Source organism: Holdemania massiliensis AP2, assembly GCF_000327285.1.
GTDB lineage: Bacteria > Bacillota_I > Bacilli_A > Erysipelotrichales > Erysipelotrichaceae > Holdemania > Holdemania massiliensis.
Window position 1 is genome coordinate 1,213,911 of record NZ_HE998567.1, and the last position, 89,677, is coordinate 1,303,587.

Here is an 89,677-nt window from a genome sequence, read left to right on the forward strand (position 1 = left end):
CCTTGTTTCAGATGATCCTACAGAACTAAATAACCTCACGGATCTTTCTTAAATAAAACTTGTTACTGAATGGAGTTAATATCTAATATGTTATACGTAAACCCTTCTGTTGTTTTATTCGATACGGTTCCTGTAAAATTCTCTCCTTTTTCTGCTCCAATTAAATTCTGATTAGCATCGTATGAGTAAACAACGCCCGTAATTGTTTCACCTTTTTTCGCATCTCCAATACCATCATAAATATAAACTTTAAAACCCGATCCACTTTTAATATCTTTTACAATTGTAAAATCAAAATTACCAATATCTAAATTGTATTTTTCAGCAATTTTCTGTTTAAATGGAGTACCAAAATTTTTTCCACGCGAATCAAGTACATCACGGTAAGGAAAATTCTTGATGTAATACTCTTCAACAGCCATTTTCAGAACATCCCCCGAATAGTTCGCTAATTTTTGCTGATCCGATTGTCCATGTTCTTCACAATAAACAGTGAAATCACTTTTATTATATTGATCTACCTCCACATGAATTCTTCCACCAAGCGGGCAAAGTTTTTCATGATCTCCTAAATTTTCATCAATTACTCTTTCTGCATCTTCTTTATCAAAATCCTCGTAATGAAGAGAATATTCCATAACCATTAATTTATAAGCATTAGCCACATTGGCATTGCATATCGTCACAGAAGCCGTTTTCGTAAATCCAGTTAACCGCGGCACCAACATCAACATCAGCAACACTAAAATCGCCACAACGACGATCAATTCAATCAATGTAAAACCTTTATTCCGCCGTTTCATCCTTTATCCCCCGCTTTACTATGAACTATCGAAAAGATTAATTGAAATCCATTTTTATTATATCATCCTAATTTCAATAACCGAATCCTTTTTTAAGTAAAAAACAGCGTAATTAGTTCTCTGCTTTCAGACTTTCAATCATTTCTGCGTAAATCTCTTTCAGCTGTGTTTGTTCAGCATCAGTCATCGGTCCTAGATAAGGATCATGCGTATCCACTGTCGAGATATGATTGGAAGCTACCTGTCCCTTTAAAATTAACGCTACATCTGGTACATAAAAGCTTTCTTCCCCTTCTTCATTGGTCAGCAGCCATCCTTGAAAACGGCGGATCAGCGTATCAAACATCGCTTCCGAATAGTTTTCCGATTTGCTTGTATCGACATAATAAACTAAGACACCGTTCTCTTTCGCAGCCTGATTCAACAGCGGAATGGCTTCTACGCACCAAGGACAATTCGGCTTGCCGTAATAGATCAGAAATGAATCACCTTGTTCCATCTTTGACAATGAATCTTCCAGGCCGATCTCAACGAAGACATTCAACGTATCATTAAAACCTTCATAAGCACTCATATCTGCAGGATTTGCATTTACAGAAGCATTCGGCGCCGGGGTTGGCGCCAGCGTTTCTTCAATCTTCGGAGTAGGTGTATCTGCCGGATCCGGCGTGGGTTGAGGGGCTGCGGCGCAGGCACCTAAGATCATAGCCAGCAAGATTAAGATTATCCCTTTTTTCATAACAACTCTCCATTAAACGCCCGCTTATAACTCCCTAAAACTTTTACTTCCAAACAATGTTCGCGGACCTCAGCAATCGCTTCGCGGGTTTTATCCTGAAGCAGACTGCCGTCAAAATCAATATAGAAACAATACTCAAACATCCGTCCTCGGATCGGGCGGGATTCCAGCTTTAACATGTTGATGCCGCGCTGGGCAAACACGCGGATAACTTCATACAGAGCTCCCGGTTCATGATTGACAACAAAGTACATGCTGATTTTGTCTGCTTCAGGAACGCTCTGCTCCCCTTTAACAACACAGAAAAACCGCGTTGTATTCAACTGATTATCCTGCACCCGTTCCTTTAAAATAGGCAGATCGTAATATTGCGCAGCCAGCCAGCTGCCCAGTGCAGCTTTGGTTGGATCCTGACACTGGGCTACATATTCTACACTCTTTGCCGTATCCTGATAAGTCACCGGTTTAATCCAAGGATGCGCCGCAAAGAATCCGGAGCATTGATCAAGCGGTTCCGGATGGGAATACACCTCGCGCAAATCTTCGATTTTGGACTGCGGCAAGCCAATTAAATGCTCATCAATACGAACTAAAATTTCACCCACCGCAAAAATATCGCTGTCTTTTAGTAAGTCGTAAGTCCGATAAATGATACCGGTCGTTGTATTCTCTACCGGAAGCAGTGCATAATCAATCATGCCCTTTTCCACGTCCGCAATAATCGAAGGAAAATTCTTATAATTACAGGCCTCAAAAACCTGATTCTTAAAAAATTCCTGAACTGCAATTTCACTGAAGGTGCCATGCGCCCCCTGATACCCCACCTTGATTTTCTTATCCATGTTCGTCCTCCAAAGTGAATTTATTGTATCACATTTTTTCCGGCTGCGTAGTCCGGATTTGAATTGAACCGCGCTTTTCGTTATAATGGAAACATGAAAAAAACGCGTTATTTCCTAAATAAAACTGAATGGCTCGGCGGGGTGCTGTTTCCGCTCTACACCCTTTTTCTGATTCTGCGGGACAATCCGCTGACAACCAACCTGTCTTGGGTTGGCAACGGATTAGGCTATCGTTATTTAATTCTGATTTGGGCTGTCAGCGGCGCTTTTATTTTCCGAATGATGATTCGGGATTTAGCGCAGGCTTTCAAGCTTTGCTGGAAAGGTTGCTATGATCTGACCTTTCTGTTCATGATCCTTTCGATGGTCTTTCCCTATTTGCCGGAAACCTTGCCCTTTCTGGCTCATCTGCACATCCTCATCAGCAATCTGGCCTTCATCGCTTTGAATGTTCTGATCCTGAGCGTTTTTTATCAGGGACAGCAGCGCAGATGGCAGTTAGGCCGCTGGGGAATTGAAGTCACTTCTGTGATCTTGATCTTCTGTGCTTTGCTGTATACCCGCTTTCTGAGTATTAATTCATTATTGGAAATGTTTTATACTGCCGCAATGGCATGGCTGCTGCTGCTCGCACGCCGAAAATGCCGCGTTTAATCTAGATTCTCGCTCAATAAAAAAGCGAAAGGGAAATTGTGAAAAGGAAGTAAACGAAACTTATCGTGAACACTGGCAAACAGGACACAAAGTAAAACAGGTGTTTTGTCTAGATAACGGTTTGACTGTTTTATCATGCAAATAAGTATCGTTTTTAGGGAAATATAACTCCCCTTTCCTCATCCCCGCTCCTTGCTTAGCTATCAAAAAGGAACTTAAAAATGCATAGATAAACTTAGAATGTCCTTGAACCCTAAACAGATTCTTGAAATATCCAGCGCAATACCGTAGATATCTGCGCTTCTGTTTCTCACGTACACATTCCTACTTTATGTATCGGCATAACCATAGACGTTTAAGCAATACAAATAGTTACAACATACTTAATAACCTGACAGTCCATTAATATTGGCACTATCTTCCATTACAGCGAACAGCTTTTTAACAAGTTTATCAAAGCCGAAAAGGACACGGAGATACCTCATGGATACCGCCATGTCCTAAAAAAAGCAACTTTCATCCCCCTTCTGGCTTCACCTTTCTCAAATAGGAAAAACAGCGACTTCGATTGTTATTGGTTAGGCTTCTATATTTATTTGACTGCATAACGATTCAGCTGTCTGCCTATTTTATTTTTGTCAGCATTGAAACAACCGCTCCATTGTATTTGAAGTTTTGTCAAAATAATTTTTTTCCGTCTGAAATATCTATTCCCAGTTCTTTCGCGATACTCGTTTGCTTAAAAGGATTTATTTTTTCAACTATACCGTTACGTCTGAAAAGTGAGCCTGTATTTTTGAACCAAAAAGTTATGTTAGCTTTCTGACATTGTTCACGAATGTTCAGCACCCACTCAAAATCACATTCTCGAGCATCTCGCCCGGTTTCACCACCTGCGGTAACATGTTCTACGCCATGAAGATATGGTGTTAAGTCTATCGTTTCTAAAAGTGGGGAACAAGCGATAAATCGCCGCTTAATCGGATAAGATAGGAATAACGGAAGTCTATAATTGGCTAATTGTTGATTTTCAACAGTACAGCCAATATTTACATTGTCGTATCCTGCTCCCCAATCTGACGGAAGCGATACAAGGAATCGATCAATCCGTTTTGTCAAAATCAAAAAATCAATATCTGTCCGTTCCTTAATCATAGCCCAGATCTCCCCGCGCCACGCGTCCGCTTCAGGCAGAAAAAAATCAGTAGCAAAACAGGTAGCAAGAATTTTATCCCCTTTGATGTTATACTCGCCTTTTTTATTTTTCCTTATAGGCCAGTCGAATTTATCTGTTTTTAGAATTGTATTCTGTCCATATTGTCTCGCATATGGCCCGTAGAAATAACAGTTTGTACAGCCGTCGCTTACTTTGTAACAGCCTGTCCATGGCTCCCAATTCATATGCAGCCTCCTTTGTTTCGAGTTAAACAGCAGCTTTGCCATAGTTGCCCTGTGACGTATATCCTATTACAACGCATACTGCTTTACGATTTCAACGGGAAACATCGTGCGAGCCGCAACTTCCTCAACCGTCATCCCTTGGCTGATAAAGCGTTGGATCACGCTATTCATCGCCTCTGCAATCTCAACAATATGTCGGTCAGGGTCATATACTCGAATGTCCCGTTGTCCCCACGGATATTCCTTAATTTTATGGACCCAGTGCAAGTCGGTTATGTTTCTCATTTCGCCAAACACGCTGTCTAAATCTTCTACTTCAAAATAAAGTTGAAAATTGTGCGATTGTTCTTTAACACTATCGGCTTGTACCCCAACGATTTCAGCATATCCTTGTTGCAGGGAAAATCCCTCGAAGGTTACATGCACACCCATATCGATGATAGCGTTTTGGTGAAGAACTTTTTCATAAAAGTGTTTGGAAACCGCTATATCTTTAACTGCTAATAGACAACCTTGATACTTCATTTATTACTCCTCCTTTTTGAGGATATTATATTGTAGATCTCTGTTCCATCATAGTAAAAATCCGACATGGTTTTCATATATCTTCGAGGGGTAACACCACTAATCGCCTTGAAGTCTTTATCGAAATGGGCCTGATCAAAATATCCAGCTTGCTGCGACAATTCAGCAAAAAAAACAGGCGACCTCTGAATGTGCTTTAAAACATAATTAAAGCGGTTTATGCGTATATAACGCTTAACATTCATTCCGACTTGCATCAGAAACAAGCGGTTAAGCTGCCGTTCACTATAATGAGTTTGCTGCGCGATTTCGCTCACTTGGATTTGTCCGTGACGATCAAATATCATTGCAGCCGCCAATCGCAAAGCATCCGAAACAACATTTTTTTCTATACGTTTGATTAAAATTCTCTCACAAGTATTTACCAAATTGATTGTAGTTTTTGATGTTGCAAAGGCTTGATACAAAGACTTGAATAGGTCATGATCAATGTCTGCAAGTGAAAGGCGTTTGTCTGCAAATTCTGTTTGGCTTTGGCGTGTGATTTGATACAAACCATAAGGAGAAAGCTGAATAAGCAAAAGGATGCAATACCGATTTGGCTCTGCGCCTAATAAAATCGGCTTTGTAGTTGCTCCCCACAATTCGGCAATTACCGATGAACCATCAAAAGCAAGCGATAATGTTCCGCAAGCATTAGGCATAAGCGCATATTGTGGCATAAACATATTACTCCTTGGAAATACGATATTATAATATAAAATATATTTTCTTATTTCTACAGAAGAGGGAAACACATTGAATTGCTTGTCATTTTTGATCATATGGTTTCCCCCTTACCTATTGAAAATTTTATTCCTGCTCTTTTTCCGCTATAATCCGCCTGCACCGCTGTCACGCTTAACACTGTTTTACCATGTTCATCAAGCCAGACAATGTGATTCTATTATACAAGGGTTATGATATGACAGCTAGGATTAAGCAAAAGTTATAAACTTCATTCCTGTTCCCATTATAATATAGCGGATATCCCTCAATTCCGCAAATTTTTACGAGCATGTTACCCTCATGAAGTATGTCAATATTTTTTTATTGCAAAACAGAATAGCTATTAAAACGGATGCGGAAACAGCGGTTTGATAAAACGGAAAAAACGATGAAACACAAAGGGGGGAAAATGGAAATCGTATTTAACTTATGAATGAAATCCCTTACCGACATTTCCACAGCTAAGTGGAAATGAAGAAATAGGAAAAAAGACAGCATAACCCCTATAAGGAAGTGCTGCCTAATCGTAAAATACTTCTTTATGCCAATTTAATTTTACTTTTTTATTTCTGTTCCATTGAAATCGCAGCCTCTTCTGCGTTTTTTTAAATCTCTGATGAATTTCATAATGGTCAGGACAAGGCTTTCTGAAGTCCCTGACAGGCGTAATCCGCGGCCTGCTCTGCAGAAATTTTCAATTGCGGATTGGTGATCTGGAAGCAATAAGCTTCCATCACCCCGATCAACAGAAACCGCTGATATTCCCGCGGATGCTGCGGCTGAATCCAGCCCTCCTGCAGCGCCTGATCCAGCAAGACGTCGATGAGTTGAATCATCTGAAGCATAATGTTTTCCATAATTTCCTCACTGACATATTGCTTCAATTCGCGCTTGCCGACGCTTGACAGCAAGGTCTGAAACGGAGAGAACTGACTTAACGCTTTTTCCATAGCCGTTAAGATTTGCCTAAAACCCGCTTCAAAGCCTTGATCAAATTGAAGCAGATCACAGAAGCTGTCAAACTCCTTATGGAAGGTATACATCAAGGTTTCCCGAATAATCTCTTCTTTGGATGAAAAATACTCATAACAGGTTCCTTTGCCAATGCCGCACGCCTGAGCGATTTCAGATACTTTTAAATCATTCATGGAACGGCCTTGTTGCACCAGACTAATAACGCCCAGATAGACCTGTACCTTCTTATCCTCATTCATCGGCAGCCACTTCCTTCGCTTTTCTTCGATCTCGGCGCCGGCTTGTGACTTCGATCATAATCGGTACGACAAACAGCGTTAAGATTGTAGAATACGTCAAACCGCCAATGGTAACAATGGCCATGCCCTGCATCATATCACTGCCGGTTCCAATGCCCAGCGCCATGGTCGTCATGGCCAGAATCGTCGTCATGGCTGTCATCAGGATCGGACGCAGACGTGTCCGTCCGGTTTCCACAATCGCTTCATGGGTTATATATCCCAGTTCCTTTAATTGATTGGCGTAATCAATAAATACAATACCGTTGTTAACGACAACGCCGCACAGAACCAGAAAGCCCAGCATTGCGACAATGCTTAATTCCTGCCCCGTAATCAACAATCCCAAAAAGCCTCCGGTAAAGGCCAGCGGGATCGTAAACATGACGATAAACGGTGACAGCAGACTCTGAAACTGCGCAACCATGATCATATAGATAAACGCGATCGCTAACAGAATCATCTGAACCATCTGAAGCATCGTTTCCATAATCGTTTCGTTTTCACCACTGAATTCCAGCGTTACCGATTCCGGCAGCACGCTGGTGTCGAGCTGCTTTTCCACTTCACGGCTGACCAGAGTAACATTATAACCTTCTTTGATCGTACCGCTCACATTGACATAGCGGCGGGAATTCTCACGGTAAATGCTGTTCATGCCGCTGCCGTTTTCAATATCGGCAATCCGCCACAGTTCAACTTCTTTTTCTTCCTGATTCTGCGTTCCTTTCAGCTTCAGATCCTGCAGATTGTCCAGCTGAGTCAGGGAAGCAGCATCCTGAACAATCACGACCGGATAATCCTTATTCTGAATCGACAGTGTCGTACTGGTTGTTTCTTCTTTAATTCCGGAAGCAACGCTTTGGTAGATCTGCGCTACTGTCAGTCCGTATTTCATCGCTTCATTCTTATCGACAATGACGCGGATTTCATGCACCGGATCCTGCTGCCCGTCATCCACGACGTCAATGCCTTCAATCTGCTTCAGCTGATTCCCAATCTGAATGGCTGAAGCCTGCAGTTCATCCAAATCATCGCCATACAGCGTCATCGCAACACCGCTGCCGCCCAGCACGCTCAAGTCCATATTGCTTGTAGAAACCACAGCATCCACCGGCAGATCGGCCAGAACCTGCGGTATCTGCGCTTCCATCTTTTTCGTATCCGCTTTAGCTTCAGTAATGATATAGAAAGTCGTTGAGGTATTTCCGCCACCGCCCATCATCGTTGACAGACCGCTGCCGCCGCTGGTCACGCCGACCGTATCGACGCCTTCCACCTGCATCAGCCGCTCCATGACCTGATCATACATCGCAAAGCACTCTTTATCTGCCGCATCTTCATTCTGTAAAGAAACGCTGACAGACATCTGGCCGGAATCCATAGAGGGGATCAATGTCATCCCCATATTCATAACACCTATTGTGCTGAAAACCAGCAGCGCAATCACGCCGCCCATCACAATCAATTTGTGACCCAGCGACCATTTCAGAAGTCCAGTGTAACCATTCACGAGCTTTTCAAAGAAGGTATGCTTCTTTTCGTTTTGCTTTTTCAGCATCTTGCTGGCAAGCATCGGCACCAGCGTCAAGGCGACGATCAGCGAAGCGAGCAGCGAATAAGCGATCGTCAGTCCCATATCCACAAACAGCTGCCGCGCCAAACCAGTCGCAAAGACAATGGGCAGGAAGACGCAGACGGTCGTCAAGGTTGACGCAATGATCGCACCGGCAACCTGCTTGGCCCCTTCAATCGCGGCTTCAATGAGTCCCACACCTTCATTGCGCATCCGATAAATATTCTCAATGACGACAACCGAGTTATCAACGAGCATCCCGACGCCAAGAGCCAGGCCGGACAGGGAGATAATGTTCAGCGTTACACCGCTGAAATACATCAGCACCATCGCAAACATCAGTGAAATTGGAATGCTGAGGGCGATGATGATCGTCGGCTTGAGATCGCGCAGAAACAGAATTAAGACGATGACCGCCAGAATTGCGCCGTATAAGAAGTTCTCCAGAACCGAATTGACGATCATATCAATATAAACACCCTGATCCATCAAGGTAGAAAAATGCAGGCCTTCGTATTGTCCGCTCAGCTTCTCGAACGTTTTATGAAGCGCTTTGCAGACATCAGCCGTCGAAGCGGTTGAACTTTTCTGAAAAGAGAGCATGATGCCCGGATTTCCATTCACGCGGGTATATAATTCTTCACTGTTGTTAACGACCTGTACGCTGGCCAGATCCTGAAGCCGGACTTCTTCCAAGCCATCGATATCCATGGACATCAAAAGCAAATTTTCTACTTCTTCCAAAGAAGCAAACTGGTCTCCGACTTTGATCAGCAGCGAATCGTCATTGGAGGCGATGTAGCCTGCCGGCATAGAGAAGTTCTCAGCGGTCAGCATCGTCGAGATCATGCTTGGCGAAAGGGCTTCTGAGATATTTGCTTTTTTCAGCGCTTCATCACGCGCCTCGGCAATTTGTTTCAAGCCGTCTTCAATCTGTGTCTTTGCCGATTCCAGCGTTGTTTTGGTCGAGGAAATTGTCATCTCCCCTTTGGTGATTTCACCGGCTGCCGTCAGCTTTCCTGATTCCAGCTTCGACTGCAGGCTGTTGAGGTCGGAGACATCAATACCAGCTTGGGTCAGCATACTGCTGGCTGCCTGTTTCACGCCTTCAGCAGTCGCTATTTCAATTTCAACATTGCTGAGCTTGATTTTGGCATCCTCATACTTCGGCACAATCTGCAAAGCTGCCTGCATGGCCGTGATTCCAGCGCTCGCCTGTTCCTTTGCCGTGTTAAGCTCGCCAAGCATCGTGCTGATCAAAGCTTTGGCCTGTCCATAGTTTCCAATTTCAGCGGTGATGCCGGCGCTTTGAAGCATAGCTTTAATTTCCTCAGAAATCGGTTCCTCATCCGGTACTTCCTGAATTTGCTGTAGTAACGAAGTCAGGCTCTGGATTCTTCCCTCTAATTGACCAAGATTAGCTTGAATTTCAGCAATTTTAATCTCCGTTTTAGCTGCGATTTCCTCGGCCGTTGCTTCCGCTCCCAATCCCAGCTGTGCTTTCAGCTGATCCACACCGTTGACAATCTGCGTAAATGCAGCCTGTTCCGCTTTCAGCTGAGTGATCTGGGAATCCATCGCGATCAAATTGGTCGCTGCCTGCTGCAGCTGAACTGAGGACTGCGCCAGTTTGTCATAGGTTTCATTCTTTGTGCTTGTTAATTCTGATTCTCCGTCAGTAATTTTCTGCAGACCGTCATTAACTTCCTGCAGCTTTTCCCGTAATTCCCGCTCTGTCTTAGCTAATTCAGAATCCACGCTGGCCAGGACTTTGTTGTTGATCTCATCGATCTTCTGATGATCGAGAACAATCTGAACAGTCTCTTCCAACAATCCCGTCGGATCGACCGAGGCGACACCCTTTGTCTTTTCCAGTTCCGGTACGACTTTTTCATTCACAAAGTCGCTCAATCCCTGAAGATCATGACCATCATAATCGGCCGTTGCCATCATGATCGGCATCATATTCGGATTGATTGCCATCAATGTCGGACTGGATATGGTCTCATCCAAGTATCCTTTAACTAAGTCAATCTTGGCGTTCAAATCGAGCATTGCCGTATCCATATTGGTATCATCGGCAAACTCTAAAATAATCAACGATAAGTTATCCGAGGAAATCGAACTCATATTCGATAAATTCTCGGTCGTACTGACAGAGGATTCCAGAATCCGCGTCAGACTGGTTTCTACTTTTTCGGCGCTGGCACCCGGATAAGTCGAATAGATGACGACATAGGGCAGCTCCATTTCCGGCAAGAGGTCAGTTGTAGAATTCATAAATGAAATAACGCCCAACAACAGGCACATGACCACTCCCACGATTACAGTATAAGGTTTCTTAACACTGAATTTAGAAAACATAGGCCTCTCCTTTTTCCGACCGACTGGTCGGTCACTTCGCTATTGTATTCCATTCCTCATAAAAATACAATTGACAAATGCAAGAATTTATCGTTTTCCGAAAGCTTTCCTGCTTTCATTCCAAAACAAATCCCGCAGACCTGCGGGATTGATAATTCATGGATGCTTCTAATCGTTTCCCTGCCGATGCGATTTTGTCAGAAACTGCAGCAAAATCTCCGCGAGCCGCTGAATATCAATCGGCTTGGCAAAATGAGCGTTCATGCCTGCCTGCAAAGCCAGCCGGACATCCTCATCAAAGGCGTTGGCGGTCATCGCAATGATCGGCAGAGTTTTTACATCGGCGCGCTTCAGCTGACGAATCTGCCGGGTCGCTTCATAACCGTTTAAGCGCGGCATTTGGATATCCATCAGAACTAAATCATAATAGCCTTCCGGGCTGGAAGCGATTTTCTCAACAGCCGCTTGTCCATCATCCACCTCATCCATTTCAACGGTGATCAGACTGGCAATCATTTCACGGACTATCTCACGGTTGATCTCATTATCCTCTGCCAGAAGCAGACGGCAATCGCTGAAATAAGACAAAGTGGGTTTGACTGAGATCGGTTTCCGGTGTTCTTCTTCAAGCTCATTCAGCAGACGGCAGATTTTAAAGCGGTAGAAGGGTTTCGTCAAAAAACCACTGACCCCGCACTGACGAGCCTGTTCTTCAATATCCGACCAATCATAGGCTGAAAGAATGACGATTTCCGGCTGATCTTTCAGTTTCTGCCGCAGCTCTCTTACCGTTTCCAAACCGTTCATCCCCGGCATCTTCCAGTCGATCAAAATCAGTTTATACGGATGTTCTGATGTCTGAGCCTGCATCCCGGCTGCAATTGCCGCTTCTCCGCTGCTGCAGTAATCAGCGCGCATTCCCAACTTTGTTAACAAAGCGCCGGCCTCCTCGCCGATTTGCAGATCATCATCAGCGATCAAAACGCGGGCTCCCTGCCAGTTCGCCGGAATTTGTTCATCCGGCTGACTCTGCAGCGACAGCGGCAAAATCACAGTAAACACGGAGCCTTGTCCCACATGACTTTGAACCTGAATTTCGCCGTTCATCAGATCCACCAGGTTCTTCGTGATCGCCATGCCCAATCCGGTTCCGTTCACGGTCCGGGTCATCGGATTGTCAGAACGTTCAAACGGCTGAAACAAATGCTTCATGAATTCCGGATCCATACCGATTCCCGTATCGCTGCATTGGAAGACGAAATTTTGATATCCTTTATAAGAACTTGGACGCTGACTCATTTCAATCGTAACCCTGCCGCCGGCCGGCGTATACTTCACGGCATTGCTTAAGATGTTGAGGCAAATTTGCCTAATTCGCAGCGGATCACCCTGCACGCCTTCTTTCTCCAGCACCCCTGGCTGAAATACAAACGTCAGACCTTTTTCTTCAGCCTGCGGCCGAATAAGTTCCACAACCTCAATGATCAGCTCAGCAAAATTAAAGGGTTCCTGAGTGATGGTCAATTTTCCGCTTTCAATCTTGGACATATCCAGGATGTCGTTGATCAAACTGAGCAGATGCTTGCTTGAAAGACTGATCTTGTGCAGACATTCCTTCACCCGATCCGGTTCATTCAGACGTGTTTCGGCAATGGCCGTCATGCCGACGATGGCATTCATCGGGGTACGGATATCATGACTCATATTGGATAAAAACTGACTTTTCGCCACGCTGGCTGCTTGAGCATTTTCCAATGCTGTCTTCAGGATTTCCTGCTGCCGTTCAGCCTTTAAGCGCTGCTCGTCAATCCGCCGGGAAATCAGAATCGCCAGCTGATCCTCGGAATAGGGGTTGTCAACATGAATGATCTGCGTTGTTGTCCAATGATATTGATCATCGGTTAAAAGCATTTTCATCTCCAGCTGGATCTCACCGCTTTCTCCGGCAAACGTCTTGCGCAGAGCCGCCAGCTGAAACGCTTCGTAATCATCAGCAAATTCCGGATCAACCGTGCTTTTTAAATCGTCATACAATTCACTGTAGGTTTCCTGCTTACCCAGATCCAGCATCAGCCCTGGACTGACATGGACAAAATACACCTCATCCCGCGTCAGATTCAGACTGATAATAACCGGATAAGCGTTGGAAAGGGCGCTGACCAACGTCAGCCGTTCCTGTTGTGTTCTTTGTTTTTCAGCTTCTTCAGCCTGTTTTTCCTTCGTGATATCATGGAAAGCATAGATCAGCACCGGTTTTCCATTTTCATCCAGCGTCTGCTCAATAATCCCGGAAGTCCAGAACCTTTCCCCATCCGCTTTTTTCATCAACTCCACGATGTTGACCTTCTGACCACTGTGTACGGCGGCTTCAATCTGCCGAACAAAGCGGGCATAATCTTGGGCGGACATGGCCGTCTGAAGGTTCTGGTTCAATGTATCCTCGGAATTTTCCATCGCATATCTGAGCAAACGCCGTCCTTCCCGGTTTAACTGAAGCAGATGATAAGGCGGATCAACCGAAATCAAGGCCACGGCTTCCGGCAGGGCGTTGTATAAATGACTGATATAATTGGTCTGATGCGTTAAACGCTGTTGCGTTTTCGTCCTATGCCGCAAATAAAGCAGCACCAATAGGCTGATTCCCAGAACCGCTGAAAGAATTAAGGTCAGCGCCTGCCTTAAAAGCGCATTGGTCTGCGCGTTGACAGCGGCTTCCGGAATGATCGATATCAAAACCCAGTCCGACTGCAGTCCTACCGGCGTAAAACAGAAAACGGTCCGTTCGCCTTCATAAGTAAAGATGGCCCAGCCGGTATCCGCCCCTTTCAGCGCCTGGGCAAACTGGCTCAGAGCCTGCGGATCATTCGCCTGCGGCGAAAGCATATCCAACAAATTCTGAACCGATTTGTTGCTGTTGGGATGCGCGGCGCGGATCAAGACATTTCCCTGGGTATCCACAACATAGGAAAACCCGGCATCCTCATAAAAGGAAAGCGTAAACGTATCGGCGATGCCGCTGACTTCAAATTCCTTAATCAAATAGCCTTCCTCGCCATCCGCAAAATGAACACGAAGAACCAGATCAAACACATCCATTCCCGTCACGCTGCTGATATGCGGATCAATCACATCCTGATCTTTGCTCCGCCGATCAAGCAAGGTTATCGCCTGCTGATCACAAGGTTGATCCAAAGGCAGAATGAGATCCTCGGAAAGTACCAGATGAATATCGTTTTCCAGTTCGTTGAAATCCTGAAACAACCGGTTTAGTTTCTCTTGATCGTCCGTCTGCATTTCAGCCAGCCGATCAGCGATCCTTCCCAAATCTTCATAGTTTTCATTAAGCTGTACGGCAAGTGTCCGTCGTCCCTGACGGGTCGCTTCCAGAATTGTGTTGATTGATTGCTTCCATAGCTGCGTTTTCACATTGGTTACAAAATAAGCGGTCATCAAACAAAGTCCAATCGCCAAAACCAGCGCTCCCAAGGTGAATGACCGGCGGGAATTCTTCTTGTTTTTTTCCATGATTATCCCTCCTGGTTCGCTTCCTCATCGAGCTGCTCCATAACACGATTTACAGGTTCGCCCTGTAAAAGCCGCTGTACCGCCTGGGCTGTCAGTTCCCAGATCGGTTTGTCCAGCAGCGAATCAGAGCCGATCACAGACCGTCCTGATTCATAGACAGGAATCAGCGGCTGAATCTGATCCAAAGACGAAGGGCGGCTGTTTTTCAACGGACTGAATGAGGACTGCTGATCCGCGAATTTCTGAATATTGTCAAAACGGGTAAAAAACTCAACAAACCGCAGAGCTTCTTCGCGATGGGGACTGTCGGCGTTGACGCTTAAACGGGTATCAGCGTTGATGACGACAAAACTGCCATCCTCCATCAAGGGATAGGGAACAACCGAAAATTGAAAATTGAGCTCTTTTTGCGCCAGCCGCCCGGCCGCCCAAGCTCCTGTTAATAAGAAAGGAGCCTCGCCTTGGGCAAAAATATCCAGATCATCCGAGGTCTTCTGTGTTGTGAGCGTCGCGGCCGGATCCAAATATCCCTTTTGGATCATGGCTTCCACGTAGGTAAATCCAGAAGACAGCTTTTCGCTGAGCGCGGCCTGCCCGGCATTGATCTGTTCAAAATAAGCCGCCTGCTGATGCGCTTGATAGGTTGCAGCCAGACTCATTCCAATCGCTACCGTTTTCAGCGAAATGTCATTGTTGGCAATGACCGGCGTAATTCCCTGACGGACGAAATCATCACAGACAGCTTCCCATTCTGCTAAAGTAGACGGAACTTCATGATGATATTCTTTTAACAGATCAAGATTGCAGTAAAGGCCAAAAACGGAAACCGTCGTCGGCACCCAATATATATAATTTCCTTCCCACATCTGACTCAACATTTCATCCGTGTAATTTTCAATCGTCGCCAAACCGGAGAGGTCAGCCAGTTGCCCCTGCTTGGCCAAGGTCAGAGCAGTGTCATGATTCACCATAAAAATATCGTCGCCTTTACCCTTGGCCATGCGTTTGATCAGCGCTTCATAATAAGCGTTTCCTTTCAAACTTTCATAAGCTACGCTGATTCCCGGATTTTCATCCATGAACTGCGAAATGATCGCTTCAATCACCTTGACATTCTCCGGTTCATATTTATTGCCAAAGTAGGTCAGGGTTACTGTTGACGCTTGATTTGAAGGAAGGATGACTACGGGATTGTCCGGGCCGGTACAGCCAGCAATCAACATTAAAGTGAGTCCCCAAACACACCATTGACGTCCTTTCCTTTTTCGCCGCATCGCTTATCCTCTCCTCTTTTTCATCGTCAACTTGCTTAAATGAAACCAAGGTGATGACTACTTTTTTTATTTTACTATTCTTATCTTAACTTAATTTTCAATTAAACACCATGGAAACAGAGTGCAGATACGCAAAAAAATGATCTTAACACCTGTGAGACGTGCCCGAAATCATGAAAGACAGCTTTCGTAGCCAATTCAATCTAAGCTCCGGATTGGGTTGTCCTATCTACAGAAAAGAAGCCTGTCCCTTGGAACTATTAAGATTCCCGTGACCTGCCTCTTTTTATGTTTCCTTCCTGTTTAATCATCACTGAACAAGAAATGGGAAAATGATTCCCCAAAGATAAACTTATGCCTCTACCGGAATGTCGTCCTCAGCATTCACTTCCAGCAGCTGGGCTGACTGGGCCGGATCCAGCTTATCCACAGCCTTGAGTTTACGCTGAATCATCCTCGTTCGGGTACCGACCAGCTTATCCAGCTCTTTATTGGCCTGATCCAGCCGCTGCTGCGTCATTGTGAGAACGTCGTGGAACTTATCGAATTCCGTTTTTACCGCCCCTAGAACAGTCCAGACTTCGCTGCTGCGTTTTTGAATGGCTAAGGTTCTAAAGCCCATCTGCAGGCTGTTGAGCAAGGCCGCCATCGTGCTCGGTCCCGCGATGTTGATGCGGTAATCCCGCTGCAGTGTTTCCACTAAGCCGCGGTTGACGACTTCGGCATACAATCCCTCAAACGGCAAAAACAGAATTGCGAAATCCGTCGTATAAGGCGGTTCAATATATTTATCATGAATCTCTTTCGCAAAGGAACGGATGCGCTGAGACAGCACATTGACAGCCTGCGTCACCGCTTCCTGACTGCCGGAATCATAGGCATCCTGCAGATTGGCATAGGCATCCGCCGGAAATTTGGAGTCGATCGGCAGCCAGACCGGCTGATCTTCCTCACCCGGCAGCTTGATCGCAAATTCAACGACGTTCTTGCTTCCCGGCACCGTGGCCACATTCGTCGCGTATTGTTCCGGTGAAAGAATTTCCTCTAAAATCGCCCCCAGCTGAATTTCCCCGACAATCCCGCGAGCTTTGACATTGGACAGCACTTTTTTCAAATCGCCGACCCCGACCGCCAGCGTCTGCATTTCACCTAATCCTTTATACACCTGTTCCAGCCGGTCATTGACTAATTGGAATGATTGGGTCATTTTATCTTCCAGTGTTTTCTGGAGCTTTTCATCCACAGTCTGACGCATTTCATCCAGCCGGCGGTTGTTGTCCTGCTGGATTGAAGTCAGCTGTTTTTCAATCGTCTGGCGCATGTTTTCCAATTTCTGCTCATTGCCGCTTTCAAATGTTTTCAGACGATTTTCCAGCACGCTGAACTGATTGGCCATCGCTGTATTGAGCGTGTTCTGCTTTTCTGAAAGCGACTGGCTGATCTCTGAGAATTTCCGGCTCTGCAGTTCTGAAATCTGCTGTTGGTTCGAGCTTAACAGCGCGCTTAAGGACTGGAGCATCTCACGCTGGGCAGCCTGCTGCTGCAAAACGCTTTGATTCATCGCGTCCAGCTTCTGACTTTCAGCCTGAAATGCCGTCTGCTGATTAGCGCTCAGCATTTCCCCGACCAAGCGGACAGCATTCTGAGCGGCATCGACAATTTCCTGCCGGCTCTGCCGATCCTGTTCGGCCAGTGTGGTCTGCAGCGCTGTCAGCTTCTTCTCTATATCCTGAGCTTCCAGCTGGCTCAAACGACGGTTCATTCCGATCAGCTGAACCACAATGACCACCATCAAGACGACTATGACGGCCGCCAGAATTAAAATTCCTGTTTCCATTCTTCTCTCCCCGCTTTCTGAAGGAAACTGCCGGACTTTGCCGGCAGCTGTGTAATTGATTATACAGGAAAACCAGTTTGAAAACCATCGCTGCGCTCTTCCTGCTAGTCTTAGAGTTTAGAAGCGCTGCTGCGAAAGCTCCATGCCCAGGCAGAGCCGCGGCGAAAGGCCGGATTTGGCTATTCCTGACAATGCTTATTCATCCAATCCGTAATTTCACGCAGCCGCTTGAAGCGGTGCATTGGCTTGCCGCTGCGGGACAGTTCATGATTTTCCCCCTTGAACAGGCAGGCCCGGGTTTCAACATTCAGGATTTTCAACGCCGTAAACATTTCCATTGCCTGGGATACAGCGCAGGTATAATCCTCAAAGGAATGAATAAACAACGTTGGCGTTTCACAGAAATCCGCATATTTCAGCGGAGAATGATCCCACATTTTTTCCATCTGATCCCATGGCTTGCCGCCGTCATGCAGATCATCATCATAGCTGATGCCTGACGTTCCATAATCACTGATCCAATCCGAAATACTGCGCTGACTGGCCGCCGCCGCAAAGCGGTGGGTATGCGTGATGATCCAGTTGGTCATGTAGCCCCCATAGCTGCCTCCGGTCACGCCCAAGCGCAGCGGATCAATTTGACTATTTCGGGCCAGGATGTGATCGGTAAACTCCATGATATCTTCGTAATCTATCGTCCCATATTTTAACCGCAGATCGGCAAAGGCATCGCCATAACCATCGGATCCGCGATGATTGCAGAAAAATACATAATAGCCTGCACTGGCCCAGACCTGCATTTCATGGCTCAGCAGCTCACCATAGGTTGTCCGCGGGCCGCCATGGATATCCAGAATCGCCGGATACTTCCGATCCGGCTGCCAGCCAACCGGCTTAATCAGCCAGCCGTCAATCGACTGCCCTGCGGAATTGACAAATCCGGCATATTCGACGGGCTGAATTGCCTTGTCTTTCAAACAGACTTCGCTGATGTGGGTATGGCCGGTAATGTTTCCAGCGCCATCCGCAATGTAGATTTCCTGCAGCTGACCCGGTTCCATGGCACAGAACACTAAACCGTTTTCAATGAAGTCAAAACCGCTGACTGCACCGTTAAAAGCCACCGCTTTTTCCAGCTGATTTCCCCGCAGCACTATCAGCTCGGTATGATAGCCGACCGTGGTCGTAAAATACAAGGCACCGTCTTTCATTAAAAATGTTTTTCCTGATCCATAACGCACATCGCTGTTGACACAGCTGCCGACGGAATATTCATAATCCAGCACTTTGTCAATGCGGCCCTCCTTGAGGTTGCAGCGGTAGAAATCACAGCTTGTACCGTTGCCGTAAGCCGCCATATCGGTGGCCATGAACATCAAGACCTGATTCTCTGCAGCGATGGCGCCGATGCGCAGCTGTCCTTCGGAAACCAGCGTCTGCTTGCTTTGCGTATCGAGATCATAGCTTACTAGCTCCGAGGTTTTCGGCATGACATCGCGCCAGTTTTTGCCCGTATAGATCACGCGGTGTCCTTCCACGATGATCCGGCCGCAGTCATAACCCGGCGGCGTGATTCGCCGCTGCTCGCCAGTGCGCTTATTCCAAGCCAGACAGCCACAGCGGTCTGAATCAATAAAACCCGCGCCGTTGGCAACAAACGGTACTTCGTGCAGGATCACATAATCCTGGGCATCTTCCAGTTCTTCTTTGGAGGCTGTCTTGGGATCTAAGGCATGCAGATTCTCCTGAATTTTCAGAACAACCCAATCGCTGTCCGCGACCGGCAGCAGCTGCAGCACGGTATAGGGTATTTCGAAAGCTTTCTGCGCTTCCCCCTGGTTCAAGGACAGGCGATAGTAAACGGTTTTATGATCATACTTTTCCGGCTTATCCTGAAATTTGCGCTCCGCCGCAAACAATACCGTATCTTCATTTTCAAAACAGAAAGAAGATACCTGTCCATCCCCGATCAGCGTTTTCAGCTGGCCTGTCTGCGGATTCAGTTCCATTAAATTTGTGCGGTAGCCATTTTCTTCCTTATCCATCTGTGTCTGAAGACAAAGAATATGCTTTGCGGAAGCCGCCAAGCTGTGTACAAAGCGATAGTTTAATAAATCCTGAATTTCTACCTTTTCCATGTTATTTCCCACCTTTTATTTGAATTGGTTACAGGATACCGCACTTTTATGCTGACGGCAAGTCCTTTCCGTTTTTTTGCTTCCAGGTAGTCAATACGTCCTGAAATTCCGCCTCATCCAGCCGCGCGGATGGGCTGGAAACCACCTTGGCTGCCATGACATTGGCTAACGCTGCAGCTGCTTCCAATGGCCATCCCTGCTTTAAACCAGCCAGGATGGTACCGGCATGACAGTCTCCCGCGCCGATCGTATCCACAACGACCGTGCTTTGCCCTTGAATCTGACAAAAATCTCCGGAGGCTGAGCAGCAGGCTGCCCCTTCAGCTCCTTGGGTGATGATTACAGCATTTTTGAAACGTTCCCGCAAAACTGCCGCAGCACTGCGAATTTCTTGTTTCCCGCTGAGCCAGAAAGCTTCTGCCTCATTTAAATGCAGGATTGGATGACATTCAGCGATAGCCTGCCAGCGGCGATCATCCAAATGCATTAATCGGGCTCCAGGAGCAAAAAAGACCTGCGGGCCGGGATGCGTGTGGATCCAGTTCAGCATGGCTAAACCCGTAGGTTCCTCCAGTTCAATCCCGCAGACATAGATATAGTCCAGCTGCGCCGGATCGAGATCAGCCAACCATTGTTCATCAAAGCCATATTCAGCTCCATGGGTTGACAAGAATGTCCGTTCTCCGCTATCCTCGACCAGACACAGACAACAACCGTTATCCTGCCCTTTCACGCGAACAGCCGGATGCAGTCCTTCTTCATTTAAAAGCTTTTCCGTAATTTGTCCAAACAGGCCATCGCCGGTTGGCGAGCAATGCATAATCGGAAGTTGAAACAGGCGCAGCATCCGTGCCACATTATAAGCACAGCCACCCAGTGCCATCGTCATCGACCGCGTATTCAGATCTTCTTGAGTTACCGGCAGGTGGGGGACCCGAACAATCATATCAATGACCGTGGATCCGAGAATCAATGTTGTTTTCATTTCAGCGTTCCCCTTGTTTTCCATTTCATCAAGTTTATCATACCACGCTGACTTGAAAAACCAATGGCAACTTCAAGGATTTCAGATCTTGAACATTATCAATTAATAAAAGACACAACTGTTTTTTCCTTGGCGTTTAGCTTGATACATCGCGGCGTCGGCTTTTAGAAAGAGTTGTTTGTAGGTTGTTCCCTGCGTTGGAAAGAAGGCGCATCCGATACTGCAGGAAACGCCTTGCGATGAGGCCGACGGCTGACGTAAACATTGCAGCTGTTCACGGATCCGATCCAAACGAGCGCTAACTTGATCACAGGTTCCTGTCGTCTGCATCAGAATGACGAATTCATCCCCGCCGATCCGACCGACTAAATCTTCAGGGGCAAACAGTTTACGAATTTGCAGCGCTGTCTGACGCAGCATTTCATCGCCGCAGTCATGACCGTATGCATCATTAATCTGCTTGAAATTATCAATATCCATCACCGCCAGCGTCATGTGCTGTTCTGGCACAGCTGAACGCAGTGCCTCCTCGATCAGCTGCTGAATCATAAAGCGGTTATACAATCCCGTCAAACAATCTTGATGAGCAAGTCGGCGCAGCCATTGAATTTCCCGCTGCTGCTGATCATTGTCACTCAGCAATCCCAAAACTTTTGACGGCTGACCTTGATCATCCTTTTCCAGCACCAGCTCCAGGCGATACCATCGCATCCCTTTTTCACCACAATTCAAACGAATCTCCATCTCGGGAACTGATTTTCCCTGCTGCAGCTGTGTACGGATTTTGGCAATTTGAGCAGCGGAAGGTGAAAGTCTGTGCCATGAATGCGTTTCTTGTGAAGAGGAATGTAAATAATCAAGCCAATTTTCAGAGATATGAAGAGTATCCTGTTGAATATCCCATTCCAGCCAAAATTTCTGAGTTTGTTTCAGCAGATGTTCCAATCGTAACGACTCTTCGTTTTTATCAGTAGCCTGATCTGATTCTTTCAACAATGTCAAATGAACGAGCTGATCTAAGAGTACGTCAACTACAAGTACATATTTCAGCTTCACTTTCCCATGAAAAGCCCATCCTTGTTGAAGCATCAACTGAGCAGACAGCATCTGAATTTTTGGTTTCTCTGTCGCAATGATCAGTGGCTGTGTCCACAACCAACGTGCAGCTGCTTCCCTTCCAAACAGTTCTACTGTGTCGGTCATCAAAGCGATTTCTGGCCGCAGCCGGTGTGCAAACTCCGCTTGTCTTCCCCTCTTGATCAGATGCATTAAGTTCTCTAAAAAGCAATCGTATCCCTTCATCAAAATTCCACCTCTTATCAGATTTATTTTAGAGATTGATCTCAACGAAACTTGTCAGATGTTGTCTCATGCGTAACAGAGACCAAAGAATCATAGCATTTTCACTTTCGCAAAAAAATTCGCAGAATTTTCTGCAATTTCTCTGCTTTTCTTATAATCAAAATCTCTCGCTGCCCTCGTCAGGAATCTGTAATAAATTGTTAAGCTGCCGTTCATTTAACAAACTGATGAATATGTTATAGTAAGATCAAGAATAAAAGAGCGTTTCGCGCTTATGCTGAAAATAAAAGGAGGGAATCCCCAATGCAAAAAAATCTGACTACACTCTGCAAGTTAGCTGCCATTCTGATCGTGATCGCCTCTGTCTTCTATTTTTCTTCTGGAGCGCTGAACCAAACACCAAACTTAAATGTTTCCAATATGCCATTGTCACAAATCTTAATGCCTAATTGATTATAATTATGATGACCTTGGATATAATGAAAACATTTAGGTTTCTCTTGAACTAATTTAATTATAGAATACTACTTTATGAGGAATATTAGGGACGATTTTCCATCCTGATAATTCCTCTTTTTCTTTGTATTATGATTCTGGTGCGAACCTGAAGTGAACATAAAATCCCAGGGAGGTTCGCACCGGAATTATGTGAAATATGAGGAAATTGTTGCAAGTAAGTGGAGGATTCGATATTATAAAAGTAAGATAAGAATCATCTATACATCTTTAAGTTTCTTATCAACTGTCGCATCGCTCATGCGGTGCGTGGATTGAAATGCTGACGATCCAGAGAGCTTTGTGATCGATTCGCCGTCGCATCGCTCATGCGGTGCGTGGATTGAAATCTCTGAGTGTATCATCTTTTTCTATCACTTCTTGGTCGCATCGCTCATGCGGTGCGTGGATTGAAATGTCTAATGTCGCCCCATCGTAGGCGTACATAAAATGTCGCATCGCTCATGCGGTGCGTGGATTGAAATATTAATCTGATACAAAGTAGGATAACCAGTACCGTCGCATCGCTCATGCGGTGCGTGGATTGAAATTTGATCATGTCCTGTTCGGTGTTATTGCCTTTGGTCGCATCGCTCATGCGGTGCGTGGATTGAAATCATTAAATACAGCTCCACCTTCGTCGAGCGTAACCGTCGCATCGCTCATGAGGTGCGTGGATTGATAGAAAAACAACTTACATATATTCTCCTAGAATCAATCGTCGATTAGGATAGTCAAGTCGCCAGCTGCGCCTTGCTAAAAGATCCGCACCGCACAATCCTGCAACTTCCTGTTTCGTGACAGGATATAACACTCTATTCAATACCGGAATATGATAAAGTATTATCTCTGCCGCGCCGAATGTTAAGCGTAGAGAATCAAGCCGTTTTGCCGGAACTTCTGTCACGCCATCAACCCCCATCATCGTTTCCAAATCCATGGGCATTGTGTCTGGCAAACTCTGATAAAGCAAAGATCCGCCACTGGTATCCGTATTCCCGCTGTCAAAACCCCACAGCATAATCTGATCATTTGTTTGGACTCGCAGAACTGGCATATTATCCCAGCCCACAAACTCATGGATTTCACTTTTCTCGGGTATTGAAGGCCTGACCCTCAATTGTTTCTGAGTTTCATCCCATTGCCAACAGGCATGTTGAAGAACATCCCAACCTAATAATCCATCGATTTCCACAAATTTTCCTGGTTCCACCTGAAATCGGAAAGCTTCATCGGCTAATACCATCCAGGTCTGTTCCTGAACAGTTAAAGAACCAATTTGTACACTCTCCGCCATATACTTTTCAGCCTCTATCTTTCTCAGGCCACTTCCGCCACCGCTAACTTGTTCGTGCAATGAATGCAATCCAGCAGACTGCGCTATTGTTTTGCGTACCGCACTGCAAGAGGCACCTGTATCCAATAGCACGACTGCTGGACATCCTTGAATCAAGATCGAAATCGGGAAAACATTGGGTAAATCCACTTTCATCCGAGATAAGGGAAAATCAGCCTGATTCCAATTTAATTTCATAGTTCTGTTCCATCCTTTTTGTATCCAGTATAACAAAGATTTTCCATGTCAACGCCAAAGAAATAAAAGAAGAAGAAAATCATTCCGATTCAATAAAAAAGGATTGACTTGGAGTGAACTTCAAGCGTTACAATAAAATCATGAGGAAACAGACTTTTTCCTCTTTCCAAAGTAAAAGGAGGCATATCCAATGGAAAAATCTAAAGTTTATTTCACTAAGATCATCACACCGGAGAAAATGATTGAAATGGAAGAAATCCTGGGACGTGAACTGAAAGGAAAAGTTGCGGTTAAACTGCACAGCGGTGAAGTCGGCAATCAGAACTTCCTGCGCCCGGAATTTATGAAACCGATCATTGATAAGGTAAACGGCACCGTTGTTGAATGCAACACAGCTTACGAAGGACAGCGCAACACAACGGAAGCCCACTGGCATACAATGGAGAAACATGGCTGGTCTAAATTGTTTACAGTTGACATTCTTGATGAAGAAGGCGATTTGGAATTACCGATAGAGGGCGGACATGTCATTCAGAAGAACTATGTTGGCAATCATTTGAAAAATTATGATTCCATGCTGGTGCTCACTCATTTCAAAGGTCATCCGATGGGTGGCTACGGCGGAGCGTTAAAGAACATCTCAATTGGCCTGGCTTCCAGCTTTGGCAAAGCTTATATTCATGGAGCCGGTGTTCCGGAGAACATATGGACCGCAGATCATGATCAATTTCTGGAATCTATGGCAGATGCGGCTAAATCCATTTTGGATTATGAAAAAGAGAATATCGCATTCATTAACGTAATGTGCAACATGTCCGTTGACTGCGACTGCTGTGCAAAAGCAGAAGATCCGAAGGTCAGAGATATCGGTATTCTCTCTTCGCTCGATCCTGTTGCGCTTGATCAGGCCTGCATCGACCTTGTTTATCAATGTGAAGATCCAGGCAAGAAAGATCTGATTGAACGCATCGAATCCCGGCATGGAATTCATACAATTGAAGCTGCAGCCGCACTGGGTATCGGTTCCCGTGAATATGAGCTGATTGATGTCGATTGTTTAGCAAAGTAAAAAATCCAAAACCAACGAAGAGGAATCTACCCTCAATTAGGTAGAATTTCCTCTTTTTTATATTTCCTCATTTTCATTCATTATTTCATTCCAGCGCAGAACAGAATTTATGGATGTCTGCAACCAATAAAGAAATTGAGTTTTTGGCAGACGTGACTCTCGCAATTGCATCGCTTGGGCCAAAGGTGCCCCATCCGCTGCATTATGCCACAAATCCACAAAGATCGTATCTATTTCATCAGGCTTTAAGCGATCTACGACGGCAAAGGCATCCTCCTGAATAATCGTTAATTTCTCAGAATGATCCCATTGCGGCAGAATCCATTCCTTGAACCAGCTGATCACTGCCGCTTCTTTTTCGACAACGATAACTTGCTTCACATTCTCTTTTCGTGAAAGATGATACGCACAGTAGCCTAATCCCAAACCGCATACCAGAACTCTGCCCCAGGCTTTTACTAGCATAGGCCGCATAGTGTTGATTTCACTGGGAATCACACTCATCCATTCGACCCCCTTTTCATAGACACAGGGATAACGATATTCCGTATCGAAATAGCCCAGCTGCGGACATTCCGCACCTGTTTCATCGACATGATAATCATCATAAATCAAAATTTCAAAAGGATGATAGGACTCCCAGCGTACTGTCCAGTTGCCCTGCGAAATTTCTGGAAAATGAATATTCTGCAGATAGGCATCCGTTTTATATTCTTCCGCAGACAAATGTCGAAAACCGGGTTTGATATATTGTTCCGCAAGATAACGATGCTGCGGATTATCATCAATATCCAAGCCGGCTAAAATACAAAACAAAGTATAAACGGCATCGGTTTGTGAATTATTACAGCTTTGGCAGAGAGATTCAACCATTTCCGGCTGTATTGCACAGGAATTTTCCTGCAGATAATCCGCAACAAGCTGGGTCATCGCACTGTTCAGCCGCATTCTTTGCTTCATTCTTTCATTTGTCATAAAAGACCTCCCGTATCTTTCGCTCTGTATCCTACTTCTCTGACCAACAGGAGTACTCCCTGTTCTTAAGCATTAAAATAGGATTCATTAAAACATAATTTTACTCTTTAATGTATTTCTCAACATTTTGATCCCACGTTGTCAGGATCACAGGGGGCGCAGACCAAAGTCCCACCCTCACCTGATGAGCTTGACAGCTGCCGGGCAAGGTCCACCAAGTCATTTCATCCGCTTTGCCTGCTTGAAAACCGCTTGCTTACGATTCTCTTTAAACAGGGAAAAACCTGCGCCTGGATTCGAATCTCTGTCGGGCTGCAGCTGAATCCATCCTTCCCCCACCTCAGTCGCCGGTTAAACTTCTAAATCTCGTCTTATATACAAAAAAACCTGTCAATGACAGGATTTTTAGTAAGTGGTGGTTCCAGCCGGGATTGAACCGGCGACACATGGATTTTCAGTCCATTGCTCTACCAACTGAGCTACAGAACCATTGGTTGCGGGGGAAGGATTTGAACCAACGACCTCCGGGTTATGAGCCCGACGAGCTACCAGACTGCTCTACCCCGCGATAACTAAGCATAAATTTTCAATGGCGGAGGAACTGGGATTCGAACCCAGGCGCCGGTTTCCCGACCTACCGGTTTTCAAGACCGGACCCTTCAACCACTTGGGTATTCCTCCAGAATGACTTGGTGGACCCTGTAGGACTCGAACCTACGACCAGCCGGTTATGAGCCGGCAGCTCTGACCAACTGAGCTAAGGGTCCGAAGATCCTAATCAAGCAAATGGTAGCGAGGGTGGGACTCGAACCCACGACCTTCCGGGTATGAACCGAACGCTCTAGCCAACTAAGCTACCTCGCCAAAAATTTAAATCATGGTCGGGATGACAGGATTCGAACCTGCGACCCCTTGATCCCAAATCAAGTGCACTACCAAGCTGTGCTACATCCCGAAATATAAGTTCCCATCGGGAACTGTTTTTTAATAAAATGGCGCGCCCAGTAGGAATCGAACCCGCAACCTTTTGATCCGTAGTCAAACGCTCTATCCAGTTGAGCTATGGGCGCATATTTCGTTGTTCTTATCAACAACGCTTTGTTATTATAACAGAGTCAGTGTTGAATTGCAACAACTTTTTTCATTTTTTACAGCTTGATTTTTAGGATTGGTGGGGATGACGGGACTCGAACCCGTACGATGTTTCCATCACCGGATTTTAAGTCCGATGCGTCTACCGATTCCGCCACATCCCCAATAAATTGGAGGTACCTGCCAGATTTGAACTGGCGATCACAGAGTTGCAGTCTATTGCCTTACCACTTGGCTAAGGTACCATTACCATTTCGCTGTGCTTTATTATTATATATGAACTCCTATTAAAATGCAAGGCTAAAATGAAACGAATTTCTGCGGCTTTTCAAAACAAAAAAGGCGCTCATTTCCAGCGCCCTCTTGTCCATTTGTTGATAACTTGTTCAAACTTTTAACTATTTTTGACTTTAATCCAGAGATCCGCCAGGATCTTTTTCAAAACTTCATTATGCTTAAACACTTCATCTTTAGCATAACCGACGCGTGGCAGGTAAGCTGGATTTCCATCATATTCTCCTCCCGGCGCACTCATTTCTTCCAAAACATTTTTATTGCTGGAAGCATAGCCGACAGTACTGGAGTTATCATAGGAAGCATCATCCGTCAGGATGTAATTGATAAATTCGTTAGCCAGCTTCGGACATTTTGCATTGGCTGGAATGACCATGGCATCGCTCCACAGATTTGTGCCTTCTTCCGGCAGCCAGTAGGCCATATCCTCATTTTCCGAAAGGATATAGGCAGCATCGCCGCTATAAACGACCGCGATATCTTTTTCACCCGTAACCATGCCGTCGATAACTTCATCCGTCACATAGGATGGATCCACCTTCTTATCCATATCCAGAAGCCATTGGTAGGCCTCCTGAATCTCATCTTCATTTTCTGTATTCATCGAATAACCCAGCGCTTTAAACGCCATCATAAACGAATCCCGCTCTGAGTCATAAACGAAGACATGACCTTTATATTTCTCATTACGCAGAACATCAAACCCCTGCGATTCCACATCGGCCGGATCAACATTGTTTTTGTTATAGACAATGCCGACCATGCCCCAGAAATACGGCGCAGAATAGGTGTTATCCGGATCATAGGACAAGCCCTTAACCCCATCCGCTAAATTAGCCAGGTTGGGAATCATAGATTTATCCAACGGCTGAAGCATGTTCTCATCAATCATCCGTTCGATCATATAGTCTGATGGAACAAGAACATCGTACTGACTTCCGCCTAAAAGCTTTGTGTACATTTCCTCATTGGAAGCGAACATAGAATAGTTAATTTTTACATTGTACTGCTTTTCAAAATTGGACAAGACGTTTTCCCCGACGTATTCACCCCAGTTGTACACGTTTAACGTGCTGCAGCCATAGACTTCCTGCGGATCAACATCACTCTTGCCGCTGCCCCCGCAGCCGCTCAGCGAAACAACCATCAAGCCGCATAACCCCAGTTTAATCCAGTTTTTCATTTTTCTTTAATTTCCTTTCTTTTATCATTGGAATCACGTTGACCAGAATCAGAACGACGGTGATCATCACCACAATAATTGTGGACAGCGCGTTGATGCTCGGATTGATTCGCTTATACATCGAGTAGACATAAATCGAAATGTTGTTAATGCCCGGACCGGTAGTAAAGAAGGAGATCACGAAATCATCAAATGACATCGTAAAGGCGATCAGGGCGCCGGAAACAATGCCCGGCATGATCTCCGGCACAATGACCTTGGTTAAGGCCTGCCATGGGGTAGCGCCCAGATCCAATGCTGCTTCCGGCAGATTGGGATCCATTTGTCTGAGCTTGGGCATGATGCTGAGCATGACATAGGGGATACAGAAGGCAATATGCGCCAGCAGCAGCGTCATGAAGCCTGTTTTGATATTCAATGAAGTAAACAGAAGCATTAAGCCGATCGCCGTGACGATTTCCGGGTTCATCATCGGCAGATTGTTGATCTGCAGCGTCAGTTCTTTTACGATGCGGCGGGATTTGGATAAGCCGATGGCCGCGATCGTTCCCACAATCGTCGACACAACCGTAGCGATGACCGCGATCACCACGGTATAGTAGATGGATTCCATAATCGTGCGGTTGGCAAACATCTTTTCATACCACTGCAGAGAAAACCCAGTAAATTTGCTTAATGACTTGCTGTCATTGAAGGAAAAGACTACAACATACAGAATCGGCAGATAGAAGAAGGCCAGAACAAGCAGCAGATAGAATCGGGAGAACAGGGATTTCAGTTTTTTCATGCGCGGGTTTCCCCCTTATTCTCATAATCGACCTTCTTGGTAATGAACATGGAGATCATGATGATCACTGCCATAATCAGCGAGATCGCCGAACCAAAGTTCCAGTCTCCCGTAGAAATGAAATAGTTTTCGATCAGGTTGCCGACCAGAACGTAATCGCCGCCGCCTAAGAGCTTTGGAATGAAGAAACTGGAGACGGCTGGAAGGAAAACCAGTGTGATCCCGGAAATGACGCCGGGCATCGACAGCGGCAGCGTCACGCGCAGAAATGTCTGCACCTTGTTTGCGCCCAGATCCTCGGCCGCGGTTAACAGACTTTGATCCATTTTCGTCAGCGACGTATAAATCTGTAAAATCATGAAGGGTATAAAGTTATACACCATGCCGACAAACACTTTAAATTCACTGCTGACAGGAAAATTCAGCAGAATGCCGCGCCAAGCATAAGTTCTGACCAGCATGTTGATCCACATTGGCAAGGTGATTAACAGCACCATAATCGACTTGCGGTTTCCCTCCAGCTTGGCGATAAAATAGGCCGCAGGATACCCCAATAAAATACAGATCACGGTTGTGATCAGAGCGATTTTTAATGACCGCCATAAGACGTTGGGAAAGATGCTGTCGGAGAAAAAGCGGGCAAAGTTCTCGAGTGTGAACTGCAGCGTCAGTACGGAATTGCCCTGCTTGGTAAAGGCGTAAAGGATAATCAGAAGCATCGGCGCTAAAATCATAATTGCGATCCAGATCAGATACGGATACAGCATGCGCGCAAAGGATTTCATAGCGGCTTACACTCCCATCTTGGACATGACATGAATGTCTTCCGGTGCGAATTTGAGATCGACTTTCTTGCCTTCCTCCTGAAAATCCGTTGTATGGATCTTGAAGATGCGGCCTTTGGTCGCAAAGGTGATGTCAAAGTCACCTTCGGCAATTTCTTCTGGGTCAAAATCATATTTAACTTCGCTGATTTCAACGGGACTGTCGTCCTCCAAATCCCAGGCTTCGGCGCTGGCCCACATTTTTAAATCCGTGTTCAGCGCGACGCTCTCTTTAATTTCATCCGGTGTTTTATAAAAATCAAAGGCCGTGATGCCGATGTTATGCTTGTTGTCCTCAACATATTTCGGTTCAACAACACTGATCTTGATCGTAATCGACGTTCCTTTGGAAGTACCGAAGGTCGCAGGATAGGTACCTGGCTGCGGTTTGATATCATAATCCACTGTTGTCAGTGATACAAATTCATCTTCCTCATCCCATGCCTGGGCATTCGCGCGGGCAATGACGTCGGCATCGCTCATCTCCGCCACGTCTTCTAAATCCATCGTGAAGTCATTGGCGGAAATTTTTTCGTGCGCCTCCGGATTGGTCGTATCATGATTGGCCAGGACGTGCATTTTTACCGTTTTGGCGGTTCCGGATACAGTCTGGACCATAATTTCATAGTGAACGCCTTTAAACAACAGCGATTTAACCTCACCGTTAAGGATACCCTGACCGCGCGGCACGATATCAATGTCTTCCGGCCGGATCACAATATCGACGTTTTCATTTTTCTTAAAGCCGTAATCAACGCAGTCATAAATCTTATCATCAAACATGACGCGGTAATCATCCTTCATCACGCCGTCGATGATATTGGATTCGCCGATGAAGCGGGCAACATATTCATTTTCTGGTTCGTTATAAATTTCTTCCGGTGTTCCGATCTGTTGGATTTCGCCGTCCTTCATAACGACAATCTTATCCGACATCGTCAGCGCTTCTTCCTGGTCATGCGTAACAAAGATAAACGTAATGCCGACTTCCTTCTGGATCTTTTTGAGTTCATGCTGCATTTCTTTGCGCAGCTTGAGATCCAGCGCCCCTAAAGGTTCATCCAAAAGCAGAACTTCCGGTTCGTTGACCAAAGCGCGGGCGATCGCCACCCGCTGCTGCTGTCCGCCCGAAAGCAGGGTGACATTGCGCTTCTCAAAGCCTTCCAACCCGACCAATGAAAGCATACGCATCACTTTTTGCTCGATGACATCCTTGGATTGCTTCTTTATTTTCAAACCAAAGGCAATGTTCTCATAAACATTCATATGCGGAAACAGTGCATATTTTTGGAAAACCGTATTGATTTCCCGCTTGTACGGCGGCACTTGGCTGATATCCTGACCATCAAAAATAATCTTGCCTTCGGTCGGTTCCAAAAATCCGCCCAAAATTCGCAGCAGCGTCGTCTTGCCGCAGCCTGACGGACCTAACAGCGTGACGAATTCATTTTCATAAATGTCCAGGTTGACGCCTTTCAATACGATCTGACCATCGAACTCCTTTACGATATTCTTAAACTGAATTAGTTTTTTCATCCGTAATTCCCCTTTCCTGTTGACTTAAAAGATTGGCGGCGTGCAGATCCACAGCACGCGGGCAGGTTGTGCCGAATCATTTTTCAGGCAATGACTGAACGATCCCTTGACGTAAAATGTCTGCCCTTTTTTGACGATATACGCTTTCCCCGTATCCAGATTGACCAGCTTGATCCGCCCGGACAGCACATAGCCGAATTCCTCCCCTTCATGGACAGCGACTTCGTGCGATTGTCCCTGTGTTGGCAACTCCAGCAGAATCGGCTCCATTTCGTTTTTCTGCGCGTTGGGCACGATCCAGTGAATTGTGCATTCCTCACGCTCGTCAACGAAGTAGTCATCGTCAGTAAAGACCAGTTTTTCCTCCGTTTCCTCCTGGAAAAACTTCGCCAATGTCGTTCCCAGAGCTTCCACGATATCCTGCAGTGTGGCAATCGATGGAGAAGTCAGATTCCGTTCCAGCTGCGAAAGAAAGCCCTTGGTCAATTCGCAGCGGCTGGCCAGTTCCTCCAGCGTCAGATTGTTTTTTGTCCGCAGCTGTTTGATCCGATATCCGATATCCATCCAACCCCTCCTTTTTCGCTTCCAAGTTTAGCATCACTAAACTTTGCGGAAGCATTTAATAAACACAGATATTATTATACATATGCGAATGTAAAATTCAATAGTTTTAAACAAAAAGATTACTGTTATTAAACTTTTTTATGTCCGATGCCGCTTTCCGCAGACACTGCATTGACGGCAAATGGAAAATTTCGATTTATTCCTGGCGATCTGTTCTTGTCGTCCGGTTTTTTCCAAACCGAAATTTCTTTTTAAGGCAACAAACATGCATTGAGTTAGAAGATCATCTATTCGCAGGCCTTGATCCTCAGCCTGATCTTTTTTACCTGTGCGCCGCAGGCGGAAAATCTGGAGTCCTGCTTTTGAGCAAGGGTTGAATCTGAGCTGTCTACAGCTTTCCCTTAATCCCACGGCTTCATCCCTTTCCCTTAAAATCAGTCAAAACAAAAAAAGCCGGATACAACAGTACCCGGCCGCATAGCGCATAATTTTTTTGATAAAAGTAAGCATGTTTATCTCTGACGCGCATGAATTCAAGCCGTCAGGATTCGTTTTGTCAATTTACTTTTACTCTTACAGCAAACCGTCGATCATGTTTTCCAGCATGTTCTTGGGCTGGAAGCCAACGCTCTGCTTCACCGCTTTGCCCTCTTTAAATGCGATCAGCGTCGGAATCGACATGACGCCGTAACGTTGTGCCAGATCCTGTGACTGATCAACATTCACCTTCACAATATCCAGCTTGCCTTCATACTTCGCGGCCACTTCTTCCAGAACCGGCGCCAGCATTTTGCAGGGTCCGCACCAATCCGCAAAGAAGTCCACGAGCACCAATCCGCCCTTCGCTGTAATTTCATCAAATTCCTGTGTATTTACAATTTTCATCAACGTATTCCTCCTGTTCAGTAATCTAAGTATATCACAGTTTTTTCCTTTGCATACTGAAATGCTCAGCAAATAAACCAGGCCGAAAAATCAATTGTACTGAGAAGCAAACACGTTTAAACAGGAATAAAACGCCGTCGATTTCTATTCACACAAAACAACTCAGCCAAAACAAAACAGCCCGCAGGCTGTTTTGAAATAAGCTTATTTTTAACTGAACGGCTTACAGCTTGCTTGCCGCGCCGCGGTCAACGATGACGGTGACATCCGGATGGTTCTGCAGAACGCTCGCCGGGCAGTCTTCCGTCACTGGGCCTTTGATCATGGCATACACTGCGTCAGCCTTGTTTTTGCCATTGGCAACCAACAGGATCTTCTTGGCTTTCATGATCGTTGCGATGCCCATCGTAATCGCTTCCGTTGGAACTTCTTCTCCTAACGGATCGAAGAAACGAGCGTTGTCCTGACGTGTCTTTTCCTTCAATACGACGGTATGCGTCAGCGTATCAAAGGAAGTTCCCGGCTCATTGAAACCGATATGTCCGTTAGCGCCGATGCCTAACAGCTGGATATCGACCTCAAAGTTCTTCATCGCTTCTTCATACTTTTCGCATTCAGCCTGAATGTCAGCGCTGTCGCCAACTGGAACGTGTACATTCTCTTCCGGAATGTCCAGGCCGTTAAACAGGTTCTCATGCATGAACGTCCAGTATGTCTGGCTGTGATCCCGCTTCAGGCCGATGTATTCATCCAGGTTGAAGGTGACGACATTCTGATAAGACGTTCCGTTTTCCTGATGATCCTTGATCATATTCTGGTACAGACCGATCGGACTGGAGCCTGTCGCCAGACCCAGAACCGGATTGGACTTGGATGTGATGACCTCTTTCATGACTTCAAAAGCTTTTTCGCTCAGTTCGTCATAGTTTTCGGTCACAATAATTTTGAACATTTGAATTCCTCCCTTTTTCATCTATAACAATAGCACGAAAGCGTGGTAAACTCAACGCTCAGCGCACTTGTTAACGAATTAAAATTACCCGATTTCAATCGTGTATGAAGTCGTAAAGCTGCCGTTTTCCTTTAATTGAATCGTGCCTTCGCGCTCCTCAAACGGAACCCGTACTTCTTCAAAATCGCCATGCCCGTGCCACGGTTCAATGCACAGATACGGAGCGTTCTGCTTCGTCCAGAAAGCCACCCAGCGATAGCCCGCAATGCTGACCTTAACACTGTTCTTGCCATTGGTCAAGGTGACGTACGGGGAACGCAGATGTTCAAACAAAAGTGTCGGAATATTCTTGAAAGTTGCATAATCCAGCGCAATTTCACGTTCTTCATTCAGGCACAGCGAGGCGTCGCCATGCGTTGTCGTCTGAGTTTCCGGGCAGGCAAAAACAAGCTTGTAATCCTCAAAACGTTCATCCGCACGCATCGGACAGTTGAAGGCCGGATGCAGACCAAATGAGAATGGCATCATCCGCGGCGAATGATTCTCAATCTGATAGGTGATCGTCAGCTGTTTTCCCGTCAGTTGATAGGTTACCGTCAGCTTGAACGCAAACGGATACTGCGCAAGGGTTTCCGCATTGTCACTTAAGGACAGCACGATCGTGTCGTCGCTGACACTTTCCACTGTGAATTCACTGTGGCGAGCAAACCCATGGTTTCCCATTTTATACGTTTTTCCATCAATTTGATAGTCCTTAGTCCAGGTACTGCCGACCATCGGAAACAAGATCGGATTGCGGCCAGCCCAAAACTGCGGATCGCCCTGCCACATGTGTTCAATGTTCTTTTCCTTGTCGTAAAAACTGGTGATTTCGGCTGCCTGTGTCTTAACTTCAACAACGGCCAGTTCATTTTCAATTCTCGGCATGATTTTCCTCCTCAATCAGTCCAAAATGCAGACAGGTCTTATAAATTCCATCGCGGTCAACATCGTCAGCCACATAGTCCGCCGCCTGCTTGGCTTCATCGCAGCCGTTGCCCATCGCCACGCCTAATCCGGCTCGGCGAATCATTTCCACATCGTTATAGCCATCGCCAAACGCCACCGTCTGCGCTGCGTCAAAGCCCCAGTGAGCTGCCAGCTCCAGCATTCCGCTGGCCTTGTTGGCATCAGCAGCCGTGACTTCGTTGGCAAAATGCATGACCATCAGATGCGAATGTTCCAACAGTGCGCGGATCGCTTCAACATGTACGGCATCCTTGGTATAAAAGATAATATTGACTAAGGGCTGGTGTTTCCACAGCGTCTGACCGGGACGCATCTTATACAGAAAATAAAACAGATCGCTGATTTCCTGCTTGTAATGCTGATCATGACTGTTCTCGCCGTGAACACCGCTGTAGCGAATGACCAATTCATTGCGCCGACAGTAATCGATCACCCGTTCAGCATCGCCTTCATCGATGATTTTGGCGGCGATGATCTGCCCATGGTCGATGATCACGCCGCCTTGGGCGCAGACGATGCCGTCCAGCATATCCCGCAGCTTCTGCGGCAGGTTGACCAGTTCCTCCACCGCCCGGCTGGTGCATAACGCAATCTGACTGCCATTTTCCTTCAGCTTTTCCAAAGCCGTGTAGGCAGAGGCTGGAACATCGTGAAGCGTGTGGGAGAATAGCGTGTGATCAATGTCGAAAAAGACGGCACGGGCTTTACTCATGCAGCATGGCCTCGCCCAGCACCCATGTTTGGGCTACGCTGTAATCTTCATTTAAGACGCATAAATCAGCGTCATAACCGGTTTCGATCAGGCCTTTGCCGACAAAGCCCATTCGCCGTGCGGGATTGATTGTCGCCGCATTGATCGCCGTGGCCAGCGGCAGCTTCATCATTTCAATCAGGTTGCCGACTAAGATGTTCATCCGGTTAGAGCTGCCCGCCAGCTTGCCGTTAGGCAGCCGTCCGCAGCCATCTTCACCGACCGTCACATCTCGGCCCTTCATGTGATAGAAGCCTGGCTTTAAACCTTTGATCGATACGGAATCCGTGACGCAGATCAGTCTGTCCTTGCCTTTGGCCTGGCCCAGCACACGCGCTACGGCTGGATGAACATGCACTCCATCCGCGATCAATTCCGCATAGATATCCTCGAAATACATGGCGGCCCCGGCAGTTCCCGGCTCCCGATGATGCAGTCCCAGCATTCCGTTAAACGTATGCGTAAAGCTGTCCGCCCCATCCTCAATCGCAGCGGCACATTCATCAAATTTAGCCCCGGTATGTCCCATGGCCACTTTCACGCCCTGCGAAACACAGTAGCGGATCAGCGCATGATCATCATCTTTTTCCGGTGCGATGCAGATCATCTTGATTTTGCCATCCGCAGCTTTCTGATAACGCTGGAATTGTTCAACATTCGGTTTCTGAATTAAATAGGGATTGTGCGCCCCTTTGAATTCATGGGAGATCTGCGGACCTTCGACATGAATGCCCAGAATTTTAGAACCGCGGTGATTCTCGTCGATGATCTGACTGATCAGCGCATAGGATTCCAACAAGTTGCTTTCCGGCGCGGTTGAGGTGGTCGCTAAAAAGCTGGTGACGCCATCCTTCGGCAGATATTCAATCCAGTCGATCAGTCCTTCGCGGGTCGCATAATTGCAGTCCAGACCATTGTAGCCATGGCAGTGAATATCAATCAAGCCCGGCAGAATCCGCTTATCGCCGTAATCCACGTCGGCTTTTTGAGCGTTGTAAGTTTCGATCGCTGTGATTTTTCCGTTGTCAAAAACAAGCTGTGCCGGCACGAATTGTTCGTTCAGCCAGACACGTGTACTTTGAATTCTCATCCTTATTCCCTCTTTTCCTTGGGTCTCTCATTCCTGTTTGAATCATGTTGGAGATACAGCTTTCCGCGATCAGCCTGCGGGCTCTTTCACTAGTTCCTTGCGAAAACAGCGTTTAATCTTATACCACGCCGGAAAAGCTGTTCATGTTTGGTCTTTTTTACAGAGAGGGTCGCTTTTTCTCTTGCCTTAAACATCCAACTACAAAGAAAAACCTGAAAAGTTCAGGTTTTTACAGCATTTCTTTTCCGAGGCAGTATGTCTGAACGACATCGTAATCCCGATTCAGAACAACCAGATCGGCATCATAGCCAGCCATGATCTTGCCCTTGCGGTCGTCCATCTTCAACAGCCGAGCCGGATTCAGGGAAACCATATTGACTGCCCAGTCAAACGGCAGCAATGCCTTTTCTACCAGATTCTGCAGACCGCGGTTGAACTTCAAAGTGCCGCCGGCCAGCGTGTCGGTGCCATGCAGATAAGCGGAGCCGTTTTCACGGATATCAATCTGATTGCCGCCCAGTTCATAATAGCCTGGTTCGCAGCCTTTCGCACACAGTGCATCGTCAATCATGACCGCATAATCGCGGCCTTTAGCCGTAACATAAGCATTCACCGCTGCCCAGTTGACATGGTTGCCGTCACAGATAATTTCACCGTACGTATCGCGGCAGCGCATGGCAGCGCCGACCAGATTCGGGGTCCGGTGATGCAGACCGTTCATGCCATTGAAGACGTGCGTCATCGAATTGGCACCGTTGGCAATCCCCATCAGCGCATCTTCATAGGTCGCACCGGAGTGACCGATGGAAACACAGACGCCATGGCTGGAAGCGTAGCGGGTCAAAGCCCAGTCCGGATCCATTTCCGTCGCCAGCGTCATAACTTTAATCATGCCCTTCGCGGCTTCCTGATATTTCTTGAACTGTTCTACATCCGGAGTCACGATAAACTGTTCCGGCTGCGCGCCTTTATTTTTTGCGTTTAAATACGGACCTTCAAAATGAATGCCGAGGATCTCCGCACCTTCATAGCCTTCGTCAACGACTTCCGTCACATTGATCAAAGCTTTCGTCAGAACTTCTTCACTCTGCGTTACCGTTGTCGGCAGAAAGCCGGTAATGCCTTCCTGGGTCAGTCCTTTAGCCCAGTTGCGCAGTCCTTCATGATTGGCATCGTTGGTATCAAAACCCAAACCGCCGTGGCAATGGATATCAATCATGCCCGGCAGGATTCGATCTTCGCCGTAATCCTTATCGACCGGCTTGGTTCCGTATGGGTAAATTCCTGTGATCTTCGCGTCTTCGATCTCCAGCTGCGCTTCAATGAACGTACTGGAAACCCAAACTTGCTTACTTTGAATAATCATCTTTTAGTCCTCCCTTGATGTTCTTATTATATCCCCTTTGAAAATTGAATTCAACAATTCCACCCTTCAAAGATGGCTTTTTTATTCATAGATCGATTAATATTTTGTGATAATAATTTCATCATTGAAGGCGAACTCAACGAACCTTGCCAAACAAGATCGAAATGGGGATAAAATGGGCATAAAAGACATCTCCGTCTCAGTAAACCGCTTCTTGACGATTAGCCTTAAGCTTCATATTTTGAACGAACACGAGGCTGCATCAAGTAAAAAAACGCCGCAATTCACAGTGTTTCCTTGACAGCGTTTTTTTAACTAACCTTTATTTTTTCTAAGCGTACAGATCAGCCCCTGCGTTTCGGCTTAAAACGAGAGGTTGAAGAGGATGACGATCCGTCTGAAACGGACCGCTGATCACGCGGATTCTGTTTTTTCTCCGCCCTGCCGACCGCGGCTTTTTTCTTTGTCGGATCCGCTTCTGCCTTTCGGCCTTCGGTTTGATTTTTTCTCGGCTTCTGATTTTTCCTAGTTGATCCGTTACCCTGCGCATAGGATCGGCTTTTTTCATTTTTTCCCCATGGCACAGGCGGAATCAGACAATGACGGCCATAACCGATCAAATCCGTTCGGCCGGCCTGAGTCAGCGCCTCCTGCACAAGCTTGTAATTGTGCGGCGCATTGAACTGCATTAAGGCCCGCTGCAGCTGCTTTTCATGAGGATCGCGGGCAACATAGACCGGTTTCATCGTCATCGGATCCAGCCCCGTCCAATACATCGTCGTCGAGATTGTAGCCGGCGTCGGATAGAAATCCTGAACTTGTTCAGGAACATGATTGATCGACTTCAGATAACAGGCCAGTTCGATCGCATCATCCAAATCACAGCCAGGATGCGAACTCATCAGATAAGGGACCAGGAACTGATTTTTTCCATATTCCTGATTGAGTACCAGATATTTTTCCCGGAATTTCTCATATAAGGTATGATTGCATTTCCCCATCGTATCTAAAACCTTGTCGCTGACATGCTCCGGCGCCACTTTCAGCTGTCCGGAGATGTGATACTGCACCAATTCCCTAAAAAAAGTGTCATCTTTATCATACATCAAATAATCGTAGCGGACTCCGGAACGGACAAACACTTTTTTTACCCCCGGCAGCACCCGCAGTTCACGCAGAATGCTCAGATAATCCTGATGCGTTACCTCCAGGTTTCGGCATGGCTTGGGATGCAGGCATTCCTTTGTGGGACAGGTTCCCCGGCGCAGCTGATCTTTGCAGGAAGGGTGATAAAAATTCGCAGTCGGACCGCCGACATCATGAATATAGCCTTTGAAATCAGGATCCTGCGTAATTTTGATCGCTTCTTCTACAATCGATTGTTTGCTTCGCGACGAGATTACCCGGCCCTGATGATTGGTCAGCGCGCAGAAGGCGCAGCTGCCGAAACAGCCGCGGTTGGAAATGATCGAAAAGCGGACTTCATCAATCGCCGGAATGTGATGATACATCGGATGAAAGGTGCGTTGATACGGAAGAGAATAAGTAAAATCCATCTGTTCCTGAGTCAAGGGGAGAGCTGGAGTATTCGCAACGACATACCAGCCGGAATACGGTTCGACCAGAATCGAAGCCTTGATCGCATCAATGTTGAGATGCTGAAGGCGGAAGCTTTCAGCATATTTCCGTTTATCCTGAGCCACTTCCTCAAAGGACGGCAGCCTTTTGTATTCAAACAAATGATCGATGGATTTGCATTTATAGACAGATCCCTTAATCCAGATAATATCCTGAATGGCCAGTCCGCCGTCCAGCGCCTCAGCCAGCTCAATAATTGAATTTTCACCCATGCCGTACAACAAAAGGTCGGCTCCGGAATCCAGCAGGATCGATCGGCGAACCTTGTCATCCCAATAATCGTAATGGGCCAAACGCCGCAGTGAAGCTTCAATCCCGCCCAGAATGACCGGCGTATGCGGGTAAAGCTGTTTGATTTTCTGAGCATAGACAATTGTGGCCCGATCCGGACGCTTGCCCATTTCTCCATTGTCCGTGTAATTATCCTTATCCCGGCGGCGCCTGGAAACGGAATAATGATTCACCATGGAATCGATGTTGCCGGAAGACACCAAAAATCCCAGCCGCGGTTCACCAAATTCCATAAACGGTTCATTCCGGGTCCAGTCCGGCTGCGCAATCATGCAGACCTTGTAGCCATAGGCTTCCAGCATGCGGGTAATAATCGCCGGACCGAAGGAAGGATGATCTACATAGGCATCACCGCTGACATATACAAAATCGGGCTGTGTCCAGCCGCGCTGTTCCATTTCTTTATGGGTTACAGGTAAAAAATCATTCATCTTCTTCCTCCTTGGCCGCTTATTCGCGGATATCTTCTGTCCGCTTCGCTTATGCTTTTTTAAGCTTCGCGCGCTTTTCTTCTCTTTTTACTTTTCTTCTATGGGAGTCTGGTTAAGAAAAACCGCGGAATTCGCTGAATCCTCCGTTTTTTGAGTTTCTATTGCAACTGTCCTTATTGTACTTGAATTTTTATTTTTTGTCTGCCTTTGGCACAAAGAAAAAGCGCTGATCAGCGCTTTAACTCAATGATCTTTTCCCACGCACAGTCGCTGCGGCCAAAGTGACCGTAAGCGGAATAACGGCTGTAAATCGGCTTTTTCAGATCCAACTGACGGATAATGCTGGAAACTCGGAAATCGAAATTCGTGCGGATAATTTCCAGAATTTCCTCATCGCTGACCTTGCCGGTCCCGAAGGTTTCCACATAAATGGAAATCGGTTCGCTCTTGCCGATCGCATAGGACACTTCAATTTCAGCCCGATCTGCCAATCCTGCGGCAACAATGTTTTTTGCGACAAAACGACAGTAGTACGCAGCGCTGCGGTCAACCTTGCTTGGATCCTTTGAGCTGAAGCAGCCGCCGCCGATCCGGCCCATTCCGCCATAAGTATCGACAACGATCTTCCGGCCCGTGGTTCCGCTGTCGCCAAACGGTCCGCCGACAACGAAGGATCCGCTTGGATTCACGAGAATTTTCGTATCCTTGTCGATCAAGCGGGCATCGATGACGGGATGGATCACTTCATTGATTATCTTGGCACGGATTTCTTCCTGTGATGCCTCGGCAGCATGCTGCGTCGAAACGACGATGGTATCCAGACGAACCGGCTTGTTGTCTACATACTCCACGGTGACCTGCGTTTTGCCATCCGGTTTTAAAATGGAATGAGCTTCCTGCTTGCGAACTTGTTCTAACCGTTCCGCAAGACGATGCGCCAAAGCGATCGGCATCGGCATGTAGTTTTCTGTTTCATTGCAGGCATAGCCGAACATGATCCCCTGATCCCCGGCCCCCATTTCAGCTTCATCGTGCATCACAGCCTCATAGATTTCTGCCGACTGCTTGGAAACCTTGGTGACCACTTCAAATTCTTCCGTATAGCCGATCTCACGGATTTTGTTCTTCGCGATTTTTTCAAATGGCAGGTCGGCCTTGGTATTGGCTTCGCCATAGATAAAAATCAGGTTGTCTTTGATCGTTGTTTCGACTGCCATCTTGCTGGCTGGATCTTGACGGAGTGCCTCATCCAAAATCGCATCGGAAATGGCATCACAGATTTTGTCCGGGTGTCCGCTGGTGACTGATTCACTGGTAAAAAATTTCTTCATAAATTATCCTCCTTGTCTTTTTTATCAAGGCAGATATGACACATAAGAAAAGCCTCCCGAAAGAAGGCTTCATTGTTCATCGTCCTGCTTTCTTATCGCTGCCAGCATTACCACCTTGCCCAAGGCAGGTTGGTATGAGTTCGTCGAGCTGACTCTCTCCCTCATTCTTGATAAAAAGACCAGGAATAGTAAACCATACCTGATCATAAAATGCAAGGATTTCTCTACAAAATGCGGAATTTCCATATTTTTCCCACGTTGCAATGCTATTTATTCCATCCGTCTTTCCGCTTCTGCAATTCTCACACGAAAATAACACAGGCAGAAACATGGTTTCTGAGCTATATCTTAATAAATGAAAACAGTGCCGTCAAAACACTTCAGATATACTGACGCAGGATGGCGATTAAACCATCGATATCAATCGGTTTGGCAATGTGATCATTCATGCCTGCCGCCTGGGCTGACTTGACGTCGGTCACAAAGACATTGGCTGACAGCGCGATAATCGGCAGAGTTTTTGCATCCTGACGCGGCAACTGCCGTATCGCGGCTGCGGCTTGATAGCCATCCATGACCGGCATTTGAATATCCATCAGAACTGCCGTGTAGTACCCCGGCGCCGATGCTTCAAAACATTGCACAGCTTCTGCGCCATTTTCTGCGGTGTCCACCAATAGGCCATGCATGGACAACAATTCAACCGCAATTTCACGATTCAATTCATTATCTTCCGCCAGTAGAATTCGCCGGCCGCACAGATCCGGTGCTTTCAATTCCAGTCCGGTTTCCGCTGCCTTGGGTATCTTCGCAGTGCAGAAAAGCTCCAGGACATGCAGAATCTTTGATTTGAACAGAGGTTTGGAAATAAAGGCATCCACTCCGGCCTTAATCATATCTTCTTCAATTTCGCTGAAATCGTAAGCGGAGATGACAATGATCGGTATTTTATCCCAGAGCTGATTGCGGATGATCCGAACAGTTTCCAAGCCTTCCATGCCCGGCATCTTCCAGTCAAGGATCACCGCGAAGAAATTCTGTCCCTTTTCATGCGCCGCCTGAATTTGTTGGACAGCCTCATAGCCGCTGGAGGCAGATTTGCCGATGATACCCAATTCACCTAACAGCAGCACAGCGTTTTCACACACAATCTCATCATCATCCGCCACTAAGACGGAACAGCCAATCAACTCCTCTGCCTTTTCTTCTTCCTCCTGCACGACCTCAAGCGGAATGGTAACGATAAATTGACTGCCCTGATTCAGCTGACTGTGGACTTCGATGGTTCCGTTCATCATCCGCACAATATTGTCCGTGATTGCCAAACCCAGTCCTGTTCCCTGAATTTTATTAATCCGTGAATCTTGTTCACGGGAAAACGGCTCAAACAAGCGCGGCAGAAATTGCTCACTGATACCTATTCCATCATCAGTAAAGATGAATTCATAGTAGCCTTTGGCTTGCTTGTACGCCCTTGTTTCACGAATTTGGAATTGGATATGGCCGCCTTCCGGCGTATATTTAATCGCATTGGAAAGCAAGTTCATCAAGATCTGATGCAGCCGATCCCCATCCGTTATGACCTTTTCGTGACTGACATGATCGACAAAAATCTTAAACTCCTGATTTTTTTCCGCAGCTAAAGGCTTACTCATTTCATAGACATTCTGAACCAATTCCGACAAGTCAACATTTTCCATCGCCAGATCAATTTTCCCGCTTTCAATCTTTGACATGTCCAGCACTTCGTTGATCAGGTTGAGCAGATGCCGGCTGGACAGCTGGATTTTCGTAAGACAATTATCAATTTTTTCAGGATAGGCAAGATTGGCCTGCGCGATCGTAGCCATGCCGATAATTGCATTCATCGGCGTTCGAATATCATGCGACATCGAGGACAAAAAATTAGATTTGGCTTCGCTGGCAAGCTTTGACGTTTCGTATGCCTCTTCCAGAGCTTTGCGCTGCCGCGACTGTTCAATCCTATCCCGCGTCACATCGATGCCGACACTGTAAAAGGAAGGAATCCCATCCCAGCTGTCTTTTCCGCTGACATAACTGAAGGTCATAGTCAAGATTTTGATTACCCCTTGGAAGGTCACAACCCGGCATTCAGTCACGGTATCCTTACTGCTGGATTGGGCGTTCTGCATCACTTTGACCGCCCGGGCAAGATCATCTGGATGAACATAGGTACATTGACTGTGAAGCTCATCCTCAAACTGTTCTTTTGTATAGCCGATCAAATCCAGAAATCCGCCGCCATACCATAATATCGTGGACATATCCCGTGCATCAACACGCGCAAACCCACCAGGAATAGTCCGGATAATCGCATCACGTTCCCGATCCTTTTTGGCCAGCTTGTATTCCGTACTGACCATATCATGCGATAGTTCAATCCGAGCCTGACGGCCTTGCCAGTCAATGATCTTATTTTTGATCATAAACCTTTTTTTCAGATTGGGATTATCAAATTCCCATTCGTAAGCCTCATCGCGTTTCAGCAGCGAGTTAGTACAGAAAGGACAAGGAGTATTCCGTCCCTGAATCACTTCATAACATTTCCTGCCGACGAATTCCTCAGCTTTTCCCTGCAGCGTTTCGCAGGCATGCTTGTTCACAAATAAAAGCTCGTAGGTTTCCATGTCACTGATGTATATATTTCCGGTATATTCGGACATCAGCCATTCAAAATTGGCGATTGCATCCTGATGTTCATCACGAGGAGCGGTCACAGACATCCCTTTAGACTTCTGTGTTTGACCTTGTTCTTCCTGCTGCAGCACTGTTGTTTTCATCCTGATTGCCTCCTCGGATTCAGATTTATCGAATTGGGGTTTTCATTTCTGAATACAATTTCAGACAGACAATCCTTGTTCACATATAAATTTATTATAGCATATCATAAAATGAAAAAAAGATTAACTCTCATTGAGTAAAAAGCGGTTCAAAACTGGAAGCATCCAATAAAAAATGCTAAAATTGATCAAACAAATACGACGGGGAGGTAAAGATCATGCAGGAGAAAAACGATATGCAGAATTTGATCTATACCCTGCTGATCACGCAGATCAAATTGGGTGTCTACCGTCAGCATGATCCGCTTCCTTATATTAAGCAGATGAGCGATTATCTCTGCGTTGCTCCAGAAACTGTTCGGGCCGCTTATGGCCGACTGAAAGTGGAACAGGTCATTACCTTATCCAAAAAAGCAGGGGCACATTTGTCCGCCGGCTGCGCTGAGAATCAGATCCAGCAGAACATTCAGGAATATTTTGAAAGTCGACGAACTATGCTGCTGGATCTTGCCGCCTCCATGCCGGCTTTGTTCGGCAAGATGGAGCTGCTGAGTTTGAAAAAAGCTTCGCCTCAGGCACTGGATCAGCTCAAAGCAATACAATTGGATTCCCAGATTCCGCCGACCTATCGTTCGCTGAAATTCTTTCTCAGTTTGTATCGGCAGTCAGAAAACCAACTGCTGACAAGATTGATCTGGCGCATATTCATTCTTGTTCACATTCCTTTTTTCAGTGTTTTTCAGGATCGAAAAATGCTGGAGGAACAACAGGCGCAGCAGATCATGCTTCTCGAGGCCAGCTTAAGCGGTCAATGGCAGACTGTACAAAATTTAATCGAAAGCTCTCATCTTTGGCTGCTCAATGCCCTGCGAAAGTATTATCATGAATCAATCCGCCCCGACTCTACGGTTCAGGAAATCCAGTTTGCCTAGGAACTCTATCATAAGAGTGATCAAAAGCGTTATTCATTAGCGGTGACTTTGATCAAGCAGATTAATCGCGGACAGCGCAAAAGCGGTGAATTTTTACCTTCCCTTGCGGCATTGGCTGCTGAAAATCAATTGTCAGTCAGCACCGTGCGGCGGGCTTTAGATTTATTAAATGATATTGGGGTTGTCGAATCCATCAATGGAAAAGGAACACAAGTGCTGGCTTTTGAACAGATTGCCGCCCATTGTGATTTTTCTCAGCCCATCTATCGCCGGCGATTAACCGACTTTATTGAAAGTCTGCATGTATGCGCCTGTTCCTGCCGCGCGGTTGTGGAACAAACACTGCTGGCCATGACGGGAGCGCAGCGAAACCAGCTGCTTGAGCTGCTTGAGCGCTTATATGCGCAGCAGCGTTATGGTTTGGGGATTTATGGGGTTATTGGCATTCTGGCAGAAGAGGCTCACTCCCCCGCGATTCGCACGCTTTACGCTCAGCTCTTTCAGCAGTTTCTTTGGGGTTACCCGCTGCGCATTCCCAAGAGAAATGAAAGCACGGAGGCACAAATGCAGGCAAGAGCCCTCACTGAGGCTTTGCAGCATTTCGATTCCAGTCTATTTGCCCAGCTTTTAGAAAACAGTCTGATTCAAGACTTCAAAACAGCCCAATCGCAGCTGCAGAAAATAGGAGTTTCTGCGCCTTCTGATTTCTTATAGAACATTGGAAGAACGTGAATTAAAATCTCAATTTCATCTTTTGGACTCAAGTCAGGATATCCTTGTTTACTCCCTAATGATCAACAAAAAAACAGAGGGTTTAGTGAACTTCACTCAAAAACCATCTGTTTCTTGTTAGATTATTTGACTTCATCGGCAGGCTTGCTTGTTTTACAAAAATGTCAGAGTATTTAAGTTATTAGTATTGAATCTTATTCATTAACGGACCCAAATTTAATTGATCCAGAGTGATCCTCGGCGTCCCCATTGTCCGATCAGAAAGATGACCATGATCATCTGAACCACCTGTGATCCACAAATGATGCAAGTTTGCATAATTCGCAAGCCATTGAGATTGTTCTGGTCTGTGATGCGCATGATAACATTCGATTCCATCCAATCCCTGACTGGTGAGTGTTTTTAACATCAATTCAGGATTTAGATTTGAATAATCAAAAATATGAGCAATCACCGCCGCTCCCTGCGCTTGATGAATCATTTCAATCACAGCTTCTGCTGACAAGATATCAGATCTAAGAATATGTCCTTTCGCTAATTCTGACTGATAGTCCTGCATGGTAGAAATGATTTTCTGATCTTGAAGGTAAGCAAACAATTTCCAGCTTCCACGTCGATAGTCATAGGTGTATTGTTCATACTCTGCTTCGCAAACATGCGCTCCTTTTTTACGGTAGTTTGCAATCGTTCTCAGTGCTTGTTGATTTTCAGATTCTTGATAATGATTCTGATAATTTCGCAATACGGGCAAATCTGGATTTATTCCATATCCAAGTATGTGAATCACCTGCGAATGAAAGAGAGCACTGACCTCAATACCATGAAGTACAGCTATGCCTGCTTCGTGAGCAGCTTCGCTGAATGCTATCGTATTACGGATCGTATCATGATCCGTTAAAGCCATAAAATCAATCTTATTGGCCAAAGCAACATTAACTATTTCCTGCGGTGTTCTAACACCATCCGAAACACAGGAATGGAGATGGAGATCAATTCGGCTTTTCTTATTCAGCATGGGTTTCCATCCACTGTGCCACACCCTCTTCTTCATTGCTGGCACACACTTCTTTCGCAGCTTCTTTTATCATTGGCAAGGCATTGCTAACCGCTACACTCCAACCACACTCCTGAAATAACTCTAAGTCGTTCATATCATCTCCAAAAGCGACAATCTCATCAAGACTCACGTTCCAGCGTCTACACAATATTTTTAAGCCTTCTAATTTATTCACTTTTTCATTCATGATGATTCTGCAATCAGGATTTTCCTTATCGACAATCATACGGCAACCATATTGACTGACATTAAATTGATCAAAATATTCATGGCAGGGTGTAAACCAGAATATTTTCTGAATTTCTAACGGGTTAAACTTATTCATATCCAGCTTCTTACACCATCCACTAGCTATAAAATCAGAAATTGTACCATAGTTAATATCAGGATATATAACTAAAACATCGCTTTGATCAGCTTTAAGCAGAGCTTCGATCATCGTTTTCGTCTTTTCAGCATTGATTTCCTTTTTGGCAACAATTTGTTCCTGATCATAAACAACTGCACCGTTCAGGGCAATTAATCCTTGTGCATTTAGCTTACGAACATATTCAATACTACGCGAATAGGCTCTACCTGTGGCGACAATAACCTTTCCTTTTTGAGCAAACCTGGATAGAGCTTGAACTGTTCTCTCAGAAAGTGTTTTATCCTCATGAAGCAAAGTTTGATCTAAATCAACAACTGCTATTTTATATTTCATATCTGTCTCCGATTTAAAAGCGTCTAAAGCTCCATCAAAATTGAGGGATGTGAATTTTTAGAAGATTTGATTTTAAATCAGATTGTGAACCTTGAATAATGACATCGACATATTTCCATGGTTCTTCTTCTAAAAAGAAAGGATTTAACAATGAATCCCACCAATCAGCAAATTGTGTGACAGACTCGATTGTTCCGCCATTTTCACCTTTGGCAAGATCACGATGAACGACACGGGAACGCGCTAGATCAGGTTCCGTATCCACCCAAATGGAATAATCAGCTTTGTCACGCAGTCTTTTTCTACAGGCACCCATTCCTTCAATGATGAGAGCTCGATCTGGATTTACCTCAATAAAACCTTCACGATTCTTTTTAATCCATCCAGTAGGTCTGTATGCTACTTTTTCACCGTCAGACCGGGGTTTGATAATCCCCTGGATCATTTCTTCATCCCAATGAATCGGATCTGAATACCAACAGACATCATCTGTATGAACGAGATTGGCTTGCAGCTCTGCCGCAAGCTTTAAAGCTAATGTTGTTTTTCCAGAACCGGCAGCACCGTCGATAAGAATCAGTGGCAGAGCACTGCGCTGGACTATTTCTTCTGTCAAACAGGCCAGTGATTGTTCTGACCAAGTTTTAATTTCAAGCAAAGGTAATTTTGATGATGTCATATTTGAAGATCTCCTTTCTAAATTAAGTACAAGTGTTTTTAACTCTCATTTCAAAGCTTTATCTTTCAAAGACTATAACAAGTATCTTCATAAACCTTAATTTAAGTCAACAATATATTTATAGTAAAATCAATAAACAAATAAAGCTTATTCTTACAAAATAAGTCTCGGTTAATAGAAGTTATAAGTTCAATATAGTAACTCATTTGTCTTCATTTTGACATAGGTTATAAGAATATCCTCTTCCAATTTATAATTTTATAGATATAGTTTAACAAATAAAATCAATATTGTAATATACGTTATTAAGATTTGTTCAACGCTACGATTTTCGAATAACTTTACTTGGATTAGAGCCTCCAATCTTTATTGATATCAGAAACTTCCTTTATCACTTCATTTTTTCTATATCTGTATAGTATAATCATAAAGTCAAAGTCTCGTTTATTTCTGAAATATAAGTAGTTCGTATTTTTAAGCAGTATGTTTTATGTACGCTTTTATAGATGTCTCTTTCTTTGGGATAATTCTCGTATGCTCTGCCTACAAACTTGTAAGCAGAGCTTTCTCTTCGCCAACTCACTTTTAGATTGACTACGCTATCGTATTTGTTAGAAAGAAGAACAACTGATATCAACAGGCTTTTCTTTGTCCAAACCTATTTAATATCATCTAGTTCTCTTCTAATACTTTCCAATATCCTGATTTTTTAGAACCAATTCTTTCAATATATCCATTACTCTTCAAAAACGCTAAATTCTTATCACTGCTGTGTCACTAATGTTTAATAACTTTGATAATTCTGCAGTTGTTATGTTAGCGTTATCTCTTATTTCTTTTATGATAAATTGTCTTCGGAGATTCAACTTAGCTTTCTTATTCCCACCTAAATTATCTAATCGGTTTACTTTTTCAAAAGGTATAGATGCAGTAATCGAATTTTCTCTAAACGAAAAAGCGTCTTTACCGTACATTTCTATGATCTTAGGGACGCCACGTCCCGATTTTTCACTAATATGTAACTGAAGAAAGATTTCTGATAATTTTTCATTTGCGGGAATCGATTCTCCCATATAAAAACCTTCCATCGTTTGTGCAGGTGCAAGTGTTCCTCGAGACAATATCTCTATTCTATCTGGGAAAACTGAAATCATCGGTTCATTTCTTTCGATCCACTTATTGTGAAGGACTGCATTAATTATAGCTTCACGAAATGCTTTATTATCAAATAAGACAACTTCTTTTCGTTCTACTACTCTGTCTGTTTCATCAGTTTGTATAATGTTTAATACATCACCATAACGTAAAAGTTCATCCTAGCTATATAACAAACAATTATTTCCAAACTCTCGTACAGAGAAAAGATTTCCGCCTGTGGGTCTGTGCTTTATTTGATAATACTTTATGAAGCTTAAATGGAGCTTATAATATTCAATAAGCTTTGATAACTATCTACATCGTGATACTTAACGTTACTTGTTGACATTTCATTGAATAATTTTTTCGCACAAGATATTTTAGCCTGTTCGATAGGTCTAAGATTTAAGCTGTCCATTGTTCCTTTGGTTTCTGCAATAAAGAAAATATGTTTAACAGTTCCTTCATAGAAAGCAATTGCCCAGTCTGGTGAATAATTTCCAACCGGAGTAGGTATTTGGAATGTTCTTGGAAGTTTTGCATATACACATACCTCATCAGCTGCGTCTAAATCTTCTGCAAATTTTCTTTCAATACTCTTTTCAGCAGAACCATCTGTAAATACATAATCTTGAATAGCTTTCTTCGCAAGGAATGCTTTATCAAAACTTTGAGTATTCTTTTCAGCTGTAAAGATAGTGCTGTCATACTCTCCTTCAATTGGATCATATGAAATATGCTCTACAATCATCGTTGCTTTTTGTTCCTTGATAAGCTTAATTACCTTTGAAATAAATTCTTCCGGATTATTTCTAAACATATATAATTTCTCAGGATTAAGCCCTTGGAGGATTGTTGCAACAGTCTTACGAGTAAGTACTGTTCCTTCGGCAACCTTACCAATAAGATCGTATTTAATTTGACTTGTTTCAGCGTGTTTTAAAGTCTGTGTTCTTGCCTTTTCTCCACTGAAAGAAGCTCCACGACCAACTTCGTATTCGTCCATTTTATCTTTCTGACGACCTATTGTAGCTGTATATTGAAGCTCAGACACAAAAAGCTTTTCATTGATATGGTCTATTGATTTTTTAATAAGTTCATTACTGTCAAAATCTACAGTATAAGCATATTTACGATTGATTTGTTTCCATAATGCTTGAAATTCCTTTTTAGCGAAATTCTCATTCAAAGGATTTTCCTTAACCTTTGATTCATGTCCATCTGTGAACATATCTTTAAGAACACTATCATCGTAAACAGACTGAATAAGAGTATGAATTCCTTCAGTCATAGGTTGTAATTCTTCCGGTAACGGTGCAAGAGTACCTGTCAAAACATCATTACGATATTTATTCGTAACCTTACGCTTCATATCTACATAACCATTTGAAATCAAATAGAACTCGATTGTATTAGCTACTGCGTCATCAATAAGTACAGGTTCATCATTTACCTTAACATACTTGCCACTGAAGTATTCGCTTGTCGCAACTGTCGGTCTGTCGTAAAGTACAGTCTTAATGTCGCTTTGTAAATCTGTTACGAAATTCTTATAACTTTCACTTGCAACAACAGTAAGCATATTGATGTCATGTACTGAATCGCCACAAGTCTGTACGTCCATTCTGTTACCATGTTGATTTACGCAAAGACGAAGTCCACGACCTACTTCTTGTCGTTTTGCTGTGCTGTTATCAGAATGTTTCAAAGTACAGATTTGGAATACATTTGGGTTATCCCAACCTTCTCGCAGAGCAGAGTGAGAGAAAATAAATCTCGTTGGTTCTTCAAATGATAATAGTCTTTCCTTATTTTTTAAGATAAGGTCATAGGCTGAAATGTCATCTGAGAACTCACTACCACGCTTCAAGGCACTATCAACGCTTCTTCCGGTCTTTTTATCAATGCTGAAATATCCTTTGTGTACCTGACTTACATCACTGCAAGTTGATTTTAGGTATCTTTGGTACGGAGTATCAAACATTGTAATGTATTGATTTAGGACGCTTATATACTCCTGCTCAAACATTTTTCCGTATTCTCCCAAAAGCTCATTTCCATTTTCATCGTACTGACGATATTTTGCAACTTCATCAATGAAGAATAGGGAAAGGGATTTAATTCCCATATTAAAGAGTTTTTCTTCTTTTTCAAAGTGAGAAAGAATTGTTTCTCTAATTTGAATACGACGCATATCATCTTCTGACACATCACCGTTTACTTCACCGGCTTTAATTACTTCTCCATTAGTAAAAGTAACCGTACCACAAAGCGGATCTATTTCAGAAATGGTATATCCCTTGTATTGTTCCATTTCCTGTGAAAGATAGTATAAATCATCTCCAACATTACAATTACGAGTTTCTCGGTTAATTGACTTGTTATAACCAATTTCAAGTTCAATTCTTGCCATTGGTGGCTTCTTAGAAGATAAAACAATCTGTTCTAAATACAAGTAACTATCTGTTCCTCTAAAGTTCTTAACCTCAAATCCTTTTACTTCAATCTTCTTAACCAAACGCTTATTAAATGCGTCAAGAGCGTCAAGCACATAAACAATATTATGCTGTTTTGCATGAGTTGCTGAATAGTTCAAACTGAACAAAGGATTGAAGTTTTTCAATGCTTTCTGCGTTACATCGCCACCCATTTTTTGTGGCTCATCAAGAATGATAATTGGTCTATTCGCTGCAATTACATCAATCGGACGACGAGAACCAAATTCATCACGCTTTGAATAAATGATACGGGATTCTTTACTGCGTCCGCCTTCTTTGAGTGAAGCTGCAAAAGCTTGTGTATTAATAATCATTACATTGATACCGCTACTTTGTGAGAAGTTGTCAAGCTGATTAAGATTTGAACTATTATAGATAAAGAATCTTGCTTTCTTTCCGTAATGCTCCATAAAGTGGTCAGATGTAATTTCAAAAGATTTCTTTACTCCTTCACGAATCGCAATGCTTGGCACTACAACAATAAATTTGCTCCAACCATATTTCTTATTAAGCTCAAACATCGTCTTGATATATACATAGGTTTTACCTGTTCCGGTTTCCATTTCAATATCAAGAGAGCAACAACCCAAGTCCTTGTTAAGCTCTTTTGAGAGTTTAATATTGCTTTGACTTTGTAAGTCTTGAATATTTTTTAATATCTGTTCATCTAAAAGCTCCATAGCTTCATTTTTATATCCGGTATCATCAAATGGATCAATAGCATCATTTGAACCGTCAACAGACATGAACGAAGCTTGTTGTGGATTATTGTATTTTCCTAAATCTCGTATATAACTGATACCATCGTGAAAGCCTTGTCCGTTAAACACTTTCACGACCGCATCTACAGCATCGGTTTGATACTGTTGTATTTTAAAATTAATTTTCACAAACGCTACCTCCCATCAAGATATTGAATTGCCGTTGATATTAAAGCAAAACACCTCTTATAGAAATAATCATATTGACGGCTATCAGTGATATTAATTTTATTCTTTTCGTGATGACGTATCCTATAATTATTTCCAATCTTCGTAAGTGCTTTGAATTCAACTTCATACATTTCTTTAAAATTTTTGTCTCCACCACTCATCTGTTCAATTATTCTATTAGCAGAATCAGATTTGTTGAGTTCTGGAGCATAATAAGTTTTTAATCGTTCATAAGCGTCCCAAATTTTTTCAACAGCAATTTGCTTATTTCCACTTTTGTAATATTTATTTGCTTCGATAACAAGTTCTTTTAGACCTTTTTCCGAAATAGAAGCAATATCATTTTTATTAATAGCAATTTCTAATGTACTCTCAATTTTACCTTGACTAAGTTTGTATAGAACATCATGCAATTTCAGAATAGCATTTATTTGAGGCGTATAATCATTATCAAAAATGTGCTTTTCATAAAACTCAATAGCATCCAAAACATTAAATGGAGAGGTTTTCATTATAAATCGGTGCATATCATTTGTTTTGGAATATTTTCCATTTTCGTCATAACATCTAGGTTCGTAAAATTGTGCTATGTCTCGAAAAACATATTCTTCAGTTTTTACATTATACTGCCACCCTGTTTCATCCATTTCTTGAAAAACTGTAGAATGCTTTTCAAACAAATTATATATTTGTTCTCTTACTTTTATGTTTAACTTTAGCTGAATGTGCTTTGCGTTTATTTCTTTTGCATATCTCTGCGAAAAAGGTATAAACAAGGCGTTTTCTTCTGGATTATACTTCCTCCAGCCATATACATCTCGTCCAGAAATTTGACTCTCCGGATATAATTCATACCCATCATTACGAAGTAAGCCATTTACCGCATCAAGAAATTCTTTCCAATATCCATTCTCAACTCTAACAGCTGGATGAAATACTGAACATAAGAATTTAAGTAAAATTTTATCGTCGCCATTCAACAATTGAAAACGGTCATCTTCAAAAACCCATCCATATTCATAATCATCATTGTTTACTGTATGTTGCCATATATCTCCGGCAGCGTTATTAAATCTACTATCATAACTTTCTAAGGCTTCAAGGTCATAATTTCTTTTCAAGAAATCAATCTCACTAAGTCTCCCATAATAGCCGTATCGAATTTGTTTGGTTTCAAACAACTCTGTTATGTCCATACCATACAGAAACAAAGCGAATATATCCCTTCGTGTTATTTCTGTGATTTTTTCCAATTACAACACCTTCCTTACTGTGTCAGGGCTGTATGTAGCAAAAATCTGTTCAAAGTTTGTGGCAACACTATCAGTAGCCATAGAGCTGTCACGCATTACAAAGTAATATGGCTGTTGTTTGGCAACCTCAGTAATTACTTCTTCGGTTACATCTTTGTCAAAGCAAGCGATTAAGAATCCGTCTGCAACATTAAACACTTTTTTACCGGCAATCTCTTTTTCTTCAATCTTACTTGAAAGTTCTACTCCTAAATCAAGCATAACTTGGAAAAGCAAATCTTCCGGAGTTCTGTCTTCTTTGATGTTATCAGTAAGAGTAGTAAATAAATCCATTTCGTATTCTGACGGATTATAATAAACATCTTTCATATTTGTACTATCACATTTAAGAACACGGAAACCTGTATCAAGGTTGTCTGTAAGTAAAGGATTTTCTTCCTTGATTTTCTTTCCAGCACGTCGAATACGTTCTTTTCCTATTTCACAAATGTTTTTGTAACCTGTTTTATATGCTGTACTTTTTTCATCGGTTTTTTCAGGTATTTGAACCATAATAAATCTACGGTTACCTTTATCTTCTGAATTTAATTTCATTACTGCGTGTGCAGTTGTGGAAGAACCCGAAAAAAAGTCAAGTATTATACCATCGTCACATTTAACTAGTTTTTGAAGTTTTTTAATTAGACCAGTTGGCTTCGGTGTGTCAAATGGTGGGTTATCAAATAACTCCTTAATTTCCTTCATTCCATCTCTTGTAGTTCCAACATCTTTTCCAAACCAAATTGTCTCAGGCGCTCTTCCTTCCAAAGTTGAAAGATATATTTTTCTTATGATTCGTGTTTCATCTTCGCTAAAAATAATTTCTCCAGATTTAATTTTTCTTTTACTGTTTCTTTGCTCCATCGCCATCCATTAGCACATGGCTTAATAATCTTTCCTGAAGGAGAAATAATGTCATAGATTAAATTTGGACGATATAAAGCATTTCTTACATCTCCACTTCTCCATGGACCCTTAGGATCATTATCAGGGTTAGAATATGCCTTATTATCTTCTTCTGTTCTTTCAAGAGGACATAACTCAAAATCTAAAGATTTAGCATAGCACAATACAAAATTATGATGAACAGAAAATTTGTCTAAATATCCTTTCGGTTGAATACTATGCTGCCAAATTATGTTAGCAATAGCATTTTCTTCACCAAAAATCTCATTACATACCTTTTTCATATTTTCAATTTCATTATCATCAATACTGATAAATATAATTCCATCATTTGAAAGCAAATCTTTTGCTAATTTTAATCGAGGATAAATCATATTGAGCCAATCTGTGTGAAAGCGACCGTTACTCTCAGTATTTGTCACAAGTTTATTTCCCTCACTATCATATTGTCCACTGTTGGCAATATACTCATCTGTATTTTGTGCAAAATCATCTTCATACACAAAATCACTACCCGTATTATATGGTGGATCAATATAAATCATCTTGATTTTGCCAAGATAAGTCTCTTGCAATAACTTTAAAACTTCAAGATTATCACCTTCGATATACAGATTTTCTGTGTTATCGAAATCAACGCTTTCCTCTCTGCAAGGACGAAGTGTTTTTGCAAGCGGTGCATTCGCAAGAAGCATAGATTTTTTCTTATCAGGCCAAGTGAACTGATAGCGTTCTTCTTGACCCTCAACAACTTTGCAAGAAATCTCTTGCATAAGCACGTCTTTATCAATAGCACGAACAACTTCACCATTTTCATCAATGGTTTCCGTTACTGCATTAGGGAACATCTCTGCTAATTTTCTGAAATTCTCATCAGCCCTATTAGGTGTATGCATTTTTAATTTATCCATTTAATTTTCCTCCATTTCAAGTTTAGGCTCTAATGCTATTATAAAATCCGTTAAAAGGATTGCATTGAGCGACGCTTTTTTGTTTGGATATTTTTGGTATTTACTATGTGAAACACCATTTCTGTTTGGAACACCCTCAATTACATCATCAGGAGTATCACATTGACTTACAATCAAATTTTCATAAAAATCTGCAAATATTGGTTCAAAATCATTTTCATCAATTAACTCAGCAAATTTTTCTTTTGTTTTCTTCTGACCACATCGTCCTTCTATATGTAACTTTCGATGAATCAAACCTTCCCACATTGTAGCAAGACAAGTAATTGTGAGTGCATATTCTCCTCTTAAATGTGCTTCTATCGCTTGTCCTAAGATCTTTTTAATGTGTGGTTCTAAGTCAGAATTTCTCCAAGTACGCTTGATATTTTTTATCTTCTTTGGAGTATAATATCCTAGTATCGCTTTATCTATTCGTAGCTCTCTGCGTTTACTTTTGCCTCGACTTGTCGCAATAATGTCTGATACCTCAGACATCAAAGACATACTAACTGTCCACCCAGCATATGGAAACCATTTACATTCATACATAGTAGCTAAATAGACTTTATTTAACTCTCTATATCGTTTGAGGACATCGCTATCAAAGTTTAATCCCTGTAAGAGATTAAACATTGGCGAGAAATCAATACTTTGTATCCACTCTATCGCCGGTGAATGCACTGCTTCGAACAAAGCAGAACCCATGTTTCCAACAATATTTCTGACGGAATCCGCCAATAATCTTGTTGCACTATCGCTATAAGCTTTAAGAGCCAATGACATTGATTCATTTATCTTATCCAGATAAGAATTATTAAAAGCTTGGAGAGGTTCCACTAACGAAGCAGTCAACGCATTAAACGCATTTTGTCTTTCGCTTATTGCTTTAATTGCTGGATTTTCAAACATTGCAGAATAATCTTGAGTTATATAAGAGGGCAATTTAGATATGTTTACTCGTGTAGCATTATCAATAATTCTCCACATTTGCTCATGCTGCTGTAATATAGATTCCGTACTCTTTAATATTTTTTCTTGCATTTCAACACTTTTTTTCAAAGCTTCCGGCATAGAATCAAATTCATTATTGCTAATAGTTATCCCTCCAATCCTTTCTTCATCTTATTTATCTTCTGAACGATTTCAAACTTCTTTTTTGGCTGTTTTTCATTTCTTGCCATCTTCTCTAATCGTTCTATTTCTTTCAACAGCTTTTGTTTCTTATCATCTGAAACAATCTGCTGTTCAAGCGTATTACCTTGCTCAATAGTGACATCACCAATTTGTACAATGATGTTTTCCCATACTTTATCAAGGTTCAATCCCTTTAGCTCAAGCGTATATGAATCAATCTCTTTCCAATCAGTCTGCATAAGCTTGGTATGGAATGTTGTTATTTTTATTTTTCCATCAAACTCAAGAACCATCAGCATTTTTTGAGGAATGAGTTTTGATAAAGTTACAATATTTTTCTCATCAAAGTCTCGTCTTTTGAGTGCGACGTGCATTACAAAGAAACTTCCAACTTCTTCGCCTTTATCTACATTGATTTTTTCAGCTGTCACTTCATTTACAATAGTGATTCTTGAAATATCAGCGTCGATTTTTTCTTTAGCAGCCGTATTCATCCGAAACTTTGCATAGATCGCATTTTTAGGCAATTGTTTTTTTAGTTCTGTACTTTTAGGCAAACCAAACATAAACTACCTCTTATAAGTATTGTCCAACAAATTGTACTATCGCTGTTGCTGCTGCTATAAATTCTGTTGTACCTGCAATCCCTTTTAGCGTACTTAAAGCCATTTTTATAATACCTTTCTTGGGCTTTTCATCATTAATAGTCGATATAGTTTCAATACAATCATTTACAGTTTCTCTGTCTTCTTCATTTAAATCTGAAATGGAATTTAATAATTCACTAATGAGTTTTTGCAACTGTTCCATATCGCAAGCTGCTTGATTAGTAGTGATCGCACTACCTTTCGAAGCAACATTAACTTGTGTGTTTGTTAAGGTGCTGTTTTCAATATTAACATTAACTGTTGTTTTATCATCTAATCCCATCTGTATACTTATCCTCGTTAAATAATTTTCTATATGTGTTATCAACACTCTGATAAACTCATTTCCAAAAGCGTTGACCTTTTCTTGAAATTGTTTTGAAGTTGAGTAGCCATAGAAGACATAGCTCCTACCATTAACATTGTTATCTGCCATATATTTCACCACTGCATATATGTTCGCAACTTCCTTTTCATCTGTTGAACCAAGCGAAAAAATACTGCGACCGTAACTGTGTGTTACTTCGTCTACTTCTTGTACAACATCATATTCTGGTTCTCCACAAGATTTTATATATTCACTTATCAATTCGTGAGTATCAAGAAATCTGATGAACTTTGAAAGTTCTGTTGAATAGATTTCATACCCAGCTCTAAGAACTCTGTTTGATGCTGATAAAAACTCTTTTATCAATATTTTTAATTCAATTTTACTTACTTCCATCTTTTTGACCTCCGCAATATGGGCAATAACATCCACAATAATTTAAAAGGTGTCGTATTTTACCTTGTCGATTACAACATTCAAAGTCAACAATTTCCATAGAGTCAATCGTAGATTTAATTGGGATTTCTTCTTCCTTTTGGGGCTTATTTGCTTTAACTTGGATTATAGAATTTCTAGTTTTTCTCTCCAGTTTTTTCATCTCATCATAAAAATCCCCAAGAACTTTATTTAGTGCTTTAGCTTTTGCTAATTCAATGACATCTTCCGTAATATAAGTATCACTAACAAGTCCACATAATGGGCAATAAATATCTACAACGTCATCGCTTTCAATATCATTCGGTGGAAGCTTAAAATACTCTCCACATTTAGGACATTGTAATAAAACAAATCCGTCATCGTCTGTAGGGATTGAAATTTTAATTGTGAATTCGTCCATAGAATCCTCCTACCTTACGACTAAGAAGCAAATCAAATCAAAATCATCTAACCCTTTTATCTCATTTGATAAAAAGCTAATTTGCCCTCCGCTCAAGAAACTATCAATATCACTTTCTTCTTTCACTTCAATAATTGATGAAATTGCTTCACCAAGAAGTCTTGAAAATTCTGACATATTTCTTCCGTCACGAGTTTCTTTGTTAAAAGCTCGATATAATTCCGGTATTGGTTCATTCTTTCCTTTGCAAAGGAAACGCATTTTATCAAGCATTTGTTTTGGAGACAAATGGTCACAAACCACATCTCCATCATTGCTGATATAAACCATGTAGAACGGGTGAAGTCTGTTTTGATTATCAATATTTACGCTATTGGAACGATTCTTCAAAATATAAATTACACCTGCCGGTGTTTCTTCACTTGCCGGAACTACTGAATGTAAACCAAACGGAGTTTTATCTATATCTTCATGATGTTTAATATATTCAAGCAGATCCAATCTAAACTCATTAAGTCCTAAGTCCATAATGGAAATACCTGTAGACATATCTTCAATATCAACAACTTCTTCCTGTAATCGTTTCAGCTGTGATTTACGATATTCAAGGTCTGTCTTTTCTTCTTCACTTAAAATGTTGTCATCGCCTGTTGCAGTCATATCAACAATTTTCATTCTTGTTTCTACTGTTGCTTTCAAGTCGATATATTCATCAAGCGTTACATCCGGCCAGAAATTCACTAACTGGATGTATGTATTCTTACTTCCAATACGGTCAATTCTTCCGAACCTTTGAATGATACGAACTGGATTCCAATGAATATCATAGTTGATAAGATAATCACAGTCCTGTAAGTTTTGACCTTCAGAAATACAGTCTGTTGCGATAAGCACATCTATCTCTACCGGATTGTTTGGCATTAAAAGCTTCTTATCTTTTGAGATAGGTGAGAAGCAAGTAAGCACTGTATTCAAATCACGATTTTTAAGCGGTGCTGTTGTTTTTCCATCAACCGCCCCTGTAATCATCGCAGTATTTAAACCAAACTTCTTTTTGACGTACTCGCTGACATTATCGTAAAGATACCCAGCTGTATCAGCAAAAGCGGTAAAGATAATGATTTTCTTGTTGTTAGGATTTATAGGTTCTGTCATTTTCTTATCAATGACTTTAAATAATTCTTGAAGTTTACTGTCACGCCTTGGAGTAATATCGCCAACCATCAAAGACAATAATTCCAAAACATCTTGATCTTTTGCTAATTCATTTCTCCAAGAAATATAATCCATATCAGCAATATCAATTTTTACTTTTTTACCAAAAGTAAATAGGTCATCTGTATTTTGATCATCGCTATCAAAGTCATCAATATTGGAAATATCTTTAAGCTCAAGCTTTACACTTGAATATTTATCGTATCTATCAATCGTTTCAATGGTGCTTTCAATCAATTCTTTAATTCTTTTAAGTGTAAGATTAAAAGAATATACTGAGCTTTCCATACGCTTCATCAAATTGATGGCGGTAAGTCTTCTGATACCTTGTTCACGATTGGCTTGCGTGAATCCAACATTTACTTTGTTATCCTCATACATCTCAGCATACTTTTCTAATTTACTTGGAAGAATAAAATGCGTCGGTGTATAAATTGATAAGTTGAGTAGCATTAGCTGTTCAAATATTTCGTTATAGTTAATGGCCTCTTTTAAATCTGTAAGTTTTGGTCGAAGTGACATCGGCTTCAATCTTGTTGGGAATGTTCCAATATCTGTTGTATCGTAATACTTTTGAATATGCTTACGAGAACGGGCAATAGTTACGCTGTCCAAAACTTCAAAGAAATCAAAATCAAGCATTTTTAAAAGTTTCTCTGTTGTTCTGTCAACAGTTTCCCATTTGCTCCAAGTATTAAATGCTCTTTGTGCATTTTTAAAAATATCGTCAATTGAACAAGTTGTATTGAGCTTGTCATCAATATAATCCGTATTTCCTTCGTAAGCTAAGGCAAGCTGATTTTTTAAATCATTAAATCTGTTATTTACCGGAGTGGCAGATAACATAAGAACTTTAGTCTTTACACCTTTACGAATGACTTTATTTAAAAGTTTCAAATAACGATTTTCTTTATCATCATCGCCTTTTATTTTTCCTCCATTACGGAAGTTATGCGATTCATCAATTACTACTAAATCGTAGTTGCCCCAATTAAGTCTTTCTAAGTCAAGACCATTTGATGTTCCTCTTGTACGGTTAAGGTCTGTATGATAAAGAACATCATATCGAAGCCTGTCCTCAGCAATCGGATTGTTAATATAATTATCCTTGTAAGTGTTCCAGTTGTTTGTAAGCTTCTTAGGGCAAAGAACTAAAACAGATTTATTTCTATTTTCGTAATACTTCACTACAGCTAATGCAGTAAAGGTTTTACCAAGACCAACGCTGTCCGCTAAAATACAACCGTTATATTTTTCCAGTTTATTGATGATTGCAAGTACTGCGTCTTTTTGGAAATTATAAAGCAAATTCCAAATTTTGCTTTCTTTAAATCCCGTAGCTTCGTTCGGTAACATATCCTCTGAAATATCTTCAAGAAATTCGTTAAATATATTATAAAGTGTTACAAAATAGATAAAATCCGGAGAGTTTTCGTTATATGCTGCTGTTATATTTTCAATGACTTCATTAGTCACTTCTTGAAGTTTATCTTCATCATTCCAAAGGCTTTCAAACAAATCAATATAAGCATTCGAAAAAGGAGCTTCTGATTTTTGAATCATTGTATAAGCATTATTTCCTCTTTCACAACCTAAATCAACTGTTGTGAATCCGTTAATTGGCATATAGTTTTTTTCATCAAGGTTAATGAAACCCATCATGTTATCACTTGTGATATTTGATTTAAAAGTTACTTTCTTCTTTATCCATTCAGCACATTCTTTCGCAATTGCTTTTTGTGTTAATTCATTTCTAAGTTTTACTTCATACTCTGTTCCATACAAACTACGCTCACGGTTTAAGCGTGGAATATAAAATTCTCGTTTTTCTTTTTTGAATTTTTCTTTCACAAAAGTTGGGGAAGTAAAAATAAAACGAAGCTCATCAATATCACAAAGTTCTTTTTTAAGCTCCTGAAATGCATATATAGAAAAACAAGCTGCGGCAATAGAAAGTTTACTGCCACCTTTTAGCTCGCTGGATAAATCTTCTTTTAAAATTTTATTTCGGTTATCTATCAATTCCATAAAAAAATCCTCCATCACTGAATCTTGCTAATTAGATTCTTTATTGTCTCCATCTACGACTTCCATAATATCGTCAAAGGTGCAATCGAGAGCTATACATATTCTAACAAGTACATCTGTTGTAATATTATTTCCTTTGTTTAATTTGCTAAGTGTATATGAACTAATATTGGCTTTTTCAGCTAAATCTTTTTTCTTCATATCTCTATCTATCAAAAGTTTCCACAGTTTTTTATAGCTAATATTCATATATAAACGGCCTTTCTAACAATAATTAATATCGCAATCTCTTATATTAAAATTATAAGTTTTTTTATAATAATTTCAACAAAAACATAGCGAACACAAAGTTTTATAGTATATTTTCATATATTATTTTAACATAATAAAAAGATGCAAGTCATACTCAAAACTTACATCTTCATTAACTGATTTGATTTTTATTTTATCTTTTTTGCAACAGAACAACCGTCTCCACATGCGTCGTCTGCGGAAACATATCGACCGGCTGGACAACCCGCACACTATATCCCTGCTCATTCAGTAAAGCACAATCCCTTGCCAAGGTTGCAGGATCACAGGAAACGTAAACAATCCGATCAGGATTCATCTTCACCAAAGAATCAATCGTCAGCCGATCCAAACCCTTACGTGGTGGATCGACGATGGCGACCTCCGGCTGAATATTCCGCTGCAATAACTGCGACGTACAAGCACCGGCATCCCCACAGATAAACTCGGCGTTCGTAATTCCATTGCGAACCGCATTGTTTTTTGCATCTTCTACCGCTGAAGGAACAATTTCGATCCCAATCACACGTTTGGCCTTGGATGCTGCACTTAATCCAATCGTCCCCGTGCCGCAATACACGTCAATCACCGTTTCCTTTCCGGTCAATCCTGCCAGCTCAATCGCCTTCGTATACAACACTTCAGTCTGGATCGGGTTGATCTGATAAAACGACTTCGCCGAAATCTGGAACCGCAGCCCCAACAATTCTTCCTCAATCGAAGCCGATCCCCACAAGACAATTTCTTTGTCACCCAGAATTACGTTATCCTCTCGCTCATTCACATTTAAAATAATACTGCGAATCTGCGGATAACTTTCAGTCAGCCGCCGAATCAATTCCATCTTTCCTTTTATTTGCGCTGTATTGGCGATGAAAACAACCATTACCTGCCCAGTCCTGAACGCATGTTTAATCAGCCAATGCCGAAATTGTTTCGGATCTCCAATCTCCGCAATCCAAGTTTTCAATGAACTTAAAATCGCATTTTCCAGATCACTGTGCAGGCAACATTGGTCAAAATCAACAATATCATGCGAATGACTGCGATAATACCCGCTGATCATCTGACCCTCACGATTCATCCCTACCGGTACCTGCACCTTGTTGCGATATTTCCAGGGAAATTCCATCGACAACACTGGCTTGACCTCAACATCTAAATGCCCAATTCGCTGGAAACAATCCGCTACTCGATGCCTCTTGAATTCCGCCTGCAGCTCAGAATTCATCATCTGCAGCTGACAGCCTCCGCATTGTCGGGCAACCGGACATCGCGGTTCAACGCGCTGTGGACTATCCGATAAACGTCGGATTACCCGCCCATAACCCACGTTTTTCTTCACCGCGGTGACACCGATTTCCGCCTTTTCTCCTTTTAACAAATCTTTGACAAAGAAGCAAAGACCTTCATGCCGAACTACGCCCAATCCGTCAAACGTATAATCAACCGCCTCTGCTGTCAGGACATCATTCTTCTTAAATTCCATAACCGCTCCCCTTTCCAAACTCAAAGTCCTGCCAGGACTAAGCTCCTTCCATTTTCATTTATACGCCATAACGAAAAAGGGCTCCCGCCCTTTATTCCTTTGTCTCATCCTGCGCTTCCGTATCCTCTCCGCCGACAACTTCCTCATCGTCGTTATCCTTGTTCTGTGTCGGATTGCGTTTTTCTGCCAGTTCATCACGCAGCTGCTGAGCCAGTTCCGCATCCAGCGGTTTCGATACGACCTGCGTTGCAGCTTGCTCCATACCGGAGTTCTTCGAGCGGATGACATATACATAGTCTCCAGCTCCCGATTTATCAATATTGTTGTAAACATGGACTTCAAGATCATACATTTTTTTGCCCCCGGCTGCTGTGAAATAAGTTCCTTCATTCAATACAGCGGTGACGTCATTGTACGCCGTTTCTGACAAAGCACTTGCTTCTTCATCACTGATCGAATCTACGGCATCCACGTAAACACGCAGCGTAGCTGTTGTCAGCTCCACCGTAACCTTTTCGACTTGATTTTCACCCTTAATCCGGCTTTCGATTTCAGACAGCTGATCCTTGGTAATCGCCGGATCCAGATCCCCTTTGAACCGATCACCATTAATTGGTTTGCCGGTATCCATTGAGGCACTGATTAAAATCCAGCCCAAAATCGCACAAGGGATCGCGATCAACACCAAACCCACGATCAGAATGATTGTGGATTTATCCTTCTTTTTACTTTTATGTTTCTTGGCCGTCGTAGCTGACGGTTTCTTTTTACTTGTTTTCTTTTGTTCAGACAAAGTCCTTCACTCCTTATCTTTTACTATTTTACAGGAAAAGAAGGGATTTGACCAGTCATTTCCTGAACCCGCTGTTTTTTGTAAGAAAAAGGACATCAAAAGCACCACAAATCGGCTTTTAATGTCCCCCCAAAGTTAAATTCTCTTCTTCAACTCTTCCACAATCAGCTTATTTGTCATCGCCGGATTTGCCTGACCTTTGGATTTCTTCATTACTTGACCCACCAGGAAGCCGACAGCACGATCCTTCCCATTCTTATAGTCTGTGATCGACTGCGGCTGTTCATCCAAAACCTGATTGACCAATGCGATCAAAGCCGAGGTATCAGACAGCTGCTTCATGCCTTTTTCCTGAGCGACCTGTTTCGGATCTTTGCCCTGAAGCACTTCCTCAAACACAACCTTCGCCTGTTTGCCCGAGATTTCACCACCGACAATCATATTAACTAACTCTGCCATCGCCTGCGGAGCCACTGGATTCTCCGACAGCTTCTTATTCAGCTTTGTCAATCCCGCCGGCAGCTCGACAATGACCCAGTTAGCCGCAATTTTGGCATGCGAGGTATGCTTCATGACCTGATCATAGTAATCTGCCAGGTCTTTATTCGCAACTAACAAAGCGATATCCGTTTCCGGCAGACCGAGTTCAACATATCGAGCCTGACGAACCTCCGGCATTTCCGGCATCGCTTCCTGGAGCTGCCGAATCCACTGCGCATCCAGCTGGATCGGGAAAATATTCGGTTCCGGGAAATACTTGTAATCGACTGCGCCTTCCTTTTTCCGCATTGAAATCGTCGTGCGCGTAGCTTCGTCAAAACGTCGGGTTTCCTGCACAACCTGACCACCTTCGTTTAAGATCTGTGTCTGCCGTTCAATTTCATATTCTACAGCCTTCTGAACGTTGCTGATGGAATTGAGGTTTTTGATCTCCGTTTTGACACCGAACTTCTCAGTACCGGCTGGCCGCAGCGAAATATTGACGTCGCAGCGCATTGAGCCTTCTTCCATCTTGACATCGGATACGCCCAGGTAGTACAGCGTGGTTCTTAATTTTTCAACATAAGCCATCGCTTCTTTGCCGCTGCGGATGTCCGGTTCCGATACGATCTCCACAAGCGGTGTCCCCGCCCGATTAAAATCGATTAAAGTTCCGGCATCGTAGTGGAATTGTTTGGCTGTATCTTCTTCCATGTGCAGCCGTTCAATCCGGATTTTCTTCGGTCCGTTTTCCGTTTCGATTTCAACATAGCCATGCCGCCCAATGGGGTAAAACTGCTGGGTGATCTGGAAACCTTTCGGCAGGTCGGTATAGTAATAGTTTTTCCGGTCAAAGCGAACGAGCGGATCAATTTCCATATTCAGCGCCGTACAGGCCTGTACGGCCATGGCAACCGCTTGTTTATTGACGCAGGGCATCGTGCCTGGATGACCTAAGTCAATTTCATTGACGCAAGTATTGGCCGGCGCGCCAAAGAGCACCGGAGCTCCGGAAAACATTTTCGTTTTCGTTTTTAATTCACAATGAATTTCAATGCCGATAATCACTTCGTATTCCATTATTCCATAACCTCCGCTGTAGCGTCCTTCATGCCGGTGATTTCTTCCATCGCCGCCGCAAAGTCAAACAGACTCTGTTCATCCCAGGCTTTTGCGGTCATGTTCAAGCCGACCGGCAATCCGTTCAGCATTCCCATCGGTACCGTACAGCTTGGATATCCGGTGAAGTTGCCGATCACCATGTGGTTTTCAGCGATCAGATATCCATCTGACAGTTCATCGCGGGAATGGTCATCCAATTTAGGTGCGACATCACTGCTGGCCGGGGCGATCAGAATATCATAATCCTTCATCATTTCTGCTACATTTTCAACGATCAGCCGGCGAACCCGCTGTGCCTGGCGGAACAGCTTTTCTTGATTTTCGACAAACAGACCATAGCTGCCGATGACAAACCGCTTGCGGATCAGGGAACCGAATCCCTTTGTCCGCGACTGTATCATAATTTCTTCCATGCTGTCGCCCGGCTGCTGAACGCCGAAGCGAATTCCATCTAAATTGGAATGGTTCGCCGTCGCTTCACAGTTTGCGATCAAATAGTAAGCGGGAAGAATTGCTTTTAACAGATCCTCGCGCAGGCTGACTTCCTCAACGATTGCGCCTCTGTCTTTCAAGGCCTCGACGGTTTTTTCAAACATCGCTTTGACCTGCGGATTGCCCAGAGCGTCAATGACATTTTTGAAAATTGCCACTTTGCGTCCAGTAACATCGCTGGACAGCGCCGCCGCATAATCCGGTACAGGCTCATAAGACGAGGTCATATCGCGATCATCACGGCCCGCCAACACTTTCAGCGCCTCCGCGGCATCCAGGGCGCTGCGGGTGAAATAGCCGACATGATCCAATGACGAGGAATAAGGAATAATACCATAGCGGGAAATCCGGCCATAGGTTGGCTTCATGCCCAAAACACCGCAGAAGGATGCCGGTTTGCGCACAGAATCCCCAGTATCGGATCCAATCGCAAATGGAACCACACCTGCGGCAACCAATGCCGCGCTGCCGCCGGAAGAACCGCCGGCCATCCGCGAGTGGTCATACGGATTATAAACCGGTCCGGTAGCCGCAGTTAAATTCGTACCGCCCATCGCCAGCTCATCCATCGAAGCCTTCGCGATCACGATCGCTCCGGCGGCTTTCAGCTTGTCAACGATATGCGCGTTGTAAACCGGAATATAGTTATCCAGAATCTTGCTGGAAGCAGTCGTCCGAATTCCCTGCGTACAGACGTTGTCCTTTAAAGCAATCGGCATGCCGTAAAACGGTCCATCCGCAATCTCATTCAAACCAGTCAGCTGTTCTTCCACATCAACAAAGGTGACAACGGCATTGAGCTGCGGCTGCGAAGCATGGGCTTTGGCAAGGGCTTCCTCCACCCGCTGACGGACAGTCGTTGTTTCCTTCAGTTCTTTCATTGTTGCCATTTTACTTCACCACCTTTGGTACCACAATGTGGCATTCTCGGACTTTCGGCGCATTGACCAGCGCGTCCTCCCGTGAGATCACATGATCGACAACATCCTCACGCAGATAAGCGGTCGGTGTTTCAAACGGATAGACCATCGGCTCTACGCCTGTTGTGTCAATGCTTTCAAGCAGCGTCAGCTGCTTGCCAAGCGTTTCAAATTCCGCCGCAATATCGGCGGCTTCCGCATCGCTGAGATCAAACATCAGCCGATGTGCCAGCTCTTTGAAATAAGCGGGATCTTTGATTTCTTCCATCCTTCTTCTCCTTCTTTCCGGATTGTTCAATCCTTTTTATCTTTCAGCTTTTCAGCTGTATTCTTGGTTTCATTTTTTATTACGGACTGCGGTATGAATGCTGACTGGCTTTCATGCCCTAACCTTCTTCGCTAGGCAGCTAGCTGATATCCAGCACGGTCGTTTTCATCGTTCCTTTTTCCCGATGCAGGATCATCACCGTTTCCTCCAGCTGCTTAATCTCGATAATCAGTTCCATCTCGGTGCTTGAGAAGTTGACCGACAGTTCGTTTAACAGCTGCATTAGGGAATAGATTTCCGTATAGCTCTTGGCCTGCACCGTGACTGTCAGCTTGAGATAATCCGCGGCGTCGTTGATGTATCGGGCCTTGCCGATGAGGTTGACATTCTCCGGCATGAAGTCCTTGACGCCGGCTTTAACCGTGCTGAATTGGGATGACAGAACCCCATCGAGGGCGGTTGCCTGATCACTTGGAATCAGCACCCATTGTTCGTCAATCGCAGTGAACTGGCCGCTCCGGCTGGTAAACAGACCTTGACCGATAAAGGAACCTGGGACACTGGAACTGGTGGAATTCGAGCTGTAAAAGGTGATGTAAATCGGCAGATCCGCGTCTACCTCAGCCTTGTTGCGCAAATAGCGTTCCAGCTTCCGGCCAACCGTACTGGCATAGGTATACAATTTATCCTTTGGAATCTGAACTGTACTGTCCCCGCTGGTGACGGAACTGTTCATCAGAATCCCTACCGCAATGCCGTTGAGCGTTTTCTGATCTTCCTTAGCGATGAAGTCTACTTCCACTAAGCCATAAACGATATACGGCCGCTCCAGCACGATCGCATCGCTGATCTCAAAATTTCCGCTGGGATTCAAGCCGTAGGAATGATCGCTGCTTTCATAGCGCTGCAGCTCCTGAATATCCTCATATTCCAGAATCTGACCCGCCTGCAGATAGTTATCCTTGACTGGAAAGTGCTGCTTGCTCAGCTCAATCAGTTCCTTCGGCATCTGCATCAGATCAAAGCGGCTGTTGGTGTTGCCGCGCCAGTACCGGCCTTCTGAAAGCTCATGCGGCAGCAGAGTTTGATAATCATCAGACGAATAGCTGCTGATCACGGTACCCTCGTTGGCTTCTTCCGGAGCCTTTTGCGAACAGCCTGCCAGACTGATCAGCAGGCAAAGCACCAATCCCCACCAACGCCGCCGGTTATTCCGCATACCGATTTACCTCTTCCAGCCATTCACTCTCCGGCATCGTGGCTACGCCTAAGCTTTGGGCTTTAGCCAATTTGGAACCCGCATTTTCACCATAGATGACATAATCGGTACGCTTGGAGACGCTGCCGGAGACCGTTGCGCCCAGATGCTCCAATATCGCCTGAGCTTCCGGACGGGTCATCGTGGACAGCGTGCCCGTCAAGACGACCGTCTTGCCGGTAAACATCGTTTCTACCTGTTCCTCTTTCAGGCAGATCATATTCAGGCCATGTTCGATCAAGGCCTCAATCAGATGCTGATTCGCTTCATCATGGAAGAAATCCAGCACCGTCTGAGCGGTAATGGCCCCGATATCTTTGATTTCTTCCAGTTCTTCATACGTCGCGTTCATCAAAGTCTGCATCGTCTCAAAACGATAGGCCAGAATCTTTGCGGCTTTCTCGCCGATCTGGCGAATCCCCAATCCATACAGCAGTTTCTCTAGCGAATTCTGCTTGGAATTTTCAATCGCCTCCAGCAGATTGTCAGCGCTCTTTTTCCCCATCTTCGGGGTTTGAAGAATTTCTTGGTAATGGTGTTTGAGATTATAGATATCCTCAACGGTATTCAGCCACCCCTGTGCATGGAACAGCTCAGCGCGCTTAACGCCTAAGCCGTCGATATTCATCGCGTCCCGGCTGCAGAAATGGGCGATGGATTCAACAACCCGCGCCGGACAGTCGTTATTGATACAGAAGTGATGTGCTTCATCCGGATAACGGACTAACGGCATCCCGCAGACCGGGCAGGCCTTAGGAAATTCATAAGGAATCTGCGTACCATCGCGCTTTTCAGGAACGCTGGCTACAATTTCTGGAATGATGTCTCCGGCTTTGTGAACGATGACATAATCTCCAATCCGAATGTCTTTATCCCGGATCATATCTTCATCGTGCAGCTGCGCAAAGCCCACGCTTGTTCCGGCCAGACGCACCGGCGTCAGCTGAGCATTCGGCGTAATTTTCCCCGTTCGCCCGACCGTCACAAAAATATTTTCCAATCGGGTTACGGCCTGTTCTGCCGGAAATTTATAGGCTATCGCCCATTTCGGCGTTTTCGCGGTGAAGCCCAACTGCTGCTGCTTGGCGTAATCGTTGACCTTAATGACAATACCGTCAATTTCATAGGGCAGATCACTGCGCATCAGCGTCAGATCTTCGACAAACTGCCAGACTTCCTCAATGCTGTGACAAAGCCGGTTCAGCGGATTCGTCCGGAATCCCAGCGTTTGAATGAACGCAAGCGATTCCAGATGCTGATGATGACCTAACTGCGGCCCCTGCGGTACATGGTACCACAAAGCGTCCAAGCCGCGGGAAGCCGCGATTTTAGAATCCAGCTGCCGGATCGAGCCCGCCGCTGCATTGCGCGGATTAGCGAATTCTTCCTCGCCCATTTCGCGGCGTTTCTCATTTAAGCGCTGAAAGCTGGCCTTCGGCATGTAAACCTCACCGCGCACCTCCAGTTCGCCCTCATAGTCAATCTCCATGGGAATCGACTTGATCGTGCGGACATTGTGCGTGACATCTTCCCCGACAACCCCGTCGCCGCGGGTCACAGCGTATTGGAAACGGCCGTGCTGATAATTAAGCGACATCGCCAGGCCGTCGATCTTGCATTCGCAGCAATAATCCACCGGTCCGACTTCCGCCTCTGCTTTGCGGGCGAATTCAAAAAGTTCTTCCCGGCTGAAAACGTCGCCCAACGAAAGCATCGGGCGCTTGTGTGTAATCTTATTAAATTCATCCAGCACCTGACCGCCGACCCGCTGGGTGGGGGAGTTGGGGTCAAAGAGTTCCGGGTGCTGTTCTTCCAAAGTGATCAGCTCCCGCATTAACCGGTCGTACTCCGCATCGCTGACGGTCGGATGGTCCAGCACATGATATTCATAGTTATATTGATTCAGCTGCCTGCGCAGCGCAAGAACGCGTTCTTCGCTCATCACTGTACCTCCTGAAATATCCAGTTTATTATATCATAAGAACAAATGTTTTCTTCATCATCTTTGCCAAGTTTACGCAATCTAATCGTTTGTCCTTTAACATCTTTTCTGATTTGTACGGCTGGGCTTTTTCTTATCTGCAATATCGATAATCCCAGCTTAACCCGCCGCACAGCATGCCGCGGCTTATTTTCTAAGCTCCCTTTTCCTCGATTTTGTCCGTTCCGACGAAAAGTGCGGGAATCACTTTATCAGAAAAGCAGCCTTTCCTCTCTGACGCTGAGAATGAAAAGCTGCCTGCTTCTTTATCTTTTGATGTTTTGATGCTTTGTATCCTTCAAACAAAGAGGACTTATTCCACTTCTTCCGCTTTCTGAATGGAAGGATGTGTGGCCATGATTTTACGCACGCCGAACGGGAAAGCAAACGCGATTTTCAGCATGCCTTCGCTGTATTCCAGCACCACACCCTCGCCAAAAGCGGCATGCCGGACGTGATCGCCCTTCTTCCACTTGGTCCGCGGCTTGGAAGCCAGCCGTTCTTCAAACGGCGCTTCCTCTTCAAACAGCGCTGAATGCAGCTTGATTTCCTTCGGCTTGCCGGTATCGAATGTCGCCCCGATGTGTTCGATATACTGCGGATCAATTTCCTTGATAAACCGTGACGGCACTTTGATTCGGCTTAAAATGTAGCTGAAACCGGAGCTTTCCGTCAGATAGAGCTTATTCTGAGCCCGTGTGAAGGCGACATAAGCCAGCCGCCGTTCTTCCTCCAGCCCTTTCAGCTGACTTTCCTGCACAGCGCGGTCATTCGGGAAAATACCTTCGCTCATGCCGTAGACGAACACCGTATCAAATTCCAGGCCCTTTGCCGCATGCACCGTCATCAGCTGGACATGATCGCCGCCGTCCTCCGCGCCTTTATCCCCATACAGCGAAACGAGCTGCAGGTATTCCTCCAGCGAACTGTCCGGGTAATTGACCGTGTAGCTTTCAATATCGGTGATCAGTTCCTTCAGGTTTTCCAGACGTTCATTTTCCTTGTCGGCTTCCAGCATGGAACGATAACCGCTGTCGGACAGGATCATTTCCAACAGCCGGCTGATCGATGTTGAAGAAGCCAGATTCTTCCACTTTTCCACCATTTTGACAAAGTTGTCAATTGTCGTCTGAGCCTTGCCGCTGACAACCTTTTCATCACGAATCACTTCGTACATCGTCTTGCCCGCAGCCCGTGAACGCTGTACGATTGTATCCATCGTCTTGTTGCCCAAGCCCCGCCGCGGGACATTGATAATCCGCATCAGCGCCAGATCATCGCTGCCGCAGACCATCCGCAGATAACACAGCGCATCCTTGATTTCAGCTCGTTCGTAGAATTTGATGCCGCCGTAGATCACATAGGGGATCCGCTGTTCGATCATCGCTTTTTCCAGCGCACGGGACAAATAGTTGGAACGATAGAGGATTGCGCAGTCGCGGTAGCGCTGACCTTGTTTATGCAGTTCATTGATCTTGCAGGCAATCCAGGTTGCCTCATATTCTTCCCCGGCACTGGAATAGTGGGTAATCGCCCCGTTGTCTGGTCTTGAAGTAAACAAGTCTTTGTCAACACGATTGCGGTTGTTGTGAATCAAAGCATTGGCGCCGTTCAGGATGCTTGGTGTTGAACGGTAGTTTTCGTTCAGGACAATCGTTTCACAGGGTTGATAATCCTTCTCAAAGTTCATGATGATATTGACATCAGCCCCACGCCAAGTATAAATCGTCTGATCGGGATCGCCGACGACATAAACGGAATTGTCGTTTCCCGCCAGAAGCTGAATCAGATCGTACTGAATTTTATCAATATCCTGAAATTCGTCGACATGGATATAATGGAAGCGCTGCACCCATTTTGCCTGGATTTCCGCAAACTGCCGGAACATCCGTACGGTATAAAGCAAAAGATCATCGAAGTCCAGCGCATAGATCGCCTGCTGACGATTGACGTAATATTCATAAACCTTCGCTTTGTCATTTTCCCCGCGCAGATCTCCGGCAAACACATAAGCGCGTTCAGGGCTGATCTCCGCACTTTTGTTGTTGGCGATGTAGTCCAGCATGGAGCCAAACGTATAGGTCTGCTTATCCAGCCCAAACTCTTTGTAGGCTTCCTTTAAAATACTGCGCTGATCATCGGCATCCATGACCGTAAAGTTGCGCGGCATGCCCATCGCCGGAATATCCTCACGCAGAATCCGCACGCACAGCGAGTGGATCGTGGAAATAAAGACGGCGTTTCCCTGCTCCGGCAGCATCTGCCGGATTCGTTCCTTCATTTCATTGGCTGCCTTGTTGGTAAAGGTGATCGCCAGAATTTTATTCGGCCAGACATGGCACTGTTCGATCAGATGCGCAATCCGCATCGTCAGCACGCGGGTCTTGCCGCTGCCCGCACCCGCGATAATCCGCACATACTGACTTGACGTCAGCACTGCCTTTTTTTGATTTTCATTCAGCATCTCGATAGAAACCATTGTCCGACACCTCTTCTTTTCTTCCAATATCTTAATCAAACTTTAACGTTCCGTATGCTTGTTTTTTTATCTTTTTCCCACGTTTGGAAACATCCTGAACCTGGATTTATTGAAATAACCGCCCTTAAAGCGCACTCCAATGAAGCACTGCGCAGAGTCCGATCCAAACCGCCGGCTCTTGACCGCGACATTCGCGGAACCTGCTGCCCGAATTTCAAATGCTGTTTCCAGACTTTCTATATTATACATGAAACCATCGGCATTTCTATCCCTGAGCTGACGGTTTCAAAATTTTCATAAATTGATTAAGTCCTCCGCGGCAGCGTACAGCGATTATTAATAAAAAGTCATTTTCTTTCTCAATCGGAAATGCAGACTCGTCCTGTTTTTCAATCAGAAACCAACTGGCAGAATACATACGCGCTCATTTCCAAGCCGCTAAATTCTGCGAACGTCCTGGTAAGGAAAAGGAAGGTCAGTGTGATCCTTCCTTTTGGCGCAGCATCAATGTCCAGCCGCTGATCGGCTCAAAACCCAGCCGGCTGTAAATTCTTCCCGCTTCTTCATTCTCGAAGAACAAACATGGCTTTTTGCCTTCGCTTAACAACTGGCTGCACAACGCCGTCATGACGGCGCTGGCCAAACCGTGACGACGCCAGTCCGCACGGGTCGCCACACCCCCGATCATCGCCGCATCCGCAGTCTCCGCTGTGCTGTTGGCCTGGCAGACGACCTGATTTTGTTGTTCAATAAAGAAATGCCGGCCTTCCTGTTCGGCAATCCGCCGCGCGATCATGGCCACCTCATTATCCATGTCAAACACTTCATCCAACAATGTTTTTAAACGTGCGGCGTCCTCAGGGCGAGCCTGCTGGATCAAAAAGTCGGACTCTGCCTTGACTTTCAGCTCGCTCAGCTGACAGAACAGACATTCCTCACGGCTGAACGCATCAAAACTCAGCGTATCCAAAACCGCTGTGCGTCCCTGGATCGCCTGAATATCATATTCCTGAATCAAGCGCTCAACAAACTGGACGTCAACGCGATTTTCCTCACTGGCAATCACCAGATTATGGTAATATACCAGATAAATCCCATGGACAAATTCATCTTTATCAATAAAAACCGTCTGAAAGCCCTGGTTAAATCCATAGTTTTCAATATCTCCGATCAGAAACAAATTCAGCGACGGGTTTTGCCGGAGATAATCCAGACATTCCTGCCGATGTTTTTCGCTGCAGCGAATCATCATCGCAATCACCTCGATGTCTACTATTTTATCAAACTCCGGCAGTGAGGTGAACTATTTTTTCAACTTTCTTAATTTTTCCAGCATTCTCTGCGATAATAGAAAAGCCATGATATAATAAATAAATAAGGAGAATCAACAGGATGAAACGAATTGCAAATCAATGGAAAGATTACGAATGCTGCGATGCAGGCGATGGTGAGAAGCTTGAACGTTGGCAAAATATACTCTTGCGCAGACCCGATCCTCAGGCGGTATGGAAGAAAACCGATCATGCCGGATGGGATCGCATTCATGCGCATTACCACCGTTCCAGCCGGGGCGGAGGCAGCTGGGAGTTCAAACAGACTGTGCCGGAGACCTGGACGGTATCCTACAAAGAACTGACGTTTAAGGTTTCACCGACCGGCTTTAAGCATACCGGCTTATTTCCGGAACAAGCGGTCAACTGGGATTGGATGCAAGCCAAAATTCGCAAGGCCAAAGCTAACGGACGGCCGGTGCGGATTCTGAACTTATTTGCCTATACCGGCGGAGCGACGATGGCCTGTGCCAGTGCCGGAGCCGATGAGGTCGTGCATGTGGATGCCAGTAAGGGAATGGTGCAGTGGGCCAAAGAAAACATGGCACTGTCACATTTGGAAAACCGCACGATCCGCTTTATCGTCGATGATGTTCTGAAATTTGTCGCACGGGAAAAGCGCCGCGGTCATACCTATCAGGGAATTTTAATGGATCCGCCGTCTTACGGCCGGGGACCCAATGGTGAAATCTGGAAGCTGGAGGATCAGATCAACGAGCTGGTCAATGCTTGTCTGGATATTCTGGATGACGACGCGTTGTTTCTGTTAGTTAATTCCTATACCACCGGTTTTTCCTCCATCGTCTTAGAAAACATTCTGCGCACCACTGTGCTGCGCCGTCATTCGTCCGGCTATGTCTTTGCCGGGGAAGTCGGTCTTCCGATTACGCAGGACAACATGATCCTGCCATGCGGAATTTACGGCGCATGGAGTGATGAAGATGACGAAGTTTGAGATTTTATATGAGGATAATCACCTGCTGATCGTGGTCAAGCCTGTCAACATTGCGGTTCAGGCGGATGACAGCCATGATCCGGATCTGTTGACATTGCTGAAGCAGGACTTGAAAGAGCGGTATAAGAAACCAGGGAATGTGTACCTGGGCTTAGTGCATCGCTTAGACCGGCCCGTCGGCGGGGTCATGGTGTTTGCCAAAACTTCCAAGGCCGCTTCCCGACTCAGCGATCAGGTCCGCACCCGCAGCCTGAAAAAGACTTACCAGGCAGTGCTGTGCGGTCAGCCGCAAAAGTCTGCAGCAACCTTAAAAGATTGGCTGATCAAAGATGAAAAGACCAATCGGGTACGCACAGTTCCTCCAGCTTCACCGAAAGCGAAAGAAGCGATCCTGCACTATCAGATCCTGGGAGAAAGCGAAGGTTTGTCACTGGTGCAGATTCAGCTGGAAACCGGACGTTCCCATCAGATCCGCGTCCAGTTTGCCAGCCGTCAGCTGTCCTTGTGGGGAGATCAGCGCTACAATCCAAAGGCGCGTCCGGGTCAGCAGATCGCTCTGTGGGCAACGTCGCTGACACTGCAGCATCCAATAACGCATGAAAGCATGACCTTTGCCTGTTCACTTCCGAACAGTTACCCGTGGAATTTATTCTCTCATTCCAATCAGAAAGGAGATTGAGAACATGGCAACAAAAACGCCTGTGAAAAAACGAAAAGTCGTTCGCCGGAAACGCAGAAGGATTCGCAAATCCGTTCTTTATGGTTTAATCGGAATTGTGGCGGCGATCGTTCTGGTCTTTGTCCTGACGACCATTCCGAAGCTTTCAACGGACAGCAAGCTGAAGGGTTTGGGCTATTCCAAAGAAAGCATCGCGATGATCAAGAAGCAGAAACTGACCAAGACCATCCTTAACGATAAGCTGTATTCCGACAACCTCAATGCTGCGTTAGCCTCGGAAAGCTTCAATAAGGATTATCTGAAGCTGTATCTGGTTACCGATTCCCTGAACAGCGATGACACGCAGCTCTATGAGCGGCTGCGGGCACGGAATTACCCCGAGGACTCATGCCTGAAATTGTTTGAGAAGCTCAATTTCTGGGAAATTACGCCGCTGTTAGTCTTTGATTATGTGAGCGACGTCGAAGCCTACATTCAGGACTGCACCGATCATCGGGATGTTAACAGTGAGAATCATTTTGAACTCAGCGGAAAATACGTGAACTGGTATGACAGCACCTCTGCCTCCGATGCCAAAGATGTCAGTATGATCGTCAACAAGCGATATTATTTAGGGGAGAGCTATGCCCCAGAGGATCTGGTTCAGCTGAGCTTAACCTATGCCGCGAAGGATTGTTATCTTCGTCAGGAAGCGGCCGATGCCTTAGCCGCAATGTGTGATGAACTCAACGGCGGCGGCAAGCCGAAGATGTATGCTTCCTCCTCCTACCGCGACTATCAGTATCAGGTCGATTTGTATAACGGCTATGTCAATTCCAAGGGTGAGGAATGGGCGGATTCCATTTCTGCCCGGCCGGGCTTTTCCGAACATCAGACGGGATTAACCGTAGATATGGCTGCCACCGGCGCGCAGCTTTCCAAGTTTGCGGATACCGATGCGTTTGTCTGGATGCAGCAGAATGCCCACCGTTTCGGCTGGATCCTGCGTTATCCAGAAGGGAAGGAAATCATCACCGGCTACAGCTATGAAGCCTGGCATTATCGCTACCTCGGTGTGGAACTGGCTACAAAGGTCCATGATTCCGGCTTAACCTACGACGAATATTACGAATTGTATCTGCGTTAATTCCATTACGCTGCGGATCGGCATTGCCTGCCGATCTTTTTTTATTTATGCATCTTGGGTTCTCTTAGAGACAGAAAAACAGCCGGTTCTTTGCCTGCCTGCAGCATCCCCGACTGTTTGACTTAAATTTGTTGAGGTTTAGATATTTAGGTTTAGACTTCGACAATCCCCAAGGAAGCCAAGACGATCGCCAACAGCAGCACTGTCAGGATCAGCCGGTTGGAATTCATCCATTTCTTGCCCAGCATCCAATAACATAAGACAGCGAACAGCGCCGGCATCAAACCTGGCATAATCGAATCCATATACTTTTGAAGCGGGAATTCCTGCATCAGCATTTCTCCGGTCTGAGGATCGATTCCCAGGCTGACGGTCAGTGTTTTGAGCGGGAACTTGACCATCGTAGCGATCATGCCGCCGACCACCGTTAAGCCTAAAACCGAGGCGGCCGCAGTGATCGTTTCCTTAATCCCTGAGAGTGTATTGACAATCTTGGCGCCTTGCTGATAACCGATGTCATACAGCTTAAACCGAAGCAGCAGCACGGCGATTAACCAAACTTCCCAGATCATGATGCCGACTATGCTTCCTTCCTTGGCCATCGTCGCGGCAATCGATCCGAACACAGCACCCGGAATCATGCTGAAAATCGTATCGCCGACGCCCGCAAACGGACCCATCAGCGCGGTTTTCATGGACGAGGCAATGTCAATGCCGGCACCGGTTTCTGCCATTTCCTCTTCAATCGCGACGTTCATTCCGACAATGATATCCCCCATTGCCGGGGTGGTGTTAAAAAAGACCGAATGCGCCTGCAGGGCTTTTTTCTTCAGAGCCGGCTGATCGCCATACAGTTTTTCAATCAGCGGCAGCATGGTGGTCAGATACCCCAGCCCCTGCATTCGTTCGTAGTTCCAGCCGATCTGAGCATTCCAGATCCAGCGGAGATTGATGCGGCGAAGCTCTTGTTTGTTCAGGCGTTTCGTCTGTGTCATAACTTTGAGTCCCCCTCTTCTTTCTTATCCCTTATTCTGATTTTATTATAGCCCTATTAAAATTAATTGCCAATCAATGATTCATATTTTTAAAGGTTTTCAGGTTTTTTTATTCCAACTCATCTCCGCTAGTTCTTCACTCAGCCTGGTGAAGCAGAGGAATTCCCAGAAGTAAAACAAAAGATCCATAACCGGATCTTTTGTCAGTCCATGAGTCTTATTCGTTAAAGCAATTGAATCTGCGAAGTTTCAGGATTTTTCTTTACCTCTGCCGCATAGGCCTTGGCCTGTTCGATCAGTTGGTTGATTCCCGTACTGCGATAGACCCCTTTCTGGATCAGAATCACATCGTAGATCACAAACGGGTCGACCCAGTTCAGCTGCACCAGCCCCATCTGCCGCACCTTAGGAACACAAACATACGGAATCAGACAAATCCGGTTGTCATCCTTGGCGGTATTGATGACGGCATGAATGCTGCCTAAAAACAGCTCAGAAGACGGCCGTGCGCCGTTTTGCGTCAGACAGCGGCGGAATTCATCCGTAAAACAACAGTCCTCATACGTATAAGAGAAATTCTCGCGGTTCAGATCGCCGAGATGCACTTCTTCCTGCTGCGCCAAACGATGCTGCGGCGAGGTCATCAAACACAGCCGTTCTTCAAACAAAGGAACGATCTGCTGTCCTTCGCTTTCCTGAGTGTTGAGCATCTGCACAAATCCGATATCCACTTCGTTCTGATTCAGCCATTCCGGTACCCGTGCACAGCAGATCGCGTTGACCTGCAGCGTCAGCTCCGGCTGAGTCTTCTCCACTGCCGCAAAGAAATCGCCGAAAGCAAAACCGACCATCAGTTCGCCGCCGGCCACCCGGATGGTGCCAATCGCGGATTTCGTCTGATCGAACTCATACTGCAGCTTGAAATAGACGCTGAGCATTTCATCGGCATAGCGCATAAACCGCTTTCCATCATAGGTCAGCTCAATTTTTCCGCTGCGGTATTCTACCAGCTGAACCTGCAGCTCGTCTTCCAGGGAGCGGATATGCTTGGCAAGCGTCGAGGGGGCATAGCTTAGCTTTTCCGAAGTCTTCATGTAATTTTTTTCCTGAGCCAGCGTTCTGAACGTGATCAGCTGTTTAATATCCATCGTTGCTCTCCTTCGCTTCAAAAGCACCCATTATGAAAATGGATGCTTTTTTACTTTATGCTTTGTTCAGCGGACTACTTAGCGTCAGCGACGACAGTTTCGCCAGCTAATTTACCGAAGACAACCGTATCCACAACGGCATTTCCGCCTAAGCGGTTTGCGCCGTGAATGCCGCCGGTGATTTCACCTGCTGCATACAGACCGGAAATCGGCTGACCCGCTTCATCAAGAACGCGTGTTTCGGTATCGATCGTAACGCCGCCCATCGTATGATGGACGCAGGCCTGACGGGCTGTAGCAACCCAAGGTCCGTTTTCCAGCTTCGTAGAATACAGCGTTCTGCCGAATTCATCCGTACCGCCGTCAGCAGCAGCGTTGAAGCTGTCTACGGTTGCTTTTAATGTCGCAGCATCGATTCCCATCTGAGATGCCAGATCTTCCAAAGTATCCGCAACTAAAATATAACCGTTTTCTTTTAAATAATCAAACGTAAATCCATCCGCTGAACGCCAATTCGGATCTTGGATATCCACATAGCCCGCACCGTCGCCGGATTCCAGCATGTAGAACATCGAATCGGTCTGCGCCATGACAGCCAGGCAGATTTCATCACGGCGGCCGTCTTCACGAACGAAGCGCTTGCCTTCTTTGTTGATGAAAATAATCTGATCTGTTCCGTTGACATCACGCGGCGGATATTTTGTCAGCTGGCCGTCTTTGACATTGCCCAGATACAGCAGCTGAATCTGTTCCATATCGGTTAATGAAGCTCCGACTTCCAAAGCCATCGAGATTCCGTCACCCTGCGAGCTGCTGAAACGGTTCGTCGTCATAACTTTGCTCAAATCGTTCCACTTTCCGGACGTATTGTATTCCTGGACCATCTTGCTGTTGGCCGCAAATCCGCCGGTTGCCAGAACGACGCCCATGTTCGCGCTGACCGTAAATTCATTGCCGGTCTTATCCTTGCAGACAACGCCGCTGACCTTACCGGAATCATCCTGCACCAACTTTTCCGCAGTGCTGCTGGTCAGCACGGTGATCTTGTCGTCTTTCAGAATGTTTTCAACATAGGTAGAGATAAAGCCGGTTCCCATCTGCATCGTGCTGGTATGGGTTCTCTGCCACAAACTGCCGGCACCCTGACCGATGATATCGCTGAATTCCATGCCTAAGTTTTCAATCCATTCCAAGCCTTCAAACGAATCGTAGCACAGCACTTTGACTAAATCCAGATCGCCGACTTTATCGCCGTTGATCCAAGTCTGCAGCGCATACCATTCTTTCGTATCAAACAGATCGGTCCGGCCGCTGGCTTTGTATTCATCCCACTGCGCCTGAACTTCCTTCTGCAGAGCTGCATGCGCATCATCAATCGGATCCTCCGCCAACGCTTTTTCAATCGTCGTCTTGACTGCATCGGTCATCGTGACCTTACTCTGCAGCGGTTCATCCGGTGTGTTGTAAATAGCGCCGCAGACCAGCGTATCGCCGCCGACTTCACCGTTCTTTTCAACGATGATGACATTAGCGCCCTTCTGTGAAGCTGCAATCGCGGCCGCCAAACCAGCTCCGCCGCCGCCTACGACAACAACATCAGCACTCTGATCCTGCTGCGCATTCGCTGCGGTTTCCTTCATCCAGGCCGCCGGATCAGCGCCAGCCTGCGTCAGACAATCCTTAACGGCATTGATTACCGCTGCCGATGTGATTGTCGCTCCGGTCACGGTATCGACTGCCAAGCTCTGATTTGCAACAATTTCTTCCGGAATCAAGACTGTCGGCGCTTTCCCGCCTTCATCCAGCTCCGTTCCCGCTGCGTTTTTCAAAACGCCGCCAATCCCCGGTGTTTCCGAATCCTTCGTTACTTTAACGGAAACAATGGCGTCCTCGCTGAGTTCAACGCTGACTTCAACAACATCGTTCATTCCCTGCGATGTCGCGGTGTACGTTCCAGCCTTCATGCCTGCTGCAGCGGCCGGCTCATCCTGTTTCGGAGTAGAGCATCCAGCCATTGAACAGATCATGAGAAAACTGGTCAATAAAAGCATTGCCTTTTTCATTCTTCATTTTCCTCCTTTTGATCTTGTTAGAATTATATCATGTTATTTTTTTATCAACTCACACTAAAAGGAAATGTGTTCTCGCTTTTTTCGTGACTTAAGTAAGAGGCAAAACCTGCTTGTGTCTTTTCAAGAAAAAACGCCGTTGAAGCTTCGGCGTCTTTTATTTAATGCTCATTACCAGCCTGTTCTGACTGAGCTTGGAATTTACTTCTCATTCGCGGTCCTTGATTGATAAAGCCCGATGGATATCGTCAGCCGCTTCAGATCCAATGCAAAGCGATTTCAATCCAACCGGTTGAGTCCATTCTTTGATCAATCTTTTCGGATCGCTGACCTGTGTGATCCTGCCTTCGGACTGCTTTTCGGCTGACTGTCATGGACACCCTTCCAGAGTTTCAGAGCATAGTACAAAAACCGCTCCAATCCATAAATCACCAGAGCCACTTGAACCGCAGCCGTAGAAAGCGCCATGCTGGAAGTCTGAACTGACGTCGGCCGATAAACTACATCATAAGTGATCGGACTTTCACTTCCCAGCATATCGAATTGAACCAATCCGGTATTCTCAGCCGCATAAGGAATAATCGTATCGATCACTTCCCCATCTTTGATCGCATCTACCTGATAACCATAATAATAAGTGCGCGGAACAGTCAGCCATTGGCCCTCCGGTCCGGATTTGACGACGAATTTAAAATGCCCATATTCACTTTCATCAACCTCTTGATCCAGGATCAGCAGCTTCATGCTGCTGTCGATCATCGACTCACTCGGTGAAACAGCCCATTTTACCCATTCCCGGTAATCCTTGTAATCCACATCCGCCCCATAAGGCAGATAGTCTGCGCTGCTTAACTGCTGCACATTATAAACCGCTGTTTCCTGCGTATCCCCATACAGGCTCAGCTTGGCATCTTCAATTGTCATATCATCCGGATAGCCATAGATCTGATCATAATTGACTTTCAGCATGAAATACGTGGGAATCAAAATCACGATCACGCTGATCGCTTTTAGCAGCATTCTGAATTCCAGCTGCTTGAAGTTCCGGATAAAAACAGTCCAGTAATATCCTCCTGCCAGCGCCAGCATAGGAATGCAGACCGGCAATAACCTCTGGACGAACTGCATAAAACTGAAAAACGGGAACAACTGCCAGGGGAACAGCTTCGTCATCATCATCATACTGACATAACCGATGATCCAGCAATGAAAGATAAACGGATTGCGTTTGCGTTTGTCGCGCACCGCCAAGCCGATCAGCGGCATAAAAATCAGAAAAGGACCTGGAGAATTGTTCAGATAAATCGTTGTATCCACAGTAAAGTTAAATATTTCTGACAGATCTACCGCCGTAGCCGCCAAGCCGCCTCCCAGATTAAAGGTATGCGAAACTACCATATCAACAGCGCCCATCTGTTCCAGCATCGGGGCGATGAAAAACCAGGCGCACACCAGGGCCGCCGCAATCGCCTGCAGGATATTGAGCAGCCGGATCTTTTCATGCCACAGCTTTTTAAAATTGATCAGCGCAAACACCGCAAAGACAATGCACATGAGGATAAAGCTGATGTTATGCGACAGCACCAACCCGCAGTAGCCCACCGCCAGCCAGATCCACCGCCGGCTGTCCTTATACATCGTCTGATAAATCCCCGCCAGACAGATCGGGATGAACACCAACGCAAGCAATTCACCCAAACCGCCCCGCCGCAGAATATCTGTAATACTGTGGGTATTCAGGATCAACAGAAGCATCGACATGACAGCGGCATATCCGCTGCGCCGGCTGACTTTATAACTGCATAAGCCGATCATCAGCGTCGCTGCCCAGACTAAACCAAACACATATTTTTTATAAACCAGAACCGGGAGCATCCCGTCTGCCAACAAGGATGCCGGCCAATACAAAAAAAGATTGCAGTAGAAGATCGGCGTCGGATAACCGAAATTGAAGTTCTGGTTCCAGAACAGATAGGGATAGTCAACCTGATTTTGCTGAGCTTCCATCAAACTGATGATTCGGTTGATGTGAAAACCCGTATCCGCCCCCAGATGGACCTGACCATTGTTGAACGGAAAACAAAAAAATGAAGCGATCGCGAAAGCGATCAAGGCCAGAATCACAATCGTCACTGCCCACACCAGAATCGGTTTCTCTTTTTTTAATCGAATAACCTGATTTGTCATTGCTTTATATTTCATCATATTTTTTCAAATATCCTTTTTCAGTCACTATCTTCTTATTGTACTCAAAATATCTGTAATTAAAATAGTAAAAAAGTAAAATTAAACTTTTTATCATAAATCATCACGGACAAAAGCAACGTTATACCGATTCTGCTTAGAAATTGAAACCTTTCAGGATCCGCTCTTCCTGCCATTTCTGCAAAAAAAGATCCTGCTATCACTCCGCACATAACAACTGGAATGAATGATCCGCAGAATCTTTAAATTTTTTACTTCGCTTATAAGCTGCAGGAAGCTACGTTAGGGCTGGCTTTCCTGAATCCAGCCTTCGATCAGCTGAGCTGCCCGGACAGGTCCGCCGGCCTGATGGAAACTGCGGCTGATCAAGGCCGCGTTTTCTTTTAACGAAGGATTCGCAAGAGCCTGGTTCACTGCCGCTCGAATTGCGGCCGCACTGTTCTCCTTTAGCAGGATGCCGGCATTCAGCTCAACAACTCGTTGCGCAACCCCGCCCTGCTCGGCCGTTTGAGGATAAAGAATCAGCGGAACCTCAGCATTCAGACCTTCATTGACACTGTTCATCCCGGCATGTGTCAGAAATACCGCGGTTCGCTGCAGAACTTCAATTTGATCGACCTGCGCCTGAATTGTAAAATGGCCCGGGGCTTTCAGTTGAGCGGCCTGTTCCTCGGTTCCCACAGCCATGATCACCTCGCCCGGATAATCCCGCAGCGCTTCAATGCAATGCTCAAAGAAATCCAGATGCTGGTTGTTGACAGTTCCCAGCGAAATGTAAATGACGTTTTTTTCTCCATCATAAGAAGCCGTGGATTTTACCGAAGGACCGACAAATTGAATCTTTTCGGAGAAGGTATCGGAACACGGCTGAAATTCCTTCGATGTATAGACAATTGTCGGTGTCTGATCATCATTCTGCAGGATTGAAAGCAAATTTTTAACCGGATATCCTTGTTTCTGCAGCCGCTTCATCTGATGATGAATCTGCGGTAAAGAACGAACCAAACCGATCAGCTGACCAAAGCTCTGCTTCATAATCCTGGCTGAATAGCGGTTGAAAGCAAAGGTTGTGGTTGAAGAAATGAACGGAATGCCCAGCTTCAGCGCCGCAAATTTTCCCCAAACCGCCATCGAATCAGCAACGATGCAATCCGGCTGAAGTGTCCGCAGCTTCTGACAGACCATCGCATCCAGGGCTAACGTTGTATCGGTCAGCAGCTTTATCGAAGCGCCGACATCGTTAGTCATCTGTTTAATCTTTTCCGGATCGGCATTTTCGGTTTGCAGATAAGCATCGCAGCTGACAAACTGAGCGCCGGCCTCCTCAATCCGTTTTTGAAAAGCCGAGAATGAAAAATAAATCACCTGATGTCCGCACTTTGTCAGCTCCCGAACCACCTCCAGTGTAAGATTGGTGTGTCCGTACGCCGGAATGCAGAAAAATGCAAGTTTAGCCATAACGCCCTCCCTGACTGTATTGACAATCTTGCTTTGATGAATCCGTAAAATTCTTCAGCGGTACTGATGCAGCGTATTCCGTTAAGGATAAGCATCTTTATTTTCGGGTCTGACGAATGGATTGGGCAAAAGCCTTTGAATCCTCCTCCGGCATATCCGGATAAAGTTCCTTAGCCTTTCCCGAAAAGATGGCATCGGCTATTTTTTCAAATACGTCATACCGTTCAATCGCAATGCCTTTCTCCGCGTCCGCCAGCAGCATCAGCGTATCCCCAGGCTCAATCTGAAACAGATCACGGACTTCTTTCGGAATAACAATCTGACCTTTGGGTCCGACCTTAACTGAGCTCATGTATTTTCCGTCCTTCACTTGAGATTTCATGGTTTCCCTCCTTCTGTACAAAAAGTATAACTTGTATAACTTATATAACTATTTTACTGCTGAATGTTATAGCTGTCAACCGCCGTTGTTTTTTATTCATTTTCTTACAGGAATACTGCTTCCAAAGTATCAGTCAGCTGATCGCCATGGTCAGAGAAAAGGAGGATCTTAGTGCAGCTTTGATGAACAAAACTGCACCTGAACGTACATAGGCGTGAATAAATTTCTTATTTTGAATCGAAAGGTTAACTAAACAAAAAAATTTCCGATCCTACCAACCAGAAATTTTCTTAGTTTAATTCGTTCAGGCCTTGCCCAAGAAGCCGAGCAATTCCGCCTTGCGTGCTTCGCAATCGGCTTTCCCCAGTTCAAATAATTGTTTCAAAGCTTCGGCATCGCCGGAGAATCGTTTCACGCCCAGATTCTTTGAAGGTCTAAGCAGCAGCGCTTTGCCTTCCTTCTGCAGCTCATCGACGATATTCATTTCTTCATAGTAAACGTCGCTGCGGATTTTCAGCGCATCGATCAGCGCCTGGTTATGATAAGCCATTTTTGACGTATTCAGCAGTAGCTTGCTGCTGGGCTTACGGACATAGCCTTCATCCTTTGTTACAATGACCAGATGTTTATCACAGCCATAGCCCAGCGAACGCTTGATCGGCACCATCGTCGTCACCCCGCCGTCCATATACAGCCCATCGCGATACGGCACAGGCGAGCCTGCCAGCGGCAGCGTACACGCACCTTTTAATAAGCGCAGATCATCATCCAGTTCCTGTTTCTTCACCCATTCCACCTTGGATGTGTTCAGATTGAACAGGCCGATCTCAATTTCCATCGAAGACTGCCGCAAAGTATCCAGCTCATAATGAATTGTTTCTTTCAGCAGACGGTCAAACATAAAGTCATAGCCGACATAGTGGCGTTCTTTCAGCAGCGGATTCAGTCCTACGTTTCGCTTATCCGGCATATAGATGACGCCGACATCGTACAAATACTGCTTGTTTCTCATCGCAAAGCTGCACAGGTTCATGGCCCCAGCTGAAATTCCCACGCCGTAATCAAACTCGACCTCGTGATCGATCAGCCATGTTAAAACCCCAGCCGTATAAGCGCCGCGCATTCCGCCGCCTTCTAAAACCAGTCCGGTTTTTCCCATAAATTCACCTCAATCATACAATCACTTATTGTAACAAAAAAAACTGAATTTACCACTACAAAATTATTGTTTCGTCGCTTCCTGAACCATTTTTACAAATTCTTCGCTTCGCCCGGCAGCTAAAATCCGATGCGGACAATCCTTTCCTGAAAAGTCATGATGCTGCTTAATATCCTCAATCCGCAGATCATACGCCTTCATTAACTCCGCACACAGCGCCGCGGCATTTTCCAGCGTCTTTTCAAAATCGTTGCCTTCATTGACGCACAGTTCAATCCCAATCCCGGTCATATTGCCGCCACCCTCGGTCATTTTATCTCCGGCATGCCAGCCGACTTCCTCATCCGGCAGCGCGTGATAAATTGAGTGATCATCCACGGTATAATGCCAGGAATTGATATCCGTCTCATTGGTCTTTAAGTATTCGTTGTGATGCCAGGCATCCGCGCTGGCTGCTTCGTTATCTGTTTCATGAATCACGATCCAGCGAATTTCACGCTGAATCTGCGGACGATTTTGATGTCCCTGCGGAATATAATCATGAACCACGTCAATCCCATTGACCTGCTGCAGCTGTACGCCTTCCGTGTGATAAATCCGTTTTTCCCGAACCGGCCACAGCCATAACAAAAGCAGCGCGATCATCACTAATCCTGCCAGCACGCCCAATATTGCCAGTTTTCGGCGAATCGACGCTTTCAGCCGATACCGCTTATGTGCCCGTTTCTTCTTTCCGTTGGATGAACGTGCCGAAATCGTCCGCTTCTGCACGGTGGATTTCTCCCGCTGATTACTCATAAGCATCCCCAATCTGTCAATAACTTATGTTTATTTTATCATGTTCCCTGACTGAACAACGAAGGAAATTCTTAATTCTTTCTAACACATGCTATAATCAAGTCTAAAGGCAGGTATTCTTATGCAGAAAGTAATCTTTATCAGCGGAACCATGGGAAGCGGAAAAACAACAATCAGCCGACTCTGCAATGAAAAGCTCAGCCGGAGTGTTTGGCTGGATGGGGACTGGTGCTGGATGATGAGTCCCTTTCAGGTTCAGGATCAGACCAAAGCCATGGTGATGGATAACATTGTTTATCTGTTGAATCAGTTCTTGGCGCAGGCTTGCTTTGATCATGTTCTGTTCAGCTGGGTCATGGATCAGCCGGAAACTGTCCAACAAATTTACAATCGGCTGCAGGGAAATTTCACGTTTTATCACTTCACCTTGCTGCCTTCATCAACCCAGCTTCGCAGACAGCTGCAGCAGGATATCGACCGAGGTCTGCGGACAGCTGACTGTATCCCGCAAAGTCTGTCACGCTTGACCCATTATGATCTAATTGAATCAGAAAAAATCAAAGTCAATGGACAATCCCCGGAAACAATTACCCGGGAAATTCTCAGTCGTTTGAAATAGCTGTGTTATTTCTATTTTATACGGCTTTTCAGTTAGGATTCAAATTTGCTTCCTACACCTTATTGAACAAACTTAATGTTGAACAGATTTACTGCTTCAGAAGGCAAAAATTTTACAGTCTCATTAATTTCCTTTTGTCAAAATAATCGATATCTTCTTATTGATAGTCAGATTGAGAATGACGCCGACCGATATGCGGTTCAAATGTAAATAGGCTACCTCTGACAGCTCCGTATGCTTTCCTTTTTCGATATCAATTCTCTCATTTTTGTATCTAACGATTTCA

At 44.7% G+C, this 89,677-nt stretch carries 70 protein-coding genes, 9 tRNA genes, 1 CRISPR repeat array and 1 riboswitch; of the genes, 9 read left to right on the top strand and 70 right to left on the bottom strand.

The window, feature by feature from the left end; translation table 11 throughout:
• Positions 1-62: 62 nt before the first annotated feature.
• The 3 genes from BN162_RS05725 to pheA form a co-directional block, all read right to left on the bottom strand.
• On the bottom strand, positions 63-803 hold the full coding sequence (locus BN162_RS05725) for a type II secretion system protein (RefSeq protein WP_020224135.1): 741 nt from the start codon (positions 801-803) through the stop codon (positions 63-65).
• A 112-nt stretch (positions 804-915) separates the two neighbouring features.
• Entirely contained in the window at positions 916-1,542 is a 627-nt protein-coding gene (locus BN162_RS05730) for a thioredoxin domain-containing protein (protein ID WP_020224136.1), read from the bottom strand.
• On the bottom strand, positions 1,539-2,384 hold the full coding sequence (gene pheA, locus BN162_RS05735) for a prephenate dehydratase (RefSeq protein WP_020224137.1): 846 nt from the start codon (positions 2,382-2,384) through the stop codon (positions 1,539-1,541). The genes BN162_RS05730 and pheA overlap by 4 nt, the downstream gene beginning before the upstream one ends.
• A gap of 93 nt (positions 2,385-2,477) precedes the next feature.
• On the opposite strand from pheA, the gene BN162_RS05740 reads away from it, so the two are divergent.
• Positions 2,478-3,038: a hypothetical protein gene (locus BN162_RS05740; RefSeq protein ID WP_020224138.1), complete on the top strand. Its 561-nt coding sequence runs from the start codon at positions 2,478-2,480 to the stop codon at positions 3,036-3,038.
• A gap of 678 nt (positions 3,039-3,716) precedes the next feature.
• On the opposite strand, the gene BN162_RS05745 is transcribed toward BN162_RS05740, so the two are convergent.
• The 11 genes from BN162_RS05745 to BN162_RS05795 form a co-directional block, all read right to left on the bottom strand.
• The gene (locus BN162_RS05745) at positions 3,717-4,439 is read right to left on the bottom strand and encodes a DUF5131 family protein (RefSeq protein ID WP_020224140.1); all 723 of its coding nucleotides are present in this window, start codon (positions 4,437-4,439) and stop codon (positions 3,717-3,719) included.
• A gap of 66 nt (positions 4,440-4,505) precedes the next feature.
• Positions 4,506-4,964 carry a VOC family protein gene (locus BN162_RS05750; RefSeq protein WP_020224141.1) on the bottom strand — a complete coding sequence of 153 codons (459 nt, stop codon included), beginning with the start codon at positions 4,962-4,964 and terminating at the stop codon, positions 4,506-4,508.
• Complete coding sequence (locus BN162_RS05755; RefSeq protein WP_020224142.1) at positions 4,961-5,788, bottom strand: helix-turn-helix domain-containing protein; 828 nt, start codon at positions 5,786-5,788, stop codon at positions 4,961-4,963. The genes BN162_RS05750 and BN162_RS05755 overlap by 4 nt, the downstream gene beginning before the upstream one ends.
• A gap of 576 nt (positions 5,789-6,364) precedes the next feature.
• Positions 6,365-6,946 carry a TetR/AcrR family transcriptional regulator gene (locus BN162_RS05760; protein ID WP_020224143.1) on the bottom strand — a complete coding sequence of 194 codons (582 nt, stop codon included), beginning with the start codon at positions 6,944-6,946 and terminating at the stop codon, positions 6,365-6,367.
• The gene (locus tag BN162_RS05765; protein ID WP_020224144.1) at positions 6,939-10,925 is read right to left on the bottom strand and encodes an efflux RND transporter permease subunit; all 3,987 of its coding nucleotides are present in this window, start codon (positions 10,923-10,925) and stop codon (positions 6,939-6,941) included. The genes BN162_RS05760 and BN162_RS05765 overlap by 8 nt, the downstream gene beginning before the upstream one ends.
• 168 nt (positions 10,926-11,093) lie before the next feature.
• The gene (locus tag BN162_RS05770; RefSeq protein WP_020224145.1) at positions 11,094-14,450 is read right to left on the bottom strand and encodes a response regulator; all 3,357 of its coding nucleotides are present in this window, start codon (positions 14,448-14,450) and stop codon (positions 11,094-11,096) included.
• Positions 14,451-14,452: 2 nt separating this feature from the next.
• On the bottom strand, positions 14,453-15,724 hold the full coding sequence (locus tag BN162_RS05775; RefSeq protein ID WP_040451162.1) for an ABC transporter substrate-binding protein: 1,272 nt from the start codon (positions 15,722-15,724) through the stop codon (positions 14,453-14,455).
• A 352-nt stretch (positions 15,725-16,076) separates the two neighbouring features.
• Entirely contained in the window at positions 16,077-17,561 is a 1,485-nt protein-coding gene (locus BN162_RS05780) for a DNA recombination protein RmuC (protein ID WP_020224147.1), read from the bottom strand.
• Between the two features lie 179 nt (positions 17,562-17,740).
• On the bottom strand, positions 17,741-19,699 hold the full coding sequence (locus BN162_RS05785) for an alpha/beta hydrolase family protein (protein WP_020224148.1): 1,959 nt from the start codon (positions 19,697-19,699) through the stop codon (positions 17,741-17,743).
• Positions 19,700-19,745: 46 nt separating this feature from the next.
• A complete protein-coding gene (locus BN162_RS05790; RefSeq protein ID WP_020224149.1) occupies positions 19,746-20,684 on the bottom strand; it encodes a carbohydrate kinase family protein in 939 nt (312 codons plus the stop codon).
• A gap of 102 nt (positions 20,685-20,786) precedes the next feature.
• Positions 20,787-21,986, bottom strand: a complete 1,200-nt coding sequence (locus BN162_RS05795) for a sensor domain-containing diguanylate cyclase (protein ID WP_020224150.1) — start codon at positions 21,984-21,986, stop codon at positions 20,787-20,789.
• A 303-nt stretch (positions 21,987-22,289) separates the two neighbouring features.
• Here BN162_RS05795 and BN162_RS18565 point away from each other — a divergent pair, with 303 nt between their 5' ends.
• Complete coding sequence (locus BN162_RS18565) at positions 22,290-22,439, top strand: hypothetical protein (RefSeq protein WP_020224151.1); 150 nt, start codon at positions 22,290-22,292, stop codon at positions 22,437-22,439.
• A gap of 291 nt (positions 22,440-22,730) precedes the next feature.
• Positions 22,731-23,166: direct repeats of the CRISPR family, unit length 33 nt; unit sequence GTCGCATCGCTCATGCGGTGCGTGGATTGAAAT.
• A 9-nt stretch (positions 23,167-23,175) separates the two neighbouring features.
• Here the strand turns inward: BN162_RS18565 and BN162_RS05800 are convergent.
• Entirely contained in the window at positions 23,176-24,015 is an 840-nt protein-coding gene (locus BN162_RS05800; protein ID WP_020224152.1) for a retropepsin-like aspartic protease, read from the bottom strand.
• Between the two features lie 190 nt (positions 24,016-24,205).
• On the opposite strand from BN162_RS05800, the gene BN162_RS05805 reads away from it, so the two are divergent.
• Entirely contained in the window at positions 24,206-25,084 is an 879-nt protein-coding gene (locus BN162_RS05805; RefSeq protein ID WP_020224153.1) for a DUF362 domain-containing protein, read from the top strand.
• A gap of 57 nt (positions 25,085-25,141) precedes the next feature.
• On the opposite strand, the gene BN162_RS05810 is transcribed toward BN162_RS05805, so the two are convergent.
• The 24 genes from BN162_RS05810 to BN162_RS05930 all read right to left on the bottom strand — a co-directional run bounded on the left by BN162_RS05810 (position 25,142) and on the right by BN162_RS05930 (position 44,883).
• Complete coding sequence (locus tag BN162_RS05810) at positions 25,142-26,059, bottom strand: polyamine aminopropyltransferase (protein ID WP_020224154.1); 918 nt, start codon at positions 26,057-26,059, stop codon at positions 25,142-25,144.
• A 413-nt stretch (positions 26,060-26,472) separates the two neighbouring features.
• Positions 26,473-26,548, bottom strand: a tRNA-Phe gene (locus BN162_RS05815).
• A gap of 2 nt (positions 26,549-26,550) precedes the next feature.
• Positions 26,551-26,627: transfer RNA gene (locus tag BN162_RS05820), tRNA-Met, on the bottom strand.
• 22 nt (positions 26,628-26,649) lie between these two features.
• Positions 26,650-26,740, bottom strand: a tRNA-Ser gene (locus BN162_RS05825).
• Positions 26,741-26,749: 9 nt separating this feature from the next.
• Positions 26,750-26,826 (bottom strand) — tRNA-Ile (locus tag BN162_RS05830).
• A gap of 20 nt (positions 26,827-26,846) precedes the next feature.
• Positions 26,847-26,923: transfer RNA gene (locus tag BN162_RS05835), tRNA-Met, on the bottom strand.
• Between the two features lie 14 nt (positions 26,924-26,937).
• Positions 26,938-27,014: transfer RNA gene (locus BN162_RS05840), tRNA-Pro, on the bottom strand.
• Positions 27,015-27,052: 38 nt separating this feature from the next.
• Positions 27,053-27,129, bottom strand: a tRNA-Arg gene (locus tag BN162_RS05845).
• Between the two features lie 99 nt (positions 27,130-27,228).
• Positions 27,229-27,315 (bottom strand) — tRNA-Leu (locus BN162_RS05850).
• A 7-nt stretch (positions 27,316-27,322) separates the two neighbouring features.
• A tRNA-Cys gene (locus tag BN162_RS05855) sits at positions 27,323-27,396 on the bottom strand.
• Between the two features lie 149 nt (positions 27,397-27,545).
• Positions 27,546-28,628, bottom strand: coding sequence for an ABC transporter substrate-binding protein (locus tag BN162_RS05860; protein ID WP_040451165.1), 1,083 nt, complete (start codon positions 28,626-28,628; stop codon positions 27,546-27,548).
• On the bottom strand, positions 28,612-29,415 hold the full coding sequence (locus BN162_RS05865; RefSeq protein ID WP_040451167.1) for an ABC transporter permease: 804 nt from the start codon (positions 29,413-29,415) through the stop codon (positions 28,612-28,614). The genes BN162_RS05860 and BN162_RS05865 overlap by 17 nt, the downstream gene beginning before the upstream one ends.
• Complete coding sequence (locus tag BN162_RS05870) at positions 29,412-30,200, bottom strand: ABC transporter permease (RefSeq protein WP_020224155.1); 789 nt, start codon at positions 30,198-30,200, stop codon at positions 29,412-29,414. The genes BN162_RS05865 and BN162_RS05870 overlap by 4 nt, the downstream gene beginning before the upstream one ends.
• A gap of 6 nt (positions 30,201-30,206) precedes the next feature.
• Positions 30,207-31,775, bottom strand: a complete 1,569-nt coding sequence (gene potA / locus BN162_RS05875) for a spermidine/putrescine ABC transporter ATP-binding protein (protein WP_020224156.1) — start codon at positions 31,773-31,775, stop codon at positions 30,207-30,209.
• 24 nt (positions 31,776-31,799) lie between these two features.
• Positions 31,800-32,339: a helix-turn-helix domain-containing protein gene (locus tag BN162_RS05880; protein ID WP_020224157.1), complete on the bottom strand. Its 540-nt coding sequence runs from the start codon at positions 32,337-32,339 to the stop codon at positions 31,800-31,802.
• Between the two features lie 573 nt (positions 32,340-32,912).
• Positions 32,913-33,224 carry a thioredoxin gene (gene trxA, locus BN162_RS05885; RefSeq protein ID WP_020224158.1) on the bottom strand — a complete coding sequence of 104 codons (312 nt, stop codon included), beginning with the start codon at positions 33,222-33,224 and terminating at the stop codon, positions 32,913-32,915.
• A 223-nt stretch (positions 33,225-33,447) separates the two neighbouring features.
• Positions 33,448-34,176, bottom strand: a complete 729-nt coding sequence (gene nagB / locus BN162_RS05890) for a glucosamine-6-phosphate deaminase (RefSeq protein WP_020224159.1) — start codon at positions 34,174-34,176, stop codon at positions 33,448-33,450.
• 84 nt (positions 34,177-34,260) lie between these two features.
• Complete coding sequence (locus BN162_RS05895) at positions 34,261-35,103, bottom strand: aldose 1-epimerase family protein (protein WP_020224160.1); 843 nt, start codon at positions 35,101-35,103, stop codon at positions 34,261-34,263.
• Positions 35,090-35,896 (bottom strand): HAD family hydrolase, encoded by an 807-nt coding sequence (locus BN162_RS05900; protein ID WP_020224161.1) that lies wholly within the window; start codon positions 35,894-35,896, stop codon positions 35,090-35,092. The genes BN162_RS05895 and BN162_RS05900 overlap by 14 nt, the downstream gene beginning before the upstream one ends.
• Entirely contained in the window at positions 35,889-37,025 is a 1,137-nt protein-coding gene (gene nagA / locus BN162_RS05905) for an N-acetylglucosamine-6-phosphate deacetylase (RefSeq protein WP_020224162.1), read from the bottom strand. Before nagA (BN162_RS05905) ends, BN162_RS05900 begins: the two co-directional genes overlap by 8 nt.
• Before the next feature lie 229 nt (positions 37,026-37,254).
• Positions 37,255-38,391, bottom strand: a complete 1,137-nt coding sequence (gene nagA / locus BN162_RS05910; protein ID WP_020224163.1) for an N-acetylglucosamine-6-phosphate deacetylase — start codon at positions 38,389-38,391, stop codon at positions 37,255-37,257.
• A gap of 344 nt (positions 38,392-38,735) precedes the next feature.
• Positions 38,736-40,751 (bottom strand): YgiQ family radical SAM protein, encoded by a 2,016-nt coding sequence (locus BN162_RS05915; RefSeq protein WP_020224164.1) that lies wholly within the window; start codon positions 40,749-40,751, stop codon positions 38,736-38,738.
• 230 nt (positions 40,752-40,981) lie between these two features.
• The gene (gene metK / locus BN162_RS05920) at positions 40,982-42,082 is read right to left on the bottom strand and encodes a methionine adenosyltransferase (protein WP_020224165.1); all 1,101 of its coding nucleotides are present in this window, start codon (positions 42,080-42,082) and stop codon (positions 40,982-40,984) included.
• Positions 42,083-42,155: 73 nt separating this feature from the next.
• A riboswitch (SAM riboswitch) is annotated at positions 42,156-42,259 on the bottom strand.
• Between the two features lie 203 nt (positions 42,260-42,462).
• Positions 42,463-44,883 (bottom strand): PAS domain-containing hybrid sensor histidine kinase/response regulator, encoded by a 2,421-nt coding sequence (locus tag BN162_RS05930; protein WP_020224167.1) that lies wholly within the window; start codon positions 44,881-44,883, stop codon positions 42,463-42,465.
• A 218-nt stretch (positions 44,884-45,101) separates the two neighbouring features.
• Between BN162_RS05930 and BN162_RS05935 the strand changes: the two genes are divergently transcribed.
• Together BN162_RS05935 and BN162_RS05940 are read left to right on the top strand one after the other, a co-directional pair.
• Positions 45,102-45,815: a GntR family transcriptional regulator gene (locus BN162_RS05935; protein WP_020224168.1), complete on the top strand. Its 714-nt coding sequence runs from the start codon at positions 45,102-45,104 to the stop codon at positions 45,813-45,815.
• Between the two features lie 48 nt (positions 45,816-45,863).
• Positions 45,864-46,529: a GntR family transcriptional regulator gene (locus BN162_RS05940; protein ID WP_167539994.1), complete on the top strand. Its 666-nt coding sequence runs from the start codon at positions 45,864-45,866 to the stop codon at positions 46,527-46,529.
• A gap of 199 nt (positions 46,530-46,728) precedes the next feature.
• On the opposite strand, the gene BN162_RS05945 is transcribed toward BN162_RS05940, so the two are convergent.
• The 23 genes from BN162_RS05945 to BN162_RS17770 form a co-directional block, all read right to left on the bottom strand.
• On the bottom strand, positions 46,729-47,562 hold the full coding sequence (locus BN162_RS05945; protein ID WP_020224170.1) for a PHP domain-containing protein: 834 nt from the start codon (positions 47,560-47,562) through the stop codon (positions 46,729-46,731).
• Positions 47,552-48,307: an HAD family hydrolase gene (locus BN162_RS17760; RefSeq protein ID WP_020224171.1), complete on the bottom strand. Its 756-nt coding sequence runs from the start codon at positions 48,305-48,307 to the stop codon at positions 47,552-47,554. The genes BN162_RS05945 and BN162_RS17760 overlap by 11 nt, the downstream gene beginning before the upstream one ends.
• A 34-nt stretch (positions 48,308-48,341) precedes the next feature.
• Positions 48,342-48,986 (bottom strand): nucleoside/nucleotide kinase family protein, encoded by a 645-nt coding sequence (locus BN162_RS05955; protein WP_020224172.1) that lies wholly within the window; start codon positions 48,984-48,986, stop codon positions 48,342-48,344.
• Positions 48,987-49,738: 752 nt separating this feature from the next.
• Complete coding sequence (locus tag BN162_RS18865; protein ID WP_020224173.1) at positions 49,739-50,140, bottom strand: ATP-binding protein; 402 nt, start codon at positions 50,138-50,140, stop codon at positions 49,739-49,741.
• A 257-nt stretch (positions 50,141-50,397) separates the two neighbouring features.
• Positions 50,398-53,511, bottom strand: a complete 3,114-nt coding sequence (locus BN162_RS05965) for a type III restriction-modification system endonuclease (RefSeq protein WP_020224174.1) — start codon at positions 53,509-53,511, stop codon at positions 50,398-50,400.
• Positions 53,512-53,516: 5 nt separating this feature from the next.
• Positions 53,517-54,806: an AbiJ-related protein gene (locus BN162_RS05970; protein WP_020224175.1), complete on the bottom strand. Its 1,290-nt coding sequence runs from the start codon at positions 54,804-54,806 to the stop codon at positions 53,517-53,519.
• Positions 54,807-55,715, bottom strand: a complete 909-nt coding sequence (locus BN162_RS18870; RefSeq protein WP_208854739.1) for a DNA methyltransferase — start codon at positions 55,713-55,715, stop codon at positions 54,807-54,809.
• The gene (locus BN162_RS18875; protein WP_208854740.1) at positions 55,634-56,662 is read right to left on the bottom strand and encodes a site-specific DNA-methyltransferase; all 1,029 of its coding nucleotides are present in this window, start codon (positions 56,660-56,662) and stop codon (positions 55,634-55,636) included. The genes BN162_RS18870 and BN162_RS18875 overlap by 82 nt, the downstream gene beginning before the upstream one ends.
• Positions 56,663-57,775 (bottom strand): hypothetical protein, encoded by a 1,113-nt coding sequence (locus tag BN162_RS05985; protein ID WP_020224176.1) that lies wholly within the window; start codon positions 57,773-57,775, stop codon positions 56,663-56,665. It lies immediately after the preceding gene.
• A gap of 26 nt (positions 57,776-57,801) precedes the next feature.
• Entirely contained in the window at positions 57,802-58,404 is a 603-nt protein-coding gene (locus BN162_RS05990; RefSeq protein WP_020224177.1) for a DUF4391 domain-containing protein, read from the bottom strand.
• Between the two features lie 10 nt (positions 58,405-58,414).
• Positions 58,415-59,209, bottom strand: a complete 795-nt coding sequence (locus BN162_RS05995; protein WP_020224178.1) for a hypothetical protein — start codon at positions 59,207-59,209, stop codon at positions 58,415-58,417.
• Complete coding sequence (locus BN162_RS06000; RefSeq protein ID WP_020224179.1) at positions 59,196-59,651, bottom strand: hypothetical protein; 456 nt, start codon at positions 59,649-59,651, stop codon at positions 59,196-59,198. The genes BN162_RS05995 and BN162_RS06000 overlap by 14 nt, the downstream gene beginning before the upstream one ends.
• Positions 59,652-59,660: 9 nt before the next feature.
• On the bottom strand, positions 59,661-62,894 hold the full coding sequence (locus BN162_RS06005; protein WP_020224180.1) for a helicase-related protein: 3,234 nt from the start codon (positions 62,892-62,894) through the stop codon (positions 59,661-59,663).
• A 27-nt stretch (positions 62,895-62,921) separates the two neighbouring features.
• On the bottom strand, positions 62,922-63,143 hold the full coding sequence (locus BN162_RS06010) for a helix-turn-helix domain-containing protein (RefSeq protein ID WP_020224181.1): 222 nt from the start codon (positions 63,141-63,143) through the stop codon (positions 62,922-62,924).
• A gap of 196 nt (positions 63,144-63,339) precedes the next feature.
• Positions 63,340-64,674: a 23S rRNA (uracil(1939)-C(5))-methyltransferase RlmD gene (rlmD, locus tag BN162_RS06015; RefSeq protein ID WP_020224182.1), complete on the bottom strand. Its 1,335-nt coding sequence runs from the start codon at positions 64,672-64,674 to the stop codon at positions 63,340-63,342.
• Between the two features lie 91 nt (positions 64,675-64,765).
• Complete coding sequence (locus BN162_RS06020; protein ID WP_020224183.1) at positions 64,766-65,467, bottom strand: hypothetical protein; 702 nt, start codon at positions 65,465-65,467, stop codon at positions 64,766-64,768.
• A 135-nt stretch (positions 65,468-65,602) separates the two neighbouring features.
• The gene (gene gatB / locus BN162_RS06025; protein ID WP_020224184.1) at positions 65,603-67,027 is read right to left on the bottom strand and encodes an Asp-tRNA(Asn)/Glu-tRNA(Gln) amidotransferase subunit GatB; all 1,425 of its coding nucleotides are present in this window, start codon (positions 67,025-67,027) and stop codon (positions 65,603-65,605) included.
• On the bottom strand, positions 67,027-68,451 hold the full coding sequence (locus tag BN162_RS06030; protein ID WP_020224185.1) for an amidase family protein: 1,425 nt from the start codon (positions 68,449-68,451) through the stop codon (positions 67,027-67,029). Before BN162_RS06030 ends, gatB begins: the two co-directional genes overlap by 1 nt.
• Position 68,452: 1 nt before the next feature.
• Entirely contained in the window at positions 68,453-68,749 is a 297-nt protein-coding gene (gatC, locus tag BN162_RS06035) for an Asp-tRNA(Asn)/Glu-tRNA(Gln) amidotransferase subunit GatC (protein WP_020224186.1), read from the bottom strand.
• 139 nt (positions 68,750-68,888) lie between these two features.
• Positions 68,889-69,968: a CamS family sex pheromone protein gene (locus BN162_RS06040; protein ID WP_020224187.1), complete on the bottom strand. Its 1,080-nt coding sequence runs from the start codon at positions 69,966-69,968 to the stop codon at positions 68,889-68,891.
• Entirely contained in the window at positions 69,958-71,949 is a 1,992-nt protein-coding gene (ligA, locus tag BN162_RS06045) for an NAD-dependent DNA ligase LigA (protein ID WP_020224188.1), read from the bottom strand. The genes BN162_RS06040 and ligA overlap by 11 nt, the downstream gene beginning before the upstream one ends.
• 352 nt (positions 71,950-72,301) lie before the next feature.
• A complete protein-coding gene (locus BN162_RS06050) occupies positions 72,302-74,467 on the bottom strand; it encodes an ATP-dependent helicase (protein ID WP_020224189.1) in 2,166 nt (721 codons plus the stop codon).
• A 475-nt stretch (positions 74,468-74,942) separates the two neighbouring features.
• Positions 74,943-75,719, bottom strand: coding sequence for a GNAT family N-acetyltransferase (locus BN162_RS17770; protein ID WP_020224191.1), 777 nt, complete (start codon positions 75,717-75,719; stop codon positions 74,943-74,945).
• Positions 75,720-75,859: 140 nt separating this feature from the next.
• Between BN162_RS17770 and BN162_RS06060 the strand changes: the two genes are divergently transcribed.
• The 3 genes from BN162_RS06060 to BN162_RS17775 are packed head-to-tail and all read left to right on the top strand — an operon-like array spanning position 75,860 to position 78,558.
• Positions 75,860-76,753: a class I SAM-dependent methyltransferase gene (locus BN162_RS06060; RefSeq protein WP_020224192.1), complete on the top strand. Its 894-nt coding sequence runs from the start codon at positions 75,860-75,862 to the stop codon at positions 76,751-76,753.
• The gene (locus BN162_RS06065) at positions 76,740-77,432 is read left to right on the top strand and encodes an RluA family pseudouridine synthase (RefSeq protein ID WP_020224193.1); all 693 of its coding nucleotides are present in this window, start codon (positions 76,740-76,742) and stop codon (positions 77,430-77,432) included. The genes BN162_RS06060 and BN162_RS06065 overlap by 14 nt, the downstream gene beginning before the upstream one ends.
• A 4-nt stretch (positions 77,433-77,436) precedes the next feature.
• On the top strand, positions 77,437-78,558 hold the full coding sequence (locus tag BN162_RS17775; protein WP_020224194.1) for a M15 family metallopeptidase: 1,122 nt from the start codon (positions 77,437-77,439) through the stop codon (positions 78,556-78,558).
• Positions 78,559-78,710: 152 nt separating this feature from the next.
• On the opposite strand, the gene BN162_RS06075 is transcribed toward BN162_RS17775, so the two are convergent.
• The 8 genes from BN162_RS06075 to BN162_RS06110 form a co-directional block, all read right to left on the bottom strand.
• Positions 78,711-79,553 carry a PTS system mannose/fructose/sorbose family transporter subunit IID gene (locus BN162_RS06075; RefSeq protein ID WP_020224195.1) on the bottom strand — a complete coding sequence of 281 codons (843 nt, stop codon included), beginning with the start codon at positions 79,551-79,553 and terminating at the stop codon, positions 78,711-78,713.
• Positions 79,554-79,777: 224 nt separating this feature from the next.
• The gene (locus BN162_RS06080; protein WP_020224196.1) at positions 79,778-80,701 is read right to left on the bottom strand and encodes a LysR family transcriptional regulator; all 924 of its coding nucleotides are present in this window, start codon (positions 80,699-80,701) and stop codon (positions 79,778-79,780) included.
• Between the two features lie 74 nt (positions 80,702-80,775).
• Positions 80,776-82,764, bottom strand: coding sequence for an FAD-dependent oxidoreductase (locus tag BN162_RS06085; protein ID WP_020224197.1), 1,989 nt, complete (start codon positions 82,762-82,764; stop codon positions 80,776-80,778).
• A 315-nt stretch (positions 82,765-83,079) separates the two neighbouring features.
• On the bottom strand, positions 83,080-84,975 hold the full coding sequence (locus tag BN162_RS06090; RefSeq protein ID WP_020224198.1) for a hypothetical protein: 1,896 nt from the start codon (positions 84,973-84,975) through the stop codon (positions 83,080-83,082).
• Positions 84,976-85,257: 282 nt separating this feature from the next.
• Positions 85,258-86,433 (bottom strand): macrolide family glycosyltransferase, encoded by a 1,176-nt coding sequence (locus BN162_RS06095; protein ID WP_020224199.1) that lies wholly within the window; start codon positions 86,431-86,433, stop codon positions 85,258-85,260.
• A gap of 97 nt (positions 86,434-86,530) precedes the next feature.
• The gene (locus BN162_RS06100; RefSeq protein WP_020224200.1) at positions 86,531-86,815 is read right to left on the bottom strand and encodes an AbrB/MazE/SpoVT family DNA-binding domain-containing protein; all 285 of its coding nucleotides are present in this window, start codon (positions 86,813-86,815) and stop codon (positions 86,531-86,533) included.
• A 304-nt stretch (positions 86,816-87,119) separates the two neighbouring features.
• Positions 87,120-87,974 carry a patatin-like phospholipase family protein gene (locus tag BN162_RS06105; protein WP_020224201.1) on the bottom strand — a complete coding sequence of 285 codons (855 nt, stop codon included), beginning with the start codon at positions 87,972-87,974 and terminating at the stop codon, positions 87,120-87,122.
• A 63-nt stretch (positions 87,975-88,037) separates the two neighbouring features.
• Complete coding sequence (locus BN162_RS06110; protein ID WP_020224202.1) at positions 88,038-88,772, bottom strand: peptidoglycan recognition protein family protein; 735 nt, start codon at positions 88,770-88,772, stop codon at positions 88,038-88,040.
• Positions 88,773-88,893: 121 nt separating this feature from the next.
• Between BN162_RS06110 and BN162_RS06115 the strand changes: the two genes are divergently transcribed.
• The gene (locus tag BN162_RS06115) at positions 88,894-89,391 is read left to right on the top strand and encodes an AAA family ATPase (protein WP_020224203.1); all 498 of its coding nucleotides are present in this window, start codon (positions 88,894-88,896) and stop codon (positions 89,389-89,391) included.
• Positions 89,392-89,677 lie beyond the last annotated feature (286 nt).

Coding starts and splice junctions, on each gene's coding strand:
- BN162_RS05725 (WP_020224135.1), bottom strand. CDS start 803: ATGAAACGGCGGAATAAAGGTTTTACATTGATTGAATTGATCGTCGTT.
- BN162_RS05730 (WP_020224136.1), bottom strand. CDS start 1,542: ATGAAAAAAGGGATAATCTTAATCTTGCTGGCTATGATCTTAGGTGCC.
- pheA (WP_020224137.1), bottom strand. CDS start 2,384: ATGGATAAGAAAATCAAGGTGGGGTATCAGGGGGCGCATGGCACCTTC.
- BN162_RS05740 (WP_020224138.1), top strand. CDS start 2,478: ATGAAAAAAACGCGTTATTTCCTAAATAAAACTGAATGGCTCGGCGGG.
- BN162_RS05745 (WP_020224140.1), bottom strand. CDS start 4,439: ATGAATTGGGAGCCATGGACAGGCTGTTACAAAGTAAGCGACGGCTGT.
- BN162_RS05750 (WP_020224141.1), bottom strand. CDS start 4,964: ATGAAGTATCAAGGTTGTCTATTAGCAGTTAAAGATATAGCGGTTTCC.
- BN162_RS05755 (WP_020224142.1), bottom strand. CDS start 5,788: ATGATCAAAAATGACAAGCAATTCAATGTGTTTCCCTCTTCTGTAGAA.
- BN162_RS05760 (WP_020224143.1), bottom strand. CDS start 6,946: ATGAATGAGGATAAGAAGGTACAGGTCTATCTGGGCGTTATTAGTCTG.
- BN162_RS05765 (WP_020224144.1), bottom strand. CDS start 10,925: ATGTTTTCTAAATTCAGTGTTAAGAAACCTTATACTGTAATCGTGGGA.
- BN162_RS05770 (WP_020224145.1), bottom strand. CDS start 14,450: ATGGAAAAAAACAAGAAGAATTCCCGCCGGTCATTCACCTTGGGAGCG.
- BN162_RS05775 (WP_040451162.1), bottom strand. CDS start 15,724: ATGCGGCGAAAAAGGAAAGGACGTCAATGGTGTGTTTGGGGACTCACT.
- BN162_RS05780 (WP_020224147.1), bottom strand. CDS start 17,561: ATGGAAACAGGAATTTTAATTCTGGCGGCCGTCATAGTCGTCTTGATG.
- BN162_RS05785 (WP_020224148.1), bottom strand. CDS start 19,699: ATGGAAAAGGTAGAAATTCAGGATTTATTAAACTATCGCTTTGTACAC.
- BN162_RS05790 (WP_020224149.1), bottom strand. CDS start 20,684: ATGAAAACAACATTGATTCTCGGATCCACGGTCATTGATATGATTGTT.
- BN162_RS05795 (WP_020224150.1), bottom strand. CDS start 21,986: ATGAAGGGATACGATTGCTTTTTAGAGAACTTAATGCATCTGATCAAG.
- BN162_RS18565 (WP_020224151.1), top strand. CDS start 22,290: ATGCAAAAAAATCTGACTACACTCTGCAAGTTAGCTGCCATTCTGATC.
- BN162_RS05800 (WP_020224152.1), bottom strand. CDS start 24,015: ATGAAATTAAATTGGAATCAGGCTGATTTTCCCTTATCTCGGATGAAA.
- BN162_RS05805 (WP_020224153.1), top strand. CDS start 24,206: ATGGAAAAATCTAAAGTTTATTTCACTAAGATCATCACACCGGAGAAA.
- BN162_RS05810 (WP_020224154.1), bottom strand. CDS start 26,059: ATGACAAATGAAAGAATGAAGCAAAGAATGCGGCTGAACAGTGCGATG.
- BN162_RS05860 (WP_040451165.1), bottom strand. CDS start 28,628: ATGAAAAACTGGATTAAACTGGGGTTATGCGGCTTGATGGTTGTTTCG.
- BN162_RS05865 (WP_040451167.1), bottom strand. CDS start 29,415: ATGAAAAAACTGAAATCCCTGTTCTCCCGATTCTATCTGCTGCTTGTT.
- BN162_RS05870 (WP_020224155.1), bottom strand. CDS start 30,200: ATGAAATCCTTTGCGCGCATGCTGTATCCGTATCTGATCTGGATCGCA.
- potA (WP_020224156.1), bottom strand. CDS start 31,775: ATGAAAAAACTAATTCAGTTTAAGAATATCGTAAAGGAGTTCGATGGT.
- BN162_RS05880 (WP_020224157.1), bottom strand. CDS start 32,339: ATGGATATCGGATATCGGATCAAACAGCTGCGGACAAAAAACAATCTG.
- trxA (WP_020224158.1), bottom strand. CDS start 33,224: ATGAAAATTGTAAATACACAGGAATTTGATGAAATTACAGCGAAGGGC.
- nagB (WP_020224159.1), bottom strand. CDS start 34,176: ATGTTCAAAATTATTGTGACCGAAAACTATGACGAACTGAGCGAAAAA.
- BN162_RS05895 (WP_020224160.1), bottom strand. CDS start 35,103: ATGCCGAGAATTGAAAATGAACTGGCCGTTGTTGAAGTTAAGACACAG.
- BN162_RS05900 (WP_020224161.1), bottom strand. CDS start 35,896: ATGAGTAAAGCCCGTGCCGTCTTTTTCGACATTGATCACACGCTATTC.
- nagA (WP_020224162.1), bottom strand. CDS start 37,025: ATGAGAATTCAAAGTACACGTGTCTGGCTGAACGAACAATTCGTGCCG.
- nagA (WP_020224163.1), bottom strand. CDS start 38,391: ATGATTATTCAAAGTAAGCAAGTTTGGGTTTCCAGTACGTTCATTGAA.
- BN162_RS05915 (WP_020224164.1), bottom strand. CDS start 40,751: ATGAATGATTTTTTACCTGTAACCCATAAAGAAATGGAACAGCGCGGC.
- metK (WP_020224165.1), bottom strand. CDS start 42,082: ATGAAGAAATTTTTTACCAGTGAATCAGTCACCAGCGGACACCCGGAC.
- BN162_RS05930 (WP_020224167.1), bottom strand. CDS start 44,883: ATGAAAACAACAGTGCTGCAGCAGGAAGAACAAGGTCAAACACAGAAG.
- BN162_RS05935 (WP_020224168.1), top strand. CDS start 45,102: ATGCAGGAGAAAAACGATATGCAGAATTTGATCTATACCCTGCTGATC.
- BN162_RS05945 (WP_020224170.1), bottom strand. CDS start 47,562: ATGCTGAATAAGAAAAGCCGAATTGATCTCCATCTCCATTCCTGTGTT.
- BN162_RS17760 (WP_020224171.1), bottom strand. CDS start 48,307: ATGAAATATAAAATAGCAGTTGTTGATTTAGATCAAACTTTGCTTCAT.
- BN162_RS05955 (WP_020224172.1), bottom strand. CDS start 48,986: ATGACATCATCAAAATTACCTTTGCTTGAAATTAAAACTTGGTCAGAA.
- BN162_RS18865 (WP_020224173.1), bottom strand. CDS start 50,140: ATGATTTCAGTTTTCCCAGATAGAATAGAGATATTGTCTCGAGGAACA.
- BN162_RS18870 (WP_208854739.1), bottom strand. CDS start 55,715: ATGGCGATGGAGCAAAGAAACAGTAAAAGAAAAATTAAATCTGGAGAA.
- BN162_RS18875 (WP_208854740.1), bottom strand. CDS start 56,662: ATGGATAAATTAAAAATGCATACACCTAATAGGGCTGATGAGAATTTC.
- BN162_RS05985 (WP_020224176.1), bottom strand. CDS start 57,775: ATGCCGGAAGCTTTGAAAAAAAGTGTTGAAATGCAAGAAAAAATATTA.
- BN162_RS05990 (WP_020224177.1), bottom strand. CDS start 58,404: ATGTTTGGTTTGCCTAAAAGTACAGAACTAAAAAAACAATTGCCTAAA.
- BN162_RS05995 (WP_020224178.1), bottom strand. CDS start 59,209: ATGGAAGTAAGTAAAATTGAATTAAAAATATTGATAAAAGAGTTTTTA.
- BN162_RS06000 (WP_020224179.1), bottom strand. CDS start 59,651: ATGGACGAATTCACAATTAAAATTTCAATCCCTACAGACGATGACGGA.
- BN162_RS06005 (WP_020224180.1), bottom strand. CDS start 62,894: ATGGAATTGATAGATAACCGAAATAAAATTTTAAAAGAAGATTTATCC.
- BN162_RS06010 (WP_020224181.1), bottom strand. CDS start 63,143: ATGAATATTAGCTATAAAAAACTGTGGAAACTTTTGATAGATAGAGAT.
- rlmD (WP_020224182.1), bottom strand. CDS start 64,674: ATGGAATTTAAGAAGAATGATGTCCTGACAGCAGAGGCGGTTGATTAT.
- gatB (WP_020224184.1), bottom strand. CDS start 67,027: ATGGAATACGAAGTGATTATCGGCATTGAAATTCATTGTGAATTAAAA.
- BN162_RS06030 (WP_020224185.1), bottom strand. CDS start 68,451: ATGGCAACAATGAAAGAACTGAAGGAAACAACGACTGTCCGTCAGCGG.
- gatC (WP_020224186.1), bottom strand. CDS start 68,749: ATGGAAGAAATCAAAGATCCCGCTTATTTCAAAGAGCTGGCACATCGG.
- BN162_RS06040 (WP_020224187.1), bottom strand. CDS start 69,968: ATGCGGAATAACCGGCGGCGTTGGTGGGGATTGGTGCTTTGCCTGCTG.
- ligA (WP_020224188.1), bottom strand. CDS start 71,949: ATGAGCGAAGAACGCGTTCTTGCGCTGCGCAGGCAGCTGAATCAATAT.
- BN162_RS06050 (WP_020224189.1), bottom strand. CDS start 74,467: ATGGTTTCTATCGAGATGCTGAATGAAAATCAAAAAAAGGCAGTGCTG.
- BN162_RS17770 (WP_020224191.1), bottom strand. CDS start 75,719: ATGATGATTCGCTGCAGCGAAAAACATCGGCAGGAATGTCTGGATTAT.
- BN162_RS06060 (WP_020224192.1), top strand. CDS start 75,860: ATGAAACGAATTGCAAATCAATGGAAAGATTACGAATGCTGCGATGCA.
- BN162_RS06065 (WP_020224193.1), top strand. CDS start 76,740: ATGACGAAGTTTGAGATTTTATATGAGGATAATCACCTGCTGATCGTG.
- BN162_RS17775 (WP_020224194.1), top strand. CDS start 77,437: ATGGCAACAAAAACGCCTGTGAAAAAACGAAAAGTCGTTCGCCGGAAA.
- BN162_RS06075 (WP_020224195.1), bottom strand. CDS start 79,553: ATGACACAGACGAAACGCCTGAACAAACAAGAGCTTCGCCGCATCAAT.
- BN162_RS06080 (WP_020224196.1), bottom strand. CDS start 80,701: ATGGATATTAAACAGCTGATCACGTTCAGAACGCTGGCTCAGGAAAAA.
- BN162_RS06085 (WP_020224197.1), bottom strand. CDS start 82,764: ATGAAAAAGGCAATGCTTTTATTGACCAGTTTTCTCATGATCTGTTCA.
- BN162_RS06090 (WP_020224198.1), bottom strand. CDS start 84,975: ATGATGAAATATAAAGCAATGACAAATCAGGTTATTCGATTAAAAAAA.
- BN162_RS06095 (WP_020224199.1), bottom strand. CDS start 86,433: ATGGCTAAACTTGCATTTTTCTGCATTCCGGCGTACGGACACACCAAT.
- BN162_RS06100 (WP_020224200.1), bottom strand. CDS start 86,815: ATGAAATCTCAAGTGAAGGACGGAAAATACATGAGCTCAGTTAAGGTC.
- BN162_RS06105 (WP_020224201.1), bottom strand. CDS start 87,974: ATGGGAAAAACCGGACTGGTTTTAGAAGGCGGCGGAATGCGCGGCGCT.
- BN162_RS06110 (WP_020224202.1), bottom strand. CDS start 88,772: ATGAGTAATCAGCGGGAGAAATCCACCGTGCAGAAGCGGACGATTTCG.
- BN162_RS06115 (WP_020224203.1), top strand. CDS start 88,894: ATGCAGAAAGTAATCTTTATCAGCGGAACCATGGGAAGCGGAAAAACA.